The organism is Enterobacter sp. E14S (assembly GCF_055666685.1).
The window spans coordinates 1-115343 of record NZ_JBVODQ010000005.1; the positions used below are offsets into that span (position 1 = coordinate 1).

Annotated in this window: 106 protein-coding genes, 3 tRNA genes, 1 rRNA gene and 3 pseudogenes (1 of these 113 running past the window's edge); 84 read left to right on the top strand and 29 right to left on the bottom strand. The window is 54.4% G+C overall.

The window, feature by feature from the left end; genetic code table 11:
- The 3 genes from rrf to dkgB form a co-directional block, all read left to right on the top strand.
- A 5S ribosomal RNA gene (gene rrf, locus ACZ6J2_RS12450) occupies positions 1-114 on the top strand; the annotation flags it as partial.
- 55 nt (positions 115-169) lie between these two features.
- Positions 170-246: transfer RNA gene (locus ACZ6J2_RS12455), tRNA-Asp, on the top strand.
- Positions 247-406: 160 nt separating this feature from the next.
- Positions 407-1210 (top strand): 2,5-didehydrogluconate reductase DkgB, encoded by an 804-nt coding sequence (gene dkgB / locus ACZ6J2_RS12460; protein WP_471725850.1) that lies wholly within the window; start codon positions 407-409, stop codon positions 1208-1210.
- A gap of 29 nt (positions 1211-1239) precedes the next feature.
- Here dkgB and yafC read toward each other — a convergent pair.
- Positions 1240-2144, bottom strand: a pseudogene (gene yafC, locus ACZ6J2_RS12465) (DNA-binding transcriptional regulator YafC).
- A 104-nt stretch (positions 2145-2248) separates the two neighbouring features.
- Here yafC and ACZ6J2_RS12470 point away from each other — a divergent pair.
- From ACZ6J2_RS12470 to ACZ6J2_RS12480, 3 genes are all read left to right on the top strand, one after another.
- Positions 2249-3424 carry an MFS transporter gene (locus ACZ6J2_RS12470; protein ID WP_194399634.1) on the top strand — a complete coding sequence of 392 codons (1176 nt, stop codon included), beginning with the start codon at positions 2249-2251 and terminating at the stop codon, positions 3422-3424.
- A gap of 136 nt (positions 3425-3560) precedes the next feature.
- A complete protein-coding gene (locus ACZ6J2_RS12475) occupies positions 3561-4361 on the top strand; it encodes an endonuclease/exonuclease/phosphatase family protein (RefSeq protein WP_024909448.1) in 801 nt (266 codons plus the stop codon).
- Positions 4362-4436: 75 nt separating this feature from the next.
- Positions 4437-5210, top strand: a complete 774-nt coding sequence (locus tag ACZ6J2_RS12480) for a class I SAM-dependent methyltransferase (protein WP_471725851.1) — start codon at positions 4437-4439, stop codon at positions 5208-5210.
- Positions 5211-5261: 51 nt separating this feature from the next.
- Here the strand turns inward: ACZ6J2_RS12480 and mltD are convergent, their stop codons facing one another.
- Both mltD and gloB read right to left on the bottom strand, forming a co-directional pair.
- Positions 5262-6626 (bottom strand): murein transglycosylase D, encoded by a 1365-nt coding sequence (mltD, locus tag ACZ6J2_RS12485; protein WP_032661729.1) that lies wholly within the window; start codon positions 6624-6626, stop codon positions 5262-5264.
- Positions 6627-6694: 68 nt separating this feature from the next.
- Positions 6695-7453, bottom strand: coding sequence for a hydroxyacylglutathione hydrolase (gene gloB / locus ACZ6J2_RS12490; protein ID WP_471725852.1), 759 nt, complete (start codon positions 7451-7453; stop codon positions 6695-6697).
- Between the two features lie 32 nt (positions 7454-7485).
- Between gloB and ACZ6J2_RS12495 the strand changes: the two genes are divergently transcribed.
- On the top strand, positions 7486-8205 hold the full coding sequence (locus ACZ6J2_RS12495; protein WP_471725853.1) for a class I SAM-dependent methyltransferase: 720 nt from the start codon (positions 7486-7488) through the stop codon (positions 8203-8205).
- On the opposite strand, the gene rnhA is transcribed toward ACZ6J2_RS12495, so the two are convergent.
- Entirely contained in the window at positions 8202-8669 is a 468-nt protein-coding gene (rnhA, locus tag ACZ6J2_RS12500; protein ID WP_023334599.1) for a ribonuclease HI, read from the bottom strand. The genes ACZ6J2_RS12495 and rnhA overlap by 4 nt on opposite strands.
- A 64-nt stretch (positions 8670-8733) precedes the next feature.
- Here rnhA and dnaQ point away from each other — a divergent pair, with 64 nt between their 5' ends.
- From dnaQ to ACZ6J2_RS12545, 9 genes are all read left to right on the top strand, one after another.
- Positions 8734-9465, top strand: a complete 732-nt coding sequence (gene dnaQ / locus ACZ6J2_RS12505; protein ID WP_311391121.1) for a DNA polymerase III subunit epsilon — start codon at positions 8734-8736, stop codon at positions 9463-9465.
- 132 nt (positions 9466-9597) lie between these two features.
- A tRNA-Asp gene (locus tag ACZ6J2_RS12510) sits at positions 9598-9674 on the top strand.
- Between the two features lie 380 nt (positions 9675-10054).
- Complete coding sequence (locus tag ACZ6J2_RS12515) at positions 10055-10774, top strand: FadR/GntR family transcriptional regulator (protein WP_023334601.1); 720 nt, start codon at positions 10055-10057, stop codon at positions 10772-10774.
- Positions 10771-11784, top strand: a complete 1014-nt coding sequence (locus ACZ6J2_RS12520) for an ABC transporter ATP-binding protein (protein ID WP_471725854.1) — start codon at positions 10771-10773, stop codon at positions 11782-11784. Before ACZ6J2_RS12515 ends, ACZ6J2_RS12520 begins: the two co-directional genes overlap by 4 nt.
- Positions 11781-12863 carry an ABC transporter ATP-binding protein gene (locus ACZ6J2_RS12525; RefSeq protein WP_471725855.1) on the top strand — a complete coding sequence of 361 codons (1083 nt, stop codon included), beginning with the start codon at positions 11781-11783 and terminating at the stop codon, positions 12861-12863. Before ACZ6J2_RS12520 ends, ACZ6J2_RS12525 begins: the two co-directional genes overlap by 4 nt.
- Positions 12864-12865: 2 nt before the next feature.
- Positions 12866-14380, top strand: a complete 1515-nt coding sequence (locus ACZ6J2_RS12530) for an ABC transporter substrate-binding protein (RefSeq protein ID WP_471725856.1) — start codon at positions 12866-12868, stop codon at positions 14378-14380.
- Between the two features lie 18 nt (positions 14381-14398).
- Positions 14399-15340: an ABC transporter permease gene (locus ACZ6J2_RS12535; RefSeq protein WP_023310491.1), complete on the top strand. Its 942-nt coding sequence runs from the start codon at positions 14399-14401 to the stop codon at positions 15338-15340.
- 2 nt (positions 15341-15342) lie between these two features.
- Positions 15343-16218 (top strand): ABC transporter permease, encoded by an 876-nt coding sequence (locus tag ACZ6J2_RS12540; RefSeq protein ID WP_196366607.1) that lies wholly within the window; start codon positions 15343-15345, stop codon positions 16216-16218.
- 9 nt (positions 16219-16227) lie between these two features.
- Positions 16228-17829 carry a gamma-glutamyltransferase family protein gene (locus ACZ6J2_RS12545; RefSeq protein ID WP_471725972.1) on the top strand — a complete coding sequence of 534 codons (1602 nt, stop codon included), beginning with the start codon at positions 16228-16230 and terminating at the stop codon, positions 17827-17829.
- A gap of 46 nt (positions 17830-17875) precedes the next feature.
- Here the strand turns inward: ACZ6J2_RS12545 and ACZ6J2_RS12550 are convergent, their stop codons facing one another.
- Positions 17876-18646, bottom strand: coding sequence for an amidohydrolase (locus tag ACZ6J2_RS12550; RefSeq protein ID WP_471725857.1), 771 nt, complete (start codon positions 18644-18646; stop codon positions 17876-17878).
- A 481-nt stretch (positions 18647-19127) separates the two neighbouring features.
- Here ACZ6J2_RS12550 and ACZ6J2_RS12555 point away from each other — a divergent pair, with 481 nt between their 5' ends.
- Complete coding sequence (locus tag ACZ6J2_RS12555; RefSeq protein WP_471725858.1) at positions 19128-20915, top strand: TIGR04141 family sporadically distributed protein; 1788 nt, start codon at positions 19128-19130, stop codon at positions 20913-20915.
- Between the two features lie 95 nt (positions 20916-21010).
- Here the strand turns inward: ACZ6J2_RS12555 and fadE are convergent, their stop codons facing one another.
- A complete protein-coding gene (fadE, locus tag ACZ6J2_RS12560; protein ID WP_471725859.1) occupies positions 21011-23455 on the bottom strand; it encodes an acyl-CoA dehydrogenase FadE in 2445 nt (814 codons plus the stop codon).
- A 239-nt stretch (positions 23456-23694) separates the two neighbouring features.
- On the opposite strand from fadE, the gene lpcA reads away from it, so the two are divergent.
- Both lpcA and ACZ6J2_RS12570 read left to right on the top strand, forming a co-directional pair.
- Positions 23695-24273, top strand: coding sequence for a D-sedoheptulose 7-phosphate isomerase (gene lpcA, locus ACZ6J2_RS12565; RefSeq protein WP_010427884.1), 579 nt, complete (start codon positions 23695-23697; stop codon positions 24271-24273).
- 46 nt (positions 24274-24319) lie between these two features.
- A complete protein-coding gene (locus ACZ6J2_RS12570) occupies positions 24320-25087 on the top strand; it encodes a class II glutamine amidotransferase (RefSeq protein WP_023310496.1) in 768 nt (255 codons plus the stop codon).
- Here ACZ6J2_RS12570 and dpaA read toward each other — a convergent pair.
- Positions 25058-25798 (bottom strand): peptidoglycan meso-diaminopimelic acid protein amidase, encoded by a 741-nt coding sequence (dpaA, locus tag ACZ6J2_RS12575; RefSeq protein WP_023310497.1) that lies wholly within the window; start codon positions 25796-25798, stop codon positions 25058-25060. The genes ACZ6J2_RS12570 and dpaA overlap by 30 nt on opposite strands.
- A gap of 298 nt (positions 25799-26096) precedes the next feature.
- Between dpaA and ACZ6J2_RS12580 the strand changes: the two genes are divergently transcribed.
- The 8 genes and pseudogenes from ACZ6J2_RS12580 to dinB all read left to right on the top strand — a co-directional run bounded on the left by ACZ6J2_RS12580 (position 26097) and on the right by dinB (position 33301).
- Positions 26097-27440: a Na(+)-translocating NADH-quinone reductase subunit A gene (locus ACZ6J2_RS12580; RefSeq protein ID WP_471725860.1), complete on the top strand. Its 1344-nt coding sequence runs from the start codon at positions 26097-26099 to the stop codon at positions 27438-27440.
- A gap of 3 nt (positions 27441-27443) precedes the next feature.
- Entirely contained in the window at positions 27444-28679 is a 1236-nt protein-coding gene (locus ACZ6J2_RS12585) for an NADH:ubiquinone reductase (Na(+)-transporting) subunit B (protein WP_029739701.1), read from the top strand.
- On the top strand, positions 28672-29466 hold the full coding sequence (locus ACZ6J2_RS12590) for a Na(+)-translocating NADH-quinone reductase subunit C (RefSeq protein ID WP_033144700.1): 795 nt from the start codon (positions 28672-28674) through the stop codon (positions 29464-29466). Before ACZ6J2_RS12585 ends, ACZ6J2_RS12590 begins: the two co-directional genes overlap by 8 nt.
- Positions 29459-30097: an NADH:ubiquinone reductase (Na(+)-transporting) subunit D gene (locus ACZ6J2_RS12595; RefSeq protein WP_014882676.1), complete on the top strand. Its 639-nt coding sequence runs from the start codon at positions 29459-29461 to the stop codon at positions 30095-30097. Before ACZ6J2_RS12590 ends, ACZ6J2_RS12595 begins: the two co-directional genes overlap by 8 nt.
- A gap of 6 nt (positions 30098-30103) precedes the next feature.
- Positions 30104-30700: an NADH:ubiquinone reductase (Na(+)-transporting) subunit E gene (nqrE, locus tag ACZ6J2_RS12600; protein WP_008500255.1), complete on the top strand. Its 597-nt coding sequence runs from the start codon at positions 30104-30106 to the stop codon at positions 30698-30700.
- A 10-nt stretch (positions 30701-30710) separates the two neighbouring features.
- Positions 30711-31934, top strand: coding sequence for an NADH:ubiquinone reductase (Na(+)-transporting) subunit F (gene nqrF / locus ACZ6J2_RS12605; RefSeq protein ID WP_048979301.1), 1224 nt, complete (start codon positions 30711-30713; stop codon positions 31932-31934).
- Entirely contained in the window at positions 31934-32137 is a 204-nt protein-coding gene (nqrM, locus tag ACZ6J2_RS12610) for a (Na+)-NQR maturation NqrM (RefSeq protein ID WP_023615899.1), read from the top strand. The genes nqrF and nqrM overlap by 1 nt, the downstream gene beginning before the upstream one ends.
- A 107-nt stretch (positions 32138-32244) precedes the next feature.
- Positions 32245-33301: pseudogene (gene dinB / locus ACZ6J2_RS12615) on the top strand (DNA polymerase IV).
- A gap of 77 nt (positions 33302-33378) precedes the next feature.
- Here the strand turns inward: dinB and pepD are convergent.
- The gene (pepD, locus tag ACZ6J2_RS12620) at positions 33379-34836 is read right to left on the bottom strand and encodes a cytosol nonspecific dipeptidase (RefSeq protein ID WP_471725861.1); all 1458 of its coding nucleotides are present in this window, start codon (positions 34834-34836) and stop codon (positions 33379-33381) included.
- Between the two features lie 260 nt (positions 34837-35096).
- Here pepD and gpt point away from each other — a divergent pair, with 260 nt between their 5' ends.
- The 3 genes from gpt (at position 35097) to crl (ending at position 37363) form a co-directional block, all read left to right on the top strand.
- On the top strand, positions 35097-35555 hold the full coding sequence (gpt, locus tag ACZ6J2_RS12625; protein WP_010427903.1) for a xanthine phosphoribosyltransferase: 459 nt from the start codon (positions 35097-35099) through the stop codon (positions 35553-35555).
- 104 nt (positions 35556-35659) lie between these two features.
- Complete coding sequence (gene frsA / locus ACZ6J2_RS12630) at positions 35660-36904, top strand: esterase FrsA (protein WP_039263866.1); 1245 nt, start codon at positions 35660-35662, stop codon at positions 36902-36904.
- 57 nt (positions 36905-36961) lie between these two features.
- Positions 36962-37363: a sigma factor-binding protein Crl gene (crl, locus tag ACZ6J2_RS12635; protein ID WP_023310506.1), complete on the top strand. Its 402-nt coding sequence runs from the start codon at positions 36962-36964 to the stop codon at positions 37361-37363.
- A 110-nt stretch (positions 37364-37473) separates the two neighbouring features.
- Here crl and phoE read toward each other — a convergent pair whose 3' ends face one another.
- Positions 37474-38526 (bottom strand): phosphoporin PhoE, encoded by a 1053-nt coding sequence (gene phoE, locus ACZ6J2_RS12640; RefSeq protein WP_033144705.1) that lies wholly within the window; start codon positions 38524-38526, stop codon positions 37474-37476.
- 304 nt (positions 38527-38830) lie between these two features.
- Here phoE and proB point away from each other — a divergent pair, with 304 nt between their 5' ends.
- The 7 genes from proB to ACZ6J2_RS12675 all read left to right on the top strand — a co-directional run bounded on the left by proB (position 38831) and on the right by ACZ6J2_RS12675 (position 44715).
- On the top strand, positions 38831-39934 hold the full coding sequence (proB, locus tag ACZ6J2_RS12645) for a glutamate 5-kinase (protein ID WP_023310508.1): 1104 nt from the start codon (positions 38831-38833) through the stop codon (positions 39932-39934).
- An 11-nt stretch (positions 39935-39945) separates the two neighbouring features.
- The gene (proA, locus tag ACZ6J2_RS12650; protein WP_471725862.1) at positions 39946-41199 is read left to right on the top strand and encodes a glutamate-5-semialdehyde dehydrogenase; all 1254 of its coding nucleotides are present in this window, start codon (positions 39946-39948) and stop codon (positions 41197-41199) included.
- A 111-nt stretch (positions 41200-41310) separates the two neighbouring features.
- Positions 41311-41386: transfer RNA gene (locus ACZ6J2_RS12655), tRNA-Thr, on the top strand.
- 166 nt (positions 41387-41552) lie between these two features.
- A complete protein-coding gene (locus tag ACZ6J2_RS12660; RefSeq protein WP_107318942.1) occupies positions 41553-42767 on the top strand; it encodes a tyrosine-type recombinase/integrase in 1215 nt (404 codons plus the stop codon).
- A 142-nt stretch (positions 42768-42909) separates the two neighbouring features.
- Complete coding sequence (locus ACZ6J2_RS12665) at positions 42910-43713, top strand: DUF6387 family protein (protein WP_025912447.1); 804 nt, start codon at positions 42910-42912, stop codon at positions 43711-43713.
- Between the two features lie 187 nt (positions 43714-43900).
- Positions 43901-44122 carry a helix-turn-helix transcriptional regulator gene (locus tag ACZ6J2_RS12670; protein WP_025912446.1) on the top strand — a complete coding sequence of 74 codons (222 nt, stop codon included), beginning with the start codon at positions 43901-43903 and terminating at the stop codon, positions 44120-44122.
- 20 nt (positions 44123-44142) lie between these two features.
- The gene (locus ACZ6J2_RS12675; protein ID WP_023301290.1) at positions 44143-44715 is read left to right on the top strand and encodes a BRO-N domain-containing protein; all 573 of its coding nucleotides are present in this window, start codon (positions 44143-44145) and stop codon (positions 44713-44715) included.
- Positions 44716-44763: 48 nt separating this feature from the next.
- On the opposite strand, the gene ACZ6J2_RS12680 is transcribed toward ACZ6J2_RS12675, so the two are convergent.
- Positions 44764-44943 (bottom strand): hypothetical protein, encoded by a 180-nt coding sequence (locus ACZ6J2_RS12680; RefSeq protein WP_086519776.1) that lies wholly within the window; start codon positions 44941-44943, stop codon positions 44764-44766.
- A 129-nt stretch (positions 44944-45072) separates the two neighbouring features.
- On the opposite strand from ACZ6J2_RS12680, the gene ACZ6J2_RS12685 reads away from it, so the two are divergent.
- The 13 genes from ACZ6J2_RS12685 (at position 45073) to ACZ6J2_RS12745 (ending at position 54957) form a co-directional block, all read left to right on the top strand.
- Complete coding sequence (locus ACZ6J2_RS12685; protein ID WP_102104383.1) at positions 45073-45261, top strand: host cell division inhibitor Icd-like protein; 189 nt, start codon at positions 45073-45075, stop codon at positions 45259-45261.
- The gene (locus ACZ6J2_RS12690; protein ID WP_313140169.1) at positions 45254-46129 is read left to right on the top strand and encodes a tyrosine-type recombinase/integrase; all 876 of its coding nucleotides are present in this window, start codon (positions 45254-45256) and stop codon (positions 46127-46129) included. Before ACZ6J2_RS12685 ends, ACZ6J2_RS12690 begins: the two co-directional genes overlap by 8 nt.
- A 115-nt stretch (positions 46130-46244) precedes the next feature.
- The gene (locus tag ACZ6J2_RS12695) at positions 46245-46448 is read left to right on the top strand and encodes a hypothetical protein (protein ID WP_014830796.1); all 204 of its coding nucleotides are present in this window, start codon (positions 46245-46247) and stop codon (positions 46446-46448) included.
- An 11-nt stretch (positions 46449-46459) separates the two neighbouring features.
- A complete protein-coding gene (locus tag ACZ6J2_RS12700; protein WP_471725863.1) occupies positions 46460-46774 on the top strand; it encodes a DUF4222 domain-containing protein in 315 nt (104 codons plus the stop codon).
- A complete protein-coding gene (locus ACZ6J2_RS12705; protein ID WP_471725864.1) occupies positions 46771-48534 on the top strand; it encodes a DNA primase family protein in 1764 nt (587 codons plus the stop codon). Before ACZ6J2_RS12700 ends, ACZ6J2_RS12705 begins: the two co-directional genes overlap by 4 nt.
- A gap of 411 nt (positions 48535-48945) precedes the next feature.
- A complete protein-coding gene (locus tag ACZ6J2_RS12710) occupies positions 48946-49119 on the top strand; it encodes a hypothetical protein (RefSeq protein WP_014830800.1) in 174 nt (57 codons plus the stop codon).
- Positions 49116-49901: a hypothetical protein gene (locus ACZ6J2_RS12715; protein ID WP_025912442.1), complete on the top strand. Its 786-nt coding sequence runs from the start codon at positions 49116-49118 to the stop codon at positions 49899-49901. Before ACZ6J2_RS12710 ends, ACZ6J2_RS12715 begins: the two co-directional genes overlap by 4 nt.
- 35 nt (positions 49902-49936) lie before the next feature.
- On the top strand, positions 49937-50428 hold the full coding sequence (locus ACZ6J2_RS12720; RefSeq protein WP_471725865.1) for a DNA-binding protein: 492 nt from the start codon (positions 49937-49939) through the stop codon (positions 50426-50428).
- Between the two features lie 598 nt (positions 50429-51026).
- The gene (locus ACZ6J2_RS12725) at positions 51027-51836 is read left to right on the top strand and encodes a DUF2971 domain-containing protein (protein WP_196344409.1); all 810 of its coding nucleotides are present in this window, start codon (positions 51027-51029) and stop codon (positions 51834-51836) included.
- 253 nt (positions 51837-52089) lie between these two features.
- Positions 52090-52716 carry a hypothetical protein gene (locus ACZ6J2_RS12730; protein WP_471725866.1) on the top strand — a complete coding sequence of 209 codons (627 nt, stop codon included), beginning with the start codon at positions 52090-52092 and terminating at the stop codon, positions 52714-52716.
- Positions 52717-52844: 128 nt separating this feature from the next.
- Positions 52845-53606: a DUF2971 domain-containing protein gene (locus ACZ6J2_RS12735; RefSeq protein ID WP_233094106.1), complete on the top strand. Its 762-nt coding sequence runs from the start codon at positions 52845-52847 to the stop codon at positions 53604-53606.
- Positions 53607-54151: 545 nt separating this feature from the next.
- Positions 54152-54487 (top strand): hypothetical protein, encoded by a 336-nt coding sequence (locus tag ACZ6J2_RS12740; protein ID WP_471725868.1) that lies wholly within the window; start codon positions 54152-54154, stop codon positions 54485-54487.
- Complete coding sequence (locus ACZ6J2_RS12745) at positions 54484-54957, top strand: hypothetical protein (RefSeq protein ID WP_471725869.1); 474 nt, start codon at positions 54484-54486, stop codon at positions 54955-54957. Before ACZ6J2_RS12740 ends, ACZ6J2_RS12745 begins: the two co-directional genes overlap by 4 nt.
- Before the next feature lie 64 nt (positions 54958-55021).
- Here ACZ6J2_RS12745 and ACZ6J2_RS12750 read toward each other — a convergent pair whose 3' ends face one another.
- The 6 genes from ACZ6J2_RS12750 to ACZ6J2_RS12775 all read right to left on the bottom strand — a co-directional run bounded on the left by ACZ6J2_RS12750 (position 55022) and on the right by ACZ6J2_RS12775 (position 62623).
- Positions 55022-56419 (bottom strand): RES family NAD+ phosphorylase, encoded by a 1398-nt coding sequence (locus ACZ6J2_RS12750; RefSeq protein WP_471725870.1) that lies wholly within the window; start codon positions 56417-56419, stop codon positions 55022-55024.
- A 960-nt stretch (positions 56420-57379) separates the two neighbouring features.
- The gene (gene catA, locus ACZ6J2_RS12755) at positions 57380-58057 is read right to left on the bottom strand and encodes a type A chloramphenicol O-acetyltransferase (RefSeq protein ID WP_471725872.1); all 678 of its coding nucleotides are present in this window, start codon (positions 58055-58057) and stop codon (positions 57380-57382) included.
- A 63-nt stretch (positions 58058-58120) separates the two neighbouring features.
- Complete coding sequence (locus ACZ6J2_RS12760; protein WP_471725873.1) at positions 58121-60052, bottom strand: putative bifunctional diguanylate cyclase/phosphodiesterase; 1932 nt, start codon at positions 60050-60052, stop codon at positions 58121-58123.
- A gap of 17 nt (positions 60053-60069) precedes the next feature.
- On the bottom strand, positions 60070-60564 hold the full coding sequence (locus ACZ6J2_RS12765) for a putative pterin-binding protein (protein ID WP_039263874.1): 495 nt from the start codon (positions 60562-60564) through the stop codon (positions 60070-60072).
- A gap of 401 nt (positions 60565-60965) precedes the next feature.
- On the bottom strand, positions 60966-61553 hold the full coding sequence (locus ACZ6J2_RS12770) for a cytochrome b (RefSeq protein ID WP_471725874.1): 588 nt from the start codon (positions 61551-61553) through the stop codon (positions 60966-60968).
- On the bottom strand, positions 61550-62623 hold the full coding sequence (locus tag ACZ6J2_RS12775) for a catalase family peroxidase (protein WP_471725875.1): 1074 nt from the start codon (positions 62621-62623) through the stop codon (positions 61550-61552). Before ACZ6J2_RS12775 ends, ACZ6J2_RS12770 begins: the two co-directional genes overlap by 4 nt.
- Before the next feature lie 366 nt (positions 62624-62989).
- Between ACZ6J2_RS12775 and ACZ6J2_RS12780 the strand changes: the two genes are divergently transcribed.
- Complete coding sequence (locus ACZ6J2_RS12780; protein WP_071884809.1) at positions 62990-63283, top strand: hypothetical protein; 294 nt, start codon at positions 62990-62992, stop codon at positions 63281-63283.
- Here the strand turns inward: ACZ6J2_RS12780 and ACZ6J2_RS12785 are convergent.
- A complete protein-coding gene (locus ACZ6J2_RS12785) occupies positions 63280-65064 on the bottom strand; it encodes a diguanylate cyclase (RefSeq protein ID WP_471725876.1) in 1785 nt (594 codons plus the stop codon). The genes ACZ6J2_RS12780 and ACZ6J2_RS12785 overlap by 4 nt on opposite strands.
- Positions 65065-65184: 120 nt before the next feature.
- Complete coding sequence (locus ACZ6J2_RS12790) at positions 65185-66294, bottom strand: AI-2E family transporter (protein ID WP_033144729.1); 1110 nt, start codon at positions 66292-66294, stop codon at positions 65185-65187.
- Between the two features lie 168 nt (positions 66295-66462).
- Here ACZ6J2_RS12790 and ACZ6J2_RS12795 point away from each other — a divergent pair.
- From ACZ6J2_RS12795 to tauD, 7 genes and pseudogenes are all read left to right on the top strand, one after another.
- Positions 66463-66845, top strand: a pseudogene (locus ACZ6J2_RS12795) (GFA family protein).
- Positions 66846-67098: 253 nt separating this feature from the next.
- On the top strand, positions 67099-68499 hold the full coding sequence (gene mmuP, locus ACZ6J2_RS12800) for an S-methylmethionine permease (RefSeq protein ID WP_023334652.1): 1401 nt from the start codon (positions 67099-67101) through the stop codon (positions 68497-68499).
- On the top strand, positions 68486-69418 hold the full coding sequence (gene mmuM / locus ACZ6J2_RS12805) for a homocysteine S-methyltransferase (protein ID WP_471725877.1): 933 nt from the start codon (positions 68486-68488) through the stop codon (positions 69416-69418). The genes mmuP and mmuM overlap by 14 nt, the downstream gene beginning before the upstream one ends.
- A 178-nt stretch (positions 69419-69596) precedes the next feature.
- On the top strand, positions 69597-70559 hold the full coding sequence (gene tauA, locus ACZ6J2_RS12810; protein ID WP_023293188.1) for a taurine ABC transporter substrate-binding protein: 963 nt from the start codon (positions 69597-69599) through the stop codon (positions 70557-70559).
- Positions 70560-70569: 10 nt separating this feature from the next.
- Positions 70570-71337, top strand: coding sequence for a taurine ABC transporter ATP-binding subunit (gene tauB / locus ACZ6J2_RS12815; RefSeq protein ID WP_335279892.1), 768 nt, complete (start codon positions 70570-70572; stop codon positions 71335-71337).
- Positions 71334-72161, top strand: coding sequence for a taurine ABC transporter permease TauC (gene tauC / locus ACZ6J2_RS12820; RefSeq protein ID WP_471725878.1), 828 nt, complete (start codon positions 71334-71336; stop codon positions 72159-72161). Before tauB ends, tauC begins: the two co-directional genes overlap by 4 nt.
- Complete coding sequence (gene tauD / locus ACZ6J2_RS12825) at positions 72158-73009, top strand: taurine dioxygenase (RefSeq protein WP_471725879.1); 852 nt, start codon at positions 72158-72160, stop codon at positions 73007-73009. The genes tauC and tauD overlap by 4 nt, the downstream gene beginning before the upstream one ends.
- 69 nt (positions 73010-73078) lie before the next feature.
- Here the strand turns inward: tauD and olsF are convergent, their stop codons facing one another.
- Both olsF and hemB read right to left on the bottom strand, forming a co-directional pair.
- Positions 73079-74803 (bottom strand): bifunctional ornithine lipid synthase OlsF, encoded by a 1725-nt coding sequence (gene olsF, locus ACZ6J2_RS12830; protein WP_471725880.1) that lies wholly within the window; start codon positions 74801-74803, stop codon positions 73079-73081.
- A gap of 127 nt (positions 74804-74930) precedes the next feature.
- Positions 74931-75905: a porphobilinogen synthase gene (hemB, locus tag ACZ6J2_RS12835; RefSeq protein ID WP_028017695.1), complete on the bottom strand. Its 975-nt coding sequence runs from the start codon at positions 75903-75905 to the stop codon at positions 74931-74933.
- Between the two features lie 450 nt (positions 75906-76355).
- On the opposite strand from hemB, the gene ACZ6J2_RS12840 reads away from it, so the two are divergent.
- Positions 76356-79130 (top strand): autotransporter outer membrane beta-barrel domain-containing protein, encoded by a 2775-nt coding sequence (locus ACZ6J2_RS12840; RefSeq protein WP_471725881.1) that lies wholly within the window; start codon positions 76356-76358, stop codon positions 79128-79130.
- A 94-nt stretch (positions 79131-79224) separates the two neighbouring features.
- Positions 79225-79848 (top strand): helix-turn-helix domain-containing protein, encoded by a 624-nt coding sequence (locus tag ACZ6J2_RS12845; RefSeq protein WP_471725882.1) that lies wholly within the window; start codon positions 79225-79227, stop codon positions 79846-79848.
- A 2-nt stretch (positions 79849-79850) separates the two neighbouring features.
- Here ACZ6J2_RS12845 and ampH read toward each other — a convergent pair whose 3' ends face one another.
- Entirely contained in the window at positions 79851-81011 is a 1161-nt protein-coding gene (gene ampH / locus ACZ6J2_RS12850; RefSeq protein ID WP_032661607.1) for a D-alanyl-D-alanine-carboxypeptidase/endopeptidase AmpH, read from the bottom strand.
- A 204-nt stretch (positions 81012-81215) separates the two neighbouring features.
- Here ampH and ACZ6J2_RS12855 point away from each other — a divergent pair, with 204 nt between their 5' ends.
- The 3 genes from ACZ6J2_RS12855 to ACZ6J2_RS12865 all read left to right on the top strand — a co-directional run bounded on the left by ACZ6J2_RS12855 (position 81216) and on the right by ACZ6J2_RS12865 (position 84197).
- A complete protein-coding gene (locus ACZ6J2_RS12855) occupies positions 81216-81749 on the top strand; it encodes an isochorismatase family protein (protein WP_471725883.1) in 534 nt (177 codons plus the stop codon).
- A gap of 115 nt (positions 81750-81864) precedes the next feature.
- Positions 81865-83085 carry a peptide antibiotic transporter SbmA gene (gene sbmA, locus ACZ6J2_RS12860; protein WP_033144739.1) on the top strand — a complete coding sequence of 407 codons (1221 nt, stop codon included), beginning with the start codon at positions 81865-81867 and terminating at the stop codon, positions 83083-83085.
- Positions 83086-83099: 14 nt separating this feature from the next.
- On the top strand, positions 83100-84197 hold the full coding sequence (locus ACZ6J2_RS12865) for a DUF1615 domain-containing protein (RefSeq protein ID WP_045400611.1): 1098 nt from the start codon (positions 83100-83102) through the stop codon (positions 84195-84197).
- Here the strand turns inward: ACZ6J2_RS12865 and ACZ6J2_RS12870 are convergent.
- On the bottom strand, positions 84194-84493 hold the full coding sequence (locus tag ACZ6J2_RS12870; protein ID WP_008503287.1) for a DUF2755 family protein: 300 nt from the start codon (positions 84491-84493) through the stop codon (positions 84194-84196). The two genes, ACZ6J2_RS12865 and ACZ6J2_RS12870, sit on opposite strands and share 4 nt — an antisense overlap.
- 249 nt (positions 84494-84742) lie before the next feature.
- Between ACZ6J2_RS12870 and ACZ6J2_RS12875 the strand changes: the two genes are divergently transcribed.
- Complete coding sequence (locus ACZ6J2_RS12875) at positions 84743-84970, top strand: DUF2754 domain-containing protein (RefSeq protein ID WP_023310528.1); 228 nt, start codon at positions 84743-84745, stop codon at positions 84968-84970.
- Here the strand turns inward: ACZ6J2_RS12875 and ddlA are convergent.
- The gene (gene ddlA, locus ACZ6J2_RS12880; protein WP_471725884.1) at positions 84967-86067 is read right to left on the bottom strand and encodes a D-alanine--D-alanine ligase; all 1101 of its coding nucleotides are present in this window, start codon (positions 86065-86067) and stop codon (positions 84967-84969) included. The two genes, ACZ6J2_RS12875 and ddlA, sit on opposite strands and share 4 nt — an antisense overlap.
- Before the next feature lie 103 nt (positions 86068-86170).
- Between ddlA and ACZ6J2_RS12885 the strand changes: the two genes are divergently transcribed.
- The 6 genes from ACZ6J2_RS12885 (at position 86171) to adrA (ending at position 91839) form a co-directional block, all read left to right on the top strand.
- A complete protein-coding gene (locus ACZ6J2_RS12885) occupies positions 86171-86890 on the top strand; it encodes an extensin-like domain-containing protein (RefSeq protein ID WP_471725885.1) in 720 nt (239 codons plus the stop codon).
- A 132-nt stretch (positions 86891-87022) separates the two neighbouring features.
- Positions 87023-88237 carry a multidrug efflux MFS transporter gene (locus ACZ6J2_RS12890; RefSeq protein WP_029739748.1) on the top strand — a complete coding sequence of 405 codons (1215 nt, stop codon included), beginning with the start codon at positions 87023-87025 and terminating at the stop codon, positions 88235-88237.
- Between the two features lie 210 nt (positions 88238-88447).
- On the top strand, positions 88448-88708 hold the full coding sequence (iraP, locus tag ACZ6J2_RS12895; protein WP_024906786.1) for an anti-adapter protein IraP: 261 nt from the start codon (positions 88448-88450) through the stop codon (positions 88706-88708).
- A gap of 99 nt (positions 88709-88807) precedes the next feature.
- Positions 88808-90223, top strand: a complete 1416-nt coding sequence (gene phoA, locus ACZ6J2_RS12900; protein ID WP_471725887.1) for an alkaline phosphatase — start codon at positions 88808-88810, stop codon at positions 90221-90223.
- 89 nt (positions 90224-90312) lie between these two features.
- On the top strand, positions 90313-90633 hold the full coding sequence (psiF, locus tag ACZ6J2_RS12905) for a phosphate starvation-inducible protein PsiF (RefSeq protein ID WP_023334671.1): 321 nt from the start codon (positions 90313-90315) through the stop codon (positions 90631-90633).
- Positions 90634-90735: 102 nt separating this feature from the next.
- Positions 90736-91839, top strand: coding sequence for a diguanylate cyclase AdrA (adrA, locus tag ACZ6J2_RS12910; RefSeq protein ID WP_471725888.1), 1104 nt, complete (start codon positions 90736-90738; stop codon positions 91837-91839).
- Positions 91840-91853: 14 nt separating this feature from the next.
- Here the strand turns inward: adrA and proC are convergent, their stop codons facing one another.
- Positions 91854-92663: a pyrroline-5-carboxylate reductase gene (gene proC / locus ACZ6J2_RS12915; RefSeq protein WP_023310536.1), complete on the bottom strand. Its 810-nt coding sequence runs from the start codon at positions 92661-92663 to the stop codon at positions 91854-91856.
- Between the two features lie 97 nt (positions 92664-92760).
- On the opposite strand from proC, the gene ACZ6J2_RS12920 reads away from it, so the two are divergent.
- The 5 genes from ACZ6J2_RS12920 to ppnP all read left to right on the top strand — a co-directional run bounded on the left by ACZ6J2_RS12920 (position 92761) and on the right by ppnP (position 95397).
- The gene (locus tag ACZ6J2_RS12920; protein WP_010428006.1) at positions 92761-93219 is read left to right on the top strand and encodes a YaiI/YqxD family protein; all 459 of its coding nucleotides are present in this window, start codon (positions 92761-92763) and stop codon (positions 93217-93219) included.
- Between the two features lie 143 nt (positions 93220-93362).
- A complete protein-coding gene (gene aroL, locus ACZ6J2_RS12925) occupies positions 93363-93887 on the top strand; it encodes a shikimate kinase AroL (RefSeq protein WP_471725890.1) in 525 nt (174 codons plus the stop codon).
- A 44-nt stretch (positions 93888-93931) separates the two neighbouring features.
- Complete coding sequence (yaiA, locus tag ACZ6J2_RS12930) at positions 93932-94123, top strand: protein YaiA (RefSeq protein ID WP_032638425.1); 192 nt, start codon at positions 93932-93934, stop codon at positions 94121-94123.
- A gap of 237 nt (positions 94124-94360) precedes the next feature.
- Positions 94361-95038, top strand: coding sequence for an AroM family protein (locus tag ACZ6J2_RS12935; RefSeq protein WP_008503271.1), 678 nt, complete (start codon positions 94361-94363; stop codon positions 95036-95038).
- 71 nt (positions 95039-95109) lie between these two features.
- Positions 95110-95397, top strand: a complete 288-nt coding sequence (gene ppnP / locus ACZ6J2_RS12940; RefSeq protein ID WP_008503270.1) for a pyrimidine/purine nucleoside phosphorylase — start codon at positions 95110-95112, stop codon at positions 95395-95397.
- A gap of 48 nt (positions 95398-95445) precedes the next feature.
- On the opposite strand, the gene rdgC is transcribed toward ppnP, so the two are convergent.
- On the bottom strand, positions 95446-96360 hold the full coding sequence (gene rdgC, locus ACZ6J2_RS12945; RefSeq protein WP_471725891.1) for a recombination-associated protein RdgC: 915 nt from the start codon (positions 96358-96360) through the stop codon (positions 95446-95448).
- 123 nt (positions 96361-96483) lie between these two features.
- On the opposite strand from rdgC, the gene mak reads away from it, so the two are divergent.
- Positions 96484-97389: a fructokinase gene (gene mak / locus ACZ6J2_RS12950; RefSeq protein WP_471725892.1), complete on the top strand. Its 906-nt coding sequence runs from the start codon at positions 96484-96486 to the stop codon at positions 97387-97389.
- A gap of 75 nt (positions 97390-97464) precedes the next feature.
- On the opposite strand, the gene sbcC is transcribed toward mak, so the two are convergent.
- Positions 97465-100596 (bottom strand): exonuclease subunit SbcC, encoded by a 3132-nt coding sequence (gene sbcC / locus ACZ6J2_RS12955; RefSeq protein WP_471725893.1) that lies wholly within the window; start codon positions 100594-100596, stop codon positions 97465-97467.
- Positions 100593-101798: an exonuclease subunit SbcD gene (gene sbcD / locus ACZ6J2_RS12960; RefSeq protein ID WP_471725894.1), complete on the bottom strand. Its 1206-nt coding sequence runs from the start codon at positions 101796-101798 to the stop codon at positions 100593-100595. Before sbcD ends, sbcC begins: the two co-directional genes overlap by 4 nt.
- Before the next feature lie 187 nt (positions 101799-101985).
- Here sbcD and phoB point away from each other — a divergent pair, with 187 nt between their 5' ends.
- From phoB to ACZ6J2_RS12995, 7 genes are all read left to right on the top strand, one after another.
- Positions 101986-102675 (top strand): phosphate response regulator transcription factor PhoB, encoded by a 690-nt coding sequence (phoB, locus tag ACZ6J2_RS12965; protein WP_008503265.1) that lies wholly within the window; start codon positions 101986-101988, stop codon positions 102673-102675.
- Between the two features lie 21 nt (positions 102676-102696).
- Entirely contained in the window at positions 102697-103992 is a 1296-nt protein-coding gene (phoR, locus tag ACZ6J2_RS12970; RefSeq protein WP_262768401.1) for a phosphate regulon sensor histidine kinase PhoR, read from the top strand.
- Positions 103993-104401: 409 nt separating this feature from the next.
- Entirely contained in the window at positions 104402-105721 is a 1320-nt protein-coding gene (gene brnQ / locus ACZ6J2_RS12975) for a branched-chain amino acid transporter carrier protein BrnQ (protein WP_024906795.1), read from the top strand.
- An 81-nt stretch (positions 105722-105802) separates the two neighbouring features.
- The gene (gene proY, locus ACZ6J2_RS12980; protein ID WP_008503261.1) at positions 105803-107176 is read left to right on the top strand and encodes a proline-specific permease ProY; all 1374 of its coding nucleotides are present in this window, start codon (positions 105803-105805) and stop codon (positions 107174-107176) included.
- Positions 107177-107315: 139 nt separating this feature from the next.
- A complete protein-coding gene (gene malZ, locus ACZ6J2_RS12985; protein WP_471725895.1) occupies positions 107316-109133 on the top strand; it encodes a maltodextrin glucosidase in 1818 nt (605 codons plus the stop codon).
- 88 nt (positions 109134-109221) lie between these two features.
- Positions 109222-111819: a DUF2339 domain-containing protein gene (locus ACZ6J2_RS12990; protein ID WP_471725896.1), complete on the top strand. Its 2598-nt coding sequence runs from the start codon at positions 109222-109224 to the stop codon at positions 111817-111819.
- A complete protein-coding gene (locus ACZ6J2_RS12995; protein ID WP_471725897.1) occupies positions 111816-113201 on the top strand; it encodes a DUF3999 domain-containing protein in 1386 nt (461 codons plus the stop codon). The genes ACZ6J2_RS12990 and ACZ6J2_RS12995 overlap by 4 nt, the downstream gene beginning before the upstream one ends.
- Positions 113202-113244: 43 nt before the next feature.
- On the opposite strand, the gene ACZ6J2_RS13000 is transcribed toward ACZ6J2_RS12995, so the two are convergent.
- On the bottom strand, positions 113245-113847 hold the full coding sequence (locus ACZ6J2_RS13000) for a peroxiredoxin (protein WP_014168840.1): 603 nt from the start codon (positions 113845-113847) through the stop codon (positions 113245-113247).
- Between the two features lie 127 nt (positions 113848-113974).
- Positions 113975-114556: an ACP phosphodiesterase gene (gene acpH / locus ACZ6J2_RS13005; RefSeq protein WP_029741678.1), complete on the bottom strand. Its 582-nt coding sequence runs from the start codon at positions 114554-114556 to the stop codon at positions 113975-113977.
- Positions 114557-114648: 92 nt separating this feature from the next.
- On the opposite strand from acpH, the gene queA reads away from it, so the two are divergent.
- A protein-coding gene (queA, locus tag ACZ6J2_RS13010; protein ID WP_143347476.1) for a tRNA preQ1(34) S-adenosylmethionine ribosyltransferase-isomerase QueA crosses the window boundary here: on the top strand, positions 114649-115343 show its 5' portion. The gene runs 376 nt beyond the window's last position; the window shows 695 of its 1071 coding nt (coding positions 1-695); the start codon lies at positions 114649-114651; its stop codon lies beyond the right edge, outside the window.

Here is a 115343-nt window from a genome sequence, read left to right on the forward strand (position 1 = left end):
TGGCGGCTTTAGCGCGGTGGTCCCACCTGACCCCATGCCGAACTCAGAAGTGAAACGCCGTAGCGCCGATGGTAGTGTGGGGTCTCCCCATGTGAGAGTAGGGAACTGCCAGGCATCAAATTAAGTAGTAAGCCGGTGCATAAATCCGGTGGTTACAGCAGTCTTCGGTGGAGCGGTAGTTCAGTCGGTTAGAATACCTGCCTGTCACGCAGGGGGTCGCGGGTTCGAGTCCCGTCCGTTCCGCCACTTATTAAAAGCCCTGAGCTAACGCTCAGGGCTTTTTTCTTATCTATCGTTTAATTATTGCTAAATTAGCAAAAATCCTCTGCATTTTGCGATCTTTTTCTCCATAACAGCGCCAGCGATAATCTTCCTCACTTTACGAACATAATGATTGAGGAATAGTATGACTCTCCCTGCATTTGGTCTGGGCACCTTCCGCCTGAAAGACGACGTTGTTATCGCATCAGTTAAAACCGCTCTTGAACTTGGCTATCGCGCAATTGATACGGCACAGATCTATGAAAACGAAGCTGCTGTTGGACAGGCTCTCGAAGAGAGCGGTGTACCGCGCAATGAGCTGTTCATCACCACCAAAATCTGGATAGAAAATCTCAGCAAAGACAAGCTCATCCCAAGCCTGATAGAGAGCCTGAAGAAACTGCGTACTGACTACGTAGATCTGACCCTTATCCACTGGCCATCACCGAATGATGCCGTCTCAGTAGAAGAATACATGCAGGCGCTGCTGGAAGCGAAAAAGCAGGGCTTAACCCGTGAAATTGGGATCTCCAACTTCACCATTCCGCTGATGGAAAAAGCCATTGCTGCTGTTGGCGCAGAAAATATTGCGACTAACCAGATTGAGCTGTCGCCATACCTGCAAAACAGCAAAGTCGTGGACTGGGCAAAACAGCACGGGATCCACATCACCTCCTACATGACGCTGGCCTACGGTAAAGCGCTGAAAGATGAAGTGATTACGCGTATCGCAGAGAAACATAACGCCACTGCTGCGCAGGTGATTCTGGCATGGGCAATGGGTGAAGGTTATGCCGTGATCCCATCATCAACTAAGCGTGAAAACCTGGCTAGCAACCTGTTAGCAGCGGATCTTCATCTGGATGCAGACGATAAAAAAGCGATCGCAGCGCTGGAGTGCAACGATCGCCTGGTAAGCCCGGAAGGTTTAGCTCCTGACTGGGATTAAGTTTGACCCACCCTCTGTAACCTGAACCCTCACACAGCTCCTCCGGGAGCTGTTTTTATATGTTCACTCAGGAAGTCAATAAAGGCACGAATGCGCGTACTTACCGCTCTGTCACTGTAATACACCGCACTAAAAGGCATTTCGACCGGCAGGCGTTTATCGGCCATTAGCTCCACCAGTTCACCCCGGGCTATCTCCTTATCAATCATATAGTCTGACAAGCAGGCGATACCATTTCCTTCGAGACACAGCTGCTTCAGCGTTTCCCCGCTGTTTGACGATATTCCGCAGGTAATTTCATGAAGTTGACCATCATGACAGGCGACAGGCCAGGTGTTCAGCGACACCGGCTCCGTAAAGCCAAGGCACAGATGCTGCTTCAGTTCTTCAACCGTCTCCGGTTTCCCATGCTCGGCAATATACTCCGGTGATGCGATAATTTTGCGGTAGCTGGCAAACAGAGGGCGGGCACGCAAGCTTGAATCTGTCAGGGTTCCCGCCCGGATAGCCACATCCACTTTCCGCTCGATGAGGTTGATAAACGTCTCTGAGGAGACCAGCGATAGCGTCATCTCCGGATAGCGTTCGCGGAAAGGTTTGATCAGCGGCATCAGAAAGTGAAGCACCACCGGCGTGGCCGCATCAATGCGCAGCAATCCACGCGGCGTGCTGCGGGTCTCCATAATCTCCGTCTCTGCTGCAGCCATCTCCTGCAGTACCGACTGCACGCGGCGGAAGTAACGCTCACCTTCTTCCGTCAGGCTCAGCTGCCGCGTCGTACGGTTGAGCAGACTCACTCCAAGCTTCATCTCCAGTTTTTTACCGAACGGCTGATGGCCGAATTAGCCTGTCCCAGCTGTTCGGCCGCGCGGCTAAAGCTGCCGCTTTCAACGACAGCGACAAAGATTGTCAGCTCTTCCGATGTTGCTTTCATTGTTGCACCACCTGCAAAATTCTATTGAGATTTTGACCATTTTTGTTATTTAAGCACTGGCGCATACTGCCTGTCATCTTAATCCTGATGATACGGAGTATTTTATGCCACTGGCGCTACTTGCCCTGACGATCAGTGCCTTTGCAATCGGCACGACCGAATTTGTTATCGTGGGCCTGGTTCCCACTATTGCTAACCAGCTTGCGATCTCGTTGCCCTCTGCGGGGTTGCTGGTATCAATCTACGCCCTGGGCGTCGCCGTCGGTGCGCCAGTGCTGACGGCCCTGACCGGACGTTTTCCGCGTAAGCAGCTGTTAGTCGCGCTGATGGTGCTGTTCACCGCCGGCAACGTTCTGGCCTGGCAGGCGCCGGACTACACCACTCTGGTGATTGCCCGTCTGTTAACCGGCCTTGCACACGGCGTGTTCTTCTCGATTGGTTCCACCATTGCAACCAGCCTGGTGCCCAAAGAGAAAGCGGCTTCAGCTATTGCGATCATGTTTGGTGGGCTGACCGTCGCGCTCGTTACGGGCGTACCGCTGGGAACGTTTATCGGACAACACTTCGGCTGGCGTGAAACGTTTCTGGCCGTCTCCTTGCTGGGCGTCATCGCCCTGGTGACCAGCCTGCTGCTGGTACCGTCGAATATTCCAGGCCGGGCGAGCGCCAGCCTGCGAGATCAGCTGAAGGTGCTTACGCATCCGCGTTTGCTGATCATCTACGCGGTAACTGCATTGGGTTATGGTGGCGTATTCACCGCCTTTACCTTCCTGGCGCCGATGATGCAGGACCTGGCAGGCTTTTCACCCAATGCCGTGAGCTGGATTTTGCTGGGATACGGTATTTCCGTTGCTATTGGCAATATCTGGGGCGGCAAGCTTGCGGATAAGCATGGTGCGGTACCGGCGCTGAAATTCATCTTCGCCGCCCTGGTTGTTCTGCTGATGATTTTCCAGTTCACGGCTTCGGTACACTACGCCGCGCTGGTCACGGTGCTGGTCATGGGGATCTTTGCCTTTGGTAATGTCCCCGGGCTTCAGGTTTACGTTGTCCAGAAAGCCGAGCTCTATACGCCAAATGCGGTGGATGTGGCGTCCGGTCTGAACATTGCCGCATTTAATATCGGCATTGCGCTGGGCTCCATCATTGGCGGGCAAACCGTAGCGCATGTCGGATTAGCCCAGACCCCATGGATTGGCGCGGTGATTGTCCTGGTCGCCTTCCTGCTGATTGGCCTGAGTGGACGTCTCGATAAGCCAGCCCGGGTCGCGCTGGGGTAACATCAGTAAGTGCTTGCTTACAAAACTGGAAAGCGGTTTCTCAGAAATTGCGTTGAAAGTATGACCTAAAGTCCCTATAACATTAGAACCAGTCCGTTTTCCGGGCTGGTTCATGTTACAGAGGCTGTTTCCAAAAGTGCGAAAAAATACCTATGCCATGCGTTATGTTGCCGGAATGCCCGCGGAGAGGATCTTGCCTCCGGGGTCATTTGCGAGCATAAGCCAGGCATTACCCGCCGGCACACCGTTAAGCAGCGATGAGAAAATCCGTGTACTGGTGTGGAATATCTTTAAGCAGCAGCGTGCCGAATGGTTATCGGTGCTCAAGAATTTTGGAAAAGATGCCCACCTGGTTTTGCTCCAGGAGGCGCAAACCACTCCTGAGCTGGTACGGTTTGCCACCACGAACTATCTTGCCGCTGACCAGGTGCCTGCGTTTGTCCTGCCACAACACCCCTCAGGTGTGATGACGCTTTCAGCAGCACATCCGGTCTATTGCTGTCCACTGCGCGAACGTGAACCTATCCTGCGTCTGGCAAAATCGGCGCTGGTGACGGTCTATCCGCTGCCGGATACCCGAATGCTGATGGTCGTGAATATCCATGCGGTAAATTTCAGTCTGGGTGTGGATGTCTACAGTAAGCAGCTACTTCCGATCGGCGATCAGATTGCCCATCACAGCGGGCCCATCATTATGGCCGGCGATTTCAATGCCTGGAGCCGTCCGCGCATGAATGCGCTGTACCGCTTTGCGCGCGAAATGTCGCTGCGTGAAGTTCGTTTTAGCGATGACCAGCGCAAAAAAGCCTTTGGTCGTCCTCTCGATTTTGTCTTCTATCGTGGTTTGAGCGTGCATGATGCCTCAGTTCTGGTGACGCGCGCCTCGGATCATAACCCTCTACTAGTCGAATTCAGTCCCGGCAAACCTGATAAATAATGGTGTGTCAGGTCTGCCGTGGGGCAGGCCTGTGCGGGTGCTGCCCTTTATTTTTCACTCACAAAGGACAGTACGATGACAACAACACGCTCCCATCATGACAACGTAGAAAAACAGTTTGGTTCTCAGGCAAGTGCCTATCTGAGCAGCGCCGTGCATGCTTCTGGCCGCGATCTGGTGCGTCTCGGCGAACGTCTGGCGGCGTTCCCGCAGGCGCGCGTGCTGGATTTAGGCTGCGGGGCAGGGCATGCCAGCTTTACGGCTGCTCAGCAGGTCGCGCATGTTACCGCGTATGACTTATCCAGCCAGATGCTGGATGTCGTTGCCGGGGCGGCAAAAGCGAAGGGACTGGACAACATCGATACGCAACAGGGCTATGCCGAATCCTTACCGTTCGATGATGCGTCGTTTGAGGTGGTGATCAGCCGTTATTCCGCGCACCACTGGCACGATGTCGGCCAGGCATTGCGCGAGGTCAAACGTGTTCTGAAGCCGGGCGGCACCTTCATCATTATGGATGTGATGTCTCCCGGACACCCGGTACGCAATATCTGGCTGCAGACGGTAGAAGCGCTGCGCGATACCTCGCATGTGCAAAACTACGCCAGCGGAGAGTGGTTGTCGCTTATCACTGAAGCGGGGCTGATCGCGCGCGCGTTGATTACCGATCGCTTACCGCTGGAGTTCAGCTCCTGGATCGCGCGTATGCGCACCCCGGAAGCATTGAGCCAGGCGATCAGGCTCTATCAGGAGAGTGCGTCCGCGGAGGTAAAAGCGTACTTTGAACTGCAGGAAGATGGCTCATTTACCAGCGATACCATCATGGCCGAAGCGCAAAAAGCGGGATAAACAAAAAAGGCACCGAGGGGAATCGGTGCCTTTTTATCTTCGATCGTGTTATCAGGAGTCTGGCGTAGCGCTGTTCTTCACAAACAGCGTCAGCTGGTCGCCTGGTTTCAGATTGTCAGTATCATTGTTCCAGCGCATCACATCCTTGATGTTCACGCCGTGCCGTTTTGCGATACTGGACAGTGAATCGCCCTTGCGCACGCGATAGGTAATGCTATCGCTGTTGCTGGCGAGACGCTGTGCGCTGCTACCTGCACCTACCGTCAGAGTCTGACCCACTTTCAGGCCGGAGCTGCGCAGATTATTCCACTGCTGCAGATCTTTCGCATTCACGCCAAGACGTGACGCAATGCCCGAAAGCGTATCACCTGAACGAACCTTATAGCTGCGACTGTTAACTGATGATGCATCCGCGATCAGCGTTGACTGAACGGCGGCGATTTCACCAGAAGCTAAAGACTCACGTAACTGCTCAGCATGTTTCTGCGGAACCATTACATACTGCGGGCCACTTGCCCCCAGGGTTGAGCCTTTAACGCCAGCATTAAAGGTTTTCAATTTACTTACCGACATACCCGTCATATCAGCAACTTGTTGAATATCAACCGGATTGCTGAGGCGAACACGCGCCAGTGCACGACTTTCGTCTGGTGTTGGCAGTTGTACACCGTAACGCTTGCTGTTCTTGAGAATATCGCTCAATGCCAGCATTTTCGGTACGTAAATCTTAGTTTCCTGTGGCAGTGAGAGCGACCAAAAATCGGTGGATTTACCCCGTGCTTTATTCGCTTTCATTGCCTTCAGTACACGACCTTCGCCACTATTATACGCCGCGACCGTTAACAGCCAGTCGCCGTCAAACATCTTGTTCAGACGTTGCATCATGTCGAGAGCGGCTGTCGTTGAAGCGACAACATCGCGACGCGCATCATAGTTGCGGGTCTGTTTCAGACCATAGTTTCGCCCGGTGCTCGGAATGATCTGCCAAATGCCTGCGGCATTGGCGCCAGACGTCGCGTGTGGGTCAAAAGCGCTCTCCACTATGGGTAGGAGTACCAGCTCCATAGGCATGTTACGTTTCTTAACTTGCCCGGCTATCCAGTACATATACGGCTCTGCCCGTAACGTTACATCGTGGAGATAGCTCTTATTACTTAAATACTTCTGTTTCTGTTCGCGAATCCGGGGATTTTCCGGAATTCCCATCTTTAGCTCGTCGCCAATAGAGGTCCACAAGTCTTGATCCTGCGCGTAAGATGTTCCATCGTCCATCCAGCGCGCCGAACTTGCAAACTTCCCTGCTTCCCCTTGACCAGCTGCAGAAAGGCTCTGTGCGTGCTGTTGTACGTTGCTGCCGTTTTGCGACTGGCAACCTACAAGCAGGACAGAGGCGAGTAATATCGCTTTTGCCTTCATGTGTGTGTCAATAGTTGCTTAAAAGACGAGCGATGATAACGGCGAAATTTTGAAAAGGCAACCCGCAATTATCTGAAGTTATCTTTCTTTGACCTTAACCATGCAAATCGCTGTTCTGGTTGTTGCAAATTTGTTTCTTGGTTAATTTTATTAATTAAATCAATATCATCTGTTCGTAAAAATAAATTAATTTGGCGCTCGTTTTTCAGAATTACGGGGAGTGTTTTTTGGTTTTTTGCACGTAACTCCTTCACTTTGTGATAATAATCCTGAATCGCTCGATCCTCGGGTAAGAGGCTCACTGCAAACTTCATATTTCCTAATGTATACTCATGGGCGCAACAAATGAGCGTCTCATCGGGTAGCGCGTTAATCTTCTGTAAAGACTGATACATTTGAGCTGGCGTGCCTTCAAACAGTCTTCCGCAGCCTCCGGAGAACAGCGTATCGCCGCAAAAAAGATAAGGCTTACTGTAGAAACACAGATGTCCCAAAGTGTGACCCGGTGTAGCAAATACGGAAAACTCCCACTCGAGTATGAGGATATTTTCGCCTTCTTCGACTACATGCGTGATCCCCTTATCTTGTGCCTCTGCCGGTCCGTAAACCACAAGATGCGGAAAATGAGCGCGCAGTTCAGGCACGCCGCCAGTGTGATCGTTATGATGATGCGTCAACAGAATGGCTTCTGGCTGCCAGCCGTTCTCTTTTATGGCGTGCAGTACAGGGGCGGATTCTCCGGGATCGACAATGACGCAGCGGCGATCGTCGTCCACCAAAACCCAGATGTAATTGTCCTGAAACGCTGGAATACTGATAAGATTCATACATTACCTCTTAGAGCGTGGCGGGTGTTTTGATGAAACCGGCAAGGATACCTCAGACTGTCGCAGCACCGGAACGTTGGGCGGAATTGCCCTGGGGTGAGTACTATCGCGAAGCGTTAGAACAGCAGCTGAAGCCCTGGCTCGCGAAAATGTATGGCTTTCACCTGCTTAAGATTGGCAATCTCAGCGCGGAAATCAATACCGAAAGCTGCGCTATCTCGCATCAGGTTAACGTCTCTCTCGGCGGATCGCCGGTTCAGGTGAAAGCAGACCCGCTGCATCTGCCGTTTGCGGAAAAATCCGTCGATGCGTGTTTGCTCGCACATACGCTACCCTGGTGCAGCGATCCGCATCGTCTGCTTCGCGAAGCCGATCGCGTGCTGATTGATGACGGCTGGCTGGTACTTAGCGGATTCAATCCGCTAAGCCTGATGGGCCTGCGTAAGCTGGTACCGGTGCTACGCCGGACTCCACCTTACAACAGCCGAATGTTCACCATGATGCGTCAGCTCGACTGGCTTTCACTGCTGAACTTTGAAGTGCTTTGCTACGGCGGTTTTCAGGTGCTGCCCTGGGCGAGGCAGGGGGGCGTGGTACTGAGCACCCATCTCCCCGCGTTGGGCTGTTTGCAGTTTATCGTTGCGCGTAAGCGAACCATTCCCCTTACGCTTAACCCCGTGAAGCAGAGCAAGTCGAAAACGCCTATCCGCCAGACCGTCGGCGCCACGCGGCAGTACAAAAAAACCGATTAGACATCGGGCTGATAGCCCGCATCTTCATGTGCGGGATTGGATGCCGCAGCACGCGCCAGTTCATCGCAGCGTTCGTTTTCCGGGTGGCCTGCGTGGCCTTTAACCCACTCCCACTTAATCTGGTGCTGGCCCAGCGCAGCATCAAGACGTTTCCAGAGATCGACGTTCTTGACCGGCTTCTTATCGGCAGTTTTCCAGCCGCGTTTTTTCCAGTTATGGATCCACTGGGTGATCCCCTGACGCACGTACTGACTGTCGGTGCTTAGCACCACGTCACAATGTTCTTTTAACGCCTCCAGCGCCACGATGGCCGCCATCAGCTCCATCCGGTTGTTGGTAGTCAGAAAATAGCCTTCGCTAAAGGTTTTTTCGTGCTGGCGATAGCGCATAATCGCGCCGTAGCCGCCGGGTCCTGGGTTACCGAGACAAGATCCATCGGTGAAAATTTCTACCTGTTTACGCATCTCTGGTAGACTTCCTGTATTCGAAACGTTCAGTTAAACGATAAGTCTGACATAAATGACCGCTATGAGCACTGCAATTACTCGCCAGATTGTCCTCGATACCGAAACCACCGGTATGAACCAGATCGGCGCGCACTACGAAGGGCATAAGATCATCGAGATCGGCGCCGTTGAAGTGGTGAACCGTCGTCTTACGGGGAACAACTTCCACGTCTACCTCAAACCCGATCGGCTGGTGGATCCGGAAGCGTTCGGCGTTCACGGGATTGCCGATGAGTTCTTGCTGGATAAGCCGACCTTTGCTGATGTTGCTGACGAGTTCCTGGAATATATCAAGGGCGCCGAGCTTGTCATTCATAACGCATCGTTCGATATCGGCTTTATGGATTATGAATTCAGCAAGCTTAATCGTGATATCCCGAAGACGAACACCTTCTGTAAGGTGACGGACAGCCTGGCGCTGGCAAGGAAGATGTTTCCCGGCAAGCGTAACAGCCTTGATGCGCTCTGCTCGCGCTACGAGATAGACAATACTAAGCGAACGCTCCACGGGGCGTTGCTCGATGCCCAGATCCTGGCGGATGTCTATCTGACGATGACCGGCGGGCAGACGTCAATGAAGTTCAGTATGGAAAATGAATCCCAGCAGACGCAAGGCGAAGCGGGCATTCAGCGTGTTGTCCGTCAGGCCAGTCGGTTGCGGGTTGTTTTAGCCAGTGAAGAAGAGCTTCATAACCACGAATCCCGGCTTGATCTGGTCCAGAAGAAGGGCGGCAGCTGTATGTGGCGCGCCTGAAAAAACGCCTGAATGCCTGTAAAATCATCGTTTGGGCGATTTTTGCAGCAAACGATTCAAAACGTGAGAAAAAGCGTTGACGAGATCGGAGGCGCACCGTAATATGCGCCTCGTTCCCCAAACGGGAACAGTGGAGCGGTAGTTCAGTCGGTTAGAATACCTGCCTGTCACGCAGGGGGTCGCGGGTTCGAGTCCCGTCCGTTCCGCCACTATTCAGAAGGCCTGAATCAGAAATGATTCAGGCCTTCGTCGTTTCAGCATTCTGTAATCCTATCCTCTCACCTGTTGTTAACAAAAAGTTAATGTTTGTAGTGCAATTATTTAACAATTGCACGAATGTAGTGCGTTATTTGCACTGATATTGTGCATTTCACCACCACTCCTCTCTTCATACCTCAGTCAGAATGTGTCTTTCTGTAAAAAATAATTCACGCAGAATCATTTGGTTAACTCCTGCTTTCCTAAAACATACCGAACCAATTACGTATTGGTTTGGTTATTGCTTAATCATTAGCACGATAAGCTTCATTCCATATCAATAACTTATCGTTAATAAAAATAAAGCTATGATGAAAGCGAGCGAACCAATATGGAAAAACCGTCACGGTTTCTGGCAAATTCCAGCACCGCGCTTGAGCAGCTGCGCGGGCTTATCAACCAGCATGAGTCAACACCAGGCATACCGCTGCCCACGGAACGTGAGCTGTCGGACACTCTCGGCGTAGGACGACGTGAAGTGCGTCGTGCGCTGGACGTGCTGGAAGAAGAGGGGCGCATCTGGCGTAAGCAGGGCAAAGGGACCTTTATAGGCCCGGCGGCACCTGTTGAACCGCTGGCCCTTCAGGGATTGGTTCAGCAAACCAACCTTCTGGAAGTGATGGAAGCTCGTCTGCAGCTCGAACCCGGCTTAGCCCGGCTTGCGGCACTGCGTGCCACCAGGGAAAACCTCGCGCTCATGCAGCGCATGCTGGAACGCATCGACAAGGTCAGCCCGGATGACCGCGATCTCAACGAACTCTGGGACAGCGCCTTTCACCGGGCAATTGCCGAGGCGGCGGGCAACCGTCTGATGCTCGGCCTGTTTGATGCCATTGATGCCGTTCGGCGCGAACCGGGCTGGCAGCATCTGCGCGAATTAGCCCGCACGCCCGAACGTGTCGACAGCTATAACGACCACCACCATAAGATCATGTCTGCGATTATCCATCGCCAGCCTAATGAAGCCGCGGCCGCCATGCGCGAACACCTGCTCAGCCTGCAAACCGCCCTGATTCAGGCGATCCACCTTGAGGACGACTTCACGCCATGACGACAATACCCTTTAAGGACGCCACGCCCGTATTGCGGGTGCAAAACCTCAACGTTACGTTTGCTGGCTCGCCGGCTAGCGTGCTTGATGGTATCTCGCTGACCGTCAGGGCGGGCGAAACGCTGGCGCTGGTGGGAGAGTCCGGCTGCGGGAAAAGTATCACCTCACTGGCGCTGATGGGGTTACTGCCCGCCAGCGCGCAGATTGTCAGCGGCGAGATGCAGTTTCGCCGCCACGATTTGCGAAAGCTCTCACCGCGGGAATATGCCGATCTGCGCGGCAGCGAGCTGGCGATGATTTTCCAGGAGCCGATGACCTCGCTCAATCCGGCGTTTACGCTGGGCGATCAGCTCAGCGAAGCGGTGATGCGACACCAGAGCGTCTCGCGCGCAGAGGCGATGAAGGTCGCGCTGCAGATCCTCGAGAAGGTACAGATCCCGGCGGCAGAGATGCGCCTGAAAGCGTATCCCCACCAGCTTTCCGGCGGCATGCGCCAGCGGGTGATGATTGCGATGGCGTTGATTAACCACCCCAAACTGCTGATTGCTGATGAACCCACCACCGCGCTCGACGTCACCATCCAGGCGCAAATCCTCGCCTTGCTCAACGCCTTAAAAGAGGAAACCGGCACGGCGGTGCTGATGATCACCCACGATTTAGGCGTGGTGGCGGAAGTCGCCCAGCAGGTCGCCGTGATGTATGCCGGGCAGGTGGTGGAGCAGGGGAGCGTGGAGGCGATATTCGCCGATCCGCAGCACCCGTACACCATCGGCCTGATGGGGTCGATCCCCTCGCTGGGCGCACGCAAGGGCCAGCTCTCCACCATTCCCGGCGCGGTCCCGCTCCCGGAATCCATGCCGAAAGGCTGCCGTTTTGCCACCCGCTGCCCGTTTGCGCAGTCGCGCTGCCATGATGAAAAACCGCCGCTCACCGCGCTCGGCGCGGGCCATCAGGTCGCCTGCTTCCGCGTGCCGCTCGAACAGCACATTGCTCTGGGAGAAATCGCATGACCACGCCCATTCTTGAAGCCCGTGACCTCAGCAAGCTTTTCCCCGGCCCCAAAAAACTCTTTACTCCGGCACGGTTTGTCACGGCGGTCGATCGCGTTTCGCTTGCCGTGATACCGGGCGAAACGCTGGCGATCGTCGGCGAGTCCGGCTCCGGCAAATCTACGCTCGGCCGCCTGCTGCTGCGCCTGCTGGCCGCCAGCGAAGGGCGCGTGTTTTACCAGGGTGAAGAGATCACGCATGCATCGGGTGCGCGCCTCAATCAGCTCCGGCGCGAGCTGCAGATTATCTTCCAGGATCCCTTCGCCTCGCTCAACCCGCGCATGACGGTAGAGCAGATCGTCGGCGAGCCGCTGTGGCTGCACCAGAACATGAAAAAAGCCGACCGTCAGTACCGCGTCGCCGAGCTGCTTAAAACCGTTGGTCTGCCTGCCGCCTGGGCCGGGCGCTATCCGCACGAGTTTTCCGGCGGGCAGCGCCAGCGTATCGGCATTGCGCGCGCGCTGGCCTCGGGACCGAAGCTGCTGCTGGGCGATGAGCCGGTATCCGCGCTGGACGTCTCCGTTCAGGCGCAGGTGGTCAACCTGCTGGAAAGCCTGAAGCACCAGCTGGGGCTGACGATGGTGATTGTCGCCCACGGCCTGGCGGTGATCCGCCATATGAGCGACCGCGTGGCGGTCATGTATCTCGGGCAAATCGTCGAGCTTGCCACCGTCGACGAGATTTTTGACGCACCGCTGCATCCCTATACGCAGGCATTGATCGCCTCGGCACCGCAGATGCAGCCGGGCGTTGAACGCGACGCGCCGCTGCTGCAGGGGGATCTGCCCAACCCGGCCAGCCCGCCGTCCGGCTGCCGTTTCCACACCCGCTGCCCGTACGTCACCGATGAATGCCGCCAGGTTGAGCCGATCAATCAGGTGCTCGACGGTGGACGTCAGGTTGCCTGCCACCGCTGGCAGGAGATCAACCGCGATCGCAGCGTTATTCAGATCGCACCGCCATCCGCCGCTTTCCTGCGCCGCCGCGCGCTGTTTGAACACGCGGCCACTCACTCGTCCCTTCCTTCAAGGAACTCATGATAATGACAATGCGTAATTCTCTTTTGACCGTACTGGGAAGTGTTATGTTGCTTGGCGCGGCGCTGCCCGCCCATTCTGAAAGCGTGCTGCGGATCGGCCTGGGCGCTGACCCGGACATGCTCGACCCGCATCTGGCGCGCACCTACTATGGCCGCTTCGTCTTTGCCTCCCTGTGCGACAGGCTGGTGGACGTGGATGAAAATCTGAAGGTCGTCCCCGGCCTGGCTAAAGACTGGGCGTGGAGTGACGACGGTAAAACCCTGACGCTCAATCTGCGCGAAGGCGTCACCTTCCACGACGGTGAGAAATTCGATGCCGCCGCGGCAAAATACAACCTCGACCGCGCCCTGACCCTGAAAGGCTCTCTGCGTAAAAGCGAGATCTCTTCCGTTGAATCGGTCGAGGTCACCGGCCCGATGCAGATTGCGCTGCACCTGAAAACGCCCGATGCGGCGCTGCTGATGCAGCTCACCGACCGCGCCGGGGCAATGATGGCCCCCGAGGCGGCGAAAAAGCCGGACTTTGCCGCCCATCCGGTCTGTTCCGGCCCGTACAAGTTTGACAGCCGCGTGTCCCAGGACCGCATCGTGCTGACCCGCTTCGACAACTACTGGAACAAAGACGCCTACCACTTCGACAAAATCATCTATCTGCCGATCCCGGACGCCTCCGTGCGCCTCGCGAACCTGCGCGCGGGCGATCTTGACCTGACCGAAGGCATCGCCGCCAGCGACGTTAAAACCGTCGAAGCCGACAGCAAGCTGGCGCTGGCGAAGGTGACCGGTCTCGGCTATCAGGGCATTACCTTCAACATCAACAACGGCAAGGTGCCGGCAAACGATCCGTTCAAGGACGCCCGCGTGCGCGAGGCGTTTTCTCAGGCCATCGACCGCGATGCGTTAAACCAGGTGGTCTTCGAAGGGCTTTACACCCCGGCAAACCAGGCGTTTTCCACGGTCAGCCCCTATCACGTCAACCTGCCGGTCCCGCCGCGTGACGTCGACAAAGCCAAAGCGCTACTGAAGGCGGCAGGCGTCAACGCGCCGCTGACCGTCAACCTGCTGGTGCCGAACAACCCAACCTCGCAGCAGGTGGGCCAGGTGCTGCAGGCGATGGTCGCCGAGGCCGGATTTAACCTGAACCTGCAGATGACCGAATTCGCCACGCTGCTCGACCGCCAACAGAGCGGCGACTATCAGCTGAGCTTCTCCGGCTGGTCGGGACGCCCGGATCCGGACGGCAGCATCTACGGCTTTATCAACAGCAAAGGCACGCTTAACGACGGCCGCTACAGCAACGCGCAGGTCGATGAGTGGCTGACCCAGGCGCGCCAGAGCACCGATCAGGCCGCACGCCAGCCGCTGTACGACAAGGTGGTGAAGCAGCTGCAAACCGACATGCCGATTGCCTATCTCTACTTCGAGCCGCGCATTTTCGGTCTGAACAAAAGCGTGCAGGGCTTTAAGCCGTACCCGGACGGCATCGTACGTCTGGCGGGTTTAACGCTGGCGAAATAAACGTCCCGAGGAGAACCCATGCTGGAACTGATTTGCAAACGTCTGCTGCTGGCTATACCAACCCTGCTGCTGGTGAGCATGATGGTGTTCGGGCTGCAAAAGCTGCTGCCCGGCGACCCTCTGATCGCCATGGCCGGGGAGGAGCGCGACCCGGCGGTCATCGCCCAGCTGCGTGCGGAACTGAACCTCGATGCGCCAATTCCCGTGCAGTATTTCCACTGGCTGACGCGGGCGCTGCAGGGCGATCTGGGCGTCTCCTTACGCACGCACGAACCGGTGACGCAGCTGATCGCCAGCAAGCTGCCGGTCACGCTGGAGCTGTCCCTGCTGGCGATGATTATCGCGCTGGTGTTTGGCATCAGCATGGGGATCCTCGCGGCGGTGAACAAAAACAGCTGGGTCGATCACGGGGCGAACTTCGTGGCGATCTCGGGGATCTCGATCCCGCACTTCTGGCTGGGGATCCTGCTGATTCTGGTCTTTTCGGTGAATCTGCAGTGGCTGCCCGCATCCGGCTACGTGCCGTTCAGTGAAGACCCGCTCCAGAACCTGCGCACGCTGCTGTTGCCCGCGTCCGTGCTCGGAACCGGCCTCGCGGCGACGCTGATGCGCCACACCCGCGCGTCGATGATTGCGGTGCTGAAGGCTGACTATATCCGCACCGCCCGGGCTAAGGGGCTGCTGCCGAAAGCGGTGATCCTGAAGCACGCGTTTCGCAACGCGCTGGTGCCGGTCATCACCCTCACCACGCTGCTGTTTGGCGAGCTGCTGGGCGGCGCGGTGCTGACCGAGCAGGTCTTCACCATTCCGGGCTTCGGCAAGATGATCGTCGACTCGGTATTTAACCGTGACTACGCGGTGGTGCAGGGCGTGGTGCTGATCGTGGCGATCGGCTTCCTGATGCTCAACCTGCTGGCCGACGTGCTCTACGTCCTTATCAACCCGAAAATGCGAGGTTAACCATGGCGGAACTGACGACGCAAACCGTTACGCCCGCGCTGCCGCGCGTGCAGAACCGGGTGCTGAAGAAATTCCTCGCCAACAAAAGTGCGGTGATTGGCGCGGTGGTGGTGGGATTCTTTGTGCTGGTGGCGCTTCTGGCGCCGTGGATTGCCCCGTTCGACCCGGTCAAAGCCAACTTCCTGGCGGTGCGCAAAGCGCCGTCGGCGATGTACTGGTTCGGCACCGACGAACTGGGGCGCGACATTTTATCCCGCATTATCTGGGGGGCGCGCACCTCGCTGATGGCAGGCTGTATGTCTGTGGTGATTGCCGTGGTTATCGGCGTGCCGCTGGGGCTGGTGGCGGGTTACTTCCAGAAGATGTGGGACGGCGTGATCTCGCGGTTTATCGAGGCGCTGCTGGCCTGTCCGTTCCTGATCATGGCGATCGCGCTGGGGGCGTTTTTGGGCCCGAGCCTGACGAACGCCATGATCGCCATCGGTCTTTCGGCGATGCCGATCTTCGCCCGCCTGACGCGCGGCCAGGTGATCGCCATTCGCAACGAAGAGTATATCGACGGCGCGCGGGCGATTGGCCTGCCGGATCGCTGGATCATCATTAAATACGTCCTGCCGAACGTGATGTCGCCGATCCTCGTACAGGCCACGCTGGCGATTGCCTCGGCAATTATCGCCGAAGCCAGCCTGTCGTTTTTGGGGCTGGGGCAGCAGCCGCCCAATCCGTCCTGGGGCTCCATGCTCAACACCGCGAAAGGGTTTCTGGAGCAGGCGCCGTGGATGTCCGTTTTCCCCGGCGTGGCGATTTTCCTTGCCGTGCAGGGCTTTAATTTACTCGGTGACGGGCTGCGCGATGCGCTCGATCCGCGCCACGACTAAGGAGTCATGATGACCAAAGCGCTTGATTTTACGTCCGGTTACGCTTCACGCCGCCCGCCAATGATGGGCCGTAACGCCGTCGCCACGTCGCAACCGCTGGCGGCGCAGGCGGGAATGAAAATGCTGCAGCTGGGCGGCAACGCCGTGGATGCGGCCATTGCCACCGCGATGGCGCTGACGGTGGTTGAGCCGACCGGCAACGGGATCGGCAGCGACGCCTTTGCCATCGTCTGGGACGGCGAAAAGCTGCACGGCCTCAACGCGTCCGGTCGTTCGCCTGCGAGCTGGCATGCGGATCTGTTTGCTGGAAAAACCACAGTGCCGGAAATTGGCTGGGACGCGGTGACCGTGCCGGGTGCGGTATCCGGCTGGGTTGCGCTGGCGGAACGCTTCGGCACGCTGCCGCTGACCACCCTGGCGCAGCCAGCCATTGACTACGCGCGCAACGGTTTCCCTGTCTCCCCGCTGATTGGCCATCTCTGGCAGCGCGGCTATAGCAAGCTGAAAGATCAGCCGGGCTTCAGCGCCTGCTTCGCGCCGGAAGGCCGCGCCCCGCGAGTGGGGGAAATCTTCCGTAACCCGGCGCAGGCGAACTCGCTGGAGCTGATTGCCCGCACCAACGGTGAAGCCTTTTACCGCGGCGAGCTGGCGCAGAAAATTGCCGCTTTCGCCAAAGAACACGGCGCGCACCTGACGGCTGAAGATCTGGCAAACCATCGTGTGGATTGGGTAGAGCTGCTGTCGCGCGACTTCGCGGGCGGTTCGGTGCAGGAATTGCCGCCAAACGGCCAGGGGATCGCCACGCTGATTGCGCTCGGCATTCTGGAGCAGTGCGGCATTGAGAAGCATCACCCGGATTCTGTGCAGTCCCTGCACCTGTCCATTGAGGCGATGAAGCTGGCGCTGGCGGATCTCGACCGCTACGTGGCGGATGAAGATCATATGGCGTTCGCGGCAAAAGAGCTGCTGAGCGACCCTTATCTGAAGTCGCGTGCGGCGCTTATCGATCACGATAAGGCCTCAGATTTTGTCTACGGTTCCCCGACGCAGAGCGGCACGGTCTACATCAGCACCGCCGACGCCAGCGGGATGATGGTCTCGTTTATTCAGTCCAACTATATGGGCTTCGGTTCAGGCATCGTGGTGCCGGATACGGGGATCAGCCTGCAAAACCGGGGCTGCGGGTTTGTGCTGGATCCCAATCACCCGAACGCGCTGGCGGGCAGCAAGCGTCCGTTCCACACCATCATTCCGGGCTTTGCGATGGACGGCAACGGCCAGCCGCTGATGTCCTTCGGCGTGATGGGCGGCCCGATGCAGGCGCAGGGGCACATGCAGATGGCGCTGCGCATTATGCTGCACGGGCAAAACCCGCAGGCGGCAATCGACGCCCCGCGCTGGCGCGTGGTGCAGGGCAGGGAGGTGATCGTTGAATCGACGTTCGATCGCAATACGATCGCCGCGCTGCGCGAGCGCGGGCACCAGATCGTGGTGGAAGATCCGCTTCAGGATTACAACTTCGGCGGTGCGCAGGTGATTTACCGCCTGCCGGAAGGGCACTACGTGGCCGCGACGGAAAGCCGCAAAGACGGGCAGGCGCTGGTGAGTTAATGTTTTATCCCCCCTCTCCCTTTGGGAGAGGGGGGAGGGGAAAATTTCACCCAATGCTAAACGGATCCGCATCCTGCCACGCCGGAAACTTCTCCCGGTACTCCTTCAGCGCCGTTAAGGACAGCTCGGCATCAATGCGCGTCGCCTGGTGCGGCTCGGCGGTGGCAATAATCTCGCCCTGCGGATTCACCACCCGGCTGTCGCCGCGGTAGTGATGTCCGTTTCCGTCCGTTCCCACGCGGTTACAGCCCACCACGTACGCCTGGTTCTCAATCGCGCGCGCGACCAGCAGCGACTGCCAGTGGAGGGAGCGCGGTGCAGGCCAGTTGGCAACATACAGCGCCAGGTCGTAATCGTTGCGGTTGCGCGACCACACCGGGAAGCGCAGGTCGTAGCAGACCAGCGGCAAAATACGCCAGCCGCGCCACTCGAACACCACGCGCTCGTGACCCGCTTCATAGTGATGATGCTCATCCGCCATGCGGAACAGGTGGCGTTTATCGTAAAAATGCACTTTCCCTTCCGGCTCCACCAGCAGGAAGCGGTTCACCGGCCCGCGCTCCGTTTGCAGCGCAGCACTACCCGCGATCAGCGCGTTGGTCTGCTGCGCTTTGACATGCATCCAGGCGACTACCTCATCCTGCGGCATTGACTGTTGTGCCGCTTCCATGGCGAAACCGGTCGTGAACATCTCCGGCAGGACAATCACATCGCGCCCGGTAATGCCTTCCAGTTGACGATCAAAGTGGCGCAGGTTGGCGGGGCCATCCATCCACACTAAAGGTTGCTGCAAAATAGAAATCTTCAGACCAGGCACGATACAGACTCCTCAAACGACCACTTTTTGACACTGTAGCACGTCATTACGAGAAAATGTGGCAATAAAAAACCCCGCGCGAGGCGGGGTTTGTATAAGCGAAACGCGTTTCGCCGCTTCAGGCTTGCGGTGCTTCTCCGGGAGCTTTACCGGCTGCGTCGCCAGCTCGTTGTAACCTTGAATAATTATTTTATTTATACGTAATTTATTCACTATCATTTGTCATAAATAATAATGAATATTTTGGAGTTAATCATACATGATGTGAATATCAAAATGGGGTGATTTAATATTAATCAATTGCTTAGGTGTGACTATGTGTTTGTACATCGACTAATTAGTATAATTATGAACGCGGTTTCATTTATAAGTGTTTGGTCACATTTTTTTTGTTAATTTTTACAATATATTAGCTATAAACACGATGAGTATAATTACTCAGCACTTTATATATCTTGTAACGCTAAATAAGAGAACCAGAATGGCTAAAAAAAGAATAGATATAAATATTTATTTATTGAAAGAAAAATGTGGTGGGAAAGAGTTTTGGGATGATAAAGAGTTTATTTCTAAAATATCTGGGGCCGGTTCGTCCTCAAGAAAAATATCGACTCGTAAGCATGTGATAAATAAAGAGGGGATAGAGGGCGTACTTTATGTTAAAAGTCCTATAAATAAGACTAGTCCTGAATGGCTTGAATTTATTCAACCTGCATTGGGCGATGAAGTGAACACTAATCAATGGAAAAATCAATCTATTTCAGCATTGTTAGTTATTCAAAAACATTCCAGACAATTTGCTATTGCTTTCGGTCACGGTCGACATTTACTTGAATCAAGGGTAATTGAGGATAGATTCGGTATTAAGGTTGTGCTTAATAGTGTATTACCAGATAAAATTAGATCAATGGATCGCCAAACTTTTGAAGCATCCCCTAAAATCAGTAGAGTGCAAGCTATCAAAGCTTCATCTGTATCAGATTATTCAATTAATCCTGAGCAAGATTTATTAAGGGCTTTAGTTGGTGATACAAAGGAACCATATGCTGACTTGTTTGGGAAGGTAATTGCAGGAATAGATTCTTTTAAAGCATCTATTCCAACAGAGTTAAATAAACTTAATGATTTTTTATCATTAATATTGGAGCGCTCAAAGTCTAAAGATTATTTAGATAAAACTGTAGATGGACAACCAAGTGAATTTTCTTGGGTTGAAAATTTAACTCCGGTTAAGAATAAGGAGCAAATTGAACAGTTGGAAGCAATACTATGTAAAGAAATTTCATCCGGAGTAAATAAAAATATTTGGTTAGCTATACCAGAAATTCTTGAGTGGTCGGGCTTGAGAGGGTTTAAGTATAAGAAAAATATAACAGATGAAGAAATTTATGAAGTATTAGATCTTGAGTTGTTTATAAGTACCTTTGAGAAAGGTTTTTCAATTGAAGCATTAAAAAGAAGAGATGTCTTTGTTGTTTATTCAAATGAAGTGCCGGACAAATCGTTCCCTGCTTATAAATGTCTTTATTGCGAAATTAAGCAGGGTAATGAACTGTTTATATTAAATGGAGGGAGTTGGTATCAGGTTGATAATACTTTCCAGGATATGGTTGAACGATATTACCGTTCTTTGCCAATAAAGAAATTCGAATTACCATTTGTGGAGTATCATCATTCTGGTGAAGGCGATTATAATGAATACATATGCAAACAAAAAAATAGTGAATATCATATGTTTGACAGGCAGTTGGTTCAGTATGGAGGGAGTTATGACAAAATAGAAGTGTGTGATATTTTTAAAGTAAAGGGTGAAAATTCTGTGGGTGAATTTATCCATGTAAAACGCGGGCGCAGTTCATCATCGTTAAGCCATCTTTTTTCTCAAGGTTATGTGGCTTCTACTTTAATGGTAAGGGAGTCGGGGTTTGTAAGTAAGCTAAATGAACAGCTTTTAACAAAGGATGTTTTGGAGTTCCCTGTCAAATTTGAAGCAAGAGGCTATGACGTTATTTTTGCTATTGTAGATGGAGCGAAGGAAAAAGATCTCGACATTCCATTCTTCAGTAAGGTGACATTGCAAAATATTGGTAAAACTATTTCATCCTATGGTTATGTAGTTAAGTTAATGCATATTCCTGAATCTGCTGAGTATCTTGAGAAGGTTACAGAGAAAAAACGACAAGCTGCAGAGGCAAAAAAAGCCAAGCAAAAGTTACCCACAAAGCTAAAAGAAAAGAAAGCTCGAGTGGTTAAATCAAAAGCAGCCTGAGCTTTAATTGATTTTTTAAAATATAATGACTAAGCACAAATTCTATTTTTATTAAAAAACCCCGCTCAGGGCGGGGTTTGTATAAGCGAAACGCGTTACGCCGCTTCAGGCTTGCGGTGCTTCTCCGGCAGCTTTACCGGCTGCGTCGCCAGCTCGTCCGGCTCGAAATCATCCACGTTAATGCTGCGCAGACGGCTCTCTTCGGCTTTCACCAGCAGAGCAGCTTCATCTTTATTGATAATGCCACCGGCCAGCGCCTGTTTTGCCAGTTCGTCCAGACGGGTAAACGGCAGGTTTTTGCCCAGCTGCTTACAGATTTTCTGGTGAATCGGATCGGCTGCCATCACGTCCAGCAGCGCCTCTTCCAGCAGACCCACCGGGTTATGCGGCGTCGGCGTCAGATACTGACCACGACCGATACGGGAGCGGGTTGCGCTCGGTACCTGCAGGATCTTCGCCACTTTGTGGTCCAGCTTGTCGGACGGCGCCAGATGGTGACGACCGGTCGGGAAGATCACCGCGCGCAGAGCGCCCGCCACGAAACGGTTCGGGAAGTTCGCCAGCAGGTCGTCAATCGCCTGCTCAGCCTGATACATCGCATCCTGAACGCCCCAGTGCACCAGCGGCAGATCCGCTTCCTGACGGCCTTCGTCGTCGTAACGCTTCAGGACCGCAGAGGCCAGGAAGATCTGGCTCAGCACATCCCCCAGACGGGCAGAGATACGCTCGCGACGCTTCAGGCTACCGCCCAGCACCGCCATGGAGACGTCAGACAGCAGAGCCAGGTTGGCGCTAAGACGGTTCAGATGCTGGTAGTAACGTTTGGTCGCATCGCCGGTCGGCGTCGCGCTGGTAAGACCGCGCGTCAGGCCGAGCCAGAAGCTGCGCACCTTGTTGCTGCCCACGTGACCGATATGTTTGAACAGCAGCTTATCGAAGGCATCCATGTCGTTGTTCTGCGCGGCAGCCATCTCTTCCAGCACGTATGGATGGCAGCGAATCGCCCCCTGGCCGAAGATCATCATGCTGCGGGTCAGGATGTTTGCCCCTTCCACGGTGATGGCAATTGGTGCGCCCTGATAGCCGCGCGCCAGGAAGTTGCCTTCGCCGAGCATAATGCCTTTACCGCCTGCGATATCCATCGCGTCAATGATCGACTGTTGCGCGCGGTGGGTACAGTGGTACTTCACAATTGCGGACAGCACGGCCGGTTTTTCGCCCAGCATAATGCCGTAGGTAATCAGAGAAGCCGCGGCATCCATTACGTAGGCGTTGCCCGCGATACGCGCCAGCGGCTCTTCGATACCTTCCATCTTGCCGATGGAGATTTTGAACTGACGGCGGATGTGGGCGTAAGCGCCAATCCCCATCGCGACCGACTTCAGACCGCCGGTTGAGTTCGACGGCAGAGTAATGCCGCGGCCCACAGACAGACATTCCACCAGCATGCGCCAGCCCTGACCGGCCATTTTCGGGCCACCGATGATATAGTCAATCGGCACAAAGATGTCCTGACCGCGGGTCGGACCGTTCTGGAACGGCACGTTCAGCGGGAAGTGACGGCGACCAATTTCAACGCCTGGGGTAGAGGTTGGGATCAGCGCACAGGTAATGCCCAGATCTTCTTCGCCGCCCAGCAGTTTATCCGGGTCAGAGAGCTTAAAGGCCAGACCCAGCACGGTGGCGATTGGCGCCAGGGTGATATAACGCTTGTTCCAGGTCAGGCGCATGCCCAGCACCTGCTCGCCCTGCCACTCGCCCATGCAGACCACGCCGGTGTCCGGGATCGCGCCCGCATCGGAACCCGCTTCCGGGCTGGTCAGCGCGAAGCAAGGGATCTCCTGACCGCGTGCCAGACGCGGCAGGTAGTGATCTTTCTGCTCTTCCGTACCGTAATGCTGCAGCAGTTCGCCCGGGCCTAAGGAGTTAGGCACGCCAACGGTAATCGCCAGGATACCGGAGACGCCAGCCAGCTTTTGCAGGACGCGAGCCTGAGCGTAAGCGGAGAATTCCAGACCGCCATACTCTTTCTTGATGATCATCGCGAAGAAGCGATGCTCTTTCAGATACGCCCACAGCTCTGGCGGCAGATCGGCCATTTCATGGGTGATGGCAAAGTCGTTTGCCATGCGGCACGCTTCTTCCACCGGGCCGTCAATAAAGGCCTGCTCTTCAGCGGTCAGGCGCGGCTGCGGATAGTTGTGCAGCTTTTTCCAGTCCGGGTTGCCCTGGAACAGATCGCCTTCCCACCAGGTGGTGCCCGCATCAATCGCTTCTTTCTCGGTACGCGACATGGGCGGCATCACTTTGCGAAAGCCCTTGAACACGGGCGCAGAGATCATTGATTTACGCATCGGGGCCAGGTTAAACGGCAGAAGGATGATGGCAAGAGGGACTAAAAGCCAAATATTCCAGAGGCCTGCGACGCCAAGCGCAGCCGTCCAGGCCAGAAGAATCAGGCTGCTCAGGAATAAACTCACGCGGTGATAGAACAGCACACCGAGCAGTACAACGGTTGCGAGAATGCTCAAAATCATCATAAAGAAAAGCTCCCTTGCTTGTAGGAGGTCTGACCACTTGTGATGATATGGTTGTAGTTGATGTGAATTCCTTTAGCAATGTGTTTACAAAATAATTACAACCTGGTTCACATTGTTCGTGTTTTAGCCGGCACAAAAAATCAAAACGCCGGACGATTCGCATGGCTTTAGCTTCTCGCTTTTCCCGCTATCCGGTACACTCCACTGTGTTATTTCATCAATACTGAAGGATTATCCTCATGTACCAGGATCTTATTCGTAACGAACTGAACGAAGCGGCGGAAACGCTGGCGAACTTTCTGAAAGATGATGCCAATATTCACGCTATTCAGCGCGCAGCGGTCCTGCTGGCCGACAGCTTCAAAGCCGGTGGCAAAGTGCTTTCCTGCGGTAACGGCGGTTCCCACTGCGATGCTATGCACTTCGCAGAAGAGCTGACCGGACGCTATCGCGAAAACCGCCCGGGCTACCCGGCGATTGCGATTTCAGACGTGAGCCACATCTCCTGCGTAGGCAACGACTTCGGTTACGACCACATCTTCTCCCGCTACGTTGAAGCGGTAGGCCGTGAAGGCGACGTGCTGCTGGGGATCTCTACCTCTGGCAACTCCGGCAACGTGATCAAAGCGATCGCCGCCGCGCGTGAAAAAGGGATGAAAGTCATCACCCTGACCGGTAAAGATGGCGGTAAGATGGACGGTACGGCGGATGTCGAAATTCGCGTTCCGCACTTCGGTTATGCTGACCGTATTCAGGAAATTCACATCAAAGTGATCCACATCCTGATCCAGCTGATCGAAAAAGAGATGGTTAAGTAAGACTTCGCTGGGGGCACTCTTGCCCCCGCTGTTGTGGAGGTGTTGTATGTGCGAACTGCTCGGGATGAGCGCCAATGTGCCAACCGATATCTGCTTTAGCTTCACCGGGCTGGTTCAGCGCGGTGGAGGAACCGGGCCGCATAAAGACGGCTGGGGCATCACCTTTTACGAAGGCAAAGGGTGTCGCACGTTCAAAGATCCACAGCCCAGCTTTAACTCACCGATTGCCAAACTGGTGCAGGACTATCCCATCAAGTCCCGCTCGGTGATCGCTCACATCCGTCAGGCTAACCGTGGCGAAGTAGCGCTGGAAAATACCCATCCGTTTACCCGCGAGCTGTGGGGCCGTAACTGGACCTATGCACACAACGGGCAGCTCACGGGCTATAAGTCGCTGGAGACGGGCAATTTCCGCCCGGTCGGGGAGACGGACAGCGAAAAAGCCTTCTGCTGGCTGCTGCACAAGCTGACGGAGCGCTATCCCCGCACGCCCGGCAACATGACTGCCGTGTTCAAATACATCGCGACGCTGGCATCTGAACTGCGTGAAAAAGGCGTGTTCAACATGCTGCTCTCTGATGGCCGCTATGTGATGGCGTTCTGCTCGACGAATCTGTTCTGGATCACCCGCCGTGCGCCGTTTGGCGTTGCGACGCTGCTCGATCAGGATGTGGAGATAGACTTTCAGAAGGAGACCACACCGAACGATGTGGTCACTGTTATCGCAACGCAGCCGCTGACGGGCAACGAAACCTGGCAAAAGATTATGCCAGGCGAGTGGGTGCTATTTTGTCTCGGGGACCGTGTAATTTGACGCCAGCTGCGGGTGGACGACTTCGTGGCTCAGCGGTTTGCTGACCACGTAACGGCCATCGACGATAGAGACCACAGGTGGCTTGTGGGTCTGCTCAAAGTAGTCGTAACCCGGCTTCAGCTGTTTCCAGAAATCCGCGTAGTATGAGTACTTGTGACGCGCCATGTTAGCGTCCGTCATGCGGAACGGATAGATGCTGACCTGTACGTTAGGCTGCCCAAAGACCAGCGCGCCCGTCACGAACTGGAAAATCTCATCAATGCCGGAGTCGGTCATCGCATAACAGCCGATAGACACGCAGGCACCGTGGATCATCAGATATTTACCTTCATAACCGTGTGCTCGGTCATAGGCATTCGGGAAGCCGATGTTAATGGCTTTATAGAAGCGGCTGTCAGGCTTGAGCTGGCTGCGCTGAACGTTATAGAACCCTTCCGGACTTTTGAAATCGCCCTGACGCTGTTTTGGCCCCAGCCCGCCGGAGTAGTTACAAATTTTGTAACTATCAAGCAGCTGATATGTCTCGCCCATTTTCACAAACAGATCGAGAGTGCGTTCTTCCTTGAAGATTTGAATATAAACCGGCGATCCCATTAACTGCTGTTTATATTCCTTGCTGACCGGCGTCGTCGAGCTGTTACTGCTGAGCAGTCCGGCAAACGACATGCACGGCATCAGAAGCATCGCAATGAACAATGCGATTTTACGCATACTACTAGTTCCTTGATAAAACCATGACCAACTTGCCAGGACGGCAAAAGAGACCCGAAATCAGATTATTCTGTTAGGAGCGCTCACATTAGCACCGCTATAGATTTTCGCAAGAGCCGGGCGGTGAGTTTACAAATTAGTTTTACTTTATAAACCATCAAAATTGCGATGGCTCCAGGAACTTTGCGCATTAGCTCGCAATTTGGCGCGCGCGACGGCGGATTCCCTGCCCGCGTGAAGGGGAAAATGCTACACTTCGCGCCCACTGGATTGTTGTTCATGGAAACCTGCTAACCACATGTTTAAAATTAAAAAAGGACTTGATCTGCCGATTGCAGGCGTGCCAGCGCAGCACGTTTCGACAGGCGAAAGTGTCCGTCATGTCGCCATTTTGGGCGAAGACTACCTGGGTATGCGTCCTTCAATGCTGGTACAGGAGGGCGATCGCGTTATCAAAGGACAGACGCTCTTTGAGGACAAAAAAAATCCCGGCGTGATGTTCACAGCCCCCGCGAGCGGCACCGTTGTGGCCATCAACCGTGGCGAACGGCGCGTTCTGCAGTCGGTGGTTATCCGCATTGAGGGCGATGAAAAGCGTGAGTTTGCCCATTACGACACCGCAGAACTCGCGTCGCTGAACCGCGACGCCGTTCAGGATCAGCTCCTGGCATCCGGTTTATGGACCGCGCTTCGTACGCGTCCCTTCAGCAAATCCCCTGTTCCGGGCACGGAACCGGCCGCGATTTTCGTCACGGCCATCGACACCAACCCGCTCAGCGTGGACCCGGAACCGGTTATCCTGGCGCAGCGAAACGCTTTTGATGCAGGACTCACTATTCTAACCCGCCTCACGTCCGGAAAAGTGCACGTCTGCCAGGCCGGCGGCGGCAAGCCTGGCGGGCATCCGCTGGGGCAGGTCACGTTTAATGAATTTTCTGGCCCGCATCCGGCGGGGCTGGTCGGGACGCACATCCATTTCCTTGAGCCAGTCAGCCTGACGAAACAGGTCTGGCACCTTAACTATCAGGACGTCATCGCCATCGGTAAGCTCTTTACTACGGGTGAACTCTGCGCTGAACGGATAATCGCCATCGGCGGACCGCAGGCTGCAAATCCGCGCCTGGTGAAGACGCTGCTGGGTGCTGACATCAATGAACTGCTGGTGGGGGAAACGAAAGAGGGCGAAAACCGCCTGATTTCCGGCTCGGTCCTCAGCGGCCGCCATGCGGCCAATGCGCACGCGTACCTGGGACGCTTCCATTTGCAGGTCAGCATTGTGCAGGAAGGGCGTGAGAAAGAGCTGTTTGGCTGGGTTCTGCCAGGCGCGGAAAAATACTCCGTCACCCGAACAACGTTGGGACACTTCCTGCGTAATAAGCTGTTTAGCTTCTCAACCAGTACGCACGGCGGCGAGCGCGCCATGGTCCCGATTGGCAACTACGAGCGCGTCATGCCGCTGGATATTCTGCCCACCGTGCTGCTGCGCGATCTGCTTGCTGGCGATACCGACGGCGCGCAGGCTCTGGGCTGTCTGGAGCTTGACGAAGAAGATCTGGCGCTCTGTACCTATGTCTGTCCGGGCAAATATGAATATGGACCGGTATTGCGCGAGGTGTTAACCCGCATTGAGCAGGAAGGATAACCGATGGGCTTAAAACACCTCTTTGAAAAAATTGAGCCGCACTTTACCGAAGGAAAGCTCAAAAAGTACTACCCGCTGTATGAAGCAACGACGACCATTTTTTACACGCCGGGGCTGGTGACGAAAGGGGCGGCGCACGTTCGCGATGCTATCGACCTGAAACGCATGATGATCCTGGTGTGGTTTGCGGTCTTCCCTGCGATGTTCTGGGGAATGTACAACGTCGGCCTGCAGACCATTCCGGCGCTGCACCACATGTACGATGCACAGCAGCTGGCGCAGGTGATCCAGTCCGACTGGCACTACCGTCTGGCCCAGTCGTTAGGGGTAAGCTTCGCTGCAGACGCGGGCTGGCTGAGCATGATGACGCTGGGTGCCGTGTTCTTCCTGCCGATTTACATCACGGTATTTGTCGTGGGCGGCTTCTGGGAAGTGCTGTTTGCCATCATCCGTAAACATGAAATCAACGAAGGCTTCTTCGTGACCTCTATTCTGTTTGCCCTGATTGTTCCCCCGACGCTACCGCTCTGGCAGGCGGCGCTTGGCATCAGCTTCGGCGTGGTGATTGCCAAAGAGATCTTCGGCGGCACCGGGCGGAACTTCCTCAACCCGGCGCTGGCGGGACGCGCGTTTCTGTTCTTTGCTTATCCGGCGCAAATCTCGGGCGACCTGGTGTGGACGGCGGCAGACGGTTTTTCCGGCGCGACGCCGCTTTCACAGTGGGCGGCACACGGCGGCGAAACGCTGGTTAACAACGCGACGGGTCAGCCAGTCACCTGGTTTGATGCCTTTATTGGCAACATTCCGGGCTCCATCGGAGAAGTCTCTACGCTGATGATTTTGCTTGGCGGCGCGATCATTCTTTTTGGTCGCGTGGCCTCCTGGCGGATCGTTGCGGGCGTGATGATCGGCATGGTGCTGACCGCCACCCTGTTCAACGTTATCGGTTCGACCACCAATCCGATGTTCTCCATGCCGTGGTACTGGCATCTGGTGCTGGGTGGCTTCGCGTTCGGCATGATGTTCATGGCGACGGACCCCGTCTCTGCCTCGTTTACAGACAAAGGTAAATGGAGCTATGGCGTGCTCATTGGCGCGATGTGTGTCCTGATCCGCGTGGTCAACCCGGCGTACCCGGAAGGGATGATGTTGGCCATTCTGTTTGCCAACCTGTTTGCGCCGTTGTTCGATTACCTGGTGGTGCGGGCCAATATCAAGCGGAGGAAGGCGCGTGGCTGAGGTTAAAAATAACGACAGCATCAGCAAAACGCTGCTGGTGGTGCTGGTGCTCTGTCTGGTCTGTTCTATTGTCGTGGCCGGCTCTGCCGTGGGGTTAAAACCCCTGCAGCAGGAGCAACGTGCGCTGGATAAACAGCGCAACATCCTGGCCGTCGCCGGGCTGATGCAGGAAGGAATGAGCGCGGACGACGTTTCGGCCGTCTTTGCTGAACGTATTTCGGCGCGTCTGGTGGATTTAAAAACGGGTGAACTGCTGGATAAAGACCCGGCAAAATTCAACCAGGCGCTGGCGCTGAAAGATCCGCAGATGAGCCTGACGCTGGAGGCATCACAAGATCCCGCCGGGATTAAGCGTCGCAGCAACCTGGCCGAAATCTATCTGGTTCGCGATCCCCAAAAACGCATTCAGGAAGTGGTACTGCCTGTTTACGGTAACGGTCTGTGGTCAATGATGTATGCCTTTGTGGCCCTTGATACCGACGGCCGCACGGTCAAAGGCATTACGTATTACGACCAGGGCGAAACGCCGGGGCTGGGTGGCGAAGTTGAAAACCCTAACTGGCGGGCACAGTTTGTCGGCAAGAAAGTGCTCGACGATAACGGCCTGCCTGCGCTGAAGGTGATGAAAGGGGCGGCACGTCCCGGTGACGACTACGCCGTTGACGGGCTTTCCGGCGCCACGCTCACCTCAAAAGGCGTGCAGCACAGTTTTGATTTCTGGATGGGCGAGCTGGGCTTTGGTCCTTTCCTGAAAAACGTACGTGAAGGAGCGCTGAACAATGGCTGATACCGGTGAACTGAAAGAAGTTAAAAAGGTGCTCATTGGCCCACTGTTAGCCAATAACCCGATCACGCTCCAGGTGCTGGGTGTCTGTTCTGCTCTGGCGGTGACGACCAAGCTGGAAACGGCGGTTGTGATGACGCTGGCGGTCACGCTGGTCACAGCGTTCTCCAGCATGTTTATCTCGATGATCCGCCACCACATCCCCAACAGCGTGAGGATCATCGTGCAGATGGCGATCATCGCCTCGCTGGTGATCGTGGTCGATCAGCTGCTGCGCGCCTTCGCCTATGAAACCTCCAAACAACTCTCGGTGTTTGTCGGGCTGATCATCACCAACTGTATCGTCATGGGGCGTGCGGAAGCCTACGCCATGAAAATGCCGCCGCTGGCGAGCTTTATGGACGGCATCGGCAACGGCCTGGGCTACGGCGTGATCCTGCTGACCGTGGGGTTCCTGCGTGAGCTGATTGGCAGCGGCAAGCTGTTTGGCATCACGGTGCTGGACACGGTGCAGAACGGCGGCTGGTATCTGCCAAACGGCCTGTTCCTGCTGGCCCCTAGCGCGTTTTTCATTATCGGTTTGTTGATCTGGCTGATTCGTACGCTGAAGCCAGAACAGCAGGAAAAGGAGTAACCGACGATGGCTCATTACCTGAGTTTGTTTGTGCGGGCGGTGTTTGTTGAAAACATGGCGCTCGCGTTTTTCCTCGGCATGTGTACGTTCCTTGCGGTTTCCAAAAAAGTGTCGACGGCATTTGGTCTCGGTATCGCGGTCACCGTGGTGCTCGGCTTATCTGTACCGATCAACAATCTGGTGTACAACTTTGTGCTGCGGGACGGCGCGCTGGTAGAAGGAGTTGATCTCAGCTTCCTGAACTTCATCACCTTTATCGGGGTGATCGCGGCGCTGGTGCAAATCCTCGAGATGATCCTTGATAAGTATTTCCCGTCGCTCTACAACGCGCTGGGGATCTTCCTGCCGCTGATCGCGGTGAACTGCGCCATCTTTGGTGGCGTCTCGTTTATGGTGCAGCGTGATTACAACTTCAGCGAATCCGTAGTGTACGGTTTTGGTTCCGGCATCGGCTGGATGCTGGCGATTGTCACCATGGCGGGGATCCGCGAGAAAATGAAATATGCCAACGTGCCTGCGGGTCTGCGTGGCCTGGGGATCACCTTTATCACCACCGGGCTGATGGCGCTGGGCTTTATGTCCTTCTCCGGTGTGCAGCTATAAGGGCAAACAAATGGAAATTATCCTTGGCGTGGTGATGTTCACGCTGATTGTACTGGTGCTGTCAGGGCTTATTCTGGCGGCGCGCGCGAAGCTGGTAAATTCCGGCGACGTGGTCATTGATATTAACGACGAGCCGCAGAATCAGATCCGCACGCCGGCGGGAGACAAGCTGCTCAACACGCTCTCCGGTAACGGCATTTTTGTCTCCTCAGCCTGCGGCGGCGGCGGTTCCTGCGGGCAGTGCCGCGTGACGGTAAAAGAGGGCGGTGGCGATATTCTGCCAACCGAGCTGGCGCATATCACAAAGCGTGAGGCAAAAGAGGGCTGTCGTCTGGCCTGCCAGGTCGCGGTACGCCAGAACATGAAGATTGAGCTGCCGGAAGAGATCTTCGGCGTCAAAAAATGGGAGTGCGAGGTTATCTCTAATGATAACAAAGCCACCTTTATAAAAGAGCTGAAGCTGCGGGTGCCGGAAGGCGAGCATGTCCCGTTCCGCGCCGGAGGATACATTCAGATTGAGTGCCCGGAGCACGCTGTGGCCTATGCGGACTTTGACGTGCCGCATGAGTACCGCGCCGACTGGGACAAATTCAATCTCTTCCGCTTTGTATCTGAGGTGAAAGAGCCGACGCTGCGCGCCTACTCGATGGCCAACTATCCGGAAGAGAAGGGCATTATCATGCTCAACGTGCGTATCGCCACGCCGCCACCGAATGTGCCGGATGCACCGCCGGGCGTCATGTCGTCATACATCTGGTCGCTGAAGCCTGGCGATAAGGTGACGATCTCCGGCCCGTTCGGGGAGTTCTTCGCGAAAGATACCGATGCGGAAATGGTCTTTATCGGCGGCGGTGCCGGTATGGCCCCGATGCGCTCGCACATCTTTGACCAGCTCAAGCGGCTGGGGAGCCAGCGTAAGATCAGCTTCTGGTACGGGGCGCGCTCGCTGCGCGAGATGTTCTATGAAGATGAGTTTGAACAGCTGGCGCGTGAAAACCCGAACTTTACCTTCCATGTGGCGCTTTCCGATCCGCAGCCGGAAGATAACTGGACGGGCTATACGGGGTTCATCCACAACGTGCTGTATGAAAACTACCTCAAACAGCACCCGGCGCCTGAGGACTGCGAGTTCTATATGTGTGGTCCGCCGATGATGAACGCCGCCGTGATTAAGATGCTGAAAGATCTCGGTGTCGAAGATGAGAACATCATGCTCGATGACTTTGGAGGCTGATGATGCTGACGTTTCTGGCAACCTTTGTGGTTTTTGTGCTTGTCATCTTCGGCATGTCGTTAGGCTGGATCGTTAAGCGGAAAAGCATTCAGGGCAGCTGCGGCGGTATTTCCTCTATTGGGATGGAAAAGGTTTGCGACTGTCCGGAACCGTGCGATGCGCGGAAGAAAAGGATGGCCCGCGAGCAGCAGCGCATTATTTAGTGTTGTCGGTCGGGTAAGGCGAAGCCGCCTCCCGACAATTCCCACCCATACTTCTCAACCCTCATTTGTTTACTGTATACTTATCCAGTGATGAGTGAGGGCTTACTATGCGCAAAATAATCCATGTCGATATGGACTGCTTTTTTGCCGCAGTGGAGATGCGTGACAACCCGGCGCTGCGGGATATTCCCATCGCCATTGGCGGCAGCCGCGTTCAGCGTGGTGTCATCAGCACCGCCAACTATCCTGCGCGCAAATTTGGCGTGCGCAGCGCGATGCCAACGGCGATGGCCTTAAAGCTTTGCCCTCATCTCACGCTTCTGCCCGGCCGTTTTGAAGCCTATAAAGAGGCTTCCCTTCATATTCGGGAAATCTTCTCCCGCTATACCTCTCTGATAGAGCCGCTGTCGCTGGACGAAGCCTATCTGGATGTGACCGACAGCGTGCACTGCCACGGCTCCGCCACGCTGATGGCTCAGGAGATCCGCCAGACGATTTTCCACGAGCTGAATCTGACGGCGTCTGCGGGCGTCGCGCCCGTTAAATTCCTCGCCAAAATTGCCTCCGATTTAAATAAGCCCAACGGTCAGTACGTCATTACGCCGGAAGAGGTGCCTGCGTTTTAAAACGCTGCCGCTCGGCAAAATCCCCGGCGTGGGAAAAGTCTCCGCCGCAAAGCTGGAAAGCATGGGGCTACGCACCTGCGAAGACGTGCAGCGAAGCGATCTCGCCATGCTGCTCAAGCGCTTTGGAAAGTTTGGCCGCGTGCTGTGGGAGCGCAGCCAGGGGATTGACGATCGCGATGTGAACAGCGAGCGGCTGCGGAAATCCGTCGGCGTTGAGCGCACCCTCAGTGAAGATATTCATGACTGGTCCGAATGCGAAACCATTATCACGGAACAGCTTTATCCTGAGCTGGAACGACGCTTAAGCAAGGTGAAGCCGGACCTGCTCATTGCCCGTCAGGGTATCAAATTAAAATTCAACGACTTCCAGCAGACCACGCAGGAACATGTCTGGCCACGTCTGAATAAAGACGATCTTATCGCGACGGCGAAAAAGGCATGGGAAGAACGCCGGGGCGGGCGAGGGGTGAGGCTGGTGGGATTGCACGTTACGCTGCTGGATCCGCAGCTAGAGCGCCAGCTGGTTCTGGGGTTGTAAAAAAGCCCGGTGGCGCTACGCTTACCGGGCCTACGTTTTTCACCCTCTCCCACAGGGAGAGGGCTGGGGTGAGGGTATTACTTAACTGGGATCGCTTTCAGCAGTTCAGTCAGCAGCGTCCAGTAGTGACCGACGCTTTCGATATGAACCTGCTCATCCGGCGAATGCGGGCCGGTAATGGTTGGCCCGATGGATACCATGTCCATGTCCGGATACGGTTTCTTGAACAGACCACATTCCAGACCGGCGTGGATCACCTGAATGTTCGGCGTGCTGTTGAACAGACGCTGATAGGTTTCACGCACCAGCGCCATCACCGGAGAACTTGCATCCGGCTGCCAGCCCGGGTAGCTGCCTTTTGCAGACGTTTTCGCGCCCGCCAGCGTGCCCAGAGATTCCAGCATGCTCACCACGTACTCTTTACCGCTGTCGATAAGGGAGCGGATCAGGCAGATGATTTCCGCGCTGTCGTCGCTCATGGTCACCACGCCCACGTTCAGTGAGGTTTCCACCACGCCTTTCGCCACGTCAGAGTTGCGGATCACGCCGTTTGGCGTCGCGTTCAGCAGCTGAACGAAGGTGTCACGAGACTGCGCGGTCAGCGCGCCTTTATCTGTAGAAACTGATTCCAGCACCACGGTCAGGTTTTTCTCTTTCGCCGACAGTTCGTTCTTCAGGATATCCAGGTATACGGTGGAGAGTTTTTTCAGCTCGTCCGCTTTTGCCGCTGGAACCGCTACGGTGGCGAAGGCTTCACGCGGGATCGCGTTACGCAGGGTACCGCCGTTGAAGTCCACCAGACGCAAATCCAGCTCGGACGCATGGCCTGCCAGGAAGCGCGCCAGCAGCTTGTTGGCGTTACCCAGACCCAGGTGAATATCACCGCCGGAGTGGCCGCCTTTCAGACCTTTCAGCGTCAGCTTGAAGGTCTGGAAGCCTGCAGGAATCGCTTCGCGCGACAGAGGCAGGGTAGAGATGAAATCAATCCCGCCCGCGCAGCCCATGTAGATCTCGCCTTCTTCTTCAGAGTCGGTGTTGATCAGGATGTCTGCCTGCAGCCAGTTCGGCTGTAGACCGAACGCGCCGTCCATGCCCGCTTCTTCGGTCATGGTCAGCAGCACTTCCAGCGGACCGTGCTCAACGCTGTCGTCGGCCAGCACGGCCAGCGCAGAGGCCATACCGATGCCGTTATCCGCGCCCAGCGTGGTGCCGCGTGCTTTCACCCAGTCGCCGTCGATGTACGGTTGAATCGGGTCTTTGGTGAAGTCGTGAACGGTGTCGTTGTTCTTCTGTGGCACCATGTCCAGGTGCGCCTGCAGCACAACTGGTTTGCGGTTTTCCATGCCTGCGGTAGCCGGTTTGCGGATCAGAATGTTGCCAACCTGGTCACGTTCAGCATGCAGACCTTTTTCCTTCGCCCAGCCCATAATATGTTCGGCAAGCTGTTCTTCGTGGTAGGAAGGGTGTGGAATGGAGCAGATTTTCGCAAAAATATCCCACAGCGGCTGCGGAGATAATTGAGACAGTTCAGACACGATAAGTCTCCTTGTCGAGGCGCTGCAAACAGGGTTGCAGGTCACAGGGTTAGCAGGTTAATAGTTACCACAAGTCAGGCTTGCGAGATGAAACTGAGAATACCACTTTCTCTGCTGGCTGGTAGCATAAAGCATGTAAAAACTCAGGCAGAGGGCGCTAAACACTGGTTTTTAGTGCGTCAGATCTCTATAATCTCGCGCAACCTATTTCCCCCTCGAACACTTTTTAAGCCGTATAAAAACAGGCTGGGACACTTCACATGAGCGAAAAATACGTCGTCACCTGGGACATGTTGCAGATTCACGCACGCAAACTGGCTGCGCGTCTGATGCCTTCCGAACAGTGGAAAGGCATTATTGCCGTCAGCCGTGGCGGTCTGGTACCGGGGGCGCTGCTGGCACGTGAGCTGGGTATTCGTCATGTCGATACCGTTTGCATCTCCAGCTATGACCATGACAACCAGCGCGAGCTGACCGTGCTGAAACGTGCGGAAGGTGACGGCGAAGGTTTCATCGTTATTGATGACCTGGTGGATACCGGCGGTACTGCGGTCGCTATCCGCGAAATGTATCCGAAAGCACATTTCGTCACTATCTTCGCGAAGCCTGCTGGCCGCCCGCTGGTAGACGATTACGTGATTGATATCCCGCAGGACACCTGGATTGAACAGCCATGGGATATGGGCGTGGTCTTCGTACCGCCTATTTCAGGCCGTTAATACCAGTACGTAACTTTACACGCCCGGCTATGTCGGGCGTTGTTCTTTTTGGCCTGCCACGCGTTACAATAGTCTTCATATGACGTATTCATGGAGGCAACGCAATGACGCAGGCGAATCTCACCGAGACTCTCTTTAAACCCCGTTTCAAACACCCTGAAACGTCGACGCTGGTGCGTCGCTTTAATCCGGGTACCCAGCCTGCCGTCCAGTCCGCGTTAGACGGTAAAAACGTGCCTCACTGGTATCGCATGATTAACCGCCTGATGTGGATCTGGCGCGGTATCGACCCCCGTGAAATCCTCGATGTGCAGGCACGTATCGTGATGAGTGAAGCCGAACGTACCGACAGCGAACTCTACGATACGGTGGTGGGCTACCGTGGCGGAAACTGGATCTACGAGTGGTCTAAACAGGCGATGCTCTGGCAGCAAAAAGCCAGCCAGGAAGAGGATGCCACGCGCAGCGGCAAGCACTGGCTGCACGCCGCTAACCTTTACGGCATTGCCGCGTATCCCCATTTAAAAGGGGATGAACTGGCGGAGCAGGCTCAGGCGCTGGCGAATCGCGCCTATCAGGAGGCGGCTCAACGCCTGCCGGGCCGGATGCGTGAACTTGAATTCACCATTTCAGGGGGCGCGTCCGTTACCGGGTTCCTGCATATGCCTGAAGGTGAAGGTCCGTTCCCGACCGTCCTCATGTGCGGCGGGCTGGATTCGCTGCAAATTGATTATTACAGCCTGTATGAGCGTTACTTCGCACCAAAAGGGATCGCGATGCTGACGCTTGATATGCCTTCAATTGGTTTCTCATCCAAATGGAAACTGACTCAGGATTCCAGCCTGCTGCACCAGCATGCGCTCAAAGCTCTGGAAAATATTCCGTGGGTTGACCACACCCGCGTGGCAGCATTCGGCTTCCGTTTCGGCGCGAACGTCGCGGTGCGTCTGGCTTATCTTGAATCTTCTCGTCTGAAAGCCGTCGCCTGCCTCGGCCCGGTCGTACACGCTCTGCTCAGCGATCCTGCACGCCAGGGGAGCGTACCTGAAATGTACCTTGATGTGCTGGCCAGCCGTCTTGGCATGCATGATGCATCAGACGAAGCGCTGCGCGTTGAGCTCAATCGTTACTCGTTAAAAACGCAGGGGTTGCTGGGACGTCGCTGCCCAACGCCGATGCTGTCAGGGTTCTGGAAAAACGATCCGTTCAGCCCGGAAGAAGAGTCGCGATTAATCACTTCGTCATCTGCGGATGGCAAATTGCTTGAAGTGCCGTTCAGCCCGGTCTATCAGAATTTCGACAAATCTCTGAAAGAGATTACGCGCTGGATCGCTCAGAGATTGTGTTAATAGATTGCTAAATTTCGCTGGTTTGGTAAAACAGTGGCTTCACAAAAGGAGATCGCAATGACGTTACCGAGTGGACACCCGAAAAGTAGACTGATTAAGAAGTTTATGGCTCTCGGCCCGTATATTCGAGAAGAGCAGTGTGAAGAGAATCGCTTTTTTTTCGACTGCCTGGCTGTATGCGTCAACGTGAAGCCTGCACCCGAAAAACGTGAATTCTGGGGCTGGTGGATGGAAATGGAAGCAGAGGAAAAACGCTTTACGTATAGCTACCAGTTTGGCCTGTTTAATAAAGACGGCAACTGGCAGGCCACCACTATTAAAGATCAGGAAGTGATTGACCGCCTGGAATATACGCTAAAAGAGTTTCACGATAAGGCACGCGCACTGCTGGCTACCCTGGATCTCAAGTTCGAACCGGCGGATGACTTTTCCAGCGAAGCGGTGAAGCTGACTGCCTGATGGTCTTCTCCTCCCTCTCCCTGTGGGAGAGGGCCGGGGAGAGGGCACCAGACCGCATTAATTCCCGACAAAAAAACCGGCATCAAGCCGGTTTTTTTTATTCCGCATCATCAGAACTGGTAGGTCATACCTACGGCAACGATGTCATCGCTGCTTACGCCCAGTTTATTTTTGTCGTCAATCTGGTTGATTTTATAATCAACAAAGGTGGACATATTTTTGTTGAAGTAATAGGTCGCGCCAACGTCAATATATTTCACCAGATCTTCGTCACCAATACCTTCGATATCTTTGCCTTTAGACTGGACATAACCCAGGGAAGGGCGCAGACCAAAGTCGAACTGATATTGTGCGACAACTTCAAAGTTCTGCGCTTTATTTGCAAACCCGCCGGAAATTGGCGTCATATTGCGGGTTTCAGAATACATTGCAGCCAGATAAATATCGTTTGCATCATATTTCAGACCGGTTGCCCAGGCTTCTGCTTTCTGGCCCTGGCCACGCGCCAGCAGGTTCTGAGCATTGGTGCGGTCAGAGTTGGTGTAGGCGCCGCTGACGGCGAAGTCGCTGCCGCCGAAGTCATAGGTCAGAGAGGTACCAAAACCGTCACCGTTCTGTTTCTTGGCGTCACGGTTCTCGTTTTTGCCCTGGTACTGCAGCGTCATATCCAGACCGTCAACCGCGCCGAAGAAATCGGTGTTACGGTAGGTGGCCAGGCCGGTAGCGCGCTTGGTCATGAAGTTATCGGTCTGCGCGGAAGAGTCGCCGCCGAACTCAGGGAACATATCGGTCCACGCTTCGACGTCATACAGGGCACCCAGGTTACGACCGTAATCCAGTGAACCAAAGTTTTTCAGCTTCAGGCCCGCAAACGCCAGACGCGTTTTCTGAGTAGAGTCGCTCTCGGCTTTGTTACCTGCAAATTCAGATTCCCAACGGCCATAGCCCGTCAGCTGATCGTTAATCTGCGTCTCGCCTTTAAAACCGAAACGAACGTAAGTCTGATCGCCATCTTTGGTGGCATCATCACTGATGTAGTGCATGGCTTTCACTTTGCCGTACACGTCCAGTTTATTACCATCTTTATTATAAACTTCAGCTGCGTGAACGGATGCAGAAGCCACTACGCCCATAACCATTAATGCCAGAGTGCTCTTTTTCATTTTCGATCCTGTCTTATAAACGCGCTAAAAAATTCGCTGGACGATAAGCTCATGCTTAAGTCCCGTGAAAAAACAGGAAGGGTTTTATCGTTCTGGAATGAAACTTTTATGACAAACTAAGAATAATTTTAAAAAACTGTGATTTATTATTTCGGTAATAAAATTGTCAAAATTTCCCGCTAGGCTTCCTGATCCCGCGCAACAAAGTGTTTCGCGATGTGCTAAGGCAGTTGGCAACGGGGCTGACTCCTGTTAAAACGTTCGTTCGACATTACTTTCCCTTATCGTTGAACGGCAGAGAATCATGAGTGACAGCCAGACGCTGGTGGTAAAACTCGGTACCAGTGTTTTAACAGGCGGATCGCGCCGCCTAAATCGCGCCCACATTGTTGAGCTTGTACGTCAGTGCGCTCAGCTACATGCCGCAGGGCATCGTATTGTGATTGTGACCTCCGGGGCGATTGCCGCCGGGCGTGAACACCTGGGTTACCCCGAACTCCCCGCGACGATCGCTTCCAAGCAGCTGCTGGCCGCCGTGGGGCAAAGCCGACTCATTCAACTCTGGGAACAGTTGTTCTCCATCTATGGCATTCACGTCGGCCAGATGCTGCTGACGCGTGCGGATATGGAAGACAGAGAGCGCTTCCTGAACGCCCGCGATACCCTGCGCGCGCTGCTGGACAACAACATTGTTCCGGTCATTAACGAGAACGATGCCGTTGCTACCGCTGAAATCAAAGTGGGTGATAACGATAACCTCTCGGCGCTGGCCGCGATTCTGGCCGGTGCCGATAAATTACTGCTTCTGACCGATCAGCAGGGGCTGTTCACCGCCGACCCGCGCTCGAATCCGGAAGCCGAGCTGATTACCGACGTTCAAGGCATCGACGATGCGCTGCGCGCTATCGCCGGTGACAGCGTTTCAGGCCTGGGAACGGGCGGTATGGGGACCAAGCTGCAGGCCGCTGACGTCGCATGCCGCGCCGGTATCGACACCATCATTGCAGCGGGCAGCCGCCCCGGCGTGATTGGCGACGTAATGGAAGGCATCTCCGTCGGCACCCGCTTCCACGCCCAGGAATCCCCGCTGGAAAACCGCAAGCGCTGGATATTTGGCGCGCCTCCTGCTGGCGAACTCGTCGTCGATGAAGGGGCTACCGCCGCGATTCTGGAACGAGGAAGTTCATTACTTCCTAAAGGAATTAAAAGCGTGACAGGCAACTTCTCCCGTGGTGAAGTGATCCGTATCCGTAACCTCGAAGGCCGCGACATCGCCCACGGCGTAAGCCGCTATAACAGCGATGCTCTGCGCCGCATCGCGGGTCACCACTCGCAGCAGATCGACGCCATTCTGGGCTATGAATATGGTCCGGTTGCCGTGCATCGCGATGACATGATTATTCGTTAAGGAGCCAGAACATGCTGGAACAAATGGGCGCCGCCGCGAAGGCTGCCTCTTACAAACTGGCGCTCCTTTCCAGCCGCGAGAAAAACCGCGTGCTGGAAAAAATCGCTGATTATCTGGAATCACAGTCCCAGGAGATTTTGCTCGCTAACGAGCAGGATTTACTGGAAGCGCGTCGTAACGGCTTGAGCGAAGCGATGCTCGACCGTCTGGCGCTGAATCCGGCACGCCTGAAAGGCATCGCCGACGATGTGCGTCAGGTCTGCAATCTGGCTGACCCGGTAGGGCAGGTCATCGACGGCGGGCTGCTCGACAGCGGTTTACGCCTGGAGCGCCGCCGCGTGCCGCTCGGCGTCATTGGCGTTATTTATGAAGCTCGTCCAAACGTGACGGTGGATGTTGCGTCCCTGTGCCTGAAAACCGGTAACGCCGCTATTCTGCGCGGTGGGAAAGAGACCTGGCGCACCAACGCCGCGACGGTGAAAGTCATTCAGCAGGCGCTGGAAGAGTGTGGCTTACCGGCGGGGGCCGTACAGGCGATCGAGAGCCCGGACCGCGCGCTGGTCAACGAAATGCTGCGCATGGACAAATATATCGACATGCTGATCCCACGCGGTGGCGCGGGCCTGCACAAGCTGTGCCGCGAGCAGTCGACGATTCCGGTGATCACCGGCGGTATCGGCGTGTGCCATATCGTGGTGGACGACAGCGCGGAGATTGAACCGGCGCTGAAGATAATCGTTAACGCGAAAACCCAGCGTCCAAGCACCTGTAACACCGTAGAAACGCTGCTGGTGCATCAGGATATTGCGAACAGCTTCCTGCCGGCCCTGAGCAAACAGATGGCAGAGAGCGGCGTAACGCTGCATGCTGACGCCAGCGCGCTCGCACTGCTTCAGGATGGCCCGGCTAACCTTGTTCCCGTAAAAGCGGAGCAGTACGACGACGAGTTCCTGTCACTGGATCTGAACGTGAAAATCGTTGCCGATCTCGACGACGCCATTGCGCACATCCGTGAACACGGCACGCAGCATTCTGACGCGATTCTGACGCGCACCCTGCGCAATGCCGATCGCTTCGTGAACGAAGTGGATTCTTCAGCGGTATATGTGAATGCCTCCACCCGCTTCACCGACGGCGGCCAGTTCGGCCTCGGCGCTGAGGTGGCGGTCAGCACGCAGAAACTGCACGCGCGCGGTCCGATGGGTCTGGAAGCCCTGACCACTTACAAGTGGATCGGCTTCGGCGACGATACGATTCGTGCGTAAATAATCACGGGTGATGCAAAAATAGCCGTTTGATTCAAAAGGGCATTGACGCATCACCCGGATAGATCTAACCTTTTGCCCCGTGGTTACACTCGTAACCGGCCTCTCAGGGCCGATATAGCTCAGTTGGTAGAGCAGCGCATTCGTAATGCGAAGGTCGTAGGTTCGACTCCTATTATCGGCACCATTCTAACGTCTCCCCAAGTCTACTAAAGTTCACTGAAACCCCTTATACTCTGCGACTTGCAGCCCCTTTTAGTATTTCTACGTCTACTAAAATTCCCTGAAATCTACGGTCGTTTGGGGGTACTTATGGGGGTATTTGCTGTTCGGTCTAGAGGAGGTACCCCCAAGTGAAACTAAACGCCCGGCAGGTGGACACCGCCAAACCTAAAGATAAGCCTTACAAGCTGGCTGATGGTGGTGGTTTGTATCTCCTGATTAAACCTAATGGCGGCAAATACTGGCGGCTCAAGTATCGTGTAGCCGGCAAAGAGAAGCTGTTAGCGCTGGGTGTGTATCCTGAAGTCACATTGGCCGATGCTCGGGCAAAACGTGAAGAAGCCAAAAGGGGTATCGCTGGGGGTATCGATCCTATGGAAGCGAAACGGGAAGAGAAGATCGCCCGTGAAACGCAGTTAAACAACACCTTCAAAGATATTGCCCTTGAGTGGCACAGCAGCAAACTAAAAAAATGGTCTGCTGGGTATGCTTCAGACATCCTTGAGGCTTTCAACAAAGATGTGTTCCCTTACATTGGCAAAAAACCAATAGCCGATATCAAACCGCTTGAACTGTTGAATGTGCTGCGGCGCATTGAGGGGCGCGGCGCTACAGAAAAGGCCAAAAAAGTTAGGCAGCGCTGCGGGGAAGTTTTCCGTTACGCAATAGTCACCGGCCGTGCTGAGTATAACCCCGCTCCGGATCTCACCAGCGCCATGCAAGGGCATGAGTCCAATCATTATCCTTTCCTTACACCGAAAGAATTGCCTGATTTCTTCAAGGCGTTGTCAGGATATACAGGAAGCGCTTTAGTAGTTTTGGCCGCTCGTCTGCTGATTATCACCGGCTTGCGTACCGGCGAACTCCGCGGGGCATTTTGGGATGAAATCAATATCAGTAAGGCGGTCTGGGAAATACCCGCCTCACGCATGAAAATGCGTCGCCCTCATGTGGTGCCGTTGTCCAGGCAAGCTCTTACGCTAATTGGCCAGCTCCAAGAGCTAACAGGCAATTACCCGCTTATGTTCCCTGGCCGTAACGATCCGCGAAAAACAATGAGTGAAGCCAGCATAAACCAAGTCTTTAAGCGGATTGGCTATGACGGAAAAGTCACCGGGCACGGTTTCCGGCACACCATGAGTACCATCCTTCACGAACAGGGCTACAACACCGCGTGGATAGAAACGCAGCTGGCACACGTCGACAAAAACTCTATTCGAGGAACGTACAACCACGCTCAGTACATAGACGGCCGGCGTGAAATGCTTCAGTGGTATGCCGACTATATGGAAGCGTTGGAAAACGGCGAAAATGTAGTGCATGGAACGTTTGGGAAAAGCGCTTAACTGTATGTATAGACAGTGCTAATTGACAGTAGTAGACTTCGGTAGAATAGAGAAATAAAGGCTATGCCTAGGCTGATCACCGAAAACCAGTACACCTCTGCTGGCTGGCATAGCCTCTAATAAGAGGATGTGAGGTGGCGTGATGAGTGAGAAGCCGGATTACTGTCCTGACTGGTTTGACTTAGAAAATTACCGCGTATGTGAAAGTTACACCAGAAACCACTGGTGGAAGTCGATCATGATTCGCAAAGTTGTACTGTATAACGGTATTAAAGATGACGTGGCGAACGGCATCAGTAAAGATTTCCTATTACAATCGTTAATCCATCTTTCCAAAAACAATGAACTAATTTTTAAGGGACAAGATGTTATTGAGAACTCCAGTATTGACGAGATGGGAATGTTTGACTTCATTGATCTCTATGCCGAGTTATACGAGCAGTCTCCTGAAGTTATGAACGGCGTCAATGACATGCTTAAAAAGCATTTCGATAAAAGAGATGAAGTAATTAACAGCATAGATACGTTTTGGGATGACTTTGAGCATGACGTTAACTCTAAATCCGGCATGGATCTGTATTCACCATTGAGTGAAAATTATCAAGGGATAAGGAAATTTATTACCATAGATTTCAATAATAATGACGAAAAAATAATGCGTGATTTTTCCAATTGGCTAGCAAACGAAAGGAAAATCAACAATGAGTTAAATAGATCTCAGAAAAAAACTGATAATGACCTCAAAAAATTACATGAGTACAGAGTATTGCCATTCATAGACTTGTTTTTCTGGGGAGAAATCACAGGCATTACACTGACTCAGTACCAGCTGGCGCAGTTGCTCTTTCCGAATGAGTTTGAGGTGGATATCAAAGATCGCCTGAGGTCTGTGACAAGGCCGAAAGCCATGGAGTTGCTTGAAAGTCGCGTTGACCCATTCATGTAATAGATTTTTGCGATTTCCGTTCCGCCCCGAAAAGATAAAAATTTTACCCCGATGCACAATTCATAAGCTCGTGCTCCGGGGTGAAATGAGCTTTCTGTAGTCTCTTCTAAACAACGTCATTTCAATTTAATTTCTCCTGAAATCTTTAGACGTCCAGTGATGTCTATTTTGGTACAAAGGAGAAAACATGTCTGAGAACGTACGATCTTTTATCCGTTTGCCGGAAGTGATGCGTAGAACTGGTTATAGCAAGGCATGGCTATATAGATTAATTAATCAAAATCGTTTTCCAAAGCCAGTGAAGATTGGTGAACGCGCAATTGCATTCGTAGAGGGTGAGATTGACGATTGGATAACTCAGCGTATTGAAGCTCGCAATGCTGTAAACAACTCAAAACCTCAACTGTAACTTAGCCCGGGAAATTTATTATGACTAACAAAAATGCCCTAGCCGGGCAGGGTTTCGCTCAACCTGAAAACAGCAGCGATGATATTTCGGTCATTAAATTTGAGGCCGCGAAAGTGCGTATTGTTAAGATCAACGGTGAACCGTGGTTCGTTGCAAAAGATGTTTGCGCGGCGCTGGAACTATCCAATTCGCGCATGGCGTTGCAGGCTCTGGATGATGACGAGAGAAATACTGTAACTTTAACTTACGGTATTCGCGGGAACCCAAATCATAGCGCTGTCTCTGAATCTGGTTTCTACAAGCTGATCGCCCGCAGCCGTAAAGCTATTACGCCGGGCACATTCGCCCATCGTTTCAGTAATTGGGTATTTCGCGAGGTTATCCCTTCTATCCGCAAAACTGGCTCTTATGGTGTGCCGTTTGCGTTCCTGAACGACTTTAGCCGGCGCATGGCGGCTTATCAGCAGGAGGCCAGCAAACGCGGGTATAAGTTGCAGCAGTGTAAGGGGGCAAAAGAAGCTCTTGAGCGGGAAGAGATTCAGTTGTGGCGTAAGTATCAGCCCGAGCTATTGAAGGAAAATGGCGATGAATAAAAAGGCGGAAAGACGCCGGGATTTTTACCCGGCAGAGAGCATGCTTAATCAGCCCTTTGGCTCGATACCACGCTGCTGGAGTTCCTTGCGAATAATTCTCTTAAGCCATGCGGCTAGAGACTCATCACCATCTTGCTGTTGCGCTCGTTCCATCATCTCTCGAAGCTCTGGATCAAGCCGAAATTGGAATGGAGGATTGCCTCGTCTCTCGTTTTTGTGTGTTGACACGTCAATTACACCCGATGTAATGTGTTTATGTGTAATGACACATTACACACAGGAAATGAAAAAGACAACGCCCCGAAGTGCGGGAACACTTTCAGGGCGTCTAACCAAAACGTTAGTTGAGGTAACATTATGGCTTGCACTAAGTCTACCCAAACACGCCTTGAATTTACATGGCGTTTTCTCACCTTGGGCGAATTCACAAATCAGATCGTCAATGTTACTGCTTCCACCGAGCGCGAAGCACGCGAAAAAACGCCGGCAGGATGTGTCTGTATTCTGGCGTGTCGTTTTCGCGTTGAGGAGGTGCAGCATGTTTAACCTCCAGACCCTGACAGCAAAAGCCCGCGCGCTGCGCGGCAACGTGGTAAAAGCCACTACCACGAAGGGCACCCGCACCATGACCCCCGTTTACGAACGGGAAGAGCAGCGCAAACTGCGTGAGCGTATCCAGCAGACCCAGCCGGACTGGGTTTTACTCTGGTGGGATATTGCGACCGTTACCGGCTGGCGTACCAGCGACGTGTGCAACTTCCGTTACTCCTGTATCAACTGGGAAACCGGCATTGCCACAATCATCGTAGCGAAGCAGACCAAAGCGGCGGAAGCCCGAGCAACCCGGAAGGGGATCGAGATTGTTCGCCAGCAGCGCAAGGATGCTGCCCGGCTTGCTGGCGATCACATTGGGTACATGCACTGGGATAGCGTGAGCTGCGACGAACTGGCCGCCGGCATGACGGAAGAAGAACAGGCGATCGTGTTTGAGCTGGTGGCAAAGGCTGAAGTGAAGCACGACACCAAACAGCTGCCGCCGGGCATCATCAAACGACTGCGCGAACGCATGGAGCGCAATCTTATCGGTGACGACCTGGTATTTTCCCGCAGTCAGATTGAAAGTAACCGTTGCCAGTCTCTGGAAGGTAGCGTGAGCCGCCAGACGATCTGGAAGAAACTGCACAACGTAATGGTGTGGTTTACCCGAGTGGTAAACACGCGTCTGCGCCTGAGTGCCTATTCCAGCCGCAAGATTGCCGCCTTTAATCTCATGTCCGCCGGCGGCGAACAGGGTTTGCTGGTCGCCTCTGAAATGCTCGGGCACAGTAACCCGGCAATCACCCGAACTTACCTCCAGTTAGGCAGTAAGGCCTCCGCCATTCAATCCCGTCTGGCCATGGAGGTAGCTGTATGACAACGGTTATCCCGATTTGCCGTCTCGGCGCTTTTCTCGAGCACGTATCTGAGCAATTAAATAGCGCGCGATATTGTTTTGCCAGCCAGTCATTAAGGGAATGGGAGGGGAAATTATGACTCCTGTTTACGATCTGGTTCGCCGGGCCGACGGCAAAAACGTTTTCAGTTTCCCGGCCGGCGGCCGCTATCTGGTGGACACGTCAAATGGTCTTCAGTCGATGCGCCCCCTTATGGACGACGAGATCATTTTTACGGTGGAGAGTGCCGCGCGCTTTCTGAAGAAAATTGGTTATCAGGTAATCCCGCCAGCGGCGTGAGGTAAAAAATTATGACGATTAAAAATTCCGGCTTAGCTGCTGGTGGCCGCGCTCACCCTGAAATCAGGCCGGGCGATAAATGGAAGGACGGCCGGGGCAACATCGTAATTATCGAAAGTTACCGTTTCGACAGAGTGACATATTGCCGCGAGGGGTACAGCTCACCGTGTTTTTGCACGCCAGAAAGACTGGCGCGGGAATTTGAATTTATTTCTTCTGCGCCGGGCACCGGTGGAAGAGATATCGATCGAATTATGCGGGTGAAGGGCATCGAACGAATTCGGGTTATGCGGGAAATCATCAGGGAGCGAGGGAACAGAAAATGAAGAATGCACCAAACCTTAAAAAGCAGCCGGCGGATCTCATGGAGGAGTCAATCATCTTTGCCGGCGCCGATGCCTGGACGTTCGCCAAAGCATGGCAGGAAATGAACCCGATTGGCGATACGGTGCCGCCGGTTGTGCTGGATAAAAAGCAGCTGGCAGAGCTGGAGAATATCCGCATTGTGGATGATGGCCGGCTCTATGCCCGGGTTTGCCGCGGCGGGCATCTGACCGAACGGCAGATAACCATTCTCGCGACAAAGCTGGCGGTGGCCGGCGTGGAGCGCGCGCAATTCTACTCTGAAGGTTATCAGCTTCTGGAGGACTGGACGCCGCAGCTGCCGCGCCTCAAAGCCGATGCGGAAGCCGGCAAAAGCATGGTGATCGGCAAACCGCTGACGGATGTAAACCTCCGCGACCTGGCTGATAACGAAAAGGCGCTCATACTGGCCGCGCGTTACACCGGCATAGCAATCAACGAAAACAGCGAGGGCGTGTACGTCTACCGCGCCGGCATTTGGGAGAAAACGTCTCTGCTCGAGCTGAGCCGCGAAATGGTGGCTATCTACAACGAGAACAAAACCAACTTCAGCAAGCGCGCGATCAACAACGTTATCGACGCCCTGAAAATCGTTATCCCGGTGATGGGGGAGCCGCGGCGGAGCCTGATCCCCTTTGCAAACGGTGTCTACGATATGGAAACCGGCGTTTTCTCCGAACACAGCCAGGATAACTGGCTGACCAACCACAACGGCGTGACCTACACGCCGGCGGTGCCGGGCGAAAACCTCCGCGACCACGCGCCGAACTTCCATAAGTGGCTAAGTTACGCATCAGATAGAGACGCAATTAAGATGCAGCGCATCGCTGCAGCACTCTTTATGGTGCTGGCGAACCGGTACGACTGGCAGCTGTTCCTCGAGATAACCGGGGAGGGCGGCAGCGGGAAAAGCGTCTTTACCCATATCGCCACGATGCTGGCCGGCGCGCATAACACCGCGAGCGGGAACATGGCGGCGCTCGACAGCGCACGCGGGCGGGCGCAGTTCGTCGGCAAGAGCATGATAACGCTTCCTGATCAGCCCAAATATTCAGGTGAGGGCACCGGGATAAAGGCAATCACCGGCGGGGATGCGGTGGAGATCGACCCGAAACACGAGCACCAGTACACCGCCGTTCTGCGGGCGGTGGTGGTGGCCACGAACAACACGCCGATGATTTTCACCGAACGCTCCGGCGGCGTTTCCCGGCGCCGCGTAATTTTCCAGTTTAACCGGCGCGTCAGCGAAGAGGATAAGGATCCCGACCTGGCAGAAAAGATATCCGCTGAAATTCCGGTGGTTGTTCGCCGGCTGCTGGCGAACTTTGCGAACCCGGAAAAAGCGCGGGCGCTGCTACTGGAGCAACGGAACAGCGAAGAAGCACTGGAGGTGAAGCAGAAAACAGATCCGCTATATGCCTTCTGCGCTCACCTTGAGCGGCTGGCTGATTGTGCGGGAATGATGGTAGGAAACCGCAATCCGCCTCACTATCCGCGAATTTATCTCTATCACGCTTATCTGGCATTCCTTGAGGCCAACGGTTTCGACAAACCGCTGACGCTGAATAAATTCGCAGAGGGGATGGAAAGCGCGATGAGGGAGTTTAATCACGAGTACCGTAAGGAACGGAGAGCCCGTGGCATGGTGACTAACGTCGAACTTTCGGAAAGTGCGGAAGACTGGTTACCTCAGACGCATCCTGTAGCCGGTCATAAAGAATGAAGTTCAGATAAATATGGAGAAAGGTATACATGGTATACATCGAGAGAATAATTTATATATAAATCAGTGAAGTAAGCCATGTATACCTTGTTTTCAGGTATACACAGGGTGTACATGGTGTTCATTCTCACATTAATCATCTGATGGTTTATTAAACAGAATGATGTATACCGTGTAGACCTGAAATCCCAAAATGTAGGCTGGTATTCATGGGTTAATATATTGTTTTATAAGTATTTTGTTGCCTTTGTGAACACCATGTATACCTTGAGGGCAAATTCTTTAAAACGCATCCACCCTTTTCACGTTGTGCACCCCTGCTATTTCATTAATATCGTTTCATAAATCGCAATTGATTATTTGATTGTTGCGATTAATGAAACTTTAACGGTCGCTATTACAGGGGGCATCATGAGCAAGGTTAACGTTAAGCCCGTTCTGCTGAACGGGGAACAGATTCAGGCTCTGAAAACCATTCAGGAGAGGGAGCGCCAGAAGTCGGGCATGGGGATCGCGCCGTCAATCCATGCTGTTGCGCGCAAGGTATTTGATGCGGGGCTGTCAAAAATGGAGGCAGGGCAATGAGCTACTCAATCAAAATTGGGAAACACAGCATCGAGCTGGCAGGTTATGCCGGTAAGGTTGTTGCGCCAAATACTCAGATGGCCGCTTTATTCCGTGGTATGGCGGGCGAACTCACCAGCCTGAGGACAACGGCGCAGCAGGCCGAAGCTGAGGCGGATTTGCTGGACGTTATCCGCAACGATCCGGATCTGAACGAACAGGCAAAAAATCGCAGGGCAGGTGAAGCCCGGAACCCGGACACGCTCAAAGACTTTACCCGCGGGGTGGCAGCCGTAAGCGAGCAGGCCGCAAACATTCTCGATTACCTGAAGAACAAGCTCGCTCCGGTTAATCCACTGGCATCTGATGATGTTCAGGGATTCATGCGTGACAGTGAAATGCGCCAGGCATTCGCCCGGCTGGATCGCCGTAGCCAGGAAAAAATGCTGCTGTCGATGCACAGTGGAAAGCATCAGGAGCTGGCGGACGCCTTACTGAGGGCGCACGCTGTGTGTTCGGGACTCGATACGGAACAGCTAAAACGTCTCGGCTTCTCCCGTATTGCATCAGAGAACGGGCAGGTGATTAACGCGGTTGCCGATCTGGTCGACGCGGTAAGGAAGGACGTCGCACAAATTACAGCTGTCCGAACCTGGTATAACAATCTCGTTTACGGGAAGAACGACGATCCATCTGAAGTTCTGCCCCGCATGACCGGCCTTGATCAGTTAAGCGAACATGTCAGCGCGATGCTCAAAGGCAGCCAGCGGCAGACACATTCAGAAGAGAAGCAGGCCGCCTGAGGGCGGCTTTTTTCTGCCCGGAGGGAAACATCACGATGCTATTAAGTAAATCAGCCTACGCCAGGCATATGGGCGTCAGCCGGCAAACTGTTTACGGCTGGATAGCCCGCGGTGAAATTGTAATTTCAGGCGATAAAGTGGATGTCGAAGCATCGCAGGCTAAACAAAATTCTGCTGGTGCTGGCGAACACCAGACTGAGATGACGTGGGCGCAGGCCGCCGCATGGGTATGGAAGCATGACGGCGGGAAAGTGCTGCCGGCTGATATTAATGCTGGCCAGCGAATAGAGGCAGCAGCAGCTGAGCTGGGTTTTGATGTTCAGCACGAGCCCGATGAACAATTGCTGATCCTCTTCCGTCCGGATGAAGAAACCCACAGCTTCTATGGCAAAGACCGTGCAGCAGGCGCTTTACGGTTTCTTCGTTCTGAGCTGGCTTACGTTGCCACAATACACCCCGATACGCTGGATGACTGGAACAAAACTGCTTTAATGTCACTCTGCCTGCTGGACGGCGAAAAACTGTAAACCCCCGGCCAAACCTAACTCCTCAAACTTGACACTTTTTCGCGAGATACTGGGAAAAGTGTCAACCTAACCTAACGGATCCTGACGCCTACGAACAGCAGCTACAGCAGGAGTGTAAAGGGCTGGCGTTGAGATTTGTTGAGCCTTGGCTGTTAGCTTTTGTTAATCCTGATGCGAAGCAGGGTAGGTGTCAGCCTGTTATGGTTTGTTATGCCTTACTAGGGAAAACTAGGGGGAAAGTGTCAACCGCTACCGCTTCAGAAAACTTCAGGCACACGAACTCGTGAAGGGGAGGTGTCAAGCACTCCCCCTTCGCAACCATCCTCGAGCCTCTTTCAGATCGCTGTTCTGGTTTGCCCGGACGCTGGCGTTCAGATTGAGTTGTCAAAAGTTGTCACCCACCGGTAGCGCCAGTGGGGATTTTTGGCAGAACGCGCTCTAAGTTACAGTTGCTTCATTACGACAACTATCCTTCTTGCCTTAAGCTATGGCTAACTTATTGAAAATATATAATTTATGGTTCGTATAAAAATGCTATTTTTTATTCAATAGAGTATACTCTTTAAAGATTTAATTTATTCATGAGTGAGCAATTAGCATGCGGATATATCATTATACTGATCTGAATGGGCTCAAAGGTATTATTGAGAATCACTCTCTTTGGGCAACTAATTTTTTCTTTCTAAACGATTCTGAAGAGTTACGCCATGGAATAAGAACATTCAGGAATGCTTTAGAATATTTGTCAGATGACTTAAATGAAAAAAGTATTAATATACTCAAGGATGAAATCATCAGATTCAATATGCATCGAGCAAACCACCAGTACAACATATCATTTTGTGAAGAGCCAGACCTTCTAAGTCAGTGGAGAGGGTATGGAGCAACTCAAGGTGTATGCCTTGAGTTTGAGAGCGATGAGTTAATTCAATCGTTAATTTATGGAAATGCACAGGTTTTATCTGGGCCAGTGATCTATACTAAACCAGATTCAACTTTGGAGGCTAAAAAAGAAATTATTAATTTTTTGCGCGACGAAAAATTAATTAAAAAAATAGAAGTTGAACCTATGTATGAAATCATCAGTGCAATCGACATTGTCCATAAACTTCCACCTTTTTTAAAGAATGATAGATTTTCTGAAGAAAAAGAGTTTCGCATTGTAGTACAACCTAATCAACCATATGAAGATGTGAAATTTAGAGTGAACGCTTATGGAGTTATTCCTTATCTTGAATTGAATGCCAATAAAAATAATATGTGGAACGGTCGCTTGCCCTTGAAAAGTATCAAAATTGGGCCTGCAAAGGAAAAAGCATTTTTATGGGATGGCATTAAATTTTTACTTCAAAGTAAAGGGTATGGGAATGTAGACTTTTCATTCACGGAAACACCTTTCCGTAGTTGAGTTTATTATTGTTATTCTTAAGGGGGTGTGTATGTTAAGTAACTTAATTGAGCTTGCTTTTTTATGGTGAGTAATTAACTTACTATACTAATAGTTTACATGAATTATAATAATCAAGCTTCAGTATATACACTATAAGCTGAATACAAACTTTGATTTTTCATGAAATTATTTCTTCTCAACAGAAATGATGGTTTCGAAGCGTCGTAATAATGTATGCTATGTCTACTGAGGAAAATTGCGAGGTGATTAAGTGATTGATTTTATTGAGAAAGTGGCTGGTGCTACAGAGTTTTGGAGTGGGCTTATAGGGGCAGTGGTCGGTGGGTTGTTTACTTTGTGGGGAACACTTATCGAAGGGCGCCGAGAGCATAAAAATAAGCATGAAGAACAATTAGCTAAGAAACTCAATATCCTTAAGGGAATAAAGGCTGAGATTGATTTGGTTTCTGATTTATATAACCAACGCATGGAGTCTCACATTGCTAATTATAGGCCGGGACAAGTTTTAGATGTTTATTTTTTGATTACACAAAATAACTTTGTGTTTTATGAAAGTAATGCAGAATTCATATCTGAACTGGATGAAAAAGTCTTGAAGGATGTTGTTAAGTTTTATATTACAGCTAAAAGTTTGATTGATACATTTATCACTAACAATACCAATATCAATGAAATAAAAAATATTGCTCTTAAAATTGCAGAAGAACCGAATAATCAATCCTATAAAGGGCTTTTGAATGCATATACCAGCATAGCTAGCCAATATGCACCCATGATCATTCAAATACACAATGAAACAATGACATGTAAAGATCAGGTAATTACAAGCATCATTCAAGAAATATCCAAGCTGGAATGTAACTCAAGAATTAGATGAAATGTTCTTTATGTAAAGGTTGAGTGTGTATTATATTAATTTGCTATGAAAATAATGGTTTTATATCTTCATCTTGAAGGATATGTTTTTTTAAAATTTAATCTAATTAATTTTATCAATGGATTGTGATGATGATTTATAAGTACGTAGGGCACGAAAACTCTTTTGAGTTAATTAAGATTCTTAAATATTTTATTGAGGATGGGACGGTCAGAGCAGGTTGTCCTCATGACTTTAACGATCCAGCAGAGTTTAAAGTTAATTTTGATTTTGTAGCTACCGAAGAACAGAAAGCTAAAAGATTCTTTGAATTGTGGCACGATAAAGATGAAGATGCCTGTAAAAACTGGTTGAGAAATAGGGAACTTCATGTTGAGCAATATGATGCTTATATGTTAAGAGGGAATTTATTAAACAACATGGGGGTTGTATGTCTAACAAGAGCTTATGATAATTATCTAATGTGGTCACATTATGCTAGGTCTCATTCTGGTTTTTGTATAGGATTTGACGATGCAATAATTGAAGAATTAAATGATAAAAATGCCGTAATGTATGGCGATGTACAATATTCAGAAACAGTGCCTAAAGTAAATTTCTATACATCTGATATTAATGAGATTATAGCGGCCTTATTTATGTATAAAGGAAGCGTTTGGGATTATGAAGAGGAGGTAAGAGTTGTATCAAAAATTGCAGGGATTAAAAAAATAGATAAGTCATTGATAAAAGAGTTAATTATCGGATGTCGCCCATGTCCAGGTTTGGAAAATTACATCTATACATTATTTGATACTGGTATTGAGCTTTATAAAATGCGTTGTCCTGTCGACTCATATAATTTAGATCGGGTATTAATTAATAAAAATAAATATTCTCAAGGTTATTAATTATAATTATTCGCTGGCATCTGTATATGTAACTAATTACGATTGATGATTTAGGCTTGAAACGAAAAGGCTCTGATGCTGATAAGTTGATACCTGAATCAATTAATTCATTCGTAAATACAACTCGTTCTAGCATAACAGATGCAGAAAACATTTTGTGGGGGTACTTATGGGGGTACTTACAAAATATTTTTTTGTTATTATTATTGTAAATCAATAAGTTGATTGCTGTATTCTGTTCCTATTATCGGCACCATAAAAATCAATGTGTTGCAAAAACATCGCTTCAGTAAAACCCTCTGATTTTCTTCTCGCGTACTTGTTTAGGATTTTAGGCATGCACAAACCCATTCTGCCCCGTAAGGTCATCTGTTGCCTCTACATCCCCTAGTTTTACCTTGACGATCCTATCCTATAGTTTGAGCATTTATAAATGCATCTCTCTACAGATGATAAATAGGTTGTTGTAATTCAAAACTCCCTTACAATGATAAATCATTCGTACTATTCCTATAGATTTCAGTTGATTGATGAGGGGCTAGGCTGTGGCAAATCATACGTATGAAGGATGGGCAGAAATATATGCAAAGCGAATAGCGCAATGCAAAGACGACTCATCGCGCCTGTTAGAACTCAGTAAAATTTGGATCGAGATTCAGAAGCTTACATCTGATGGTAAAACTCTGACAGACGTTCAAAGAACCCGAATGCTTGAGGCCCTTAAAAAGGCGCTTAGAAAGCTGGGTTACGATGATTCATATGTCACCCTTGAGCACTATAAAAGTGCTGAGGGGCTTGAAGAATTTGCAAAATCAAACAGCGTCAGTAACGAAGAAATGCTGTCGATGATGAGCATGGTTGCTAAGGGGCCAAAGCGATGACTCAAGATCATTTTAACTATTTGACGCTTGGTATTTCTGGTACTGCTTTTTTAGTCGCTGCTTATTCTGCGCTTCAGTACCGCAACGCAAACATTATTTCCAAACGCGCACTGATGTTGCAGGAAGCGGCACTTGAAAGCCAGATAACCAGCACAATCTCGACCGCGGCGGCTGAATTGCGTGAGGCTATGTTGAAAAAGGGAGAGGCTGATCCAACAGCAGCTAATTTCCCATTCATTGAACAAAACTACAAGGTAGCACAGGAGACCTGGTTAAATGCGCACGATCAGGCTTGCATGAGTTACCTGCAAAATAAGCTCAATCAAGACACATTTAAACGGACTTATCACGTTCCGATTAGACAGTTAGTCGAGAAATCGGAGTTGCAAAGCTTCTTTAATCCAGCTGATACCTCCCAGTTTCAGTCTATTATAAAGGTTTACCGGCTATGGGAAACATCCCAGCGATAACACAACCTTTAGAGGCCAGTATTCACTGGCCTCTAGTATCTCATGTATAGCCACGACACAAAGTTTAGAAAGGATCGATGTCATCCAAACGCTTATTTTCATGTCTTCTCTTAACAGGAACCCCTAACTCGATAGCCGTCATTGCGTTTTGGAAAAGTACACCCTCAATGAGATAATACTGAAGCTCGCCTGTCAGTAACTCAAGCGTTTTATCGTTATTATTTACGAATGAATAACTCCAGATGCTATTATCTGACGGTTCGTCTTCAATAAGCTGAAGTGAGGGATGAAAGTAATTAATATCATATTCTAGATTTTCAGTGAGGCTGACTCGATACGCTCGCTCATTTTCACCGGAAAACCAAACACCAGATGATTTACTAAATAAAACCACATTATGTCCGTTTTCCTTCTTCGCTCTGCGCCTGACTTTTGTGGTCTCTTTTTTTACCTGAGTTGAGCGAAAACTAATTCCATCAAGGTTGAATTGCTCTGAAACACTCAGGTACTCTGCGATAACCTGTGTGATCAAATATCCGCTATCCTGATTATTAAATACCGGGAGAGTCAACTTGTGTGAGAAGGTTTTCAGAAAAGCCGTTCTCTCCAGACTCTTTATCGTCTGGGGATCGAACACGCTTTTTTTACTATAGACTAGGGCATCCAGGGCTGAGATGTCGAGAACACGAAGCTCCTTACGAGCCACAAAAGGGGCAACAATTACATGTGCGCCAACAGGTGGCCGTATTTCGGCAATGGCAATTTCCGGGGTTGTTGCACCGTAAAACACAGCGATTCCGTGCGCATTCATTCGCCCAGAACGTGCAAGATGCGACGGAGGTGGGCCAAAGTTACGCTCAGGATGCCGTAATTCTTGTTTTACTGCTCTCAGGCTTTCAAAGTATCTGGCTCGGTACAGAAGTGTATCACCGCTAATGGCTTTTATAGGTGATTCTTCCCTATCAGTACGAAATTCCTCGATATCTGAAAATAGCTCATCCAAGAATTTTTTTACGGTTCGGTTAAAGAAACGTGTGTCATGAGCCAGAGAGTTTCTCATATCCTCCCATGCCTGATGCATTTTCCCTGTTGAAAATTGACGCCCCACATATACATAATCCTCGTCATAAATTTGCCCTTCATCCCAATGAAGCGGGTTATGTTGTTCACAGAGTTCATCAAAGATATTATCCGCAATTTGCTCATCCACACCCAGTTCCTGTTGGATTACATCCTTAGCGGAATCTCCGTTATCAACATCGTTATAATAAAATTCACTCTCAGGCTCATAATAATTTTCAAATACCTGATGCATTAATTCTGCAATTACTGAAACAGGTATGTTCGTGCGCCTATGGTGACAATAACTGCACTCAAACTTACGAGAGCCTTGTGACTTAATGACTGATTTAACGTATTTTTCTTCGATACACTGATGACAGATAACTATTTCACCGTCCATACATCCCCTGATATTTACTTAGGTCCAGATGAACCCACTTTCCGATAAAGTTGAGCATAATTCAATGTAGCCGCTCAACGGATGAATGCAAGTGAGTGGTGCGCTTAGTCGCTTAGTCGCTTAGTCTTGGTTGCTGCACGCGCCAGTAGTAACGTACTGCATGTGCGTAAAGGTTATAGCTATTACTAACAATTACATGCATATGTTATGTCTGAAAGGCAACTGCTTCTGTCATTTTAATAAATGGTGTCAAAGTATTTTCAGCACAAGGCTGGAAGCAGGAGTTGCTGTGCATCCAACTGTTAGTTTTGAACCGATTACTGTGTACACATCGTTGGACAAACCTTTTTTCTTTTCAGCAGCTTTTTCACCAGTGTAATGATTTATTACTCTGTTGAATCGGTAGGCAATACGGAAAAAGTGACCTCATTTAAGATAGGGCAGAGTCCATCCTAACTGTCATTCATGATTTTGATTTGAATTGTCTTTCCGTCATTTATTTCGACAGATTTACTCATTTACCTTTTAATCTTCGGTACGAGCATGACGTGGGTCAATGCCCTGCTTCACTAGATTAAATTATTTTGTATATATTTCAATGGATTATGTAGGAATTCGGTCTTTGTCATCAGCTGGTTTCAGGTTGGCAACTGTCGGTCTTGGGTGGTTACCTTCAGCTGTTCCATCTCATTCTCGCGTACGTTCTGGCGTATTTGTTTAGCATGTACAGGATGAGATAAGGTGGAACAATTAAGAATAAGTTAAACATGTTACTCACTGAATGTGTTGTTTTTTGTAATGATTTATCAGAGGCGAAGACACTTCATGAAAACACCAGATTCTGAATTCGTAATGCGAAGGGCGTAGGTTCGACTCCCTATTTATCGCACCATTTTTACCACAGCCTTCCGACAATCAAATAAACAACCTATATTCTTTGTCAAAGAAATTTATTACGCATCAGCCATTACGCTCCTCTGACATCCCCGGCAAACCATCACACATCTCTTGCAACTCATTAAACATCCTTGCCACATGGAAACCATCGCACACCGAGTGATGGACCTGCACCGCCATAGGCAACAACACCTTCCCATCCTGTTCGTAGTATTTTCCAAACGTGAACATAGGGGAGAAGAAGTTCTTCATGTGCGCAATGTTCATCGTAAAGTTCGTAAACGTTACCCAGGGAATAGACGAGACGAAAAAGACATTTTCCCGTGACTCTTCCTTCGGCCAGTAAGAAAGGTTATTTCCATAGCGCGCAACATCTTCTGCATACGTATTCTGGAAGTGCTGAATATTGCCGTCGTAGTGGCTCCACAATGACGAAAACGTCTCGGTTTCAGGATGGAAAATGGTATAGCTTGGATGGATTTCATTCCATATGACAAGCTCATTGTCCTTCATAGCCATACGGAACTCAGGATGCCGGTTCATGATTTTAGAAAGGAGGAAAATAATTGTCGGGTAAAACTTCCAGCCGACCTTTTTGATATGTTTTCGCAGCGCGGTAATGTCGATCAGAACCGTTTGGTTAATTGTACACTCGGCAAATGACTGGAATACTTCAAAATGCTCCTTCCTGGCCCAGCGAGATAAATCAACAGGCGTATATTCCGGGGCTGTTTTTTTCATTGTTTAACCTTTGATTATCAATCGACTAAAGGGTTTTAGGCCAGAAAAAGCCGCGCAACCATTTCAACCGTATCTAATCTTCCTGTCAATCTCAGGCTGTGGTTTTCCGAACAGGTATCCCTGGACGAGATCGCAGCCAAGCGCCTGAAGACGTTCAAGCTGCGCTTCGGTTTCAACACCTTCTGCAATGACCCTCATATTGAGGCTCTTCGCCATGCCGGTTATCAATTTTACGATATTAAGGGCATCATCCTGCGTGGATATCGGGTTCACGAAGGATTTATCGATTTTAATTTTATCAAAATTCAGTTCACTCAGACGTGAGAGCGACGAATAACCCGTCCCGAAATCATCGATTGAAATTCTTACACCCAGCGCTCTCAGCTTTTTGAGAATAGTGAGCGGTGTGTTGCTGTCGCTGAAGAGCGATGACTCCGTAACCTCTAATTCAAGACGGTTCGCCGGAAGTCCTGTCTCCTTCAGGATGGCCTGTACCATTGCCGTAAAGGATTTCGTGCCCAGCTGAACGGGTGAGACGTTCACAGAGATCCTTGCCGGAACCGCCCAGGAAACCGCTTCCCGGCAGGCAAGCTCCAGCACGGTTTTGCCGATCTGGTTGATCATCCCCGTTTTCTCAGCGACGGAAATAAAGTAATCGGGTGACAGCATCCCCTTCACCGGGTGTATCCAGCGAATAAGCGCTTCATAGCCGTAAATTTCATTGCTGAATGAATCGACAATAGGCTGGTAATACACTACGAATTCATGGTTATCGATCGCCAGTGCCATATCATGTTCAAGGGTTCTGCTTTCCTGCAACTTTTGCAGCATCCACTGACGGAAGACTTTTATCTGCTGTGAGCCCTCTTTTTTGGCTTCGTAGAGCGCCAGATCGGCAAATTTATAAAGATAATCAGAGCGCCGTTCATTATCAGATAAAACGATACCCACACAGGTGGCGATTTTTATCAGCTGGTTATTAATCGTATAGGGCTGGCTGATATGTTCGCTGATTTCTTTGGCACGCGAAACGGCGGCTGCTTCAGTGAGGCCACTGGACAAAAGGGCGAACTCGTCTCCGCCCAAACGGTAAAACGTATCAGTGGCGCTGCTCATTGAGGTGAGGCGTCTGGATACCTGATTCAACAGCAAATCTCCGGCATCATGGCCATAGGTATCGTTGACCTCTTTGAAGCGGTCTAAATCAAATAACATCACCGTGACGGGGATATGGTTTTTATCTGCCTGAAGATTAATTTTGTTGAGATCGTCCCAGAAGAAAAGGCGGTTTTTCATGCCGGTGAGGGAGTCATGATAAACATCATATTCCAGCTTCGAGTTCTGAATTTGCAGCGTTTCTTTTGATATCTGAAGCTCGTCAGCAAGGCTTTTAACCTGCATGTGCGCTTTGAGAATGTTTTTATTCTGGTAGATCATTAAGAAACCCAGAATAAAGCTTAATATCACCAGTAATAATGAAAGCACCGAATAAATATAATAAAGAATCTGTATTTTATGGTTGGATTCATTAACCGTGTTAATATCTTTCGTCAATGCCGTTGCAGAAAGCTGGCTCAGCGGCGCATCAAGGTCATGCATATTTGTCAGGTATGCCTGTAGCTCTGGGTGGCTCATTTTTTCAAGATGGCTATCCAGATAGGCCAGTATTTTCTCTAAGCGCAAAGCGAGCTCCTGATGCGCTTTATCACTGTCAATATAGCGACCTAAATCTCCCCCTTTCATTAAATCGCTCTGGCTTAGCATAATTTCAAGACGCATGCGGACCTGGTCTATCGTAACGTCATCGGTATCGGTTGCGTATAGACCAAGCCATGATTCAAAACGGTAATACTCTGATACCAGTTGTGCCACGGACCAGGACTCAGTGTATTGAGTCAGTTTTTGCAATTCCTGCTGTCGATCGTAAACAAGAAATGCAATATATCCTGTCGTGATAAAAAGAGAAAAAATGATACCAACCAGTATCCTGTTCATTATGTTCTCCTGAACGACTACTCAATCTTCATTTTGCTAACCTGCCATGCTGATCGTGAGTAATAAATCTGATTATTCAACTCAGGAAGACTGTCATAGGGGTATACAATGAACGATGGGCCTTTATCGCGGATGCGCATATATTCGCCGTTGACCTTTAAGGCAAGTATGGCGTTGTATTTTTTAAAGTCACTGAGAGGGATCACGGTTGAGTAATCATTGAGCGCAATAACATTAACGTTAGTTCCCTTCGCACCCACATACTCCATGAGTTTGTTCATTGGAACACCCTCAAACTTCGTACGACCGTTATACCAGGGGGAGGTCGTCTCGAAACTCACTACTCCGAGTTTTTCAAGGCTGGCGAGATCAAACACTGCTTTTCCATTTTCATTGGTATTTTCTATATTACCGTAAATCGTTAAAATGGGTTTACCAACTGGTTTTGGCAGGTCGCCAGCCCAGGTTACACTTTGTACCAGACAGCATAACAGCAGTAGGGTTAATCGCATTTTGACCTCCACCTTTTGAACATAAGTATAAGAATTATAATTTAGATATCACACGAGTTTATATATTTTGTTGAGGAGTAAGGGGTTTTATCGTTTTTGTTGATGTAAGCCCATTTTAATCAATGAGTTAGGTGTTGCGGGTGACAGGGTGTTTGATACTCGAGCGACGCTTAACTTTTTGATAAAAGCTAAAAATTGCGGGCATAAATGCTCTTCTGTTTAAAAAATAATCGCTTTAATTGATGGATATTAACTTCCGCGACAATTTAAGGGTGTCCTTGGCTTTTTGGGGCGCGAATCTGGAGACTAAATACGCACCCCGGTTGTGTCCGTTGTTTCAGGATGACGACGATAAGCGAGGACACGACCATTCTGATGGTGCGTGTCCCATATCGCTTGCCTTACTTAATGTCATCCTGGATGGCTGACCCCGACTTCCCCCCTTTCGCCATGCTGGAAAAAACTGCGTCCCGGTAGATCCACGCATGAACGAGTGCGGCAGAGAGATGGACCAGCACCACAGCAAAAAGCAACTTTGCCAAAAGGCTATGGGCGTCGTGACACCAGGCATACAGTGCTGGACTGTTCGGGGCAATCGCCGGCAGGTTGACGCCATTAAACATCACAATCGGCAGCCCCGCTGCCGACAGTTGCGCCCAGCCCAGCAGCGGCATTGCCAGCATTAACCCATACAGCATCCAGTGTGATGCCTTTGCTGCAAGCACCTGCCAGATGGGCAAATCAGCAGGAAGTGGGGGCGTTCGGCTAAGGAGTCGGTTGACCAGACGCACCAGTGCCAGCAGTAAAATGGCGACACCCAGCGGCCGGTGCAGGTCGATTAACCAAATCCGGTGATGTAACGACGTCATCATCGCGGCACCGATGAAAAGCATGGCCAGGATCATCACCGCCATCAGCCAGTGCAGGCTTCGCGCCAGGATATTGAAATGCTGCGGCGCGTGCTCTCGCATATCTTTATTCGAGCTCATTTTACCTCCTGCTTTTGCACGGCTTCGGTGGCCTTGCCGTAGCCGATTTCCCGCTCACGGCGACTGAAAGAGTGGGAATAGGCAGCGGAACGGGCGTTTAAGATGGGATCATCAGACACCGCAACGCCTGCAGGAACAATCGAAGGGTCAAAGTTAACGTCGCGGCACGCGCCCTCGGATTGTGCTTCGACGCGCGTCACTTCCAGCGTGCCGGCCACTATCTTTTTGCGATCGTCCGGCCATGGCTGGGAAGGGTCATCCACCAGATCGCCCCGCTGTGCGAGCTGCAACACGTAATCCCAATAGAGTGGCTTCTTCGCCAGGCGCTGACGCAGGTTTTCGAACAGGAAGTTGTCATCGGCTTTCTGTCGTTGTTCATCGCTCATCGAAAGGAAAGGCTCGTGCGGACGCATCATCCAGCGAACGGCCTGGCGATCCCCCTGCGCGTTCACAAGATAAAAGGCGTTAATGCTGTAAAACGTCGCGCCCGCGAAGCTGCCGGGCGCGGGTTTTTGTGCCGCCCATTTAAGGTATTTCTCCGCCTCCGGGTACGCTTTCAAAAAGTCTGCGAGACGCTGTGGATCCGGTTTGCCAGTGGCTGCATCGACAGCCGTGGCTTTTCGCAAGGCCAGAAAACCTTCCGGACTGTGCGTGGCGAAGAAAGGCTCGTTGTTCATCGCCATTCGCCATTGCTGCTTGTCATCTGTCTTCAGCAGCAGCGCCATGCTCAGGGTTTTGGTCGTGCTATCCGGGGCATGGGGATCGCCAGTACCAATAGAGAATCGGCCCACCATGGGCACTTCCTGCTGTGAGAAGAGGCGGGAGGTTGAAAGAGAATCTGTCGAGCCGTTTGGCGTAAAGGTGCCAGCAAAGCAGATGCCTTTTCCATGCGCGCGGCGAAAACCCGGCGGGAAGGGTTTCGGTGTTTCACCCACCAGTGCCTGGCTGACCGTGCGTGAACCAAGCCAGCCCGCCGTCCATGCAAAAGCAAATGCCAGCGTACCGGCGACAACGGCGATCGATGCCAGCGCGCCCCAGGTTTTTTTGGATCTCAAATCCAGTTTCGACATAGACGTTTTTCCATAACAAAATATCTTCACATGTCATGCACAACGTATTGCGCGTGACATGTGTTAATACAGTGGCGAATATGGTTTGAGTATAAAAATTAAGGGGCGTAAAGAAAGAATATCACGAAAAGTTTAAACCTTTTCGCCGTCACAAAGGAGGGCTACTTATCACAACGGTAATTGTGGCAGGACAGGTTCTTACTGAAAAATAGTGACGAAATATGTAATTTAAAGTTTTCCATTTCTCAAGCGAGAACGTGTAAGGTTTGTTGTTCCTGACGAATTAGATTCATTGATGTAAATCAGATTATCTCTTTCATTCGCCGCTTATCGTGTGCACACCCTTCCTTAAAACGAATCAAAAAAATGAAAAAAAGACCATTCTTGATGGTGCTTTGCGCTGTGTGCTGCTTTTTTGTTGCGGACATCGCTATGGCAAAAAACAGTTCAGTTTCCAGTGAACAGGTTAAAGAGAACGTTATTGCAGAGTCGATCGCATCTTATCCCGGAGTATGCGCCTGTCCTTTTAACCGGGCCAGAAACGGAAGCGCCTGCGGCAGACGCAGCGCATGGAGTAAAGCGGGAGGCTATGCTCCCATTTGTTATAAAAATGAAGTTACGGATGAGATGGTAAAGCAGTGGCGTGAAAATAATAGCTAACCCGCCTCCAGCATCCCAAAGCTCACAATCCGCGCGCGGCCCAGCTCTTTCGCCCGGTACAAGGCCACATCCGCGGCGCGCAGCAGGTTGTCAGTCTGGGCATGTTGCGGGTAGCTGGCAATGCCAATCGACACATCCACCGGCCCAATCTCGGTCAGCCCGTAGCGAAGCGACAGCTCATGCACGCTATTGTAAATCTTCTGCGCGCAGGCGTGCGCCTCTGGTTCATCGGCACCGGGAAGCAGGACCAGAAACTCCTCGCCCCCGTAGCGGAATGCGAGCCCGTTGTCATGGGCGGCACGCTGGACAATTGACGCCACGCTTTTAATCACCTGATCGCCCGCTTCATGGCCGAAGCGGTCATTGATGCTCTTGAAGTGATCGATGTCGATCATCATGCAGCTTAACGGCTCGCCGGTGCGCATCGCCTGTGCCGTTTGGGTTTGCAGCGTATCTTCCAGATGATGACGATTACGCAGGCCGGTGAGCGGGTCGAACAAGGCTTTTTCCAGCAACGCGTCGCGCAGACGCTGGTTGGCCAGCGCCAGCCCGAGCGCTTCGGCCATCAGCTCCAGATAGGCGCGGGAAGGGGCGTTGTCCGCCGTAATATTCTGGAAGGAGAGCAGGCCAATGGCCTCGCCCTGGGCGATAAGCGGCACACACAGCGAGCTTTCCGCCTGGGAGGACGGCAGATGGTAGCAGGCGATATCCGGCTCACCGTTTACCGGCGGGTGGCTCTGCCCGCGGCGCACGGCCCAGCACTCGTCAGGGTGGAAGCTCGTCTCTTCACCAACCGGTGAAAGCCAGTGTGCGACGCAGCGCATCTGCCATGGCTCCCGGTCAAGGACGTAAAGTCGCCCCGCGATCCCCGGCGCGATATTAGGCGCAAACAGCTCCGCCACGTTAATCACATCGTTAAAGTTCTCACACCCCTGCAGCCGCTGGGTCATGCGCGCCAGCAGCTCGCGGATGGCCCAGTCGGCATCGCGCTCTTTTTCCAGACGCTGTCGCGCCAGGCCGTTTTCGCGGAAGATGCGGATGGCCTGAGCCATGTCGCCAATCTCATCAATCTGGTTGAAATTGGGCGTTTCAACCGCGTAATCCTGGGATGCCAGACGGTGCACCACGTCGCTCAGGCGCACCACGGGGCGCAGCACGCGGCGCTTCAATATAAAGCCGAGAACAAACAAGAACAGCAGGGCGGTCAGGCCGACCATCAGCTCAGAGGCCGTACGCAGCGCTTTCGATTTTTTTGTCGCGTCCTGAACGGAGGCGATGACGCGTTTGTCGAGTATCTGGCGGAAGTGATCGAGCTGGTTCTGCGCGCGCTCCAGCTCCTGCTCATAGGGCGCACCGTAGAGTAGCGCAACGGCCTGCGCATCTTCTCCCTGCGCCGCGCTCGTTAGTGCCGTTTGCTGCTCGTCCTGCAGCTCATCGACGATCTTTATTCCTTCATGCAGCAGGGACAGTTCTTCATCCGATGCGCCGTTATCCTGCAACTTTTCCAGCCGAAGCTCGACGCTCTTCAGGCTATTTTCCGCCTGGTTATATTCCTTGAGAACCTGAGGATCTTTTTTAATGACGTACAGCCGTGCTAAATCAGACTGGGCCCAGATATCGGTTTCGATATCTTCCGTGAGCTGATCAAATTTCTGCCGTTGTTCAACGGCCTGACGCTCGAGGGTATCCGCACTGGATGCCATCAGCATGATGATGCCGGAGGCGATGGTCAGGCAGACCGTGGCACCGTAGGCCCAGTTTGTTATCGTCGCGATTCGCACCTGATGATCCTTTTACGACATGAGTAGGATGGCGTTCTTTCAAATTATAGAAAACGTTTGATTTAAGGCGAAAAAAAAGGCGGCACAGCGCCGCCTGGTGTGGTCTATATCGTCACATCCTCACAATTCTGGAGGATTTTTTCCTTCTTCGATGAAGTCGGGGTCCAGCTCTTCGGCGTTACCTTCGTGATCGCGCCCTGAGAAGAGGTTCCAGCAGGCGATAAACAGCGCGGCAATAAGCGGCCCAATCACAAAGCCGTTAATGCCGTACAGCTCCATGCCGCCGAGGGTGGAGATCAGAATCAGGTAGTCGGGCATTTTGGTGTCTTTCCCGACCAGCAGCGGGCGCAGGATATTGTCCACCAGCCCGACGATAATCACGAAGAAGCCGACAATAAACAGCCCTTGCCAAAGCTGATGGGTGGCGAACAGGAAGATGGCGGCGGGAACCCAGACAATCGCCGAGCCGATGGCGGGCACCAGCGAGAGGAAGGCCATCAGCGCCCCCCAGAGCACGCTGCCGTCAATACCGGCAATAGCAAACGCAATCCCGCCGAGGATGCCCTGAACCACCGCCACCGCCGCCGTACCTTTTACCGTGGCTCGCGACACGCCGACGAATTTGGCGAACAGGTGTTGCTTGGCGAAATCAGACAGCGGCAGGGAGTCGAGGATCTGGCGCACCAGATACGGGCCGTCTTTCAGCAGGAAGAACAGCAGATAAAGCATGATGCCGAAGCTAATCGCAAAGCCAAACGTGCCCTTGCCAATCAGGAACGCGCTGCCGGCGAGATATTGCCCGCCCTGCAGGGCGACATCAGAGAGTTTTTTCTGGATCTGCGCCGCGTTGGTCAGGTTGTGATCCGCCAGGAAGCCGCTGGCCCAGTCAGGCAGATGGTTGAAGATGCTCGCCACCACTTCCGGGAACTGGGTGTTGTTCTCCTGAAGCTTCGTGTAAACCACGTTCAGCTCAATGGCGAGCGAGGAGAGGATCACCATCAACGGAATAAAAACGATCAGGCAGATAATGCCAATGGTCAACAGCGAGGCGAGCCCGTTGCGATCCCCCAGCGCGGCGCGCAGCCTGTTTTTTACCGGATTGAAGATGACGGTCAGAATGGCGGCCCACAGTATTGCGGAGAAGTAGGGCGACAGTATGTCGAAGAAGGCCCAGGTGACGAGGGCGAGAATAAAAATGAAGAAACCTTTGGTCAGTCCATTAAAGCGCATAGTGATTCCTGGTAACGAATAAGCAGAGTCGACTATAGAACTGATTTGAGGATTTACCAATAATTCTGCCGCTGGCGTGCCGGGCGATGGCTTCGCGCCTGACCCGGCATACAGACCTCAATAATGTGTTATGTTTTGATGAGATTTTAAACAGCTCAGGACGACAGCATGGAAAAGGTCTTTTCAGGTGGGTGCTTATGCGGCTCGGTTCGCTTTACCGCTGCGAATGGGGGCAATGTGCACACCTGCTCGTGCGATATCTGTCAGAAACACACCGGCGCACAAACCGTCGTATGGATTGAGTTCCGGCGGAAAACGTGCAGTGGATCGGTCCGGGCGGACGTCCGGCGACATGGCGATCGTCGGACTACTCCAGCCGGGCGTTTTGCCCCACCTGCGGCAGTTCAATTGGCGCGATTGATGATTCACCCACCGTTGCCTTATTTACTGGCGTGTTTGACGATCCGGACCAGCCGGAGTTTGCCCCGGAAAATCACTCCTTCGACGACATGATGCCTGCCTGGTGGCGACATACCATGAGGGAAGCGTAAAAGTATGATCCGAGGGTTCATCGTTACCACTTTCGACTGACCGAAGATCGCCGCTTCCCGCACCATGCTGTAAGTATCTGCTTGCGGAGGTGCTTATGGCCTGGCGTCCGATTCTCTATGTGATCCTCACGACCCACCCCAGGCTCAGCGCGAGGCGTGCCCGTTTGCGTCTGGTCATCTAGCTTTTTATTAACAATCGCGGTATAACACACCTTCTTTGGATGTTTAGATGTCCATACGTATAGAAGGTAATATGCAAACACAACAAGAAAATGGGCAGCTTAAGCGCACCATGAAAACACGCCACCTGATTATGCTCTCGCTGGGTGGCGTGATTGGGACAGGGTTATTCTTCAATACCGGATACATCATTTCAACGACCGGGGCGGCGGGCACGCTGCTGGCGTACCTGATAGGTGCGCTGGTGGTCTGGCTGGTGATGCAGTGTCTGGGCGAGCTCTCTGTGGCGATGCCGGAAACCGGCGCGTTCCACGTCTATGCTGCCCGCTATCTTGGTCCGGCGACGGGCTACACCGTAGCGTGGCTCTACTGGCTCACCTGGACGGTGGCGCTCGGGTCGAGCTTTACCGCCGCCGGGTTCTGCATGCAGTACTGGTTTCCGCAGGTGCCCGTCTGGGCGTGGTGCGTGGTCTTCTGCGTGGTGATTTTTGGCCTGAACGTCATCTCTACGCGCTTCTTTGCGGAAGGCGAGTTCTGGTTCTCCCTGGTGAAAGTCATCACCATCATCGCCTTTATTATCCTTGGCGGGGCGGCGGTCTTTGGCTTTATCCCGATGCAGGACGGTTCACCCGCGCCGGGCTTAAGCAACATCACCGCCGAGGGCTGGTTCCCGCACGGCGGCCTGCCGATCCTGATGACCATGGTGGCGGTGAACTTTGCCTTCTCCGGTACCGAGCTCATCGGCATCGCGGCGGGCGAAACGGAAAATCCGCACAAGGTGATTCCGGTTGCGATCCGCACCACCATCGCGCGCCTGATTATCTTCTTTATCGGTACCGTGTTTGTGCTGGCGGCGCTGATCCCGATGCAGCAGGCGGGCGTGGAAAAGAGCCCGTTCGTGCTGGTGTTTGAAAAGGTCGGTATTCCTTACGCGGCAGACATCGTTAACTTCGTGATCCTGACGGCGATCCTCTCGGCGGCGAACTCGGGGCTGTACGCTTCCGGGCGCATGCTGTGGTCGCTGTCGAATGAGAAAACGCTGCCGCGCTGCTTTGCCCGCGTGAACAAAAACGGCGTGCCGCTGACGGCGCTCTCGGTCTCTATGCTCGGCGGCGTGCTGGCGCTGTTCTCAAGCGTCGTGGCCCCGGACACGGTGTTTGTCGCACTCTCGGCGATTTCTGGCTTTGCGGTGGTGGCGGTGTGGATCAGCATCTGCGCGTCGCACTTCGTTTTCCGTCGCCGTCATCTGCAGTCCGGTCAGCCGCTCTCTGCGCTGCAGTATCGCGCGCCGTGGTATCCGCTGGTGCCGGTGCTCGGTTTTATCCTCTGCGTGGTGGCGTGTGTCGGCCTGTGGTTTGACCCGAGCCAGCGCATTGCCCTTTATTGCGGGCTTCCGTTTGTCGCCCTGTGTTATGGTGCGTACTACCTGACCCGAAATATGACATCGCAGGAGCCTGAACATGTCGCAGAATAACCCGCTTACCGCCATCCTTGAAAAACAGCCGTTTGTGGTGCTGGATGGCGCGATGGCGACGGAGCTGGAAGCGCGCGGCTGTAACCTGGCAGACAGCCTCTGGTCAGCCAAAGTGCTGGTGGAAAACCCGGAACTCATCCGTGAAGTGCATCTCGATTACTACCGGGCGGGCGCGCAGGTGGCGATCACCGCCAGCTATCAGGCCACGCCTGCGGGCTTTGCGGCGCGCGGTCTGGACGAGGCGCAGTCCCGCGCGCTGATCGGTAAAAGCGTGGAGCTGGCGCGTAAGGCGCGCGAAGCGTATCTGGCTGAAAACCCGCACGCGGGCACGCTGCTGGTGGCGGGCTCCGTTGGGCCGTACGGCGCGTATCTGGCGGATGGCTCAGAGTATCGCGGCGACTACGTGCGCAGCGCCGGGGAGTTTACTGCCTTCCACCGCCCGCGCGTGGAAGCGCTGCTGGATGCGGGCGCTGACCTGCTGGCCTGCGAAACGCTGCCTTCGTTTGTGGAGATCAAGGCGCTGGCGGCGCTTCTGGCCGGGTACCCCCGCGCCCGGGCGTGGTTCTCGTTCACCTTACGCGACAGCGAGCACCTGAGCGACGGCACGCCGCTGCGTGAGGTGGTCAGCGCGCTGGCAAACTCTCCGCAGATTGTCGCGCTGGGCATTAACTGCATCGCACTGGAAAACACCACGGCGGCCCTGAAGCATCTGCAAAGCCTGACGTCGCTGCCGCTGGTGGTCTATCCGAACTCGGGCGAGCATTATGACGCGGTAACCAAAACCTGGCACCACCACGGAGAAGCGTGCGAGACGCTGGTAGGGTATTTGCCGCAGTGGCTGGAAGCCGGCGCGAAGCTGATTGGCGGATGTTGTCGCACCACGCCGAAAGACATTGCTGAGCTGAGCGCGCAGCGCTGATGCCCTCACCCTGACCCTCTCCCACGGGGAGAGGGGAAAAAACGAACCGCACAAAATTCGCTATCCTTTCCCGCTTTTTATCTAAAAACGAATCGTTATGAGCGATTCATTTTTATTCCTTTATCAAAATTCCCGCGCCGGAAATACTGCCCTCATAACAACAAGGGGAGCAGGCACTATGGCAATTTCATCGCGAATCACACTTCTCGGCGCACTGGCGCTGTGGGCATTTCAGGCGCAGGCGGTGGACGTCACCGTCGCGTATCAAACCTCTGCGGAACCGGCGAAAGTCGCGCAGGCGGACAACACCTTTGCCAAAGAGAGCGGCGCGAAAGTCGACTGGCGCAAGTTCGACAGCGGGGCGTCCGTCGTGCGTGCGTTAGCCTCCGGCGACGTGCAGATCGGCAATATCGGCTCCAGCCCGCTGGCGGTTGCGGCCAGCCAGCAGGTGCCGATCGAGGTTTTCCTGCTCGCCTCGCAGCTCGGTAACTCTGAAGCGCTGGTGGTGAAGAAAAACATCACTAAACCGGAAGATCTGATCGGCAAACGCATCGCCGTGCCGTTTATCTCCACCACCCACTACAGCCTGCTGGCGGCGCTCAAACACTGGGGCATCAAGCCGGGTCAGGTACAAATCATTAACCTGCAGCCGCCGGCGATTATCGCCGCCTGGCAGCGCGGGGATATTGACGGGGCTTACGTCTGGGCACCGGCAGTGAACGAACTGGAAAAAGACGGCACCGTGCTGACCGACTCTGAAAAAGTGGGCCAGTGGGGCGCGCCAACCCTCGACGTGTGGGTCGTGCGCAAAGACTTTGCCGAGAAACATCCCGAAGTGGTGAAAGCCTTCGCCAAAAGCGCGATTGACGCCCAGCAGCCGTACATCTCTAACCCGGATGAATGGCTGAAGCAGCCCGCCAACCTGGAAAAACTCTCCCGCCTGAGCGGCGTGCCGGAAGCGGACGTGCCGGGTCTGGTGAAGGGCAATACCTATCTGACCCCCGCGCAGCAGGTGCAGCAGCTGACCGGGCCGGTGAACAAAGCGATTGTGGATACCGCCACCTTCCTGAAAGAGCAGGGCAAAGTGCCTGCGGTGGCGGCGGATTACAGCCAGTACGTGACCGATCGTTTTGTGAAATAAGGAGTCCGCCATGCTGAATATTACGAACCTGTACGCCGATTACGGTGGGAAACCCGCGCTGGAGGATATCAACCTGACGCTGGACAGCGGTGAGCTGCTGGTGGTGCTGGGCCCGTCCGGGTGCGGAAAAACCACGCTGCTGAATCTGATCGCCGGGTTTGTCCCTTATCAGCATGGCACCATTCAACTGGAAGGCAAAAAGGTGGAAGGCCCGGGCGCCGAGCGCGGCGTGGTCTTCCAGAACGAAGGGTTGCTTCCCTGGCGAAACGTGCAGGAAAACGTGGCGTTTGGGCTACAGCTTGCGGGCATCAACCGCGAACAGCGGCTGGAAACGGCGCGGGCGATGCTGAAAAAAGTGGGGCTGGAAGGGGCGGAAAAACGCTTTATCTGGCAGCTTTCCGGCGGCCAGCGTCAGCGCGTCGGTATTGCCCGCGCGCTGGCCGCGAATCCGCAGCTGTTGCTGCTGGACGAGCCGTTCGGGGCGCTGGATGCCTTCACCCGCGAGCAGATGCAAACCCTGCTGCTGCGCCTGTGGCACGAGACGGGCAAGCAGGTGCTGCTGATTACCCACGATATCGAAGAGGCGGTGTTTATGGCGACGGAGCTGGTGCTGCTCTCGCCGGGGCCGGGCCGCGTGCTGGAGCGCTTGCCGCTGGAATTCGCCCGCCGCTACGTCGCGGGAGAGCCCGTGCGCAGCATCAAATCCGATCCGCTGTTTATCGAACAGCGTGAATACGTCTTAAGCCGCGTGTTTGAACAACGGGAGGCTTTCTCATGAGCATCGTCTTCAGTGAAAAAACGCGCCGCACGCGTCTGGCGCTGCGCTGGCCTTTCTCGCGCCAAATCACGTTGAGCGTCGGTACGCTGCTGGTACTGCTGGCGGTGTGGTGGGCGGTTGCTGCCCAGCAGTGGGTCAGCCCGCTGTTTCTGCCGCCGCCGGACCAGGTGCTGGCCAAACTCATTACCATCGCCGGGCCGCAGGGCTTTATGGATGCCACGCTCTGGCAGCATCTTGGAGCCAGTCTGGCGCGTATTCTGGTGGCGCTGCTGGCAGCGGTAATTATCGGGATACCGGTCGGGATCGCGATGGGCTTAAGCCCGACGGTGCGCGGTATTCTCGATCCGCTGATTGAGCTTTACCGTCCGGTGCCGCCGCTGGCCTATCTGCCGCTGATGGTGATCTGGTTTGGCATCGGTGAAACGTCAAAAATCCTGCTGATTTATCTGGCGATTTTCGCCCCGGTTGCCATGTCGGCGCTGGCGGGCGTGAAGAGCGCCCAGCAGGTGCGGATCCGCGCGGCGCAGTCGCTGGGAGCCAGCCGCACGCAGGTGCTGCTGTTCGTGATTTTACCGGGCGCGCTGCCGGAAATTTTAACCGGGCTGCGCATCGGCCTCGGCGTGGGCTGGTCCACGCTGGTGGCGGCAGAGCTGATTGCGGCCACGCGCGGCCTTGGGTTTATGGTGCAGTCGGCGGGAGAGTTCCTGGCGACTGACGTGGTGCTGGCAGGGATTGCGGTGATCGCCGCGATCGCCTTCGGATTAGAACTGGGGCTGCGCGCGTTACAGCGTCGCCTGACGCCCTGGCATGGAGAAATACAATGAGTGAACGTCTGACCATTACCCCGCTGGGGCCGTACATTGGCGCGCAGGTGTCGGGCCTGGATGTGACCCGTCCGCTAAGCGATAACCAGTTCGAGCAGCTGTACCACGCGGTGCTGCGCCATCAGGTTGTGTTCCTGCGCGAACAGGCGATCACCCCGCAGCAGCAGCGCGCGCTGGCCCTGCGCTTTGGCGATCTGCATATCCACCCCGTCTATCCGCATGCGGAGGGCGTGGAGGAGATTATCGTTCTGGATACCCACAACGATAACCCGCCGGACAACGACAACTGGCATACCGACGTGACCTTTATCGAGACGCCGCCCGCCGGGGCGATTCTGGCGGCGAAGCTGCTGCCGGAAACCGGCGGCGATACGCTGTGGACCAGCGGCATTGCGGCGTATGAGGCGCTCTCCGCGCCGTTCCGGACGCTGCTGAGCGGGCTGCGGGCGGAGCACGACTTCAAAAAATCGTTCCAGGAGTACAAGTACCGTAAAACGGAAGAGGAGCATCAGCGCTGGCAGGAGGCGGTTGCGAAACATCCTCCGCTACTGCACCCGGTGGTGCGGACCCATCCGGTCACCGGCAAGCAGGCGCTGTTCGTGAACGAAGGGTTCACGACGCGCATTGTGGACGTGTCCGAGAAAGAGAGTGAGGCGCTGTTAAGCTTCCTCTTCGCGCATATCACCAGGCCGGAGTTTCAGGTGCGCTGGCGCTGGCAGGAGAATGACCTGGCGATCTGGGATAATCGCGTGACGCAGCACTACGCCAGTGCGGACTATCTTCCGCAGCGCAGGATTATGCAGCGGGCGACGATTTTGGGGGATAAGCCGTTTTACCGTGCGCCTTGATCCCCTCACCCTAACCCTCTCCCCAAAGGGGCGAGGGGACTGCCCGGTGCGGTTTTCACCCTCTCCCTGTTAGGGAGAGGGCTGGAGTGAGGGTATTAAATGCGCCTCTATATACCGCTGATACCGGTTCGCCTTCAGGTAACACAAATCCACCAGCACCAGCCCGTCGACGCAGTCGTTAAATGCCGGGTCGCTGCCAAAATCAATAAACTGCACGCCGCCGGGCTCGCAAAGCTCGGAATACTGTTTGTAGAGCGGCGGAATGCCGCAGCCAAGATTGCCGAGCAGGGATTTCAGCTTCGTCAGATCGTCCACGTAATCCACGCCGCCAAACTGCGCGAGCACGTCCGGCAGCGATGCGGGATACGGCTGACGTGACGCGGCGAGCGGATGCGTTGCCGGGAACCACAGGCGGTAAAAGGCCACCAGCAGATCCCGCGCGGCAGGCGGTAAGCCGCCGGAAATGGAGACCGGGCCAAACAGGTAGCGGTAGTTCGGATAACGCGCCAGGTAGGCCCCAATGCCGGACCATAAATAGTCCAGGCCACGGCGTCCCCAGTAGCGCGGCTGAATAAAGCTGCGCCCCAGCTCAATACCGTGCTCCAGCACGTCCTGCATTTTGTCGTCGTAGTGGAACAGGCTATAGCTGTACAACCCTTCCAGACCGCGGCGTTCAACCTGTCTGGCGGTCGGCATAAAGCGATACGCGCCGACGATCTCCAGATCCTCATCATCCCACAGGATCAGGTGCAGATAATCATCATCGTAGCAGTCGGTGTCCCGGCGTTTGCCGCTCCCTTCCTCGACCGCGCGAAAGGCAATCTCGCGCAGGCGGCCCAGCTCGCGCAGCAGCGGGGCGTCTTCCTGACCGTTGCGCTGCCAAAGATAGATGGTTTTACCGTCGCTGGTATTGCCCAGACATTCGGCCTGCGCCAGCGCGCGTTTCAGGGTGGCCCGGTCTTCCGGACGGGCAATGGCGCACTGGGTTTTAAAGACGCCAGGCAATCCCTTGCCAAGACGCATCACGTGCCGACGACATTGTTCGGCCATCTCACGCGACGAAAGGGTGGCGCTGTGCCAGTGATGCCAGGCGATCTGCTGGCCGATCTTAATCGGCAGCTGGCTGTGGCGGCGGCGGAACATCTGCTGCATCAGCAGCAGCATGGACAGCGTCGGGGAGACCAGCGTGCTGGCATAGAAGAGCAGGCTGTTATGCGCCTGAATATGCACCGGCAGCAGCGGGGCCCGCAGCTTGCTGGCGAGTTTGATAAAGCCAGAGTGCCATTTTTTATCGCGAATGCCCTTGCGCGTGGGGCGGGAAACTTCTCCGGCCGGGAAGAAGATCAGCACGCCTGCGTTTTGCAGATGCTGTTCCATCTGCACCAGGGACGATTTCGCCGTCCTGCCGCCCATATTGTCCACCGGAATAAACAGCGAGCTGAGGGGCTCAAGGTGCGTCAGCATCCGGTTGGTGACGACTTTAACGTCGCGTCGCACACGGGAGACGGCGTACAGCAGCGCCAGGCCGTCCAGCGTACCCGTCGGGTGGTTGGCAATAATGACCAGCGGGCCATGTTCGGGGATTTGTTCAAGATCGCGGGCGGAAACGGTGCAGAGAATATCAAGGTGTTCCAGAACTTGCTCCACCATATCCAGTCCTTTCAGGTGGCGGTGTACTGCGGCAAATTGCTGAAATTCGTCTTCGTAAAACAGTCTTTTTAACAGACTTTTTTGCCAGGGTGCAGGCCTCGCCTGAGGCCAAAGATCGTCGAGAACGCTATCGAGGCTAAACATGGTTACTCCTCCTGCCGTCTTGCGAAGACAGTAGAAGGCGCAGATGTCGGTTGTATTGCAGTTTGGTGAAGATTAGCGCAGAGAGCAGGCCGGGTAAGGCGAAGCCGCTACCCGGCGCTAAAGCGGATTAACGCAGAATTTTCTTCTCGGCCAGATCCAGCGCGAAGTAGCTGAAGATCAGATCCGCGCCTGCGCGTTTGATGGCGCCGAGGCTTTCGAGGACCACTTTCTCTTCGTCAATCGCACCGGCCAGCGCGGCGAATTTGATCATCGCGTACTCGCCGCTGACCTGGTAAGCGCCCAATGGCAGCTCGGTGCGCTCGCGGATGTCGCGCAGGATATCGAGATACGCGCCCGCTGGTTTCACCATCAGGCAGTCTGCGCCCTGGGCTTCGTCGAGCAGGGATTCGCGAATCGCTTCCCGACGGTTCAGCGGGTTCATCTGATAGGTTTTACGATCGCCCTTCAGCGCCGTACCGGCCGCTTCGCGGAACGGGCCGTAGAAGGAGGAGGCAAATTTGGTGGAGTAAGACATGATTGCGGTGTCGGTAAAGCCCGCCGCGTCCAGCGCCTGACGGATCGCCTGAACCTGTCCGTCCATTGCGGCAGAGGGCGCGATGAAGTCCGCACCCGCAGCGGCAGCCACGACCGCCTGTTTTCCGAGGTTCAGCAGGGTGGCATCGTTATCGACACCGTGATCGCACAGCACGCCGCAGTGGCCGTGAGAGGTATATTCGCAGAAGCAGGTGTCTGACATTACCACCATTTCCGGCACGGTCTCTTTGCAGATGCGCGACATGCGGGCAACGAGGCCATCTTCTTTCCACGCGTCGCTGCCGGTGGCATCGGTATGGTGAGAGATGCCGAAGGTCATCACCGAGCGGATCCCCGCGTTGGCGATGCGTTCAATCTCACGCGCCAGATATTTCTCCGGAATGCGCATTACGCCCGGCATGGCTTCGATGGCTTTGTAGTCATCGATCTCTTCTTCGACAAAAATCGGCAACACCAGATCGTTTAAGGTCAGGGTTGTCTCTTCAAACATAGCGCGCAGTGCAGGTGACTTGCGCAGGCGGCGGGGACGTGCAATTAAATCGGTCATGGTATGCCTGATGTTTGTGGAACAAAGAAGGCTAGTGTACCTCAAAGTGAAGACAGGTGTTTTAGTAAAAGTGGGCATTTTATTTTGTAAAATGCGATGGGGCTGGTTTTCTGTCATCAATATAAAATTCAGGTCAGTGTAACGCCGAAATGGAGATGAGTTATTCATATTGTTTTTATATTAAATAGAAAACATCATTGAAAATGATTCATTATTTATTTTTATATATGCCTTATTGTTTTGTCTCTATTTTAATGCTTTGTTTTTATAATATTTATCTGTAGTGACAGATGCTTTCTCGGTTTTGATGTGTTATTAGTCTGGATACGGACTTAATGGAAACATTCATTGAACCTTTTCGAAATGAAAATGCATAATTCCCTCCGCAATTAAACATTGCAAAATCATTGATGGACAAACTTGCTTACGTCCCTGAGGAGGGATGACCCAATGCAAACATGGAAAAAGAAACTCGTTGTATCTCAACTTGCATTAGCCTGCACCCTGGCTATCGCTTCTCAGGCCAATGCGAAGGATATTTCCGGTACGACATATAATACATTCGGATACGATAATACCGCTTCCACTCCCTGGTATTATGGCTATGCCGACTGGGATTACTCAGACGCGACCCACGACGGTGATATTTATCCGGTGATTAATAAAAGCACCGTGAATGGTGTTATTTCAACATACTATCTGGATGATGGCATCAATGGTCGGGCGAATGCGTTAAGCATTTCCAACAGCACCATTAATGGCATGATTACCTCTGAATGTATGACCTCCTCGTGTGCTGATGGCCTGGATACCGATGGCACCAACCATCCTCAATACGATCGTTTTAGCCTGACCGTAGATAATTCCACCATTAACGATACCTATGAGCATTATGCGTATGACGTCGTGAATGGGGAAAATACGGAAAGACACTATCTGGACACGTATAATCTGGGTAATGCGATTACCCTGGATGTGGAGTCCGATATTGTCATCCAGAATAATTCCCACATTGCCGGTATTACCCTGACGCAGGGTTATCAGGAGTCGGATAACACTCCTTACGACGGTGTTGAAGGCGTAGCCAACAGCAGCAAAGTATTTACCGATACGCTGGTGGTGAAAGACTCCGTTCTGACCTCAGGCGCGTACAGCGATCTGGGGACCAGCGGGTTCTACGGTCAAACCGCGAAACCGAGCGACTACGGTGAAACGAATGCCACGGGAGCGGATGATGCGGCGCTGATCGTTGCAGCTAGCGCGTCTGATAACGCGATGCAGACCACTGCCACGTTCGATCATTCCACCGTTACTGGCGATATTCTGTTTTCCAGCACCTTCGACAACAACTTCTATCCGAACGGCGATCCGGCAACGGATACGAGTGCAGACGGTGTCTATAACCCAACCACCAACGGCTGGGATGGCACCGATAAGCTGGATGTCACCCTGACCAACGGCAGCAAATGGGTCGGTGCAGCACAGTCCAGCGTCGAGGCTATCGGCCCAGCGCAGATGTATGGCCTGGGCTACAGCAACGTAGACTGGAGTAGCTTATCCCCTAACAGCATTTGGCCGGATTCCGTTTATGACAGCAACGGACACGTTGCGGGTGAAGCGGTGTATCAGAGCGGGCTGTTTAACATCGCGCTGGATAACGGCTCAGAGTGGGATACCCGCAAGCTTTCTAACATCGACACGCTGACGGTAAACAACCAGTCTCAGGTTAACGTTGAAGACTCTGGTCTGCTGGCGGACTCCATCACCCTGACCAATGCTTCATCAATGAATATTGGAGACAGCGGTGGCGTGGCGACCGACCATCTGTATCTGGACAGCTATAGCCGTGCGGCACTGACGGAAGAAACGGCCGAACTGTATGCCAACACCATCACCGTGGATAACGGTGCTGAGCTGGCGCTGGGGCTGGGTCAGGTTGATACGCACAATATGGAACTGACCGATGGCGGGGTGCTGAACGTTGCCAGCCGTGATTACGTCCTGAACAGCGATCTGAACAACGCACGCTATATCACTAACGATAAGTACAATGCCGATTACGACTACGGTGTTGTGGCGATTAACTCAGACGGCCATCTGTCAGTGAACGGTGACGTTGCGGGTAACTACCAGGTGCGCATCGACGATGCGACCGGTGCCGGTTCCGTTGCTGATTACAAAAACAAAGAGATTATTCGCGTCTATGACAATAACGCGGATACCACAGCCAGCTTCACTGCCGCAAACAAAGCTGATTTAGGTGCTTACACCTATCAGGCGCAGCAGCAGGGTGATTCCGTTGTCCTTCAGCAGAAAGAGCTGACCGACTCTGCCAATATGGCGCTGAGCATCCCATCTGCCAATACCAATATCTGGAATCTGCAGCAGGATACCGTCGGCACGCGTCTGACCAACAGCCGTCACGGCCTGGCGGATAACGGCGGGGCGTGGGTGAGCTACTTCGGTGGTAACTTCGACGGTGACAATGGCGTTATCAGCTACGATCAGGACGTGAGCGGCATTATGGTGGGTGTGGACACCCAGATTGACGGTAATAATGCGAAATGGCTCGTCGGTGGTGCGGCAGGTTTCGCGAAGGGTGATATCAGCGATCGTACCGGTCAGGTCGATCAGGATAGCCAGACTGCGATGATCTATGCGTCAGCGAAGTTCATGAACGATCTGTTCCTCGACAGCTCCCTGAGCTACACCCGCTTCAACAGCGATCTCTCCGCCAACATGAGCAACGGTCAGTACGTTGACGGCAATACCACGAATGATGCTGTTGGTTTTGGGCTGAAGCTGGGCTATGACTGGAAACCAAACCTCTCTGGCTACGTTACGCCATATGCAGCCGTCTCTGGCCTGTTCCAGTCTGGCGATGATTATCGTCTGAGCAATGACATGCGCGTAGATGGACAATCATACGATAGCCTGCGTTATGAACTCGGCGTTGATACGGGTTACACCTTCAACTACGGCGGCGAACAGGCTCTGACGCCTTACTTCAAACTGGCCTACGTCTATGACGACGCCGATAACAATGCCGATATTAACGGCGACAGCATTGATAACGGCGTGAAAGGCTCCGCTGTGCGGGTAGGGCTGGGCACCCAGTTCAGCTTCACGAAGAACTTCAGTGCGTACACTGATGCCACTTATCTGGGCGGCGGCGACGTTGATCAGAACTGGGGCGCAAATCTGGGCGTGAAATATACCTGGTAATGAATAAAAGCGGGGGAGTAATTATCTCCCCCGCTTTTTATAGAAGTAATAAAAATAATATTGAACCGACAAATACGGATGACTTGAGGTCTGCATGAACGTTAATGCGAAACCGCTTTCTGAATTACGCCGGCTCGAACAGTATTTAACAGCGGCCAGTACCCCTTTTACATGTGCGCCCCAGCAATTAATTACGTCAGGCGAATGGAATGAGCCTTGTACGATCGTATTACAAACCGGCGTTATTGAGGTTTATCGAACTTCTGATGAACTGCTGGTGGGGATTGCGACTGCCCCTTTTATATTCGGGCTGTCTACGGTGGTGATTAATCACTCTCACGAATACAGGGTGATTGCTAAAACAGCCTGTACCGGTTTTTATTTGCCCACGGAAACCACCCGTCAACTCATCCAGCAGTATTCACTCTGGAAAGAGGCCTTCTGCTGGTTATCCTGGATAACTTACGTTCTCGAGAAACGCGATAAGCAGCTGGTGGGAAATAACTCCTATCACCAGATCCGCTCGATGCTGCTGAATATGGCGGAATGGGATGAAACGCTGCGTTCAAAAATCGGTGTGATGAATCATATTCAACAGAGCACACGAATTTCACGCTCCGTTGTTGCCGAGGTGCTTGCCGCCCTGAGACAGGGAAACTATATCAACATGAGCCGGGGCAAGCTGGTCAGCATCAACCGCTTGCCCACGGAATATTAGGATTAGTTAGACGCGGTGAGAACCTGTGCTTTATTGGCGCTCAGTTCAGCCACTAAGTTATTAATCCCGTCACTCATATTGACGAAACGCGTATGCGGGGAGCGGGTGACCACCACAAACGCGCCGACGTTTGACTGCGGGATCATGGCCATATAGGTGATGAATCCGCCGCCGCCGCCGGTTTTCTGAATAATACCCGGACGGCCATTTTTCGGTGCCATATAGACCCAGCCCATACCGAGCGCATCGGCTTTACCCGGCACGTCCATCCCGATGACGCGGTGCAGCTGAGTGCGCTGATAAATCAGGGTCTGCATGCGATCGGCCTGGCTGCTGCGGGCGTAGAAATCTGAGGAAAGGAACTGCTGCATCCAGCGCATCATGTCGCCAGGCGTGGAATAGACCCCGCCGCTGCCCACGGCCGCGAGCGTGTTATTACAGGGGCTAGCGCCTTTCTCCGCCACCATCAGGCGACGACACTGATCAGGGGACGGGGTAAAGGTGGTGTCTTTCATACCCAGCGGACGGGTTATCTGCTCTTCAAACAGCTGCGTGTAGGGCTTGCCAGCCGCCGTTGAAAGGGCGTCCGCCAGCAGGTCAAAGGCCAGGTTTGAATAAGAGGCCTGCGAACCCGGCGCCGCCTTCAGCGTGGCGGTACTCAGGTAGCTCCAGCGCTGGTCGCGCGTTGGCCAGACAAATACGTCACGGTGCGCTGCCCCGCCTGGCTGCTCGCGCGGCAGGGCGCTGGTGTGGGTGGCAAGGTTCACAAGCCGAATCGGCGTACCCTGCCAGGTTGGAACCCGGGCACCTGGAGGCGCGTATTTGCTGAGCGGGTCGTCGAGTTTCACCACGCCCTGGTCGAGCAATTTCACCAGCATTTCGCTGGTCATCAGCTTGGTTAAGGACGCGATGCGGATAACGGAATCCAGCTGCGGGTGAACGTTATTTCCTGGGCGTGTTTCGCCAAAGCTGCGGAACACACGCTGGTTGCCGTCAATGACGACCATCGCCATCCCGGTCGCGCCGCTGCCGTAATAGATAAGGTTCGCGTAGCGATCGGCAATATCTGAAGCTAAAACGGGCGCCGTCAGCGGTTGGGCTGCCTGGGCGGTAGAAAAGCTCACCGCACACAGCGCGGCAAAAGAGAGCAGACAACGTTTCAACGAAAAGCATCCATGAAGTAAATGAGGAAAGTAATGGGTATTTATACTACTAATCGGAACCGCGCAATGCCCCGAATTGCATAACGATAGCGAGAAAAACGTAACCATGGGTAAATATGAACAATTTACTGACGAGCCATCTCCCATTTTGTGACATCGGGCTTATGATAGGCACCAGTGTCACTCAATCTTACGGAGAACGGTATGTCTGAGAAGCGTGTGGTTATGGTTGTTGATATGCAGAACGGGGTATTTGAAACCCCTCGTCATCAGCGCGAAAAGTGTGTCTCTCTGATCAACCAGCTTACGCAGGCAGCCGACAAGGTGATTTTTATTCAGCATACCGAGGCCGGGGGCCTGGAAGAGGGAAGCGAAGGGTTTGCGCTACTGCCTGAGCTCCATCAGCCAGCTGACGCGCTATATGTGACCAAAACCGCCTGTGATGCCTTCTATAACACCGTGCTTGAGGCGCTGCTGCGTGAGCAGGGCATTCGCGAGTTTGTCATCTGCGGCTGCGCCACCGATTACTGCGTTGATGCGACGGTTAAGAACGGCGTTAGCCGGGGTTATCACATTACCGTGGCGGAAGATGCCCACACTACCGCCAATCGCCCGGCGGCAGATGCGCGGATCCTGATTAACCACCACAACGACGTCTGGCGTAACTTCATCGCGCCGGCGAATCCTCTCGCGGTGAAACGCACCGAAACAATTCTCGAAAACTGGAAAGCGAACTAATAATCAACCCTCGGGTCTGACCTTTTTGCCCGGGCCGGGAGGCTGGCCTGGGCAGGTTTTTCGTGTGGTAACGTGTTGTGCACAGCAACAGCCATAACAACAAGAAGGAAGCATTATGTTTAAGTCTTTTTTCCCAAAGCCGGGGCCTTTTTTCCTGTCGGCATTTATTTGGGCACTCATCGCTGTCATTTTCTGGCAGGCGGGCGGCGGCGCATGGCTGACGCGCATCACGGGAGCAACGGGCGAGGTGCCGATTAGCGCGGCGCGCTTCTGGTCGCTCAGCTATCTGCTGTTTTACGCCTACTACACGGTGTGCGTAGGGCTGTTTGCGCTGTTCTGGTTTATGTATTCTCCGCACCGCTGGCAGTACTGGTCTATTCTCGGCACATCCCTGATTATCTTTGTGACCTGGTTCCTCGTGGAGGTGGGCGTGGCGGTTAACGCCTGGTATGCGCCGTTCTACGATCTGATCCAGACCGCGCTGAGCTCGCCGCATAAGGTGACCATCAACCAGTTCTATCATGAAGTAGGCGTCTTCCTCGGTATCGCCCTTATTGCGGTGATCATCGGCGTGATGAACAACTTCTTCGTCAGCCACTACGTTTTCCGCTGGCGTACCGCAATGAACGAACATTATATGGCGCACTGGCAGCACCTGCGGCATATCGAAGGCGCCGCACAGCGCGTGCAGGAGGACACCATGCGTTTTGCCTCCACGCTTGAAGACATGGGCGTCAGCTTTATCAACGCCATCATGACGCTGATTGCCTTCCTGCCGGTGCTGGTGACGCTCTCGGCGCACGTGCCGGATCTGCCGATTGTCGGCCATATTCCTTATGGTCTGGTGATTGCCGCGATCGTCTGGTCGCTGATGGGTACGGGCCTGCTGGCGGTGGTCGGGATCAAACTGCCGGGTCTGGAGTTTAAAAATCAACGCGTGGAAGCCGCTTACCGTAAAGAGCTGGTTTACGGTGAAGATGACGCCAACCGCGCCTCGCCGCCGACCGTCCGCGAGCTGTTTGGCGCCGTGCGTCGTAACTACTTCCGACTCTACTTCCACTATATGTATTTCAACATTGCCCGTATTTTGTATCTGCAGGTGGATAACGTTTTCGGTTTGTTCCTGCTGTTCCCGTCGATTGTTGCGGGTACGATTACGCTCGGTCTGATGACGCAGATCACCAACGTTTTCGGTCAGGTTCGCGGGTCGTTCCAGTACCTGATCAGCTCCTGGACCACCCTGGTAGAACTGATGTCCATCTACAAACGTCTGCGCAGTTTTGAACGTGAGCTGGACGATCGTGACCTGCAGGAAGTCACCAACACCTTTAGCTAATACAGGAAGTTGCTATGTCTTTTGCCGTACCGCGCGCGTTACCGTTGTCCTTGCTGGCCGCTCTTGTGTTGGCAGGCTGTGCCGAAAAAGGGGCCGCTCCGCTCAAAAAGGGGGAGAAGCCCGTCGATGTGGCGAGCGTTGTGCGGCAGAAAATGCCCGCCAGCGTGAAGGATCGCAACGCGTGGGCAGATGCCCTGGCAAAAACCTTTGAAAGCCAAAAGATCGCGCCGACCGAGGAGAATATCTGCTCGGTGCTGGCGGTGGCGCAGCAGGAGTCGATGTACCAGTCAGACCCGGTCGTGCCGGGCCTGAACAAAATTGCCTGGAAAGAGATCGACCGTCGCGCGGAGTCCATGCATATCCCGGTTTTCCTTGTGCACACCGCGCTTAAAATCACCTCACCGAACGGCAAAAGCTACAGCGAGCGGCTGGATGCGGTGAAAACCGAAAAACAGCTCAGCGCCATCTTTGATGATTTCATCAGTATGGTCCCGATGGGGCAGAAGCTGTTTGGCTCGCTGAACCCGGTACACACCGGTGGCCCGATGCAGGTGAGTATTGCGTTCGCGGAGAAGCATACCGACGGCTACCCGTGGAAAATCGACGGTACGGTACGTCAGGAGGTCTTCTCCCTGCGCGGTGGGCTGTGGTTCGGCACGTATCACCTGTTGAACTACCCGGCGAACTACAATGAGCCGCTGTACCGCTTTGCCGACTTTAACGCGGGCTGGTACGCCAGCCGTAATGCGGCGTTCCAGAGTGCGGTCAGCCGCGCAAGCGGCGTTAAGTTGGCGCTGGACGGCGATCTCATCGCTTACGGCAGCAGTGAGGCGGGAAGCACCGAGCTGGCAGTACGGAAATTATCGACCACGCTTGGCTTGAGCAACAGCGACATTCGCCGTCAGCTAGAGAAAGGCGACAGCCTGGCCTTTGAGAAAACGGATCTGTACAACAAGGTGTTTGCGCTTGCTGAGCAGAAAAGTGGGAAAACGTTACCGAGGGCTATCCTGCCGGGGATCCAGCTGGAAAGCCCGAAGATCACGCGTAACCTGACCACCGCATGGTTCGCAAAACGCGTGGACGATCGCCGGGCGCGCTGTATGGGGCTTTAACGGCGACGGCGAAAGCGCAAAACTAATGCTACAACACCCAGAATCATACATCCCGCGAGGAAGGGGATCAGGCCGAACAGGGTGCTGACGCCAAACCCAATCTCAACTCGCGGGCGTCCGTTATCCTGCACCTGCATCAGGTGTTCATAAACGCCAGGCGCATGGACCAGCATGTTGAGCAGCTGGGAACCGGCCCAGAAGCAGAACAGGACAAACAGGGCATAAGCGATATTACCCGCCGTGGAGGTTTTTGGTTTGCCGCCAAAAATCGGTTTCGACAATGTAAAGTCAGCCATGTTGACCTCCCGTGGTATCACTCTGTTTTAATACGCGTCTTACGGGGTGAGTTTGACAGGTCATCGCATTTGTCAATATCAGAATCGTGGTAATTTACGCGCCGGAATCCTCCTGGATTGTCGATTTCTGCAGCACATCACAATTTCATCACTTAAGTGAAATTGCGTCACGTTTCAGAATTTCCGTATCTGCCACAGACCTGGCCGTAAAACTGTGAGAGGATGTCTTTTTTTCCTGCCGGAGTTGTTATGAAGCTCACGTCCAAACTACGCCGTGACTGGCACTACTACGCCTTTGCTATCGGGCTGATCTTTATTCTTAATGGTGTCGTGGGCCTGTTGGGGTTTGAAGCAAAAGGATGGCAAACCTATGCCGTCGGGCTGGTGACCTGGGTGATAAGTTTCTGGCTGGCGGGGTTGATTATCCGCCGTCGTCCTGAAGAGACGACAGCGGATGAGGCGAAGAGCGCCGATTAACCGTTTACGGAACTTTTAAGCGCGCTGTCGGCGGCGTGACGCTCCAGCGCCAGTTCGATCAGGCGGGTGATCAGTTCCGGGTAGCTCAGGCCGCTGGCCTGCCACAGTTTTGGATACATGCTGATGTTAGTGAACCCCGGCAGCGTGTTGATTTCATTGATCACCACTTCGTTTTCCGGCGTCAGGAACACATCCACGCGCGCCATGCCGCAGCAGCCGAGCGTCTGATAAGCGCGAATGGCGATCGCCCGGATCTTATCGTTAATCGACGGATCGATATCCGCAGGAACGACAACCTGCGCGCCTTTGTCATCGATGTATTTGGTGTCGTACGAATAGAAGTCGCTGTTTAACACCACCTCGCCGCAGGTGCTCGCCTGTGGGAAATCGTTGCCCAGCACGGCGCACTCAATTTCACGGCCTTTGATGCCCTGCTCAACCACCACTTTATGGTCGAACTCAAACGCCAGACGGACAGCCTGCGTGAACTCCGCTTCGCTGGCGACTTTGCTGACGCCCACGGAGGAGCCCTGGTTTGCAGGCTTCACAAACAGCGGCAGACCCAGCTCTCCGCTAATTTGCGCGAAGCTGTGTTTGTCGCGGTTGGCGCGGGTGAGGGTCACGAATGGCGCAATATTCAGCCCGGCATCGCGCAGCAGGCGTTTGGTGACGTCTTTGTCCATGCACGCGGCAGAGCCGAGGACGTCCGAGCCGACGAACGGCAGGTTGGCCATGCGCAGCATTCCCTGCAGGGAACCATCTTCGCCCAGAGTGCCGTGAACGATAGGGAAGACAACGTCGATCTGGGCGAGTGCCTGCGCGTTGCCGGCGTCGATGAGCTGCCCCTTCACGACGCCGGGTACGGTGGCGACGCTCACTTCCGAAGGATTAAGGGCGATGTGCGCCGGATCGTGAGCATTCAGCAGATACTGGCTGGCATCGTTAACGTGCCACTGCCCCTGTTTATCAATGCCCAGCAGCACCACGTCGAAACGGCTTTTATCGATCGCATCAACGATATTTTTGGCCGATTGCAATGACACTTCGTGCTCCGCTGATTTTCCCCCAAAGACAATACCTACGCGCTGCTTAGCCATCTCACTCTCTTCCAGTCTGACGAAAAGCCAATAACATACCACGATGCCCGGCGGGTTTCGCGGCCTTCTGCCATAATGTTTTGGGGAATGTTGAGGGGGGAGAGTGAAAGGAAAAACGCTGCTGACCGTATTCATCATTGTGGCCGTTGCAACGGTGGGTTACCGCTGGTTGCCGCCTTACTACAACCCTTTCATGCCGCTGACGCTTGACGACCCGCCGGGCCGAATCACCCAGTATAAGCTCCGGCGCCTAACCCCCGAGGCGTGCGCAAGCCTGCTTTCGCAGGCTAACCAAAGAGATCTCATCCGCACCCAGCCGGTGGCCGACAGCGGCGGCGCGTGTCCGCTTAACAACGTCGTGCGCGTGCGTGATTTTGGCCCGGTCAGCCTGAACAGCAGCTTTCTTGCCAGCTGTCCGCTGGCGCTCAGCTCTGCGCTGTTTATCAGTCAGCAGGCCCGGCCGCTGACAAAACGCTATACGGGCAGCGACCTGGCGCGTATCGACCACCTCGGCAGCTTTGCCTGCCGCAATATTTACCACCGCTCTGACGCGCGACGCAGTGAACATGCCACGGCGGAGGCGCTGGATATCGCCGCCTTTCGGCTGGCGAACGGGGAGCGCATCACGGTACTGAACGGCTGGAAGGCGGCAACAACGCAGCCATGGCTGAAGGCCATGCTGGCGGCAAGCTGCGGCTACTACGGAAACGGCCTGGGGCCGGAGTATAACGCGGCGCATGCCAACCATTTTCATCTGGGAATGCGCGGTTTCGGACTCTGTCGGTGCAGCATAATATTCCGCCAGAAAATGGATGAATTGTGACTTATTTCACAAATATGATGACTGGGAAGATAAAACACCAAAGTCAGTCGGGCCGCATCTCTGGTGCGACGTCAAAACGCGTAACTTGCTAATCTGTAGGCGAATTCGCCTAAAAATGAAGACTATTTCTTTATGGAATCCTGGAAAGTTAATCTCATCTCGGTCTGGTTCGGCTGCTTCTTTACCGGGCTGGCCATCAGCCAGATCCTGCCGTTCCTGCCGCTGTACGTCTCGCAGCTGGGGGTGACCTCGCATGAAGCGCTCTCCATGTGGTCCGGCCTGACGTTCAGCGTCACGTTTCTGGTCTCCGCCATTGTGTCACCGATGTGGGGCAGCCTGGCGGATCGGAAAGGTAGAAAACTGATGCTGCTGCGCGCCTCGCTCGGGATGGCGATTGCCATTCTGCTCCAGGCCTTCGCCACCAACGTCTGGCAGCTGTTTTTCCTGCGTGCGGTAATGGGGCTGACGTCCGGGTACATTCCGAATGCCATGGCGCTGGTCGCCTCTCAGGTGCCGCGCGAGCGTAGCGGCTGGGCGCTGAGTACGCTCTCCACGGCACAGATCAGCGGCGTCATCGGCGGTCCGCTGCTGGGCGGCTTTCTGGCGGACCACGTCGGGCTGCGCGCGGTATTTATCATCACCGCGATCCTGCTGGTGGTCAGTTTTCTGGTCACGCTCTTTCTTATCAAAGAGGGAGGCCGCCCGGTTATCAGTAAATCTGAACGCCTGAGCGGCAAGGCCGTCTTCGCCTCGCTGCCCTATCCGGGACTGATGATCAGCCTGTTTGTGACCACTATGGTTATCCAGCTTTGTAACGGTTCGGTCGGTCCGATCCTGGCGTTGTTTATCAAGTCGATGGAGCCGGAAAGTACAAATATCGCTTTTCTGAGCGGCATGATTGCCGCCGTGCCGGGCGTATCCGCCCTGATTTCCGCGCCGCGTCTGGGAAAACTGGGTGACAGGATCGGCACGGCGCGCATCCTGATGGCGACGCTGATCTTTGCGGTCGTGCTCTTCTTCGCGATGTCGTTTGTCACCTCTCCGCTTCAGCTTGGCGTATTGCGATTCCTGCTCGGGTTTGCTGATGGTGCAATGTTGCCTGCGGTACAGACCCTGCTGGTTAAATATTCCAGCGATCAGGTGACGGGGCGTATTTTTGGATATAACCAGTCATTTATGTATCTGGGGAATGTGGCCGGTCCGCTTATTGGCGCATCCGTTTCCGCGATGGCCGGTTTTCGTTGGGTATTTGCCGCCACGGCGATTGTCGTTTTAATCAATATTATCCAGCTGGCTATTGCGCTGCGTCGCCGCAGACAAATGGCGGAAGCGAAATCGTCGAGATAATCGTTTCATTGATGTATTATATATTCTTATGGTAGCCGCATTTTTATATAACAAAATGCGGCGCTTTTTTATAGAAAAACGTTTCGCTCACCGCGGCGTTCCTTTATTTTCATTCCTGCATCACTTTTGCATACCATAATAAATTTCTTCTCTTTGCATTATGGATTCAGAATGCTAACTTCAGACAAAACTGAAAAAGGAACTGGCACGATGAAAAATCTCATTGCTGAATTGCTGGTCAAGCTGGCACAAAAGGAAGAGGAGTCAAAAGAGCTGGTTGCTCAGGTCGAAGCGCTGGAAATTGTGGTCACCGCGCTGCTGCGACAAATGGCGAAAACCGATCAACAGGCGTTGATTGAGAGCGTGGAAGGCGCGCTGGACAGCGTCAGGCCTGAATCGCAGGTTCCGGTTGAGGATGCCGAGATGCTCCACCAGTACGTAAAGAAGCTGTTAAGGCATCCGCGCAGCTAAACCGTCACAGGACGTAACGACGTGTCATAGAATTGTCATGCAGGATGCCTATAGTCGCTCTGTTTTTATTTTTATGTATTTGTACATGGAGAAAATAAATTGAAACAGAGCGCACTTTTCATCGCATTACTTCCCTTGTTAATTACCCCTGCCGTTTATGCCGATACTGCCCAAACCAGCGTGCTGGATAATCGCGCGGCAAAAGGGGATATCACCCAGCCTGGCGGCGCACGCCGTTTATCAGAAGATCAAACTGCCGCTATTCGCGCTTCGCTGAATGATAAGCCGGCGAAAAATATTATTCTGCTTATTGGCGATGGAATGGGGGATTCCGAAATCACGGCGGCGCGAAATTATGCCGAGGGTGCGGGCGGCTTTTTTAAAGGCATCGACGCATTACCGCTGACCGGACAATATACCCATTACGCGCTGGATAAAAAAACCGGTAAACCGGATTACGTCACGGACTCCGCTGCCTCTGCTACGGCGTGGTCCACCGGCGTGAAAACCTATAATGGCGCGCTGGGTGTGGATATTCACGAAAAAGATCATCAAACCCTTCTGGAGATGGCAAAAGCGGCGGGCCTGGCGACCGGCAACGTCTCCACCGCTGAACTTCAGGATGCAACGCCCGCGGCGCTGGTGGCGCACGTGACCTCGCGTAAATGCTACGGTCCGTCAGTGACCAGCGAAAAATGCCCGACGAACGCGCTGGAAAAAGGCGGCAAAGGCTCGATTACGGAACAGCTGCTGAACGCGCGTCCTGACGTGACCCTCGGCGGCGGCGCGAAAACCTTCGCAGAAACCGCGACGGCGGGCGAGTGGCAGGGCAAAACGCTGCGCGAGCAGGCGCAGGCCCGCGGCTATCAGCTGGTGAGTGATGCAAATTCGCTGGCAGCCATCACCGAGGCGAACCAGGACAAGCCGCTGCTGGGGCTATTCTCTGACGGCAACATGCCCGTGCGCTGGGAAGGACCAAAAGCCTCTTATCACGGCAATATCGATAAACCTGCCGTAACCTGTACGCCTAACCCGAAACGCACTGACAGCGTACCGACGCTGGCGGCGATGACCGATAAAGCCATCTCTCTGCTGAGCAAGAGCGAAAAAGGGTTCTTCCTGCAGGTTGAGGGCGCGTCGATCGATAAGCAGGATCATGCGGCGAATCCGTGCGGCCAGATTGGCGAAACCGTCGATCTGGACGAAGCGGTGCAGAAGGCGCTTGAGTTCGCGAAAAAAGACGGCAACACCCTGGTGATCGTCACCGCGGACCATGCGCACGCCAGCCAGATCGTTCCGGCAGATACCAAAGCCCCGGGCCTGACGCAGGCGCTGAATACCAAAGATGGCTCCGTTATGGTGTTGAGCTACGGCAACTCTGAGGAAGAGTCCATGGAGCACACGGGCACCCAGCTGCGCATTGCAGCCTACGGCCCGCACGCGGCAAACGTGGTAGGCCTGACCGATCAAACGGATCTGTTCTACACCATGAAGGCGGCGCTGGGTCTTAAATGATAAAATCCCTGCTGAAATCACATCTGTCGGCTGGTTTTTTTCCTGTCACGAACCAGACTTACAGGGAATGTTCACAAAAGGATGGTGCAATGAAAACAACATTACTGGTTACTCTGCTCTCCGGCCTGTTCCTGGTCGCATCGGCGAACGCGGAAGAGAAGACGCTAACGCCGCAACAACAGCGTATGACCACCTGTAATCAACAGGCGACGTCGCAGAGTCTGAAGGGAGATGCTCGCAAGACTTACATGAGCGACTGCCTTAAAAATGGCGCCGCGAAGCCGGCTGAAAAAAGCCTGACGCCGCAGCAGCAAAAAATGCGCGAGTGTAATGCGAAAGCGACCGAGCAGTCCCTGAAAGGGGACGACCGCAGCAAGTTCATGAGCGCGTGCCTGAAGAAAAAAGTGTAGTCCAAACGGGTGAGCGGCTCCGGCGGCTCACCCGAAATTTCATACTTTCCCCGCAGACCCCCTCTCTATAATTTGGGAAAATGTTTCAGAATATTCCCAAAAATGATGAATGATGAAACGTATTACAACAAAAAGCGCATTCGGGAAGAGTGGAATTTAACCCTTTCTCAGGATGACCCTCACCGCGCCGGCATTCAGTTTGCCCGGCGAGTTCGGCTGGCGCGTGCCGTCGGGCTGGCGGCGATGTTTTTCCCCGTTGCGGGGATGCTGGTCACCCATTTTTTACCCGGTGGCTGGTGGCTTTTACTGGTGGGATGGTCGTTCGTCTGGCCCCATTTTGCCTGGCAGCTGTCCTGCCGCGCCGCTTCACCCCATCAGCAGGAAATTTTCAATCTTAAAATCGATGCCATTATCGCCGGGCTCTGGATCGGCGTGATGGGGATGAATGCGTTACCTACCGCAGCGCTGGTGATGATGGTGGGGATGAATATGATGGGTTCCGGGGGCTGTCGTCTGTTTATCCCGGGGATGGCGTTGACCCTGCTCTCCGCGCTGGTGACCCTGCCACTCGTCGGGAAGGTGGCCGTCTTCAACCCCGACCTCGTGGAGTGGGGCTTAACGCTGCCCGTACTCGTGCTGTATCCCATGCTGTTTGCCTGGCTCAGTCACCGAACCGCCGTCAGGCTTGCGGAACATAAGCAGCGGCTGGAAATGATGAGCACCCGCGACGGGATGACCGGGGTCTTTAACCGTCGGCACTGGGAAATGCTGCTGCGAATTGAATTTGAGCATTGTCGGCGCGACCACAGCACCGCCACGATATTGCTGATTGATATCGACCACTTTAAAAACATCAACGACACCTGGGGGCACGACGTGGGCGACGAGGCGATCATTGCCATTACGCGTCAGCTCCAGCGGTCGGTACGGTCAGGCGATGCGATCGGCCGGTTTGGCGGGGATGAGTTTGCGGTGATCATGTCGCAGACCGCGGCGGAAAGCGCCATCGCCGTGATGTCGCGACTGCATGAGCGGCTGGAAAAACTGACGTTACCGTGCGCGCCAAAAGAAGCGCTGCGCATCAGCGTAGGCGTTGCCCCCTGGGGGCCGCAGTTTGGACATTATCGGGAGTGGCTAAAGGCGGCCGACGTGGCGCTGTACAGGGCGAAAAATGCCGGGCGCGGCCGCACCGAAGTGGCCGCCTGACGCCCGGTCAGAAATCAGGATTTACTCAGCTTCTCTGATTTTTCCATGCATTTTGCCATCGCTTCAATGACGGCCGAGCGGAATCCGCGCTCTTCCAGCACCCGCACCGCTTCGATGGTGGTACCGCCCGGGGAGCAGACCATATCTTTCAGTTCACCCGGGTGTTTGCCGGTTTCCAGCACCATTTTTGCGGAGCCCATGACGGCCTGCGCGGCGAACTTATACGCCTGCGCGCGCGGCATTCCGCCAAGCACGGCGGCGTCGGCCATCGCTTCTAAAAACATGAACACATAGGCAGGGGCTGAGCCACTCACGCCGACCACCGGATGGATCATCGATTCGGCAATCACTTCTGCCTCACCGAAGCAGCGGAAAATATTCAGCACGTCGGCCACTTCTTCTGTGGTCACCAGCGCGTTAGGCGTGACGGAGGTCATGCCGGCATTGACCAGCGAGGGGGTGTTGGGCATCGCGCGGACGATTTTACGATCGTGACCCAGCGCGCGCGCCAGCTGATCGAGCGTGACGCCTGCGGCAATCGACACGACCAGCGTCTCTTTATTCAGGCTGGAGGTGATATCGCTCAGCACTTTGATCATGATGTTCGGCTTGACGGCGCCAAAGACGATATCGGCGACCTGGGCGACTTCCTGCGCGCTTTCGGCGGCGTTGATCCCGTATTGATCGCGCAACTCGGCGACTTTGTCCGGTGACGGGGTATAGACCCAAATCTGACCCGGCAGCACCTGCCCGCTGGCGATCAGACCGCCCAGGATGGCTTTGCCCATGTTACCGCAGCCGATAAACCCGATTTTCTTGTCCATCACGATTCTCCGTCATTATGCGTTGTTTTCTCTGATTGATAGCTTAACAACGAAATGCAGGCGACAATAGTCGGCAGAGTCATTATGGGGAGACAATATGGCGATTTGGGTTGATGCGGACGCGTGTCCGAACGTGATTAAAGAGATTTTATTTCGCGCCGCCGAGCGCGTTCAGATGCCGCTGACGCTGGTGGCTAACCAGAATATTCGCGTACCGCCTTCGCGGTTCATCCGCTCCTTGCGCGTGCCGGCCGGGTTCGACGTGGCGGATAACGAAATTGTTCGCCTGTGCAGCGCGGAGGATCTGGTGATCACGGCGGATATTCCGCTGGCTGCCGAAGTGCTGGAGAAAGGGGCGGCGGCGCTCAATCCGCGCGGGGAGCGTTACTCGCCTTCGACCATTCGGGAAAAGCTTACCATGCGCGATTTTATGGATACGATGCGGGCCAGCGGCGTGCAGACCGGTGGACCGGACAGCCTGTCCCAGCGCGATCGCCAGCAGTTCGCTGCCGAGCTGGATAAATGGCTGCTGGAAGTGAAGCGCCGCACAGCGTAATGATAATTATTGTCAATTTGTGGTACAGTGTGGCCTCCACAGGGTTGTCATCCCGTACCGCTTTGCAGTAAAGTAATCGCAACATCTTCTGCAATAATTTCTTTACAGTCTTCAGCCATTCGGCATCAAGGGGAACACCTGGCATGACCCAACCCATCTTTTTAGTTGGCCCCCGCGGCTGTGGGAAAACCACCGTTGGCCTGGAGCTGGCACGCGTGTGTCATCGCCAGTTTGTTGATACCGACCACTGGCTGCAAACCGAGGCCGGAAAAAACATCGCCGAGATTGTTGAGCAAGAGGGATGGGAGAGCTTTCGCGCGCGCGAAACCGCCGCGCTGAAAGCGGTTACCACCCCGTCTGCCGTGATCGCCACTGGCGGTGGCATTGTTCTGGCGGAGTGTAATCGTCACTTTATGCGCGAAAAGGGGATTGTGATTTATCTCAGCGCGCCGGTGTCGGCTCTGGTAGGGCGGCTGGAAGCCTTTCCGGAAGAGGGGCAACGCCCTGCGCTGACCTCCAGGCCGCTCAACGAAGAGGTGAGCGAAGTGCTGGCCGAACGCGATGCGCTATACCGCGAAGCGGCTCACCACGTGGTGGATGCGTCAGCCTCTCCCGAAGACGTTGTGATTCAGATTATTACCGCCCTGCGTTTGGCTTGTGCCAGCTAACCGGCGTCTATACTTATAGCTCAGACATAAAAAAAGGATGAGCTATGCCAACCAGACCTCCCTATCCGCGTGAAGCACGTATTGTTACCGTTGAAAAAGGCCAGACGGGTCATACCGTGACCTGGTATCAACTGCGTGCCGATCACCCCAAGCCGGACTCGCTGATCAGTGAACACGAGACTGAACAGGAAGCGCTGGACGCGAAACGGCGCTATGAAGATCCCGATAAAACCTGACCCTTTTCCTAAACGTTCCAGTATCGTGCCTGAATCACACTTTTTACCCATCGGGAAAGTTAAGCAGGAGTTAATATTTAGTTATTACAAGTAACTCCGGTATCTGCAGGCGATCTTTACATTTCGATGTCGGGATCACCTGCTACGCTTGGTGCTGTTTTGTTGAAAAAATGAACTGTGCAGCGTAGTGAGCCTGTACCTGTGTGCACGATGTTGGAGTAATGGAAGGCGATCAAGATGAAGGCAACGTTGGCGATCCTCACCATTGGTGTGGTCCCTGTAAGCGAAGTGTTACCGCTCTTAACCGAGCATGTATCTGAACAACAGATAACGCATCTTAGCCTGCTGGGGAAGATGAGTCGGGAAGAGGTCATGGAAGACTACGCTGTCGAGGCGGGGGAGGATCCCCTGGCGACGTTATTAAGCGACGGTAAACTGGCGCACGTTTCGCGTCAGAAAATCGAGCGCTCGCTGCAGGGCGTAATAGAAGTGCTCGATAATCAAGGTTATGACGTTATTTTGCTGATGAGTACCGCGCCCATTAAGGGCCTCACGGCGCGTAATGCGATTTTGCTGGAGCCGATGCGGATCATTCCACCGCTGGTGGCCTCCATCGTGGATGGTCATCAGGTGGGGGTGATTGTGCCCATTGAGGAGCTCATGGATAACCAGGAAGCAAAATGGCACGTGCTGGAAAAAGTGCCCTTGTATGCGCTGGCAAATCCGTTCTGGGACAGTGAGGCAAAACTTATTGCTGCCGGGAAGGAACTGCTTGAGAGAGGAGCAGATGTCTTGATTCTGGACTGCCTCGGTTTCCATCAGCACCATCGTGATCTGCTGCAAAAAGCGCTGGATGTGCCCGTGCTGTTATCCAACGTTCTGATGGCTCGCCTGGCCTCGGAACTTCTCATGTAATGATTTTGCGTGACAGGTGATGAGCATGGCCCCTATAGTGAATTTTTATCTATAAATATAAGGGCCAGTTCATGCTTCAAAGTAACGAATACTTTTCCGGTAAAGTGAAATCCATTGGTTTTACCAGCAGCAGCACTGGCCGCGCCAGTGTCGGCGTTATGGCGGAAGGGGAATACACCTTTGGCACGGCGGAAGCTGAAGAAATGACGGTCGTCAGCGGGGCGCTGAACGTCTTACTGCCGGGTGAAACGGAATGGAAAGTTTACGCTGCCGGGCAAGTTTTCAACGTCCCTGGCCACAGCGAGTTTCATTTGCAGGTCGCTGAACCTACCTCTTATCTGTGCCGCTACCTGAAATAAAAAATAAGCCGGGTGGCGCGAACGCTTACCCGGCCTGCGTTTTGCCTGTTATCTCTGCGCTTCGCCGCCGAGACCTTCCACCAGATTCTGAATCAACGCGGCCAACTCGCCGGTCATCAGGATGAAGTCCTCGTCAAAGCGCTGGGCGTAATCTTCCCTGTCGATATCTTCGTTCTGATCGCGCAGCTCGTCGCAGAACTTCAGACGCTTCACGGAGCCGTCGTCGCACATCACGAACTGAATGCGCTGCTGCCAGTCGAGCGCCAGTTTAGTGACCACTTTACCCGCTTCGATGTGTACGGCGATCTCGTCGCTCACCAGATCCTGCTTCTTCGCGCGGATCACGCCGCCATCTTCCAGCAGGGCTTTCAGCTCGGCTTCATCAAGGATCTGGAAACCCTGAGCCGCAGCGCCGCTGCGTACCCATTCGGTCAGGGTCAGCTCAATCGGCGTTTCAAGCGCCAGCGGAACGACCGGTAAAGAGCCGATGCTTTTACGCAGCAGGGCCAGCGTATCTTCGGCTTTTTTGGCGCTGGCGCAGTCCACCATGATCAGCCCGTTGACGGTGTCGATCCACATCATGGTCTGGCTGAAGCGGCTGAAGGCGCGGGGCAGCAGGGAGTGCAGCACTTCGTCTTTCAGCGAATCTTTTTCGGTTTTTTTCAGCTTGCGGCCCTGTTCGGTTTCCAGCTTGAAAATTTTTGCTTCAAGCGCCTGCTTAACCACCGGCGTGGGCAGAATTTTCTCTTCTTTGCGGGCGCAGACGATGATTTGACCCGTGCTGCTGGCGTGGGTCAGTGCATCGCTTTGTGAGCCCATTGGCGGAACCCAGCCGGTTTTCGCCATATCCTGGCTACCGCAAGGGGAAAAGCTATAAGCGGCTAACTGTTTTTCCATCTCTTCTGCGCGCAGCGAAACGTCGCGGCTGAGACGGTAAACCATCAAATTTTTGAACCACAGCATGATAATTTCCACGGCCTTGTCGTTAAATCAGCGGGCATGATAACGAATTGTCGCATCGCTTGCATTGCTAATCGGGAAGCGTGCTTCTACTCTGTTGATAATCAAAATAATGAGGAGAGTCTTGTGCGTATTGGGATCGATTTGGGCGGCACCAAAACAGAAGTCATCGCACTGAGCGAGCAGGGGGAGCAGCTGTTCCGCCACCGTTTGCCGACACCGCGCGATGATTATCACCAGACTATCGAGACGATTGCCAGCCTGGTTGAGATGGCAGAGCAGGCGACAGGCCAAACCGGCAGCGTCGGGATGGGGATCCCGGGGTCGATCTCGCCGTATACCGGGGTGGTTAAAAATGCCAACTCCACCTGGCTCAACGGTCAGCCGTTTGACAAAGATTTGAGCCAACGTCTGAACCGGGAAGTGCGTCTGGCCAACGACGCCAACTGTCTGGCGGTCTCTGAGGCCATCGACGGCGCGGCGGCCGGTGCTCAGACCGTATTTGCAGTGATCATTGGTACCGGCTGCGGCGCGGGCGTGGCGTTCGGCGGGCGCGCCCATATTGGCGGCAACGGCACCGCGGGCGAGTGGGGACACAACCCGCTGCCGTGGATGGATGAAGACGAGCTTAAATACCGCGCTGAAGTGCCGTGCTACTGCGGAAAGCAGGGCTGTATTGAGACGTTTATCTCCGGCACCGGTTTTGCGACCGACTACCACCGTCTGAGCGGCCATCCGCTAAAGGGCAACGAAATCATGCGTCTGGTCGAAGAACAGGATCCGGTCGCCGAGCTGGCCCTTAGCCGCTACGAAATGCGGCTGGCGAAATCCCTGGCGCACGTGGTGAATATTCTTGACCCGGACGTGATTGTGCTCGGCGGCGGCATGAGCAACGTTGATCGACTGTACGCCACGGTACCGAACCTGGTGAAACAGTGGGTCTTCGGCGGCGAGTGTGAAACCCCGATCCGTAAAGCCGTCCACGGCGACTCCAGCGGCGTGCGAGGCGCGGCGTGGTTATGGCCGGAATAAACGCAGGTTGTGTTAGTACCCTCTCCCTGTGGGAGAGGGCCAGGGTGCGGGCACCAGACCGCACCCTCCCCCCATTTATTCCACCGCAAACACCCTATCCAGCCTGCTATACCCCAGCCCGTTGATTTTCTTCACCTTAATCTGCACCGGAATGCGCTCTTTCATCGCCTCAACGTGGCTGATCACCCCGATGGTTTTTCCGGTGGCGTTCAGCGCGTCGAGCGCATCCAGCGCGGTATCCAGCGTTTCACTGTCGAGTGTGCCGAACCCCTCATCCAGGAACAGGGAATCAATTCGCGTTTTATGGCTCACCAGATCGGACAGCGCTAACGCCAGCGCCAGGCTGACCAGGAAGCTTTCGCCGCCGGAGAGCGTACGCGTATCGCGCACCGCATCGGCCTGCCAGGTGTCGACCACTTCCAGCTCCAGCGCGTCGCTGGCCTTGCGCTGCAGCAGGTAACGCCCGTGCAGACGGTTAAGCTGCTGGTTAGCAAGCCAGACGAGATTGTCCAGCGTCAGCCCCTGCGCGAATTTACGGAACTTGTCGCCGGTGCTGGAGCCGATCAGCGCGTTCAGATAACCCCAGTCGTCCGCCTCGCGCGCGGCCTCTTCAATTTGCTGCATCAACGCCAGCTGGTGCTGACGGTTATCGCTGTCCTGCTTAAGCTGCTGGCGGATCTCGCCCTGATGCGTGGTGTTCTCGCGAAGCCGTTGCGCCAGCTGCTGCAGCTGGCTTTGCAGAGTTGACGCATCCGCGTCAAGTTCTTCCGGGCGCAGCGCAAGGTGCGCCTGCAGCTGCTGATTAGCCAGGCCGGAAAGGGCTGCGGCCTGCTGTATCTGGTTTTCCAGCGACTGTTTCAGCTGCTGGAGGTGACTGATAGCGTCGTCGTCCAGCAGGGCCGCAAGGAACGCCTCCCGATCGGCAAAACAGCTCGCTGCCAGCGCCGCGGTGAACTGCGTCTGCGACTGCTGCAGGCGCTCGCGCTCCAGCGCTTCCTGCTGCTGCTGCGCGCTGAGCTGGCTTTGTAGCGACACGCATTCATCGTGAACGTCGCGCCAGCCGTCAGGAATGGCCGGTTCGGCCTCTTCGCCGTTCGTTTCCGGAAGCGTGTCGAGCAGCGGCTTCAATGCGTTTATGCGTTCCAGAAGCACGCCGTGCTGCGTTTGTTTCTCCTGCCACTGCGCAAATTCCGCTTCGCGGGCGTGCAGCCAGGTGGCTTCATTACCGTCTTCAGGTACGTTAAGCGATAGCGAGAGCAGGGTGTGTTCCAGCGCCTGGCGCGCGGCCGTCAGCTGCTGCTGATGCTGTCGCTCCTGCACTTCCTGCTCGTTCAACTGGTTTTGCAGGGTCAGACGCTGGCTGAGCTGATAAAGCTGGCGCTCGTACTGTTCCTGCTCGTTCATCCATGGCGTGATATCTTCCTGAATATTCAACGTGATGTTCAGGGACGCGCAGGCCTCCATCCACTCTTTAGTGAGTGCTTGCTCTTCCTGAGAGAGCGTCTGCGCTTCGTCACTCTCGCGCTGGATCTGCTGAGTCAGGGCATTAACCTGCCCCAGCACCAGCAGCCCTTCCTCTTTAAGCGCGGCGACCTCTTTTTCCAGGAGATCGCGGCGGCGCTGGTTATCCGTCAGCTCAAGCAACTGGTATTGCTCAACGGCGGGATGCTCGCTGGAGCCGCACAGCGGACAGGGTTTGCCTGCCTCAAGCCGGGAACGATAGCTTTCCAGGTCTTTAATCGTCGCTTCGCGTTCACAGAGGGCTTTAAGATCCAGAAAGTGCTGGTGTTTCTCTTTGTACTGCTGGCGACGCAGCGTCAGCGTTTCATTGAGTTTGTTTTGATCGGCCTGGGCCTTCTGCACGCTTTCACCGCTCTGGCGCAGGCGTTTTTGCAGCGGCTGATAGCGGGCATGGAGCGACGTTAGCCGCTGGCGCAGCGTGCGTGACCGTGACTGCTGCTCCATGGCCGCGCTGACCTCATCCGCCGTCAGCGTCAGCGCATTTTCCGGCATCTCAGCCAGCCTGTTGCGTAGTTCACCCATCCGCGTAGCAAGGGAGGCTAACTGCGTTTTATCGCGGTTAAGCTGTGAGAACTGGGCACGCCAGCCGGCAATCTCCTGCCCCAGCAGGCGATAGCGCTCGTGCTCCGCCAGCCACCGCGCCAGCGCCGTCAGTTCGGTCTGAAGCTGCTCATGATTCCGCTGGGCGGTATGACGGATCCGCGCGCGCAGCGCGGTTTTGGCTTGTAAGCGAGTATTTACTTCGATAATTCGCTGCTGGGTTTGCGTCAGACGCGCGGTTTGCTCCTGCAGGTGCGCCCACAGCGGTCGAAGCTGGGCGGCAGGCAGAGCATGCTGGAGCTTTGCCAGCTCTGGCGCAGCGTTCGTCAGCGCCTGTTGCGCCTGCTGCTGCATTGCGGTGACGCGCTGTTGCTCAAGCACGAGCTCGTCATGGCGCGTAAGCCACTGAAAATCTTTCTGCTGGCTTTGCTGCTGAACCAGCAGAATTTTCTCTTCGTCAGTAAGTGCCTGCAAACTTTGCTGCAACTGCTGCTGTTGCTCTTCGCTCAACAGCACGACGCCCGCCGCCTGCGCCTCGCATTTTTCAAGCACGCTGCGGGCGGCTTTGTGTTTCTCAAACACCATGGCGGAAATCTGGCCGTAGATCTCGGTGCCGGTCAGCTCTTCCAGCAGCTCGGCCCGATCGCTCGGTTTGGCATTAAGGAAGGCGGCAAACTGCCCCTGCGAGAGCAGCATGGAGCGGGTAAAGCGGCCATAGTCCAGCCCGGTGAGCGCTGCGGTTTGCTCCAGTTTATCCGTCACCTTGTCGGCCAGGATTTTGCCATCTTCACAGCGCGCCAGCTCCACGCGCGGCGCCTGCAGGTTGCCATCCGGCTGGTTGCGCGCGCGGTTCTGGCTCCAGAATGCGCGATAGGCGGTGCCTTTTACCTCGAACTCCACTTCCGCCAGGCACTCGGCGGTGTCGCGCGTCATCAGGTCGTTTTGCGCCTGGGAGACCTTCTGCAGTCGCGGCGTTTCGTGATAAAGCGCCAGACAGATAGCGTCAAGCAGGGTGGTTTTACCTGCCCCGGTCGCGCCGGTGATGGCAAACAGACCGTTGCTGGCAAACGGCTCTGCGGTAAAGTCAATTTTCCACTCGCCCTTGAGCGAGTTGAGGTTTTTCAGGCGCAGGCTCAAAATTTTCATGCGTTTTCTTCCTCATCATTGAGCGCATGCAGGGTATGGCTGAACAGTTCGCTGAGTCTTGCGCGCTTCGCATCGTCAATTTCCTCCTGCGAGAGCCTGCGTTCAAACACCTCTTCAACCCGCAGCTCACTGAGCGTTTCGCGTTGAGCGCTTAACAGAATTTTCTCGCGCTGCTCGCGGCTGCGGCGTACCAGTAAGACTTCGACGGGCAAATCTTCCGTCAACGCCTGAATTTTACGCTGCATATCGTGCAGGTAGTCATCGGTGGTGATTTCGATATCCAGCCAGATGGGGGGATCTTGCTCGACGCCGCGCCACTGCTCCAACTGGGCGGTGATGGCGTCGAGATCGCCTTTCAGCACCGCCAGCGGCTGGGTGACGGGCACCTCCAGCGTCTCGACGGCGCGGAGTTTGCCCTCGGAGAAGCTCACCAGATGGACGGATTTGGCTTTGCCCGTTTCGTCAAAGCTGAGCGAAAGGGGTGAGCCGCAGTAGCGGATATGCTCGCTGCCGCCGACGATCTGCGCCCGGTGTATGTGTCCGAGCGCAATGTAGTCGGCTGGCGGGAAGTTCTGCGCCGGAAAGGCGTCCAGCGTGCCGATATAGATGTCGCGTACGGCGTCACTTTTACTGGCCCCGACGGTGGTGAGATGCCCGGTCGCAATCACCGGAATCGGCTGGTCGCCGCGCAGGGCGCAGGCATCGGCGTGCTGCTGGTGATAATAGTCGGTGATGGCCTGTAATAGATGCTGCTGCTTTTCCGCACCCGACAGCCCCGCCTGGCTTTGCACGATGTCGCGCGGCCGTAAAAAGGGAATGGGGCACAGCACCGCCCCCGGCGTGCCGTCGCGTTTTTTCAGGATCTGCGGGGCGTGCCCGGCGCTGGCGACGACGGTGGTATTGAGAAATGCCAGGATGTCGCGGGATTCATTGAGCGTCGCGACGGAATCATGGTTGCCGGCGACAATCACCAGATGACAGCCGGTTTGCTGCAAATTCACTACGAAGCGGTTGTACAGTTCACGCGCATAGCTGGGGGGCGAGCCGGTATCAAAGATGTCACCCGCCACCATAATCGCGTCCACCTCGTGCGTCCGGGCCGTTTCCAGCAGCCAGTTCAGGAAGGCTTCATGTTCAGCCGCACGGCTTTTGCTGTAAAAATTTTGACCCAGATGCCAGTCCGAGGTGTGAAGTATGCGCATAGCAGATCCGTGGCAAAAAAGAGAAAGCAGGATTATAAACGTTCAGAGACGGGAAAATAACCGCTGTAATAAAACAACGGTTTGCCCCTTATCGTGGTACTGTTTTTCATAAATCTGTCATAAATCTGACGCATAATGGCGCCGAATTACAAACTTGTAACTTAAATAAGATAAGACAGGGCAAAGTATGGCGAGACGTATTCTGGTCGTAGAAGATGAAGCTCCAATTCGTGAAATGGTGTGCTTCGTGCTCGAGCAAAACGGCTTCCAGCCGGTTGAAGCGGAAGATTATGACAGCGCAGTGAACCAGCTGAATGAACCCTGGCCCGATCTGATTCTGCTGGACTGGATGTTGCCCGGCGGCTCCGGACTGCAGTTTATCAAACACCTGAAGCGTGAAGCGCTGACCCGCGACATTCCGGTTGTGATGCTCACGGCGCGCGGAGAAGAAGAGGATCGCGTTCGCGGTCTGGAGACCGGCGCGGACGATTACATTACTAAACCGTTCTCCCCAAAAGAGCTGGTTGCCCGCATTAAAGCCGTGATGCGCCGAATTTCGCCGATGGCGGTGGAAGAGGTGATAGAGATGCAGGGGCTGAGCCTTGACCCCACCTCACACCGCGTGATGACCGGTGAAAATCCCCTCGACATGGGGCCTACCGAATTTAAACTCCTGCACTTCTTTATGACCCACCCGGAACGCGTGTACAGCCGCGAGCAGTTGCTGAATAACGTCTGGGGAACTAACGTGTATGTCGAAGACCGGACGGTTGACGTACATATTCGCCGCCTGCGAAAAGCACTGGAACTGAGCGGCCACGATCGCATGGTGCAGACGGTCCGCGGCACGGGTTATCGTTTTTCTACCCGTTTCTGAACAATGACAGGAGTGTGACGCGTGCTGGAACGTCTGTCATGGAAAAGGCTCGTCTTTGAACTGATCTTATGCTGTATTCCGGCCTTCCTTCTGGGGGCCTTTCTTGGACACCTGCCGTGGTTTCTGCTGGCGTCGGTCACCGGGCTGCTGATCTGGCATTTCTGGAACCTGCTGCGCCTCTCCTGGTGGCTGTGGGTTGACCGAAGTATGACGCCGCCGCCGGGAAGCGGCAGCTGGGAGCCGCTGCTGTACGGTCTGCATCAGATGCAGATGCGTAATAAAAAGCGTCGCCGCGAGCTGGGAAGCCTGATTAAGCGTTTTCGCAGCGGTGCAGAGTCGCTGCCGGATGCCGTTATTCTGACGACCGAAGAAGGGACGATCTTCTGGTGTAACGGCCTTGCGCAACAGCTGCTGGGCCTGCGCTGGCCCGACGACAATGGTCAGAATATCCTCAACCTTCTGCGCTATCCCGAGTTCACGCTGTATCTGAAAAAGCGTGATTTTACCCGCCCGCACAATCTGAAGCTCAATAATGGTCGCCATCTGGAAATCCGCGTGATGCCCTACAGCGATAAGCAGTGGCTGATGGTGGCGCGCGATGTCACCCAGATGCACCAGCTGGAAGGGGCGCGTCGTAACTTCTTCGCCAACGTCAGTCACGAACTGCGTACCCCGCTGACCGTGCTTCAGGGCTACCTGGAGATGATGCAGGAGCAAACGCTTGAAGGCGCGCCGCGTGAAAAAGCGCTGCACACCATGCGCGAGCAAACGCACCGGATGGAAGGGCTGGTGAAGCAGCTGCTGACGCTCTCGAAGATTGAAGCGGCGCCGACGCTCGCGCTAAATGACACCATTGATGTGCCGATGATGCTGCGGGTCGTTGAGCGTGAAGCGCAGACGCTAAGCCACAAAAAGCATCACCTGATCTTTGAGGTCGACAATACGCTGAAGGTGCTGGGCAGCGAAGATGAATTGCGCAGCGCCATTTCCAACCTGGTGTATAACGCGGTGAATCATACGCCGGAGGGGACGAATATCGTGGTGCGTTGGCGGCATACCCAAACGGGGGCTGAGTTTAGCGTGGAGGACAACGGGCCGGGGATTGCGCCTGAGCATATTCCGCGTCTGACCGAGCGCTTTTACCGTGTGGATAAAGCGCGATCCCGGCAGACAGGCGGAAGCGGCCTGGGGCTGGCAATTGTGAAACACGCGGTGAATCACCATGAAAGCCGTCTCGATATTCAGAGTACGCTGGGTAAAGGAACCCGCTTCAGTTTCGTTATTCCGGAACGATTAATTGCCAAAAAGATCGCCTGACGGCAGGCGTGTCATTTTACCTTTCCACGGGTCAGCGTCTGCTGGCCCGTTTGCTTTGCAGTCAAGCGAAACGCGGATGAATTTTATACGGCTGACTGTTTTTTGTTCGCATGATTAGCCATGGGTTTTTCTTATAAATAGCGTATTGTTCTGACGTGTATTTTCATGCTGGCATATTGTTCTGGTTTTACGATCCCACCTTGCCTTTAAACGTTATAAGCGTTTAAATTGCGCCCCAGATACTGTCAGACCGACTGTATTTGCGTGGTAAATCGAAAAACTATTCTTCTCCACGCCAGGACGGGAGCATTTCCCGCTGAAATTGAGCAAATTTTCGGCTGTATCATCCCGTCAGGGATATCGAAAATCTCAATGTTTTCAACACCACATCCACAGGCAGTAAGGTTTTATGACCCATCACTTAAAATCGCGTGACATCATCGCGCTGGGCTTTATGACATTTGCGCTGTTCGTTGGCGCAGGCAACATCATTTTCCCTCCAATGGTTGGCTTACAGGCGGGTGAACACGTCTGGACCGCCGCGTTTGGTTTCCTGATTACTGCCGTGGGTCTGCCGGTTCTGACCGTCGTCGCGCTGGCGAAAGTCGGCGGCGGTGTGGATAGCCTCAGCACCCCGATTGGCAAAGTTGCGGGCGTTCTGCTGGCAACCGTCTGCTATCTGGCCGTTGGCCCGCTGTTTGCGACCCCGCGTACGGCAACCGTGTCCTTCGAAGTGGGTATTGCTCCCCTGACCGGTGACGGTGCGATGCCGCTGTTTATCTATAGCCTGATCTACTTCGCAATCGTGATTCTGGTTTCCCTCTATCCGGGCAAGCTGCTGGATACCGTGGGTAACTTCCTGGCTCCGCTGAAAATTGTGGCGCTGATTGTTCTGGCGGTAGCCGCGATTGTCTGGCCAGCGGGCCCGATTAGCGACGCGATGGACGCCTATAAAAACGCCGCGTTCTCTAACGGCTTTGTGAACGGCTATCTGACGATGGATACGCTGGGCGCGATGGTGTTTGGTATCGTTATCGTTAACGCCGCGCGTTCCCGCGGTGTGACCGAAGCGCGTCTGCTGACCCGCTATACCATCTGGGCTGGCCTGATGGCCGGTGTGGGGCTGACGCTGCTGTATCTGGCGCTGTTCCGTCTGGGCTCCGACAGCGCCATGCTGGTCGATCAGAACGCCAACGGTGCGGCTATCCTGCACGCTTACGTTCAGCACACCTTCGGCGGTGCGGGCAGTATGCTGCTGGCAGCGCTGATTTTCCTGGCGTGTCTGGTGACGGCGGTTGGCCTGACCTGCGCCTGCGCAGAGTTCTTTGCGCAGTATCTGCCACTCTCTTACCGCACCCTGGTGTTTATCCTCGGCATCTTCTCCATGGCGGTGTCCAACCTCGGTCTGAGCCACCTGATTCAGGTCTCTATTCCGGTGCTGACGGCGATTTACCCGCCGTGTATCGTGCTGGTGGTGCTGAGCTTTACTCGCCCGTGGTGGAACAACTCTTCACGAATTATTGCGCCAGCCATGTTTATCAGCCTGATTTTTGGTATCCTTGACGGGATTAAAGCATCAGCTTTCGCGCACATACTGCCGGCATGGACACAGCGTCTGCCGCTGTCCGAGCAGGGGCTGGCCTGGCTGATGCCTACCGTTGTTGCACTGGTTCTGGCGATTATCTGGGACCGTGCTGCAGGGCGTCAGGTCGCATCGAACGCTCATTAATCAACGGCAACAAACTGTTTAACCACGGGGCTTAAGGCCCCGTGGTTTTTTGTTTTTTTCGTGTTGAATGGCAAGATTTAAATGGAAAGCACTAACAAACTTAAACGTGGATTGAGCACGCGCCACATCCGCTTTATGGCGCTGGGCTCTGCTATCGGCACCGGTCTTTTTTATGGCTCGGCAGATGCCATCAAAATGGCCGGTCCCAGCGTTCTGCTGGCGTACATCATCGGCGGCGTGGCGGCGTATATCATCATGCGCGCCCTCGGCGAAATGTCGGTTCACAACCCGTCCGCCAGCTCCTTCTCCCGCTACGCGCAGGAAAACCTCGGCCCGCTGGCCGGGTTTATCACCGGCTGGACCTACTGCTTTGAAATTCTGATTGTGGCGATTGCCGACGTGACGGCGTTTGGCATCTATATGGGCGTCTGGTTCCCGGCGGTGCCGCACTGGATTTGGGTGCTGAGCGTGGTGCTGATCATTTGCGCCGTCAACCTGATGAGCGTGAAGGTGTTCGGCGAGCTCGAATTCTGGTTCTCCTTCTTCAAGGTCGCCACCATCATCATCATGATCGTGGCCGGTTTCGGCATCATCATCTGGGGAATCGGCAACGGCGGGCAGCCGACCGGTATTCACAACCTCTGGAGCAACGGTGGCTTCTTCAGCAACGGCTGGCTCGGGATGGTCATGTCGCTGCAGATGGTGATGTTCGCCTACGGCGGTATCGAGATTATCGGTATCACCGCCGGGGAAGCGAAAGATCCGGAGAAATCCATTCCGCGCGCCATCAACTCGGTGCCGATGCGTATTCTGGTGTTCTACGTGGGTACGCTGTTCGTGATCATGTCCATCTACCCGTGGAATCAGGTCGGCACCAACGGTAGCCCGTTTGTTCTGACCTTCCAGCATATGGGAATTGCCTTTGCGGCCAGCATTCTGAACTTTGTGGTGCTGACCGCGTCGCTCTCCGCGATCAACAGTGACGTCTTTGGCGTGGGCCGTATGCTGCACGGCATGGCGGAGCAGGGCAGTGCGCCGAAGGTGTTCGCCAAAACCTCACGCCGCGGCACGCCGTGGGTAACCGTTGTGGTGATGACCGTAGCGCTGCTGTTCTCGGTTTACCTGAACTACATCATGCCGGAGAACGTCTTCCTGGTGATTGCATCGCTGGCGACCTTCGCGACGGTGTGGGTGTGGATCATGATCCTGCTGTCGCAGATCGCGTTCCGCCGTCGTCTGTCGCCGGATGAGGCGAAAGCGCTGAAGTTCAAGGTACCGGGCGGCGTTGCGACGACCGTGGTCGGGCTGATCTTCCTGGTGTTTATTATTGGCCTGATTGGCTACCATCCGGATACCCGCATTTCCCTGTACGTGGGCTGCGCGTGGATCGTCCTGCTGCTGGTGGGGTGGGTGTTTAAATGCCGCCGCGACCGTCAGCTGGCGGAAGCGCAGTAATATTTTTATTCCCTCTCCCTGTTGGAGAGGGAATTTTGCCTCATCCTCCTTTCTCCTCCCCCAATAATCCCGAACGTGATGAGCTATCCTTAACCACCCTGTGGCAAGGTGACGTCAATTTCATCAAAGGGGATTCGTGATGTTAAATGCCTGGCACCTTCCGGTTGCCCCATTTGTTAAGCAAAACAAAGACAACCTTGTGATTACGCTCTGGCTGGCGGGGGAAAATCAGCCTGAACGCGTGACGCTCCGCGCCGAAATAGATAACGAAGAGACCGGCCTGAAAATGCACAAGCTGCGCAGCCAGCCGCAGCCGGGGATCACGGCGTGGCGGGCGAATATCGACCTGAATAGCGGGCAGCCGCGCCGTCGCTACAGCTTTAAGCTTTTGTGGAATAACCGTCAGCTGTGGTTTACCCCGCAGGGGTTTAGCCGTTTCCCGCCCGCACGGCTGGAGCAGTTTGCGGTCGATTACCCGGATAACGGCCCGCAGTGGGTTAACGATCAGGTGTTTTACCAGATTTTCCCGGACCGTTTTGCGCGCAGCGAAAAACGCACCGCCGACCAGGATAAGATCTATCACCACCATGCGGCGGGCCACGACATTATCCTGAAAGCGTGGGATGAACCGGTGACGGCGCAGGCAGGTGGCTCGACGTTCTACGGCGGCGATCTCGATGGCATCAGCGAAAAGCTGCCGTACCTGAAAAAGCTCGGCGTGACGGCGCTGTACCTCAACCCGGTGTTTAAAGCCCCGAGCGTGCACAAATACGATACCGAAGATTATCGCCACGTTGATGAGCAGTTTGGCGGCGACGAGGCGCTGCTGCGCTTGCGTAAGAATACGCAAAAAGAGGGGATGCGCCTGATCCTGGACGGCGTGTTCAACCACAGCGGCGATTCGCACGCCTGGTTTGACCGCCATAACCAGTCGATGGGCGGGGCATGTCATAACCCGGACTCGCCGCAGCGCGACTGGTACAGCTTTAACGAGGAGGGCCGTGCGCTGGACTGGCTGGGCTACGCGAGCCTGCCGAAGCTGGATTTCCAGTCGCCAACGCTCGTGAATGAAATCTACGGCAGTGAAGACAGCATAGTCCGTCACTGGCTGAAGGCGCCGTGGAATATGGACGGCTGGCGCCTGGACGTGGTGCATATGCTCGGTGAAGCGGGCGGGGCGCGGAATAACCTTCAGCACGTCGCCGGGATTACGCGCTCGGCGAAAGCGGCCCAGCCGGAGGCGTTCGTCTTTGGCGAGCACTTTGGCGACGCGCGCCAGTGGCTGCAGAACGATGCGGAAGATGCGTCGATGAACTATCGCGGCTTTACCTTCCCGCTGTGGGGATTCCTCGCTAACACCGACATCTCCTACGATCCGAATCATATCGACGCTGAAACCTGCATGGCGTGGATGGAGAACTATCGCGCCGGTCTGTCCCATCAGCAGCAGCTGCGGATGTTCAACCAGCTCGATAGTCACGATACCGCCCGCTTTAAATCCCTGCTCGGCAAGGATGTGGCGCGTCTGCCGCTGGCGGTGGCCTGGCTCTTCACCTGGCCGGGCGTGCCGTGTATTTACTATGGCGATGAGGTCGGGCTGGACGGCAACAACGATCCGTTCTGCCGCAAAACCTTCCCGTGGGAGGCAGCGAAACAGGACAAGGTGCTGTTCAGCCTGTATCAGCGGCTGGCGAAGCTGCGTAAGCAAAGTCTCGCCCTGCGCTACGGCGGCTGTCAGGTGGTGTACGCCCACGATAACGTGGTGGTGTTTGCTCGCGTTTATAACCAGCAGCGCGTGCTGGTGGCGATCAACCGGGGCGAGGCCTGCGAAGTGGTGCTGGATAATTCACCGCTGCTGAAGGTGGCTATGTGGAAGAATAAAGAGGGCAAGGCAACGATACAGGACGGCGTGCTGGCGCTGCCTGCGGTATCCGCGACGATCTGGTTCGGCAGCTAAGACCTGCTAATGTTTCCACCTTTTAAGATGGCGCAAATGCAACTATTTGTGTCAATCTTAACGGATCGTTTACGGTGAAGGTGGAAACATGGACGAGCTTTACATCCTTGGCTGTTTGTTCCTGGTTTTTGCGCTGGTGGTGGCACCCGTGCTTGCGGTTATAGGCTTTAATCGAAGTACGGCGGCGCGACAGGAGATCGCCCGGCTACGCCAGCGCATTGAGGCGCTTGAGCAGCGCGCCGCGAATGAGATAGCGCCAAAGCCGGTGCAGTCTGCCGCTCCGGTGGTTGAAGATGCTCCCGCGCCTGTCGACCCCTGGCGTTCCGATATTCCCGCAGCCGTGGCAGAACCTGCCCCAGCCCAGGCGCCTGCGGCAAAACAGCCTTCTGCCTTTGGCGGCATACTGACGTCGCTGGTACGCTGGTTCATGCAGGGTAATCCGCTGGCGAAGCTTGGGATCCTGCTGCTCTTCCTCGGTCTTTCATTCCTGCTGCGCTATACCGTGGAACATTCCCTGTTCCCGCTTGAGCTGCGCCTCGTGGCAACGGCGCTGTTTGCTATTGTTCTGCTGGCGGTCGGGTGGCGACTGCGGCACAGGCAGCGTGTCTATGCCCTGATCCTCCAGGGCGGGGCGACGGGCATTCTCTACCTGACGGTCTTCGGCGCCTTCCGGCTCTGGCAGATGCTGCCGATGACGCTGGCCTTTGCGCTGCTGGTGGTGATTTGCGCCGCGAGCGTTGGGCTGGCCGTGTTGCAGAAAGCGCTGAGCCTTGCCATGCTGGCGAGCCTCGGCGGGTATCTTGCGCCGCTGCTGTTGTCCACCGGGGGCGGCAGCTTTGTGGCGCTGTTCTCTTTCTATCTCCTGCTTTCCATCGGCATTCTCGCTATCAGCATCTGGCAGCACTGGCGCGAGCTGAACCTGCTCGGGCTGCTGTTTACGTTCGGCGTGGGCGGCCTGTGGGGGCTGAATGACTACCAGCCTGAAGACTATTGGGTCTGTCAGCTGTTCCTGATTGCCAATACGCTGATATTCGGCGTCCTGAGCGTGGCGCTGTCGCTGCGGGCGCAGAAGAAAGGGAAGCAAATTATTGACGGCGTGCTGCTGTTTGCTCCGCCGCTGATCGGTTTCGGGATGCAGTACGGCATGACCCGGCACTGGGAGTATGGACCGGCCCTGAGCGCGCTGGGCTACGGCGCATTTTATCTTACCCTCGCGTTCCTTGCGCTGCGGCGCTATCCCTCTATCGGGCGACCTCTGGTCATGGCGGCGCTGGCAATCGGCGGCGGATTTGCCACGCTCGCCATTCCGCTGGCTCTGTCGGCGCGCTGGACGGCGATGGCCTGGGCGCTGGAAGGGCTGGGTATCCTCTGGCTGGGCGTACAGCAGGACCAGCGTCGCATGAGCTATAGCGGGACGGCGCTGCTGGTGCTGGCGCTCGGCAGCGCTCTGTGGGCGCAAGCGAACGGCGTGACGTCCCTCAGCCTGCTGCTGATCTTCACCATCCTCAGCCTTTGCTGGCTGGCTGCGGCCCGGCTGTGGCGGACTCTCTTTATGCCGGTCAGCTGGGCGCTGCTGGCAGGCGGGCTGCTGTTCTGGCTGGTGGCGCTATTGGGTGCATCGCGGCTGGCACTGACGAAGGAATTACCGATTCTGGCGGGCGTGCTGGCGATGACGGCGGCGTCGGTCTGGGGCTGGCGGCAGGCAGCTGCTCGTCTGGCGTGGCGGGAGCTGGATGCCAGCAAATGGCTGCTGTGGCCGGTTATGCTGCTGATGGTGGGTTATCAGCTCTGGCACCAGCAGATCGTTGCCGCCGGGTGGTCAAATCTCGCCTGGTGCGTTGCGCTTCCTGCCGCGCTGATGCTGCTGCGGCGCGACGGTGACAGACTCCTGCCGCGCATCGCGATGGGGCTGCATTTGTCGCTGTTCTGGATGATTTTGCTGGCGCTGGCCGCTGAGCTTTACTGGTTTGCCCGGTCGCTGCCGTGGGGCATGGCGGCCTGGGGCAGCGGAGTAGCGATGGCAGCAGGCGGCGGGGTGATTATGGGGCTCTCTGCAGCCGTACGGCGTCGCGGGTGGCCGTTCCGGGAGTGGCCTGCGCTCTACGCCTGCCTGGCGCCGATCCCCGCGGTCGTGGCGCTGCTGGTATTGCTGGTGGTGAGCAATTTCCAGGACGGCGTGGTCTATCGTCAGACCTGGCTGCCGCTGGTAAACCCGCTTGAGGAAGGCGCGGCGTTCGGGCTGCTGGGGCTGGTCGTCTTTTATCGTGCGGTGGATCGCTACTACCCGGCGTGGCTCTCGCAGGCCCGCCCGTGGCCTGCCGTTGCGCTGATGGCGTTTGGCTTCTGGTGGCTGAACGGCGCGCTGATGCGCGCCCTGGCCTGGTACGGCGACGTGGCCTGGAATATGGCATCGCTATGGGACTCGCGGCTTATCCAGACCAGTTTTGCCCTGTTCTGGATGCTGAGCGCGCTGGTGGTCATGATCCATGCCACCCGTCGGGCGTCCCGGCAGGAGTGGCTCTGCGGTGCCGCGCTGCTGGGCGTGGTGATGGTTAAACTGATGCTGGTGGACAGCGCGGGCGGAGGCGGTCTGTCGCGCGCGGTGGCGTTTATCGGCGTGGCGATACTGGTTCTGATCGTGGGGTATTTCTCACCGCTACCGCCCAAAACAGGAGATGAAAAATGAAATGGATGAAAGCGGTAGCCTGTACCGCGCTGCTGGCGCTTTCCGGCCCGGCGTTTTGCGACGAGGGACAAACGGAATCGCCCCGGGACTATGCTTTTGGTCTTTCCCTCGATACGTCTGTTCCTTCCCAGTGGTATCGGGTGATGCTGCCGCTCGCCGTCTATGAGCAAAGCACGTCGCCGGATCTGCATGATGTCCGCGTCTTTAACCAGTCGGGCGAGCCGGTTCCCTTCAGCCTGGTCAGCGCGACGCGTCCGCAGACGCCAGCGCAATCCACTTCGCTGCGCCTCTTCCCGCTGGACGCCTCGCCGCTTGCGGCTTCGCGAGGATCCGGTGACAGCGATAAGATCCTGCTCCGTTCCGGAAACGGCGTTGAGATTGTGCTGGAGGGGCAAAAAGCCGCCGCAGCCGGGCAACATTATCTGCTGACCCTGCCGGAGCAGGCTACGGGAGAGCTCGCCATATCCCAGCTGCAGCTGCTCTGGAATACTCCGCAGACGCCGTGGCAGGGGACGGCGTCGGTCTATTACAGCGAGGATCTTAAGCGCTGGTATACCCTGCGTGAGGATATGCCATTGCTGGACGTCGTCAGCGGCCAGGATCGTCTTAAGCTCGATCGGATCGATACCGATACGGTTTTATCTCCCGATGCGAATCGCTATCTCATGGTAGTGCTGAATGCGCAGAGCCAGGGGATAACCCTGACCGGCGTAAACGCAATCAGCGCATCTGCGCAGGCAGCCCCGGAAGCGGTCAACCTTGAGGGCGAAGGGGAGCAGCTATCGACAAGCGAAGCGCAGTGGCACTGGGCGCGCCCGCAGCCGCTGAGTGCTGTCAGCATCTCACTGAATGGCGATGGCGTCCTTCCCGTTGAGATCGCGTGGCGGAGTACGGAAAAAGACGCATGGCATTCTCTGAAGAAAGAGGTCCTTTACCGTCTTGAGGGTAAAACGTCGCCACCGGTCTCGCTTAACGGGGGCCTGGTGCAGGCAGTGAAAATCACGACGCTGAATGCGCGTCTGCCAGAATACCTGCCGAGCGTCACGGGACATCGCGACCGCTATGACCTGGTGTTCAACGCGCAGGGGAAAGCGCCGTACGTGCTCGCCTGGGGCAACGGCGCCGCGAAGCCTGCCAGCGTGGAGCCCGGCATGCTGATCCCGGCCGACCTGCGCAAGACCTATGATATGGCGAACCTGCCGCAGGCCGACATTCTGGATGATGTTGCGTTAGGCGGCGCGGGGCGTCTGACCGCTACCTCTGCGGCCGAGCGGGAGAGCAGGATGAACACGCTTCTGGTATGGGGCGTGCTGATTGCGGGGGTAATTCTGCTGGCGGGCATGGCCTGGCGCATCTGGCGAGAGACGCAGCGTAAGGCATAAAAAAAGGCCCGCATAAGCGGGCCTTTTTCGTAAACCGTGCCGATTACAGGCTGGATACGTTCTCAGACAGGTATTTAGCCACGCCGTCTGGAGACGCGTTCATGCCTTCTTTACCTTTTTCCCACTGAGCCGGGCACACTTCGCCGTGCTCTTCGTGGAACTGCAGCGCGTCAACCATGCGCAGCATTTCGTCGATGTTACGACCCAGCGGCAGATCGTTCACAACCTGGTGACGAACGATGCCGTTAGCGTCGATCAGGAAGGAACCACGCAGCGCAACGCCAGCGTCCGGATGTTCGATACCGTAAGCCTGCTGGATTTCGCGTTTGATGTCCGCAACCATTGCGTATTTCACCGCACCGATGCCGCCTTTGTCGACAGGGGTGTTACGCCATGCGTTGTGTACAAATTCAGAGTCGAAGGAGACGCCAACAACTTCCACGCCACGCTTCTGGAATTCTTCATAACGTTTGTCGAATGCGATCAGCTCAGACGGGCAAACGAAAGTGAAGTCCATTGGCCAGAAGAACAGAACGGTCGCTTTACCGTTGGTGTGCTGTTTGAAGTTGAAGTTTTCAACGATTTCACCGTTGCCCAGAACTGCTGCAGCTGTAAAATCCGGAGCCGGACGAGTTACCAGAACCATATGATTCTCCTGTAGATACTAAGGTTATTTGGAACGCAACGCGAGCCAGTATAGAGAGTGTTCATGGATAAGACAAAGAGGTGGTGACAATCGTTCCGCCAGCTTTTACCTATCAATGTGAATTCTGTCAGAGCTGTTTGTTTTTCGCCTGCACCATCATCCGCGGGTAAAACTGCCAGAAACGCGCTTCCAGGGCATCGTAATGTTCATCCAGGTCATACCAGGAATCCCGCAGCGCATCCAGTCGCGGTCGGCGGCTCGCCATCCCGTTCAGCACGTTCTGGATGAAATCCATCTCGCGATAGCGCTCCAGCCAGCGTTCCGACCACAGGTAGTTATTCAGATTCACAAAGCGCGGCGGCGAGTCGGGCAGAATGATCGACACCTGCTGGTGGGCATAGCGCACAAACGCCGGCAAGGGCATCTCCGGCGACAGCTGTTCCCAGTGGCGCGACAGAAAGTGATCCCACATCACGTCGAGCGTGATCGGCGCAACGCGGCGCGTTTCAGGGCGAAACCACGCTTTGGCTTCCGTCACTTCCGGCAGCTTATCCGTCAGCACGTCGATGCGGCGGTGCATGAAAATCCCGTCGACAACCTCAGGGGAATAGTCCTCAGCGGGGTTGCCGCGTACGAAATCGGCCAGCAAATTGCCGGACAGGGAGCTGTCAGCGAGGTGAGCGAGATGCAGGTGAGCGAGAAAATTCATGCGTTTTATTTGTCCGGGGGCGGCTAGTTGTTGCAGCAAAAGGGTGTGAGCACTAGACTATGCCGCCTGTTTTTAAGTCACGAGTATACGTCATGCGCGTCGCCGATTTCTCCTTTGAACTACCTGAATCCCTGATTGCTCATTATCCCATGCCTGAGCGCAGCAGCTGTCGCTTACTGTCACTGGATGGGCCAACGGGCGAGCTGACGCACGGTACTTTCACCGATTTGCTCGACAAGCTCAACCCTGGCGATCTGCTGGTCTTTAACAATACCCGCGTGATCCCGGCGCGCCTGTTTGGCCGTAAAGCCAGCGGCGGCAAGATTGAAGTGCTGGTCGAACGTATGCTCGATGATAAACGTATTCTGGCACATATTCGCGCGTCTAAGGCGCCGAAGCCGGGCGCTGAACTGCTGCTGGGCGATGATGAGAGCATCAAAGCGACCATGACCGCGCGCCACGATGCGCTGTTTGAGGTGGCGTTCGATGACGAACGCACGGTGCTCGATATCCTGAACGCCATCGGCCACATGCCGCTGCCGCCGTATATTGAGCGTCCGGACGAAGAGGCCGACCGCGAGCTGTACCAGACCGTCTACAGCCAGAAGCCTGGCGCCGTCGCTGCGCCGACCGCGGGCCTGCATTTTGATGAGCCGCTGCTGGAGAAACTGCGCGCGAAGGGCGTGGAGATGGCGTTCGTGACGCTGCACGTCGGCGCGGGAACCTTCCAGCCGGTGCGCGTAGACAGCATTGAAGATCACATCATGCACTCTGAGTATGCTGAAGT

What these genes read in the sequence shown, in the direction of transcription:
- dkgB (WP_471725850.1), top strand. Translation starts at nt 407, where the DNA reads ATGACTCTCCCTGCATTTGGTCTGGGCACCTTCCGCCTGAAAGACGAC.
- ACZ6J2_RS12470 (WP_194399634.1), top strand. Translation starts at nt 2,249, where the DNA reads ATGCCACTGGCGCTACTTGCCCTGACGATCAGTGCCTTTGCAATCGGC.
- ACZ6J2_RS12480 (WP_471725851.1), top strand. Translation starts at nt 4,437, where the DNA reads ATGACAACAACACGCTCCCATCATGACAACGTAGAAAAACAGTTTGGT.
- mltD (WP_032661729.1), bottom strand. Translation starts at nt 6,626, where the DNA reads ATGAAGGCAAAAGCGATATTACTCGCCTCTGTCCTGCTTGTAGGTTGC.
- gloB (WP_471725852.1), bottom strand. Translation starts at nt 7,453, where the DNA reads ATGAATCTTATCAGTATTCCAGCGTTTCAGGACAATTACATCTGGGTT.
- ACZ6J2_RS12495 (WP_471725853.1), top strand. Translation starts at nt 7,486, where the DNA reads ATGAAACCGGCAAGGATACCTCAGACTGTCGCAGCACCGGAACGTTGG.
- rnhA (WP_023334599.1), bottom strand. Translation starts at nt 8,669, where the DNA reads ATGCGTAAACAGGTAGAAATTTTCACCGATGGATCTTGTCTCGGTAAC.
- dnaQ (WP_311391121.1), top strand. Translation starts at nt 8,734, where the DNA reads ATGAGCACTGCAATTACTCGCCAGATTGTCCTCGATACCGAAACCACC.
- ACZ6J2_RS12515 (WP_023334601.1), top strand. Translation starts at nt 10,055, where the DNA reads ATGGAAAAACCGTCACGGTTTCTGGCAAATTCCAGCACCGCGCTTGAG.
- ACZ6J2_RS12520 (WP_471725854.1), top strand. Translation starts at nt 10,771, where the DNA reads ATGACGACAATACCCTTTAAGGACGCCACGCCCGTATTGCGGGTGCAA.
- ACZ6J2_RS12525 (WP_471725855.1), top strand. Translation starts at nt 11,781, where the DNA reads ATGACCACGCCCATTCTTGAAGCCCGTGACCTCAGCAAGCTTTTCCCC.
- ACZ6J2_RS12530 (WP_471725856.1), top strand. Translation starts at nt 12,866, where the DNA reads ATGACAATGCGTAATTCTCTTTTGACCGTACTGGGAAGTGTTATGTTG.
- ACZ6J2_RS12535 (WP_023310491.1), top strand. Translation starts at nt 14,399, where the DNA reads ATGCTGGAACTGATTTGCAAACGTCTGCTGCTGGCTATACCAACCCTG.
- ACZ6J2_RS12540 (WP_196366607.1), top strand. Translation starts at nt 15,343, where the DNA reads ATGGCGGAACTGACGACGCAAACCGTTACGCCCGCGCTGCCGCGCGTG.
- ACZ6J2_RS12545 (WP_471725972.1), top strand. Translation starts at nt 16,228, where the DNA reads ATGACCAAAGCGCTTGATTTTACGTCCGGTTACGCTTCACGCCGCCCG.
- ACZ6J2_RS12555 (WP_471725858.1), top strand. Translation starts at nt 19,128, where the DNA reads ATGGCTAAAAAAAGAATAGATATAAATATTTATTTATTGAAAGAAAAA.
- fadE (WP_471725859.1), bottom strand. Translation starts at nt 23,455, where the DNA reads ATGATGATTTTGAGCATTCTCGCAACCGTTGTACTGCTCGGTGTGCTG.
- lpcA (WP_010427884.1), top strand. Translation starts at nt 23,695, where the DNA reads ATGTACCAGGATCTTATTCGTAACGAACTGAACGAAGCGGCGGAAACG.
- ACZ6J2_RS12570 (WP_023310496.1), top strand. Translation starts at nt 24,320, where the DNA reads ATGTGCGAACTGCTCGGGATGAGCGCCAATGTGCCAACCGATATCTGC.
- dpaA (WP_023310497.1), bottom strand. Translation starts at nt 25,798, where the DNA reads ATGCGTAAAATCGCATTGTTCATTGCGATGCTTCTGATGCCGTGCATG.
- ACZ6J2_RS12580 (WP_471725860.1), top strand. Translation starts at nt 26,097, where the DNA reads ATGTTTAAAATTAAAAAAGGACTTGATCTGCCGATTGCAGGCGTGCCA.
- ACZ6J2_RS12585 (WP_029739701.1), top strand. Translation starts at nt 27,444, where the DNA reads ATGGGCTTAAAACACCTCTTTGAAAAAATTGAGCCGCACTTTACCGAA.
- ACZ6J2_RS12595 (WP_014882676.1), top strand. Translation starts at nt 29,459, where the DNA reads ATGGCTGATACCGGTGAACTGAAAGAAGTTAAAAAGGTGCTCATTGGC.
- nqrE (WP_008500255.1), top strand. Translation starts at nt 30,104, where the DNA reads ATGGCTCATTACCTGAGTTTGTTTGTGCGGGCGGTGTTTGTTGAAAAC.
- nqrF (WP_048979301.1), top strand. Translation starts at nt 30,711, where the DNA reads ATGGAAATTATCCTTGGCGTGGTGATGTTCACGCTGATTGTACTGGTG.
- nqrM (WP_023615899.1), top strand. Translation starts at nt 31,934, where the DNA reads ATGATGCTGACGTTTCTGGCAACCTTTGTGGTTTTTGTGCTTGTCATC.
- gpt (WP_010427903.1), top strand. Translation starts at nt 35,097, where the DNA reads ATGAGCGAAAAATACGTCGTCACCTGGGACATGTTGCAGATTCACGCA.
- frsA (WP_039263866.1), top strand. Translation starts at nt 35,660, where the DNA reads ATGACGCAGGCGAATCTCACCGAGACTCTCTTTAAACCCCGTTTCAAA.
- crl (WP_023310506.1), top strand. Translation starts at nt 36,962, where the DNA reads ATGACGTTACCGAGTGGACACCCGAAAAGTAGACTGATTAAGAAGTTT.
- phoE (WP_033144705.1), bottom strand. Translation starts at nt 38,526, where the DNA reads ATGAAAAAGAGCACTCTGGCATTAATGGTTATGGGCGTAGTGGCTTCT.
- proB (WP_023310508.1), top strand. Translation starts at nt 38,831, where the DNA reads ATGAGTGACAGCCAGACGCTGGTGGTAAAACTCGGTACCAGTGTTTTA.
- proA (WP_471725862.1), top strand. Translation starts at nt 39,946, where the DNA reads ATGCTGGAACAAATGGGCGCCGCCGCGAAGGCTGCCTCTTACAAACTG.
- ACZ6J2_RS12665 (WP_025912447.1), top strand. Translation starts at nt 42,910, where the DNA reads ATGAGTGAGAAGCCGGATTACTGTCCTGACTGGTTTGACTTAGAAAAT.
- ACZ6J2_RS12670 (WP_025912446.1), top strand. Translation starts at nt 43,901, where the DNA reads ATGTCTGAGAACGTACGATCTTTTATCCGTTTGCCGGAAGTGATGCGT.
- ACZ6J2_RS12675 (WP_023301290.1), top strand. Translation starts at nt 44,143, where the DNA reads ATGACTAACAAAAATGCCCTAGCCGGGCAGGGTTTCGCTCAACCTGAA.
- ACZ6J2_RS12685 (WP_102104383.1), top strand. Translation starts at nt 45,073, where the DNA reads ATGGCTTGCACTAAGTCTACCCAAACACGCCTTGAATTTACATGGCGT.
- ACZ6J2_RS12690 (WP_313140169.1), top strand. Translation starts at nt 45,254, where the DNA reads ATGTTTAACCTCCAGACCCTGACAGCAAAAGCCCGCGCGCTGCGCGGC.
- ACZ6J2_RS12695 (WP_014830796.1), top strand. Translation starts at nt 46,245, where the DNA reads ATGACTCCTGTTTACGATCTGGTTCGCCGGGCCGACGGCAAAAACGTT.
- ACZ6J2_RS12700 (WP_471725863.1), top strand. Translation starts at nt 46,460, where the DNA reads ATGACGATTAAAAATTCCGGCTTAGCTGCTGGTGGCCGCGCTCACCCT.
- ACZ6J2_RS12705 (WP_471725864.1), top strand. Translation starts at nt 46,771, where the DNA reads ATGAAGAATGCACCAAACCTTAAAAAGCAGCCGGCGGATCTCATGGAG.
- ACZ6J2_RS12710 (WP_014830800.1), top strand. Translation starts at nt 48,946, where the DNA reads ATGAGCAAGGTTAACGTTAAGCCCGTTCTGCTGAACGGGGAACAGATT.
- ACZ6J2_RS12715 (WP_025912442.1), top strand. Translation starts at nt 49,116, where the DNA reads ATGAGCTACTCAATCAAAATTGGGAAACACAGCATCGAGCTGGCAGGT.
- ACZ6J2_RS12720 (WP_471725865.1), top strand. Translation starts at nt 49,937, where the DNA reads ATGCTATTAAGTAAATCAGCCTACGCCAGGCATATGGGCGTCAGCCGG.
- ACZ6J2_RS12725 (WP_196344409.1), top strand. Translation starts at nt 51,027, where the DNA reads ATGCGGATATATCATTATACTGATCTGAATGGGCTCAAAGGTATTATT.
- ACZ6J2_RS12735 (WP_233094106.1), top strand. Translation starts at nt 52,845, where the DNA reads ATGATGATTTATAAGTACGTAGGGCACGAAAACTCTTTTGAGTTAATT.
- ACZ6J2_RS12745 (WP_471725869.1), top strand. Translation starts at nt 54,484, where the DNA reads ATGACTCAAGATCATTTTAACTATTTGACGCTTGGTATTTCTGGTACT.
- ACZ6J2_RS12750 (WP_471725870.1), bottom strand. Translation starts at nt 56,419, where the DNA reads ATGGACGGTGAAATAGTTATCTGTCATCAGTGTATCGAAGAAAAATAC.
- catA (WP_471725872.1), bottom strand. Translation starts at nt 58,057, where the DNA reads ATGAAAAAAACAGCCCCGGAATATACGCCTGTTGATTTATCTCGCTGG.
- ACZ6J2_RS12760 (WP_471725873.1), bottom strand. Translation starts at nt 60,052, where the DNA reads ATGAACAGGATACTGGTTGGTATCATTTTTTCTCTTTTTATCACGACA.
- ACZ6J2_RS12765 (WP_039263874.1), bottom strand. Translation starts at nt 60,564, where the DNA reads ATGCGATTAACCCTACTGCTGTTATGCTGTCTGGTACAAAGTGTAACC.
- ACZ6J2_RS12770 (WP_471725874.1), bottom strand. Translation starts at nt 61,553, where the DNA reads ATGAGCTCGAATAAAGATATGCGAGAGCACGCGCCGCAGCATTTCAAT.
- ACZ6J2_RS12775 (WP_471725875.1), bottom strand. Translation starts at nt 62,623, where the DNA reads ATGTCGAAACTGGATTTGAGATCCAAAAAAACCTGGGGCGCGCTGGCA.
- ACZ6J2_RS12780 (WP_071884809.1), top strand. Translation starts at nt 62,990, where the DNA reads ATGAAAAAAAGACCATTCTTGATGGTGCTTTGCGCTGTGTGCTGCTTT.
- ACZ6J2_RS12790 (WP_033144729.1), bottom strand. Translation starts at nt 66,294, where the DNA reads ATGCGCTTTAATGGACTGACCAAAGGTTTCTTCATTTTTATTCTCGCC.
- mmuP (WP_023334652.1), top strand. Translation starts at nt 67,099, where the DNA reads ATGCAAACACAACAAGAAAATGGGCAGCTTAAGCGCACCATGAAAACA.
- mmuM (WP_471725877.1), top strand. Translation starts at nt 68,486, where the DNA reads ATGTCGCAGAATAACCCGCTTACCGCCATCCTTGAAAAACAGCCGTTT.
- tauA (WP_023293188.1), top strand. Translation starts at nt 69,597, where the DNA reads ATGGCAATTTCATCGCGAATCACACTTCTCGGCGCACTGGCGCTGTGG.
- tauB (WP_335279892.1), top strand. Translation starts at nt 70,570, where the DNA reads ATGCTGAATATTACGAACCTGTACGCCGATTACGGTGGGAAACCCGCG.
- tauC (WP_471725878.1), top strand. Translation starts at nt 71,334, where the DNA reads ATGAGCATCGTCTTCAGTGAAAAAACGCGCCGCACGCGTCTGGCGCTG.
- tauD (WP_471725879.1), top strand. Translation starts at nt 72,158, where the DNA reads ATGAGTGAACGTCTGACCATTACCCCGCTGGGGCCGTACATTGGCGCG.
- olsF (WP_471725880.1), bottom strand. Translation starts at nt 74,803, where the DNA reads ATGTTTAGCCTCGATAGCGTTCTCGACGATCTTTGGCCTCAGGCGAGG.
- hemB (WP_028017695.1), bottom strand. Translation starts at nt 75,905, where the DNA reads ATGACCGATTTAATTGCACGTCCCCGCCGCCTGCGCAAGTCACCTGCA.
- ACZ6J2_RS12840 (WP_471725881.1), top strand. Translation starts at nt 76,356, where the DNA reads ATGCAAACATGGAAAAAGAAACTCGTTGTATCTCAACTTGCATTAGCC.
- ACZ6J2_RS12845 (WP_471725882.1), top strand. Translation starts at nt 79,225, where the DNA reads ATGAACGTTAATGCGAAACCGCTTTCTGAATTACGCCGGCTCGAACAG.
- ACZ6J2_RS12855 (WP_471725883.1), top strand. Translation starts at nt 81,216, where the DNA reads ATGTCTGAGAAGCGTGTGGTTATGGTTGTTGATATGCAGAACGGGGTA.
- sbmA (WP_033144739.1), top strand. Translation starts at nt 81,865, where the DNA reads ATGTTTAAGTCTTTTTTCCCAAAGCCGGGGCCTTTTTTCCTGTCGGCA.
- ACZ6J2_RS12865 (WP_045400611.1), top strand. Translation starts at nt 83,100, where the DNA reads ATGTCTTTTGCCGTACCGCGCGCGTTACCGTTGTCCTTGCTGGCCGCT.
- ACZ6J2_RS12870 (WP_008503287.1), bottom strand. Translation starts at nt 84,493, where the DNA reads ATGGCTGACTTTACATTGTCGAAACCGATTTTTGGCGGCAAACCAAAA.
- ACZ6J2_RS12875 (WP_023310528.1), top strand. Translation starts at nt 84,743, where the DNA reads ATGAAGCTCACGTCCAAACTACGCCGTGACTGGCACTACTACGCCTTT.
- ddlA (WP_471725884.1), bottom strand. Translation starts at nt 86,067, where the DNA reads ATGGCTAAGCAGCGCGTAGGTATTGTCTTTGGGGGAAAATCAGCGGAG.
- ACZ6J2_RS12890 (WP_029739748.1), top strand. Translation starts at nt 87,023, where the DNA reads ATGGAATCCTGGAAAGTTAATCTCATCTCGGTCTGGTTCGGCTGCTTC.
- iraP (WP_024906786.1), top strand. Translation starts at nt 88,448, where the DNA reads ATGAAAAATCTCATTGCTGAATTGCTGGTCAAGCTGGCACAAAAGGAA.
- psiF (WP_023334671.1), top strand. Translation starts at nt 90,313, where the DNA reads ATGAAAACAACATTACTGGTTACTCTGCTCTCCGGCCTGTTCCTGGTC.
- adrA (WP_471725888.1), top strand. Translation starts at nt 90,736, where the DNA reads ATGATGAATGATGAAACGTATTACAACAAAAAGCGCATTCGGGAAGAG.
- proC (WP_023310536.1), bottom strand. Translation starts at nt 92,663, where the DNA reads ATGGACAAGAAAATCGGGTTTATCGGCTGCGGTAACATGGGCAAAGCC.
- ACZ6J2_RS12920 (WP_010428006.1), top strand. Translation starts at nt 92,761, where the DNA reads ATGGCGATTTGGGTTGATGCGGACGCGTGTCCGAACGTGATTAAAGAG.
- aroL (WP_471725890.1), top strand. Translation starts at nt 93,363, where the DNA reads ATGACCCAACCCATCTTTTTAGTTGGCCCCCGCGGCTGTGGGAAAACC.
- yaiA (WP_032638425.1), top strand. Translation starts at nt 93,932, where the DNA reads ATGCCAACCAGACCTCCCTATCCGCGTGAAGCACGTATTGTTACCGTT.
- ACZ6J2_RS12935 (WP_008503271.1), top strand. Translation starts at nt 94,361, where the DNA reads ATGAAGGCAACGTTGGCGATCCTCACCATTGGTGTGGTCCCTGTAAGC.
- ppnP (WP_008503270.1), top strand. Translation starts at nt 95,110, where the DNA reads ATGCTTCAAAGTAACGAATACTTTTCCGGTAAAGTGAAATCCATTGGT.
- rdgC (WP_471725891.1), bottom strand. Translation starts at nt 96,360, where the DNA reads ATGCTGTGGTTCAAAAATTTGATGGTTTACCGTCTCAGCCGCGACGTT.
- sbcC (WP_471725893.1), bottom strand. Translation starts at nt 100,596, where the DNA reads ATGAAAATTTTGAGCCTGCGCCTGAAAAACCTCAACTCGCTCAAGGGC.
- sbcD (WP_471725894.1), bottom strand. Translation starts at nt 101,798, where the DNA reads ATGCGCATACTTCACACCTCGGACTGGCATCTGGGTCAAAATTTTTAC.
- phoB (WP_008503265.1), top strand. Translation starts at nt 101,986, where the DNA reads ATGGCGAGACGTATTCTGGTCGTAGAAGATGAAGCTCCAATTCGTGAA.
- brnQ (WP_024906795.1), top strand. Translation starts at nt 104,402, where the DNA reads ATGACCCATCACTTAAAATCGCGTGACATCATCGCGCTGGGCTTTATG.
- proY (WP_008503261.1), top strand. Translation starts at nt 105,803, where the DNA reads ATGGAAAGCACTAACAAACTTAAACGTGGATTGAGCACGCGCCACATC.
- malZ (WP_471725895.1), top strand. Translation starts at nt 107,316, where the DNA reads ATGTTAAATGCCTGGCACCTTCCGGTTGCCCCATTTGTTAAGCAAAAC.
- ACZ6J2_RS12990 (WP_471725896.1), top strand. Translation starts at nt 109,222, where the DNA reads ATGGACGAGCTTTACATCCTTGGCTGTTTGTTCCTGGTTTTTGCGCTG.
- ACZ6J2_RS12995 (WP_471725897.1), top strand. Translation starts at nt 111,816, where the DNA reads ATGAAATGGATGAAAGCGGTAGCCTGTACCGCGCTGCTGGCGCTTTCC.
- ACZ6J2_RS13000 (WP_014168840.1), bottom strand. Translation starts at nt 113,847, where the DNA reads ATGGTTCTGGTAACTCGTCCGGCTCCGGATTTTACAGCTGCAGCAGTT.
- acpH (WP_029741678.1), bottom strand. Translation starts at nt 114,556, where the DNA reads ATGAATTTTCTCGCTCACCTGCATCTCGCTCACCTCGCTGACAGCTCC.